This is a genomic window from Faecalibacterium prausnitzii (assembly GCF_003287495.1).
GTDB classification, from domain to species: domain Bacteria; phylum Bacillota; class Clostridia; order Oscillospirales; family Ruminococcaceae; genus Faecalibacterium; species Faecalibacterium prausnitzii_I.
Window position 1 is genome coordinate 111,726 of the sequence record NZ_PRLE01000005.1, and the last position, 113,817, is coordinate 225,542.

The 113,817-nt window shown below is 60.2% G+C and carries 101 protein-coding genes, 3 tRNA genes and 1 riboswitch (2 of these 105 running past the window's edge); of the genes, 59 read left to right on the forward strand and 45 right to left on the reverse strand.

Features of this window, described 5'->3' with window-relative positions:
* Positions 1-101: the 3' portion of an alanine/glycine:cation symporter family protein gene (locus tag C4N22_RS09835; RefSeq protein ID WP_112148848.1), read on the forward strand. Its footprint begins 1,456 nt before the window's first position; 101 of the gene's 1,557 nt are visible here — the last part of the coding sequence; its start codon lies beyond the left edge, outside the window; it ends in the stop codon at positions 99-101.
* 51 nt (positions 102-152) lie between these two features.
* Here the strand turns inward: C4N22_RS09835 and C4N22_RS09840 are convergent, their stop codons facing one another.
* Positions 153-1,418 carry an aminoacetone oxidase family FAD-binding enzyme gene (locus C4N22_RS09840; RefSeq protein WP_112148849.1) on the reverse strand — a complete coding sequence of 422 codons (1,266 nt, stop codon included), beginning with the start codon at positions 1,416-1,418 and terminating at the stop codon, positions 153-155.
* A 296-nt stretch (positions 1,419-1,714) separates the two neighbouring features.
* Here C4N22_RS09840 and C4N22_RS09845 point away from each other — a divergent pair, with 296 nt between their 5' ends.
* The 6 genes from C4N22_RS09845 (at position 1,715) to dnaJ (ending at position 9,091) form a co-directional block, all read left to right on the forward strand.
* Positions 1,715-3,163 (forward strand): sensor domain-containing diguanylate cyclase, encoded by a 1,449-nt coding sequence (locus tag C4N22_RS09845; protein WP_112148932.1) that lies wholly within the window; start codon positions 1,715-1,717, stop codon positions 3,161-3,163.
* A 129-nt stretch (positions 3,164-3,292) separates the two neighbouring features.
* Positions 3,293-3,832, forward strand: a complete 540-nt coding sequence (locus C4N22_RS09850; RefSeq protein WP_022256751.1) for a stage V sporulation T C-terminal domain-containing protein — start codon at positions 3,293-3,295, stop codon at positions 3,830-3,832.
* A 185-nt stretch (positions 3,833-4,017) separates the two neighbouring features.
* Positions 4,018-5,091, forward strand: coding sequence for a heat-inducible transcriptional repressor HrcA (hrcA, locus tag C4N22_RS09855; protein ID WP_022256750.1), 1,074 nt, complete (start codon positions 4,018-4,020; stop codon positions 5,089-5,091).
* Entirely contained in the window at positions 5,088-5,720 is a 633-nt protein-coding gene (locus tag C4N22_RS09860; RefSeq protein ID WP_112148850.1) for a nucleotide exchange factor GrpE, read from the forward strand. The genes hrcA and C4N22_RS09860 overlap by 4 nt, the downstream gene beginning before the upstream one ends.
* Before the next feature lie 98 nt (positions 5,721-5,818).
* The gene (dnaK, locus tag C4N22_RS09865) at positions 5,819-7,651 is read left to right on the forward strand and encodes a molecular chaperone DnaK (RefSeq protein WP_022256748.1); all 1,833 of its coding nucleotides are present in this window, start codon (positions 5,819-5,821) and stop codon (positions 7,649-7,651) included.
* A gap of 264 nt (positions 7,652-7,915) precedes the next feature.
* The gene (gene dnaJ, locus C4N22_RS09870) at positions 7,916-9,091 is read left to right on the forward strand and encodes a molecular chaperone DnaJ (RefSeq protein ID WP_112148851.1); all 1,176 of its coding nucleotides are present in this window, start codon (positions 7,916-7,918) and stop codon (positions 9,089-9,091) included.
* Between the two features lie 272 nt (positions 9,092-9,363).
* Here the strand turns inward: dnaJ and C4N22_RS09875 are convergent, their stop codons facing one another.
* The 6 genes from C4N22_RS09875 to C4N22_RS09900 form a co-directional block, all read right to left on the reverse strand.
* Positions 9,364-9,693, reverse strand: a complete 330-nt coding sequence (locus tag C4N22_RS09875) for a hypothetical protein (RefSeq protein WP_112115675.1) — start codon at positions 9,691-9,693, stop codon at positions 9,364-9,366.
* An 89-nt stretch (positions 9,694-9,782) separates the two neighbouring features.
* Complete coding sequence (locus C4N22_RS09880; protein ID WP_112148852.1) at positions 9,783-10,115, reverse strand: hypothetical protein; 333 nt, start codon at positions 10,113-10,115, stop codon at positions 9,783-9,785.
* A gap of 223 nt (positions 10,116-10,338) precedes the next feature.
* Positions 10,339-11,511 carry a DHHW family protein gene (locus C4N22_RS09885; RefSeq protein WP_112148853.1) on the reverse strand — a complete coding sequence of 391 codons (1,173 nt, stop codon included), beginning with the start codon at positions 11,509-11,511 and terminating at the stop codon, positions 10,339-10,341.
* A gap of 16 nt (positions 11,512-11,527) precedes the next feature.
* A complete protein-coding gene (locus C4N22_RS09890; RefSeq protein ID WP_112148854.1) occupies positions 11,528-12,946 on the reverse strand; it encodes an MBOAT family O-acyltransferase in 1,419 nt (472 codons plus the stop codon).
* A gap of 71 nt (positions 12,947-13,017) precedes the next feature.
* Positions 13,018-13,602 (reverse strand): DUF4358 domain-containing protein, encoded by a 585-nt coding sequence (locus C4N22_RS09895; protein WP_112115679.1) that lies wholly within the window; start codon positions 13,600-13,602, stop codon positions 13,018-13,020.
* A gap of 138 nt (positions 13,603-13,740) precedes the next feature.
* Complete coding sequence (locus C4N22_RS09900; RefSeq protein ID WP_112115680.1) at positions 13,741-14,664, reverse strand: M15 family metallopeptidase; 924 nt, start codon at positions 14,662-14,664, stop codon at positions 13,741-13,743.
* A gap of 72 nt (positions 14,665-14,736) precedes the next feature.
* Here C4N22_RS09900 and C4N22_RS09905 point away from each other — a divergent pair, with 72 nt between their 5' ends.
* The 3 genes from C4N22_RS09905 (at position 14,737) to C4N22_RS09915 (ending at position 16,679) form a co-directional block, all read left to right on the forward strand.
* Positions 14,737-15,183, forward strand: coding sequence for a SpoVA/SpoVAEb family sporulation membrane protein (locus C4N22_RS09905; RefSeq protein WP_022256457.1), 447 nt, complete (start codon positions 14,737-14,739; stop codon positions 15,181-15,183).
* 112 nt (positions 15,184-15,295) lie between these two features.
* The gene (locus C4N22_RS09910; RefSeq protein ID WP_112148855.1) at positions 15,296-16,318 is read left to right on the forward strand and encodes a stage V sporulation protein AD; all 1,023 of its coding nucleotides are present in this window, start codon (positions 15,296-15,298) and stop codon (positions 16,316-16,318) included.
* Between the two features lie 4 nt (positions 16,319-16,322).
* Positions 16,323-16,679 carry a SpoVA/SpoVAEb family sporulation membrane protein gene (locus C4N22_RS09915; protein ID WP_112115682.1) on the forward strand — a complete coding sequence of 119 codons (357 nt, stop codon included), beginning with the start codon at positions 16,323-16,325 and terminating at the stop codon, positions 16,677-16,679.
* A gap of 70 nt (positions 16,680-16,749) precedes the next feature.
* On the opposite strand, the gene rpsT is transcribed toward C4N22_RS09915, so the two are convergent.
* Complete coding sequence (rpsT, locus tag C4N22_RS09920; protein WP_005943554.1) at positions 16,750-17,010, reverse strand: 30S ribosomal protein S20; 261 nt, start codon at positions 17,008-17,010, stop codon at positions 16,750-16,752.
* Positions 17,011-17,189: 179 nt separating this feature from the next.
* Between rpsT and gpr the strand changes: the two genes are divergently transcribed.
* Both gpr and spoIIP read left to right on the forward strand, forming a co-directional pair.
* The gene (gene gpr / locus C4N22_RS09925; RefSeq protein WP_112148856.1) at positions 17,190-17,978 is read left to right on the forward strand and encodes a GPR endopeptidase; all 789 of its coding nucleotides are present in this window, start codon (positions 17,190-17,192) and stop codon (positions 17,976-17,978) included.
* A gap of 43 nt (positions 17,979-18,021) precedes the next feature.
* Positions 18,022-19,149 carry a stage II sporulation protein P gene (gene spoIIP / locus C4N22_RS09930; RefSeq protein ID WP_112148857.1) on the forward strand — a complete coding sequence of 376 codons (1,128 nt, stop codon included), beginning with the start codon at positions 18,022-18,024 and terminating at the stop codon, positions 19,147-19,149.
* A gap of 44 nt (positions 19,150-19,193) precedes the next feature.
* Here the strand turns inward: spoIIP and C4N22_RS09935 are convergent, their stop codons facing one another.
* A complete protein-coding gene (locus C4N22_RS09935) occupies positions 19,194-20,654 on the reverse strand; it encodes a hypothetical protein (RefSeq protein WP_112148858.1) in 1,461 nt (486 codons plus the stop codon).
* Between the two features lie 504 nt (positions 20,655-21,158).
* Here C4N22_RS09935 and asnS point away from each other — a divergent pair.
* From asnS to C4N22_RS09955, 4 genes are all read left to right on the forward strand, one after another.
* Positions 21,159-22,547, forward strand: coding sequence for an asparagine--tRNA ligase (gene asnS, locus C4N22_RS09940; RefSeq protein WP_022257856.1), 1,389 nt, complete (start codon positions 21,159-21,161; stop codon positions 22,545-22,547).
* Between the two features lie 279 nt (positions 22,548-22,826).
* Positions 22,827-23,873 (forward strand): A/G-specific adenine glycosylase, encoded by a 1,047-nt coding sequence (gene mutY, locus C4N22_RS09945; protein ID WP_112148859.1) that lies wholly within the window; start codon positions 22,827-22,829, stop codon positions 23,871-23,873.
* Positions 23,874-23,974: 101 nt separating this feature from the next.
* Positions 23,975-24,322, forward strand: coding sequence for a phosphatase (locus C4N22_RS13095; RefSeq protein ID WP_242981009.1), 348 nt, complete (start codon positions 23,975-23,977; stop codon positions 24,320-24,322).
* Between the two features lie 81 nt (positions 24,323-24,403).
* Positions 24,404-25,708 carry a M23 family metallopeptidase gene (locus tag C4N22_RS09955; RefSeq protein WP_112148860.1) on the forward strand — a complete coding sequence of 435 codons (1,305 nt, stop codon included), beginning with the start codon at positions 24,404-24,406 and terminating at the stop codon, positions 25,706-25,708.
* A 61-nt stretch (positions 25,709-25,769) separates the two neighbouring features.
* Here C4N22_RS09955 and C4N22_RS09960 read toward each other — a convergent pair whose 3' ends face one another.
* From C4N22_RS09960 to C4N22_RS09970, 3 genes are all read right to left on the reverse strand, one after another.
* Complete coding sequence (locus C4N22_RS09960) at positions 25,770-26,753, reverse strand: aldo/keto reductase (RefSeq protein WP_112115688.1); 984 nt, start codon at positions 26,751-26,753, stop codon at positions 25,770-25,772.
* A 136-nt stretch (positions 26,754-26,889) separates the two neighbouring features.
* Positions 26,890-28,494 carry a peptide chain release factor 3 gene (locus C4N22_RS09965; RefSeq protein WP_112148861.1) on the reverse strand — a complete coding sequence of 535 codons (1,605 nt, stop codon included), beginning with the start codon at positions 28,492-28,494 and terminating at the stop codon, positions 26,890-26,892.
* Positions 28,495-28,622: 128 nt separating this feature from the next.
* Entirely contained in the window at positions 28,623-29,483 is an 861-nt protein-coding gene (locus C4N22_RS09970) for a GNAT family N-acetyltransferase (protein ID WP_112148862.1), read from the reverse strand.
* 275 nt (positions 29,484-29,758) lie between these two features.
* Here C4N22_RS09970 and C4N22_RS09975 point away from each other — a divergent pair, with 275 nt between their 5' ends.
* Positions 29,759-31,228 (forward strand): S1C family serine protease, encoded by a 1,470-nt coding sequence (locus tag C4N22_RS09975; protein ID WP_112148863.1) that lies wholly within the window; start codon positions 29,759-29,761, stop codon positions 31,226-31,228.
* A 54-nt stretch (positions 31,229-31,282) separates the two neighbouring features.
* Here C4N22_RS09975 and pulA read toward each other — a convergent pair whose 3' ends face one another.
* Positions 31,283-33,238, reverse strand: coding sequence for a type I pullulanase (gene pulA / locus C4N22_RS09980; protein WP_112148864.1), 1,956 nt, complete (start codon positions 33,236-33,238; stop codon positions 31,283-31,285).
* Between the two features lie 130 nt (positions 33,239-33,368).
* On the opposite strand from pulA, the gene C4N22_RS09985 reads away from it, so the two are divergent.
* Entirely contained in the window at positions 33,369-35,429 is a 2,061-nt protein-coding gene (locus tag C4N22_RS09985) for an AAA family ATPase (RefSeq protein WP_112148865.1), read from the forward strand.
* A 40-nt stretch (positions 35,430-35,469) separates the two neighbouring features.
* Here C4N22_RS09985 and C4N22_RS09990 read toward each other — a convergent pair whose 3' ends face one another.
* The 12 genes from C4N22_RS09990 to C4N22_RS10040 form a co-directional block, all read right to left on the reverse strand.
* A complete protein-coding gene (locus C4N22_RS09990; protein ID WP_112148866.1) occupies positions 35,470-36,441 on the reverse strand; it encodes a helix-turn-helix transcriptional regulator in 972 nt (323 codons plus the stop codon).
* 195 nt (positions 36,442-36,636) lie between these two features.
* Positions 36,637-37,497 carry a prephenate dehydrogenase gene (locus C4N22_RS09995; protein WP_112148867.1) on the reverse strand — a complete coding sequence of 287 codons (861 nt, stop codon included), beginning with the start codon at positions 37,495-37,497 and terminating at the stop codon, positions 36,637-36,639.
* Positions 37,487-38,761: a 3-phosphoshikimate 1-carboxyvinyltransferase gene (gene aroA / locus C4N22_RS10000; protein ID WP_112148868.1), complete on the reverse strand. Its 1,275-nt coding sequence runs from the start codon at positions 38,759-38,761 to the stop codon at positions 37,487-37,489. Before aroA ends, C4N22_RS09995 begins: the two co-directional genes overlap by 11 nt.
* 125 nt (positions 38,762-38,886) lie before the next feature.
* Positions 38,887-39,903: a 3-deoxy-7-phosphoheptulonate synthase gene (aroF, locus tag C4N22_RS10005; RefSeq protein WP_112148869.1), complete on the reverse strand. Its 1,017-nt coding sequence runs from the start codon at positions 39,901-39,903 to the stop codon at positions 38,887-38,889.
* 74 nt (positions 39,904-39,977) lie between these two features.
* Positions 39,978-40,442, reverse strand: a complete 465-nt coding sequence (locus C4N22_RS10010) for a type II 3-dehydroquinate dehydratase (protein WP_022257842.1) — start codon at positions 40,440-40,442, stop codon at positions 39,978-39,980.
* Positions 40,423-41,685: a shikimate kinase gene (locus C4N22_RS10015; protein ID WP_112148870.1), complete on the reverse strand. Its 1,263-nt coding sequence runs from the start codon at positions 41,683-41,685 to the stop codon at positions 40,423-40,425. The genes C4N22_RS10010 and C4N22_RS10015 overlap by 20 nt, the downstream gene beginning before the upstream one ends.
* On the reverse strand, positions 41,685-42,830 hold the full coding sequence (gene aroC / locus C4N22_RS10020) for a chorismate synthase (protein WP_112148871.1): 1,146 nt from the start codon (positions 42,828-42,830) through the stop codon (positions 41,685-41,687). Before aroC ends, C4N22_RS10015 begins: the two co-directional genes overlap by 1 nt.
* 4 nt (positions 42,831-42,834) lie before the next feature.
* On the reverse strand, positions 42,835-43,878 hold the full coding sequence (aroB, locus tag C4N22_RS10025; RefSeq protein WP_112148872.1) for a 3-dehydroquinate synthase: 1,044 nt from the start codon (positions 43,876-43,878) through the stop codon (positions 42,835-42,837).
* Positions 43,875-44,945: a bifunctional chorismate mutase/prephenate dehydratase gene (locus C4N22_RS10030; protein WP_112148873.1), complete on the reverse strand. Its 1,071-nt coding sequence runs from the start codon at positions 44,943-44,945 to the stop codon at positions 43,875-43,877. Before C4N22_RS10030 ends, aroB begins: the two co-directional genes overlap by 4 nt.
* A 186-nt stretch (positions 44,946-45,131) precedes the next feature.
* On the reverse strand, positions 45,132-45,299 hold the full coding sequence (locus C4N22_RS12935; RefSeq protein ID WP_022257837.1) for a hypothetical protein: 168 nt from the start codon (positions 45,297-45,299) through the stop codon (positions 45,132-45,134).
* A gap of 3 nt (positions 45,300-45,302) precedes the next feature.
* Complete coding sequence (locus C4N22_RS10035; protein WP_112148874.1) at positions 45,303-46,064, reverse strand: hypothetical protein; 762 nt, start codon at positions 46,062-46,064, stop codon at positions 45,303-45,305.
* 8 nt (positions 46,065-46,072) lie between these two features.
* Complete coding sequence (locus C4N22_RS10040; RefSeq protein WP_112148875.1) at positions 46,073-46,798, reverse strand: lysophospholipid acyltransferase family protein; 726 nt, start codon at positions 46,796-46,798, stop codon at positions 46,073-46,075.
* A gap of 240 nt (positions 46,799-47,038) precedes the next feature.
* Here C4N22_RS10040 and C4N22_RS10045 point away from each other — a divergent pair, with 240 nt between their 5' ends.
* The 7 genes from C4N22_RS10045 to C4N22_RS10075 all read left to right on the forward strand — a co-directional run bounded on the left by C4N22_RS10045 (position 47,039) and on the right by C4N22_RS10075 (position 54,503).
* Positions 47,039-47,869 carry a DUF624 domain-containing protein gene (locus C4N22_RS10045; protein WP_112148876.1) on the forward strand — a complete coding sequence of 277 codons (831 nt, stop codon included), beginning with the start codon at positions 47,039-47,041 and terminating at the stop codon, positions 47,867-47,869.
* 46 nt (positions 47,870-47,915) lie between these two features.
* Entirely contained in the window at positions 47,916-49,307 is a 1,392-nt protein-coding gene (locus tag C4N22_RS10050; RefSeq protein ID WP_112148877.1) for a hypothetical protein, read from the forward strand.
* A gap of 34 nt (positions 49,308-49,341) precedes the next feature.
* Positions 49,342-49,947 (forward strand): AAA family ATPase, encoded by a 606-nt coding sequence (locus C4N22_RS10055; protein ID WP_022257833.1) that lies wholly within the window; start codon positions 49,342-49,344, stop codon positions 49,945-49,947.
* A 104-nt stretch (positions 49,948-50,051) separates the two neighbouring features.
* A complete protein-coding gene (locus C4N22_RS10060; protein WP_112148878.1) occupies positions 50,052-51,446 on the forward strand; it encodes an MATE family efflux transporter in 1,395 nt (464 codons plus the stop codon).
* 45 nt (positions 51,447-51,491) lie between these two features.
* Positions 51,492-52,211: an HdeD family acid-resistance protein gene (locus C4N22_RS10065; RefSeq protein ID WP_112148879.1), complete on the forward strand. Its 720-nt coding sequence runs from the start codon at positions 51,492-51,494 to the stop codon at positions 52,209-52,211.
* Positions 52,212-52,226: 15 nt separating this feature from the next.
* Complete coding sequence (locus C4N22_RS10070) at positions 52,227-53,639, forward strand: NAD(P)/FAD-dependent oxidoreductase (RefSeq protein ID WP_112148880.1); 1,413 nt, start codon at positions 52,227-52,229, stop codon at positions 53,637-53,639.
* 204 nt (positions 53,640-53,843) lie between these two features.
* Entirely contained in the window at positions 53,844-54,503 is a 660-nt protein-coding gene (locus C4N22_RS10075) for a MurR/RpiR family transcriptional regulator (protein WP_112148881.1), read from the forward strand.
* Positions 54,504-54,576: 73 nt separating this feature from the next.
* Here C4N22_RS10075 and C4N22_RS10080 read toward each other — a convergent pair whose 3' ends face one another.
* The 5 genes from C4N22_RS10080 to C4N22_RS10100 all read right to left on the reverse strand — a co-directional run bounded on the left by C4N22_RS10080 (position 54,577) and on the right by C4N22_RS10100 (position 59,332).
* Positions 54,577-55,785 carry a MalY/PatB family protein gene (locus tag C4N22_RS10080; protein WP_112148882.1) on the reverse strand — a complete coding sequence of 403 codons (1,209 nt, stop codon included), beginning with the start codon at positions 55,783-55,785 and terminating at the stop codon, positions 54,577-54,579.
* Between the two features lie 64 nt (positions 55,786-55,849).
* A complete protein-coding gene (locus C4N22_RS10085) occupies positions 55,850-56,326 on the reverse strand; it encodes a peptidylprolyl isomerase (protein ID WP_022257827.1) in 477 nt (158 codons plus the stop codon).
* 145 nt (positions 56,327-56,471) lie between these two features.
* On the reverse strand, positions 56,472-57,278 hold the full coding sequence (locus C4N22_RS10090) for a TIGR03915 family putative DNA repair protein (RefSeq protein WP_112148883.1): 807 nt from the start codon (positions 57,276-57,278) through the stop codon (positions 56,472-56,474).
* Positions 57,257-58,615 (reverse strand): putative DNA modification/repair radical SAM protein, encoded by a 1,359-nt coding sequence (locus C4N22_RS10095; RefSeq protein WP_112148884.1) that lies wholly within the window; start codon positions 58,613-58,615, stop codon positions 57,257-57,259. Before C4N22_RS10095 ends, C4N22_RS10090 begins: the two co-directional genes overlap by 22 nt.
* An 84-nt stretch (positions 58,616-58,699) precedes the next feature.
* On the reverse strand, positions 58,700-59,332 hold the full coding sequence (locus tag C4N22_RS10100; protein WP_022257824.1) for a LexA family protein: 633 nt from the start codon (positions 59,330-59,332) through the stop codon (positions 58,700-58,702).
* Positions 59,333-59,543: 211 nt separating this feature from the next.
* On the opposite strand from C4N22_RS10100, the gene C4N22_RS10105 reads away from it, so the two are divergent.
* Both C4N22_RS10105 and C4N22_RS10110 read left to right on the forward strand, forming a co-directional pair.
* Positions 59,544-59,631: transfer RNA gene (locus C4N22_RS10105), tRNA-Ser, on the forward strand.
* A gap of 34 nt (positions 59,632-59,665) precedes the next feature.
* A tRNA-Ser gene (locus C4N22_RS10110) sits at positions 59,666-59,759 on the forward strand.
* A 57-nt stretch (positions 59,760-59,816) separates the two neighbouring features.
* On the opposite strand, the gene C4N22_RS10115 is transcribed toward C4N22_RS10110, so the two are convergent.
* Positions 59,817-60,527 (reverse strand): TraX family protein, encoded by a 711-nt coding sequence (locus C4N22_RS10115; RefSeq protein ID WP_112148885.1) that lies wholly within the window; start codon positions 60,525-60,527, stop codon positions 59,817-59,819.
* Positions 60,528-60,733: 206 nt separating this feature from the next.
* On the opposite strand from C4N22_RS10115, the gene C4N22_RS10120 reads away from it, so the two are divergent.
* From C4N22_RS10120 to C4N22_RS10190, 15 genes are all read left to right on the forward strand, one after another.
* Positions 60,734-61,612, forward strand: a complete 879-nt coding sequence (locus C4N22_RS10120) for a LysR family transcriptional regulator (RefSeq protein ID WP_112148886.1) — start codon at positions 60,734-60,736, stop codon at positions 61,610-61,612.
* Between the two features lie 151 nt (positions 61,613-61,763).
* The gene (locus C4N22_RS10125) at positions 61,764-63,365 is read left to right on the forward strand and encodes a lipase family protein (RefSeq protein WP_112148887.1); all 1,602 of its coding nucleotides are present in this window, start codon (positions 61,764-61,766) and stop codon (positions 63,363-63,365) included.
* A 1,215-nt stretch (positions 63,366-64,580) separates the two neighbouring features.
* A riboswitch (cyclic di-GMP riboswitch) is annotated at positions 64,581-64,692 on the forward strand.
* Between the two features lie 101 nt (positions 64,693-64,793).
* Positions 64,794-67,808, forward strand: a complete 3,015-nt coding sequence (locus C4N22_RS10130) for a hypothetical protein (RefSeq protein WP_112148888.1) — start codon at positions 64,794-64,796, stop codon at positions 67,806-67,808.
* 43 nt (positions 67,809-67,851) lie between these two features.
* The gene (locus tag C4N22_RS10135) at positions 67,852-68,133 is read left to right on the forward strand and encodes a hypothetical protein (RefSeq protein ID WP_112115717.1); all 282 of its coding nucleotides are present in this window, start codon (positions 67,852-67,854) and stop codon (positions 68,131-68,133) included.
* Positions 68,133-68,702 (forward strand): signal peptidase I, encoded by a 570-nt coding sequence (lepB, locus tag C4N22_RS10140; protein WP_112115718.1) that lies wholly within the window; start codon positions 68,133-68,135, stop codon positions 68,700-68,702. The genes C4N22_RS10135 and lepB overlap by 1 nt, the downstream gene beginning before the upstream one ends.
* A 40-nt stretch (positions 68,703-68,742) precedes the next feature.
* Positions 68,743-69,843 carry a DUF7601 domain-containing protein gene (locus C4N22_RS10145; RefSeq protein WP_112148889.1) on the forward strand — a complete coding sequence of 367 codons (1,101 nt, stop codon included), beginning with the start codon at positions 68,743-68,745 and terminating at the stop codon, positions 69,841-69,843.
* Positions 69,844-70,229: 386 nt separating this feature from the next.
* On the forward strand, positions 70,230-71,000 hold the full coding sequence (gene srtB / locus C4N22_RS10150; protein ID WP_112115720.1) for a class B sortase: 771 nt from the start codon (positions 70,230-70,232) through the stop codon (positions 70,998-71,000).
* Positions 71,001-71,013: 13 nt separating this feature from the next.
* Positions 71,014-71,850: a Spy0128 family protein gene (locus C4N22_RS10155; protein ID WP_112148890.1), complete on the forward strand. Its 837-nt coding sequence runs from the start codon at positions 71,014-71,016 to the stop codon at positions 71,848-71,850.
* Positions 71,843-72,448, forward strand: coding sequence for a sortase (locus C4N22_RS10160; protein WP_181567206.1), 606 nt, complete (start codon positions 71,843-71,845; stop codon positions 72,446-72,448). Before C4N22_RS10155 ends, C4N22_RS10160 begins: the two co-directional genes overlap by 8 nt.
* 676 nt (positions 72,449-73,124) lie before the next feature.
* Positions 73,125-73,868 (forward strand): DUF4830 domain-containing protein, encoded by a 744-nt coding sequence (locus C4N22_RS10165; RefSeq protein ID WP_022257813.1) that lies wholly within the window; start codon positions 73,125-73,127, stop codon positions 73,866-73,868.
* A gap of 241 nt (positions 73,869-74,109) precedes the next feature.
* Positions 74,110-74,373 (forward strand): HPr family phosphocarrier protein, encoded by a 264-nt coding sequence (locus C4N22_RS10170; protein ID WP_112115724.1) that lies wholly within the window; start codon positions 74,110-74,112, stop codon positions 74,371-74,373.
* A 97-nt stretch (positions 74,374-74,470) separates the two neighbouring features.
* Positions 74,471-76,117 (forward strand): phosphoenolpyruvate--protein phosphotransferase, encoded by a 1,647-nt coding sequence (gene ptsP / locus C4N22_RS10175; RefSeq protein ID WP_112148892.1) that lies wholly within the window; start codon positions 74,471-74,473, stop codon positions 76,115-76,117.
* A gap of 176 nt (positions 76,118-76,293) precedes the next feature.
* Positions 76,294-77,484 (forward strand): cation diffusion facilitator family transporter, encoded by a 1,191-nt coding sequence (locus tag C4N22_RS10180; RefSeq protein ID WP_112148893.1) that lies wholly within the window; start codon positions 76,294-76,296, stop codon positions 77,482-77,484.
* A 31-nt stretch (positions 77,485-77,515) separates the two neighbouring features.
* A complete protein-coding gene (locus tag C4N22_RS10185) occupies positions 77,516-78,703 on the forward strand; it encodes a pyridoxal phosphate-dependent aminotransferase (protein ID WP_112115769.1) in 1,188 nt (395 codons plus the stop codon).
* A 99-nt stretch (positions 78,704-78,802) separates the two neighbouring features.
* Positions 78,803-80,575 (forward strand): glycoside hydrolase family 2 protein, encoded by a 1,773-nt coding sequence (locus tag C4N22_RS10190; RefSeq protein ID WP_112148894.1) that lies wholly within the window; start codon positions 78,803-78,805, stop codon positions 80,573-80,575.
* 69 nt (positions 80,576-80,644) lie between these two features.
* Here the strand turns inward: C4N22_RS10190 and C4N22_RS10195 are convergent, their stop codons facing one another.
* The 4 genes from C4N22_RS10195 to C4N22_RS10210 all read right to left on the reverse strand — a co-directional run bounded on the left by C4N22_RS10195 (position 80,645) and on the right by C4N22_RS10210 (position 87,144).
* Positions 80,645-81,745: a foldase gene (locus C4N22_RS10195; protein ID WP_112148895.1), complete on the reverse strand. Its 1,101-nt coding sequence runs from the start codon at positions 81,743-81,745 to the stop codon at positions 80,645-80,647.
* A 19-nt stretch (positions 81,746-81,764) separates the two neighbouring features.
* A complete protein-coding gene (gene mfd / locus C4N22_RS10200; RefSeq protein ID WP_112148896.1) occupies positions 81,765-85,247 on the reverse strand; it encodes a transcription-repair coupling factor in 3,483 nt (1,160 codons plus the stop codon).
* Between the two features lie 444 nt (positions 85,248-85,691).
* Positions 85,692-86,273 carry an aminoacyl-tRNA hydrolase gene (gene pth, locus C4N22_RS10205; RefSeq protein ID WP_112148897.1) on the reverse strand — a complete coding sequence of 194 codons (582 nt, stop codon included), beginning with the start codon at positions 86,271-86,273 and terminating at the stop codon, positions 85,692-85,694.
* 127 nt (positions 86,274-86,400) lie between these two features.
* Positions 86,401-87,144, reverse strand: coding sequence for a DapH/DapD/GlmU-related protein (locus tag C4N22_RS10210; RefSeq protein WP_112148898.1), 744 nt, complete (start codon positions 87,142-87,144; stop codon positions 86,401-86,403).
* Positions 87,145-87,508: 364 nt separating this feature from the next.
* Between C4N22_RS10210 and ppdK the strand changes: the two genes are divergently transcribed.
* From ppdK to C4N22_RS10260, 11 genes are all read left to right on the forward strand, one after another.
* Entirely contained in the window at positions 87,509-90,175 is a 2,667-nt protein-coding gene (gene ppdK, locus C4N22_RS10215; protein ID WP_112148899.1) for a pyruvate, phosphate dikinase, read from the forward strand.
* Positions 90,176-90,421: 246 nt separating this feature from the next.
* Positions 90,422-92,005 (forward strand): C69 family dipeptidase, encoded by a 1,584-nt coding sequence (locus tag C4N22_RS10220; protein ID WP_242981010.1) that lies wholly within the window; start codon positions 90,422-90,424, stop codon positions 92,003-92,005.
* Positions 92,006-92,335: 330 nt separating this feature from the next.
* Positions 92,336-92,854 (forward strand): hypothetical protein, encoded by a 519-nt coding sequence (locus tag C4N22_RS10225; protein WP_112148901.1) that lies wholly within the window; start codon positions 92,336-92,338, stop codon positions 92,852-92,854.
* Positions 92,855-92,864: 10 nt separating this feature from the next.
* Positions 92,865-93,089 (forward strand): hypothetical protein, encoded by a 225-nt coding sequence (locus tag C4N22_RS12770; protein ID WP_128118643.1) that lies wholly within the window; start codon positions 92,865-92,867, stop codon positions 93,087-93,089.
* A gap of 359 nt (positions 93,090-93,448) precedes the next feature.
* A complete protein-coding gene (cas3, locus tag C4N22_RS10230) occupies positions 93,449-96,187 on the forward strand; it encodes a CRISPR-associated helicase Cas3' (RefSeq protein WP_112148902.1) in 2,739 nt (912 codons plus the stop codon).
* Entirely contained in the window at positions 96,174-97,793 is a 1,620-nt protein-coding gene (gene casA, locus C4N22_RS10235; RefSeq protein ID WP_112148903.1) for a type I-E CRISPR-associated protein Cse1/CasA, read from the forward strand. The genes cas3 and casA overlap by 14 nt, the downstream gene beginning before the upstream one ends.
* Positions 97,790-98,431, forward strand: a complete 642-nt coding sequence (casB, locus tag C4N22_RS10240; protein ID WP_112148904.1) for a type I-E CRISPR-associated protein Cse2/CasB — start codon at positions 97,790-97,792, stop codon at positions 98,429-98,431. Before casA ends, casB begins: the two co-directional genes overlap by 4 nt.
* A gap of 3 nt (positions 98,432-98,434) precedes the next feature.
* The gene (cas7e, locus tag C4N22_RS10245; RefSeq protein ID WP_112148905.1) at positions 98,435-99,502 is read left to right on the forward strand and encodes a type I-E CRISPR-associated protein Cas7/Cse4/CasC; all 1,068 of its coding nucleotides are present in this window, start codon (positions 98,435-98,437) and stop codon (positions 99,500-99,502) included.
* Positions 99,499-100,173: a type I-E CRISPR-associated protein Cas5/CasD gene (gene cas5e, locus C4N22_RS10250; protein WP_242981011.1), complete on the forward strand. Its 675-nt coding sequence runs from the start codon at positions 99,499-99,501 to the stop codon at positions 100,171-100,173. The genes cas7e and cas5e overlap by 4 nt, the downstream gene beginning before the upstream one ends.
* Before the next feature lie 12 nt (positions 100,174-100,185).
* Entirely contained in the window at positions 100,186-100,815 is a 630-nt protein-coding gene (gene cas6e / locus C4N22_RS10255; protein WP_112148906.1) for a type I-E CRISPR-associated protein Cas6/Cse3/CasE, read from the forward strand.
* 4 nt (positions 100,816-100,819) lie between these two features.
* On the forward strand, positions 100,820-101,023 hold the full coding sequence (locus C4N22_RS10260; RefSeq protein ID WP_112148907.1) for a hypothetical protein: 204 nt from the start codon (positions 100,820-100,822) through the stop codon (positions 101,021-101,023).
* A gap of 1,117 nt (positions 101,024-102,140) precedes the next feature.
* Here the strand turns inward: C4N22_RS10260 and C4N22_RS10265 are convergent.
* Positions 102,141-102,596, reverse strand: coding sequence for an HD-GYP domain-containing protein (locus C4N22_RS10265; RefSeq protein ID WP_431602985.1), 456 nt, complete (start codon positions 102,594-102,596; stop codon positions 102,141-102,143).
* 65 nt (positions 102,597-102,661) lie between these two features.
* Here C4N22_RS10265 and C4N22_RS10270 point away from each other — a divergent pair, with 65 nt between their 5' ends.
* Entirely contained in the window at positions 102,662-103,636 is a 975-nt protein-coding gene (locus C4N22_RS10270) for a calcium/sodium antiporter (protein ID WP_112148909.1), read from the forward strand.
* Between the two features lie 86 nt (positions 103,637-103,722).
* On the opposite strand, the gene thiM is transcribed toward C4N22_RS10270, so the two are convergent.
* The 4 genes from thiM to C4N22_RS12940 all read right to left on the reverse strand — a co-directional run bounded on the left by thiM (position 103,723) and on the right by C4N22_RS12940 (position 106,370).
* The gene (gene thiM / locus C4N22_RS10275) at positions 103,723-104,550 is read right to left on the reverse strand and encodes a hydroxyethylthiazole kinase (RefSeq protein ID WP_112115743.1); all 828 of its coding nucleotides are present in this window, start codon (positions 104,548-104,550) and stop codon (positions 103,723-103,725) included.
* Between the two features lie 19 nt (positions 104,551-104,569).
* The gene (locus C4N22_RS10280; RefSeq protein ID WP_112148910.1) at positions 104,570-105,436 is read right to left on the reverse strand and encodes a YitT family protein; all 867 of its coding nucleotides are present in this window, start codon (positions 105,434-105,436) and stop codon (positions 104,570-104,572) included.
* A 34-nt stretch (positions 105,437-105,470) separates the two neighbouring features.
* Complete coding sequence (locus tag C4N22_RS10285; protein WP_022257465.1) at positions 105,471-106,124, reverse strand: HAD family hydrolase; 654 nt, start codon at positions 106,122-106,124, stop codon at positions 105,471-105,473.
* 84 nt (positions 106,125-106,208) lie between these two features.
* On the reverse strand, positions 106,209-106,370 hold the full coding sequence (locus C4N22_RS12940; RefSeq protein ID WP_181567207.1) for a hypothetical protein: 162 nt from the start codon (positions 106,368-106,370) through the stop codon (positions 106,209-106,211).
* Between the two features lie 35 nt (positions 106,371-106,405).
* Between C4N22_RS12940 and C4N22_RS12775 the strand changes: the two genes are divergently transcribed.
* Entirely contained in the window at positions 106,406-106,702 is a 297-nt protein-coding gene (locus C4N22_RS12775; RefSeq protein ID WP_146746525.1) for a hypothetical protein, read from the forward strand.
* On the opposite strand, the gene C4N22_RS10290 is transcribed toward C4N22_RS12775, so the two are convergent.
* From C4N22_RS10290 to C4N22_RS10310, 5 genes are all read right to left on the reverse strand, one after another.
* Positions 106,699-106,944 (reverse strand): hypothetical protein, encoded by a 246-nt coding sequence (locus tag C4N22_RS10290; protein ID WP_146746526.1) that lies wholly within the window; start codon positions 106,942-106,944, stop codon positions 106,699-106,701. The genes C4N22_RS12775 and C4N22_RS10290 overlap by 4 nt on opposite strands.
* A gap of 150 nt (positions 106,945-107,094) precedes the next feature.
* Positions 107,095-107,622 (reverse strand): GNAT family N-acetyltransferase, encoded by a 528-nt coding sequence (locus tag C4N22_RS10295; protein WP_112148912.1) that lies wholly within the window; start codon positions 107,620-107,622, stop codon positions 107,095-107,097.
* A 148-nt stretch (positions 107,623-107,770) separates the two neighbouring features.
* On the reverse strand, positions 107,771-109,354 hold the full coding sequence (locus C4N22_RS10300) for a recombinase family protein (RefSeq protein ID WP_112148913.1): 1,584 nt from the start codon (positions 109,352-109,354) through the stop codon (positions 107,771-107,773).
* A gap of 278 nt (positions 109,355-109,632) precedes the next feature.
* On the reverse strand, positions 109,633-109,818 hold the full coding sequence (locus C4N22_RS10305) for a hypothetical protein (protein ID WP_005943483.1): 186 nt from the start codon (positions 109,816-109,818) through the stop codon (positions 109,633-109,635).
* A 439-nt stretch (positions 109,819-110,257) separates the two neighbouring features.
* Positions 110,258-110,333: transfer RNA gene (locus C4N22_RS10310), tRNA-Val, on the reverse strand.
* Positions 110,334-110,553: 220 nt separating this feature from the next.
* On the opposite strand from C4N22_RS10310, the gene ruvC reads away from it, so the two are divergent.
* From ruvC to glmM, 4 genes are all read left to right on the forward strand, one after another.
* The gene (gene ruvC, locus C4N22_RS10315) at positions 110,554-111,066 is read left to right on the forward strand and encodes a crossover junction endodeoxyribonuclease RuvC (RefSeq protein WP_022256497.1); all 513 of its coding nucleotides are present in this window, start codon (positions 110,554-110,556) and stop codon (positions 111,064-111,066) included.
* A 209-nt stretch (positions 111,067-111,275) separates the two neighbouring features.
* Entirely contained in the window at positions 111,276-111,887 is a 612-nt protein-coding gene (ruvA, locus tag C4N22_RS10320) for a Holliday junction branch migration protein RuvA (RefSeq protein ID WP_022256498.1), read from the forward strand.
* A 3-nt stretch (positions 111,888-111,890) separates the two neighbouring features.
* Positions 111,891-112,946 (forward strand): Holliday junction branch migration DNA helicase RuvB, encoded by a 1,056-nt coding sequence (gene ruvB, locus C4N22_RS10325; protein ID WP_112148914.1) that lies wholly within the window; start codon positions 111,891-111,893, stop codon positions 112,944-112,946.
* A gap of 147 nt (positions 112,947-113,093) precedes the next feature.
* Positions 113,094-113,817: the 5' portion of a phosphoglucosamine mutase gene (glmM, locus tag C4N22_RS10330; RefSeq protein WP_112148915.1), read on the forward strand. Its footprint extends 632 nt past the window's final position; 724 of the gene's 1,356 nt are visible here — the first part of the coding sequence; its start codon is at positions 113,094-113,096; its stop codon lies beyond the right edge, outside the window.

Genomic DNA, 113,817 nt, shown 5'->3' on the forward strand with positions numbered 1-113,817 from the left:
AAGCCGAGGAGGCGGAAGCTGCCGAGGAAGCCAAGCAGGCACGGGAAGCGGAAGCACTGGCAGAGCTGGAGATTCTGGGCGGCCATGCAGTCAACGAATAAAAAACAGCAAAACAAAGGGCGTCTGCCATGAGCGGACGCCCTTTTGTGGTATCAGCGTTTCTTTTTGGGGTTTGAAGGCCTTTGGGGCCGGGCAGGCTTTGCCGCACTGCGCCCGGCCACCAGGCCGCTGCCAAAAGCCCAGTGGAGGTTGAACCCGCCGCAGCTGCCGGCGCAGTCCAGCGTCTCGCCCACAAAGTAAAGGCCCGGGCAGCCCTGGAACTGGAACCGCTCGTCCATTTCGTTGAGGCAGAGGCCGCCGCCGGTGGTCTGGGCCTGCTTCCAGCCGCAGGGGGTCAGCCCCTCAAACCGCCAGTGTTTGGCCGTGCGGGCCAGCGCCTGCCATGCCTGCGGGGGCAGGGCGTGGAGGGACGTTTCCGGCAGCCGTGCCGCCGCCCAGAGGGCCCGGCCCAGCTTGGGGTGGACAAGGCCCAGCCAGAATTCCGCCGGGCTGTCCCCGGCAAGGCGGGGCGGGCGGGCCGCAAACAGGGCGGCAAGGGCCGCTTCGTCCAGCGCGGGGAAGAGGTCCAGCTCCACGGCGGGCTGTTTCGGCCCACGGCCCGGGGCCAGCAGGCCGGACAGCTGCATGATGCAGATGCCGGAGAGGCCGTAGTCCGTAAACTGGACCTCGCCGGTCTCTGCGGCCAACAGAGTTTTGCCATCCAGCAGGGAGGCCGTGGCTTTGGCCCGGATGCCCGCCAGTGCTTTCTGTGGCTTTGCAATTTGCAGAGCGGTCAGGCAGGGGTAAAGGGGGGCCAGCTTTCCGCCGCACTGGGCGGCAAAGGTGGTGCCAAAGCCGTCGGTGCCAAACTGGGGCCCGGCGGCCGCGCCCATGGCACAGATGACGGCGTCCGTCCGCAGGCTCTCGGGCTGGCCGTCGGCATTGACAAACTGGACGGCGTACCCGCCCCGGCTCTGGCTCAGGGTGCGGACGGTGCACCCGCAGCGGATGCGGACGTTGTATTTTTCCAGATGGTGCTCCAGCAGGGCAAGCACGTCTGCCGCCTGGTTGGAGTAGGGGTACACCCGCCCGGCCTCGTCGGTGCGGGTGTAGAGGCCGAGCGACTCAAACCAGCCCAGCGGGTCGGCCGCGTTGACGGCAGCCAGCAGAGGCTTGAGCCCGGCCGGGTCCGAGGTGAAATACCGCTCGGGCGCGATGCCGGTGTTGTCCAGATTGCAGCGGCCATTGCCGGTGGCCAGCAGCTTTTTGCCGGGTTTTGCATTCCGCTCCAGCACCGTCACCCGCGCCCCGGCCCGCGCTGCCGCCAGTGCGGCGGCAAGCCCGGAGGCTCCGCCGCCCAAAACCAAAACCTGCTGCATCTTTTTCCGCCCTCTCCCTGTACATTGCAGTATCAAAACGTGGTTTTATTGTAACATACACGTCAGGGAAACGCAAACGCCGAAAAACGGCAAAGATGTGGCAAAGACATAGAATTTCTTGCCCAGATTTTGGAAGAATCGTGTATTGACGGATTCTGGAAATCTGGTATATTGGAAATAATGAGCAGAACTTTTTCTTTCCTGCATTTTTTGGCCGGGGGGGGGGTAACATTTCGGTGAAAAAGACGGAGGAAAGCGTAAAAACGCGTAAAAACAAAGAAAAAGTTTACCTTTCCATGGCTCTCGTTCTCCTCATGACCGTGAGCATCTTCTTTTATGCGCTCTACATCCGGCAGCAGATCTACTACGAGGGCACGCGGGCCATGCTGGAGACTTATGAACAGGTGAACAAGACCTTTACCATGTTTGCCCAGCGCAACTGGAATGTCCTCACGGACTGGGGCGGTTACTTGAGGGAGATGGCCGCCCCTGAGACGGCTACCCAGTGGAAGGACTTTGAAGAGGAAAAGAAGACCTGGAACTACAGCGATTTTTATATGGCGAATGAGAACGGCGATTACTGGACGGTAGACGGCCGTGAGGGACTGAGAAGTGAAAACATCCAGGCTGTGTTTACGGCGCTGCAGGTGGCGGGAGAACCGATCGTTTCCAGTTATACGGCGACCAGTGGGGTCCGCAAGGTCGTGTTTGCAGTACCGGTGGAACCCATCACCATGAGCGGCGTCACCTACACCAGCCTGGCGGTCAGCTATGATAATGATACCATTGAAGAGATGATCGGCGGACGGGCCTACGGCGGCCGGAGCGACTGCTACATCATCTACCCCAACGGCGATATCATGCTCTCGGAAGAGCCCAAGAGTGAGATCACGGCCTGGATGGAAAACCTGTTTGATTATCTGGAAACCAACACAGAGGTGAACGAGACGTGTCTCCGGGAGATGCAGGAGCAGACGCTGCAGGGCGGCAGCGGCAGTGTGCCCTACCGTTTTCAGGGCCGGAACTATTATCTGGTGTACCAGCCCGTGGGCTTCCAGGACCTGACCATTGTAGGCATCGTGGAGCGGAACGTGGTGGACGCCGGAATGCGTAAAGTGCAGTGCGTCACCATCTTCCTGCTGGCATTCCTGGCACTGGCGGTGGTGGCCGCGCTGGTGCGGAGCATCAAGATGGACCTTCGTTTTGTGCTGGCGGAACAGGAAGAAGCTTTCCACCGGGAGAGTACCGAGCGGCAGAAGATGGAGGACCTTGCCAACACCGACGGCCTGACCGGCCTTTCCAACGAGAGATTCTTCAACGCGACCCTGCAGAGAAAGGAGAAAGCCGGGGAGCCGTTTGCGCTGTTCTATCTGGATCTGGACAGCTTCAAACCCGTCAACGACACCTACGGCCACGATGTGGGCGACCAGCTGCTCAAGGCTGTGTCCGGGCGGCTGCGGACCTGTGTGCGGAGCACGGACTACGCGTTCCGCATCGGCGGCGATGAGTTTGCCCTCATCGTCAACGGAGCCCTCAGCGAGGAATTCTGCGCCAAGCGGACCGAGCGGATCAAAAATGTCTTGACGCAGCCGTTCGTCATCAACGGGCAGGAGCTGCACATCGGCACCAGCTGCGGCAGCGCCCTTTACCCGGCGGACAGCACGGAGGTAAAAGAAATCCGCATCCTGGCCGACCAGCGGATGTACGAGGATAAAGCCCATAAGCCCGGCAGACAGGGACGATAAAAGACATAAAGACATTATTATAAGAATAGAGAGACGAATAATTCCAGCCTGCTTTCCACATAATACCCATACTGTACAAAATCTAGGAGCCAGAGCCCCACGGGGCTGGAAAGCGAGGAAATGGAACCCATGAAAGCAACTGGAATCGTCCGCCGCATCGACGAGCTGGGCCGGGTGGTCATCCCCAAGGAGATCCGCCGCACCCAGCGCATCCGCCGGGGAGACCCGCTGGAGATCTTTACCACCGGGGACGGCGAGGTCATCTTTAAAAAGTATTCGCCCATCGGGGAGCTGCAGGGGGTGGCGATGCAGTACGCCGAGGTGCTGAGCAAGTGCTTTGCCCTGACGGCCTTTGTGGCCGACCGGGACCGGATGATGGCCGTGGCGGGTGCCGGGCGGCGGGACCTGGCCGACCGGAGCATCAGCCAGCCGCTGGAAAAGCTGATGGAGAGCCGCAAGCCCTACCTGCGGCAGGACGCGGAGCAGACGGTGCTCCCCTGCGAGGGCTCGCCCCGGGTGCTGCTGTGCGCGTTCCCCATCATCGCGGCGGGAGACGTGGCCGGGGCCGTGGGCCTGCTGACAGAGGACCGGAGCGCCAAACCGGACGCCTCCCAGCAGAAAGCCGTGGCCGTTGCGGCCGCTTTTCTGGCAAAACAGATGGAAGAATGAAAGTGAAAAAAGGGCCTGTGCTGGACACGGGCCCTTTTTTGCGTGCGGGGTTATTACGAATTTGTGAATCTTTCAAAACTTTTCTGGGAAGCTATTGACAGCGCCGGAAATTTGGCTATAATGGTCTTAGCACTCAGGAAGATGGAGTGCTAAAGAAACAAAAACAACGAATGGAGGCAGGCGCTATGACAATGGATGCACGCAAGCAGCGAGTCTTGCAGGCGATTGTAGCGCTGTATGGCCTCGAGGGCGAACCCGTTGGCAGCAGTGTGCTGGCAAACTACTTTGACATGGCAGTCTCCAGCGCCACGCTGCGCAATGAGATGGCCGCACTGACAAAGCTCGGGCTGCTGGAGCAGCCCCACACCAGTGCGGGCCGTGTCCCCAGTGCCAAGGGTTACCGTTATTATCTGGATCATCTGCTCACCGACGACCAGCCGCTGGACCGTGTGACCCGCGCCCGTGTGGACGCGGTGTTCGCCAGCCTGGACCATGAGCCGGAAAAGCTGGCACAGGGCGCTGCCAAGGCGCTGGCCGCCATCAGCGGCTGTACCGCCGCTGTCAGCACCCCCTGTGCCGAAGACCTCTGCATCGCCCATTATGAGGTGGTGCAGGTGGGCCGGAGCGCCGCCGCCGTGCTGGCGGTCACCACAGCCGGTTACGTCCGCACCCGTGTGGCGAGGGTCCGCACCGGGCTTTCCCGGGAAAACGCCGCCGCGCTGGCCGCGCTGCTCAACCGCAACCTGACGTTCGTGGCACCCGTTGATCTGTCGTCTCGGCTCCTGAGCGAGCTGTGCGGCCAGATCAGCCCGGAGCTGGTGCCGGTGGTCAGCGCCGCCGCCGCCATCCTGCAGGACTCCACCACGCCTCATGTGTTCCTGGGCGGTGAGCAGCACCTGCTGGACTGGCCTCAGCTGGACGGCAAGGTGGGCACCATCCTGACACTGCTGAACGATGAGGAAGAGGCCGCAAGGCTGATTGCCCCGCTGGATGAGCAGAATGAGAGCATCCTGCTGGGCGAGGATATTGAGCCGCAGATCCCCGGCCTGTGCATCGTCAGCGACCGCTACCTGGTCGGCGGCGGGCTGTGGGGCTCGATCGCGTTGATCGGCCCGACCCGGATGCCGTTCCAGAAACTGATGCCGCTGCTCCACGCCTTTGCAGACCAGCTGGGCGAGGGAATGAGCGGCAAACGAAAAGACACCCCGCAGATGGCCGCACCCCGGCGGACTGTGATCTATAAGGAGGACCTGGAATGAGCGAAGAAACCAAGAAGACGGTGGAAGAAACTCCCGCTGAGGAGCCCAACACCGCGCCGCAGGCCGAGCCGGAAGCAGCGCCGGAAGAGACCGCCGCTGCCCCCGAAACGGACGAGGCTGAAAAGACCGACGGCAAAAAGAAAGAGGGCTTCTTTAACAAGAAAGCCCGGGAGCTGGAAGCCGTCAAGGCCAAGCTGGACGCCGCTGAGAAGAATGCCAATCAGGCAAAGGATCAGCTGCTGCGGATGGCTGCCGAGTACGAAAACTACCGCAAGCGCTCCACCCGTGAGGCTGACCAGAAGTTCAACGATGGCATTTCGTTCGCCGTGAACCAGATCATCCCCATCCTGGACACGCTGGATATGGCCGCCAATGCCCCCACCACCGACGAGAACTACAAAAAAGGCGTGGTGATGACGCTGGACAAAGCCGCCAAGGCGCTGGCTGCCCTGCATGTAGAAGAGATCGAGGCGCTGGGCAAGCCCTTTGACCCCAACTTCATGAACGCCGTGCAGCAGATCCCCGCCCCGGACGGGCAGGAGAGCGGCACCGTCATTACGGTCTACCAGAAAGGCTATAAGCTGGGCGACAAGATCGTCCGCCATGCAACCGTTGTGGTGGCCGAGTAAGCAAAGCTTCCCCGCTCCCAAAGGAGCGTTCAAATAAACATCCGCTTTTCACTCAAGCATGAGATAAACAAGTTCTTTATTGAGAGGAGACTTCATTTATGAGTAAGATTATTGGTATCGACCTTGGTACTACCAACAGCTGCGTGGCTGTTATGGAGGGCGGCGAGCCCGTCGTCATCGCAAACTCCGAGGGTGCCCGCACCACCCCGTCCGTGGTCGGCTTTACCAAGACCGGCGACCGTCTGGTCGGCCAGGTCGCAAAGCGTCAGGCTATCACGAACCCGGAGAACACCGTTGCTTCCATCAAGCGTTATATGGGCACCGACCACAAGGTGACCCTGAACGGCAAGGAGTACACTCCCCAGCAGGTCAGCGCTATGATCCTGCAGAAGCTGAAAGCCGATGCTGAGGCTTACCTGGGCGAGCCTGTTACCGAGGCTGTTATCACCGTCCCTGCATACTTCAACGACAGCCAGCGTCAGGCAACCAAGGACGCCGGCACCATTGCGGGCCTGAACGTCAAGCGTATCATCAACGAGCCCACTGCCGCTTCTCTGGCATACGGCATTGATAAAGAGGAAGACCAGAAGATCATGGTCTACGATCTGGGCGGCGGCACGTTCGATGTCTCCATCATTGAGATGGGCGACGGCGTGACCGAGGTCCTGGCCACCAATGGTGATACCCACCTGGGCGGCGATGACTTCGATGAGCGCATCATCAACTGGATGGCGGACGCGTTCCAGACCGAGAACGGCATCGACCTGCGCAAGGACAAAATGGCCGCTCAGCGCCTGAAGGAAGCTGCCGAGAAAGCAAAGATCGAGCTGTCCAGCGCGATGAGCAGCCAGATCAACCTGCCGTTCATCACGGCGGACGCTACCGGCCCCAAGCATCTGGATATGACCCTGACCCGCGCAAAGTTCAATGAGCTGACCGCTGATCTGGTCGATCGTACCATGGGCCCTGTCCGCAAGGCTCTGCAGGATGCAGGCCTGCGTCCCTCTGACCTGAAGAAAGTCCTGATGGTCGGCGGTTCCACCCGTATCCCCGCTGTCTACGATGCCGTGAAGAAAGAGCTCAACTGCGAGCCGTTCAAGGGCATCAACCCCGATGAGTGCGTGGCTGTCGGTGCTGCCATCCAGGGCGGCGTCCTGCAGGGCGACGTCAAGGGCCTGCTGCTGCTGGATGTCACCCCGCTGAGCCTGGGCATTGAGACCCTGGGCGGCGTCTGCACCAAGATCATCGACCGCAACACCACCATCCCCACCCACAAGAGCCAGGTCTTCTCCACTGCCGCGGATAACCAGCCCTCTGTTGAGATCAACGTCCTGCAGGGCGAGCGTGAGTTTGCCCGCGACAACAAGAGCCTGGGTGTCTTCCACCTGGATGGCATTGCTCCGGCTCCCCGTGGCGTGCCTCAGATCGAAGTTACCTTTGATATCGATGCAAACGGCATCGTAAAGGTCAGCGCTAAGGACCTGGGCACCGGCAAGGAGCAGAACATCACCATCACTGCTTCCACCAACATGTCCAAGGAGGACATCGACAAGGCTGTCAAGGAAGCTGAGCAGTTTGCTGCTGACGATAAGAAGAAGCGTGAAGAGGTCGATATCCGCAACGGTGCCGACCAGATGGTTTTCCAGACCGAGAAGATGCTGAAAGAGAACGGCGACAAGATGCCCGCTGACGTCAAGACCGAGGCGGAAGCAAAGCTGGCCGAGCTCAAGACTGCTGTCCAGTCCGGCTCCATCGACGACATCAAGGCAAAGCAGGAGGCTCTGAGCCACGTCTTTGAGAAGATGTATCAGGCTGCTTCCGCTGCACAGGCCGCTGGCGCACAGCAGCCCGGCCCCGATGCTGGCGCGAACAACAACCAGCAGAAGCCCAACGACGACGGCGTCGTGGATGCGGACTTCAAGGAAGTCTAAACGCTGACACAAACGGCACGGCACCCGGCCAAACCGGAGGGTGCGGCGGCCGATAAGCAACCCAAAAGCCGCTCCGGTTTTGGCCGGGGCGGCCTTTGTGGGTTTAAAACCTCTCAGTCTCGCTGCGCTCGCCAGCTCTCCTGACAGGGGAGCCCTTGGCAGGCCGGGCAGGTCTGTACAGACCGCTGGAAGCTTTCTGTGCGAGAAGCAGCAGTGCGCTGCTGTGATGGGGAGGTTGTGCGACTAATTGAGAGGTGAGTGGATATGGCACAGGAAAAGCGTGATTACTACGAAGTGCTGGGGGTATCCAAGACCGCCACGGATGCGGAGATCAAAAAGGCTTACCGCAAGCTGGCAATGAAATACCACCCGGACTATAACCCCGGCGATAAAGACGCCGAGGAAAAATTCAAGGAAGTCAATGAGGCAAACGAGGTCCTCTCGGACCCCAAGAAGCGCCAGCTCTATGACCAGTATGGCTTTGCGGGCGTAGACCCCAGCTATGCGGCACAGAACGGCGGCGGCCCGGGCGCGGGCGGTTTCGGCGGCTTTGGCGGCGACGGCGTGGATCTGGGCGACATCTTCGGCGATATCTTCGGCGGCGGTTTCGGCGGCTTTGGCGGTTCGTCCCGTCAGGCCAACCCCAACGCCCCCCGCAAGGGCCAGGACATCCGCGTGCGGATCACCCTGAGCTTTGACGAGGCCGTGCACGGCTGCAAGAAGAACATCACCATCACCCGCCAGCAGGAGTGCACCGAGTGCCACGGCACCGGCTGCGCGGCCGGTACCAGCCCTGAGACCTGCCCGGACTGCGGCGGCCGCGGCTATGTCATCCGCCAGCAGCGCACCCCCTTTGGCGTGATGCAGACCCAGCAGCCCTGCTCCCGCTGCGGCGGCAAGGGCAAGCTGGTCAAGAACCCCTGCAAGAGCTGCCACGGCAGCGGCAAGACCGCGACCAAGAAGACGCTGGAAGTCTCCATCCCCAAGGGCATCGACGACGATCAGAGCTTTGCACTCCGCGGCATGGGCGATGCCGGTGCCAACGGCGGCCCCTCCGGTGATGTCATCGTGATGGTCACCGTCCGGCCCGATCCGCTCTTCCAGCGCGATGGCTATGATGTCTGGGTCACGGTGCCCATCACCTACAGCCAGGCTGTTCTGGGCGATAACATCACCGTCCCGTCCATTGACGGCAAGGTGGAGTACACCGTGCCCGAGGGCACCCAGAGCGGCACCACGTTCCGCCTGCGTGGCAAGGGCATCCAGTATCTGAACGGCCGCGGCCGGGGCGATATGTACGTCAAGTGTGAGGTCGAGATCCCCAAGAAGCTGAACAAGGTCCAGCGCGACGCCCTGAAGAAATTTGAGGGCACCCTGAAAGAAGACAACTACGAAAAACGCAAAGGCTTCTTCAAGCGGCTGAAAGACATGTTTGCATAAAAATGCGTATCGAAAGGAGACTTTCCCGAAAGAGAAAGTCTCCTTTTTGTGTATAGAAAAGAGGCAAATCAGAGAGTAAAAATTTTCGAGAAACATTGGCAGAAGAATTAAAGAAGCCTGAATTTAAAGAAGAATGGGAAAAATTAAAACAGCGAAAAAAATCTTTGGATGAAGAAGCTCAAAATAAGAAAGTATAAAAAACGGAGAAGACTCCCTTTATGGGGAATCTTCTCCGTTTTTGCTAAAGATAGGCGCTCTTCAAATATGAAAAATCAGGTCGCATAGACCACAAGGGCATTGATAATTAAACCGACACCACTCAAGCACGAACTCACGACGCAGATGGAACAGCCAATATCATAGATAGCATTTGCAGTGCTCTTAGCCATGTGTGCATCTAAGGCATCCATGCCGGTTTTTGTCCAAGTTTTAGGATTCTTTTGACGATAATCGCGGACAGCGGTAATACCCTTATACCAGCCATAGAAAGGAACAAACCAAGCGCAGAAAGCCTGTACGGCAGTTGCGCCGCCTTCGGTGTAAGTCATTTCTTCCTCAGACATGACGCAGTAATTAGCGGGCATCATCATTTTGGCTTCCATAATCATTACTCCTTTACAAAGCAAATATCCAAAGCGATGCGGGAGTGCATCGTTTATCCAATTAAAAATACCGCAAAATCGAATAAACTTTACAGGATGAGCAGGATGGCGCTCAGGGGGGCAAAGGCTACCACCATGGCGGTGGAAACACCGTCGCGCAGGAAGTTGGAGGGGGATTTTGCCATATCAGCGGCGATGGCGTCGGAGGCGCGGCCTGCCACGGTGAGGAAATTGCCCTCACGGTTCTTCTTGACACTCAGCCAATCCTTGGCCTGGGAGATGCCCCACAGGTAGCTGGAGCCCAGCACCACGGCACCTACGACGGTGGCGGCTGCACCAAGAGCACTGCCGCCCTGGGTATAGGTCATTTCCTCTTCGTTCATGACTGCATAGCTGGCAGGGAGATTCAGTTTGTTGGTCATAGTATATTACTCCTTTACAAATGATTTGCAATGAAGCCGGGCCCCGGGCCAGCCAAAGCGCTGTACCGGGAGACCTGTGGCGGAAAGTTTCCCTCTGGTAGTTTCATTCTACTACAGGGGGGTGGTTTCTGCAAGAGATTTGGGAACGAACGGTGCAAAAACGGGAACTCGCATGAAAAAGCTTTCCAAAGTTTGTGAAAAAGCACTGCAATAATTCCCGAACTTAACCTGCAACGCCCGCCCGGTAGAGGTAGGGGTCACCCTTGAAGCTGTCAAAGCTGTACAGCACCAGGATCTGGTCATAGTCGTTGTCGGCGATGAGTTGGTCCAGCCCGTAGTTGTAGTTGCGGAAATCCACCACATCCACGGCAGCGTAATTGGCCGTCAGGTAGGGCACAAAGCAGTTGGCGTAGCTGTCCTTGATGACGAGGATCTTTCCGCTGCCGTCGCCCTCCACCCGGCTCAGGCCGTTGTTGCCGTGGAGGAACATGGCGTATTTGTCGTAGACATTCAGCTTGTCGGTGTCGTACAGGCCGGTGGTGGTGCCCTCGGTGGGCTGGCCGGGGCCGGTGACGTTCCAGATGGTCAGGGCGTTCTGCAGCTCGTAGTAGGTGATGGTGTCCGGCACGGCGTTCCAGGTGCGGGCCTTGGAATAGTGGGTGCCATAGAAGCCATCCCGCGTCAGGGCCGTGTGGGCGGCGGGGTCAAAGGGCGTCAGGCCCAGTGCCTCGCAGAGCTGGCTGTAGGCGTAGTATGCCCCCAGGCTTGTCCAGTGGTGGTCGGTGCGGTAGTAGAGATATTCGTCCTTGTGGCTGCGCAGGATATCCCGCACGTCCACAAAGCGGCCTCCGGCGGCCTGTACGGCGCTGGAAAGCTGGTCGAGATACGGTTCCTCATGGAGGAGCGGAGCGCCCGCAGGGACGTTCTCCGGGTAGATCACGGAGGCCGCCGGCACCAGCATCACGTTGACCTTGCCCGGATAGCGCTGGCAGAGGGATTCCAGGGCGGCGGTGTTCTTGGGCAGGGCGCGGGTCTCGCTGGAGAGCAGGCTGTAAGTGCGGGGGAACATCTGGTGTTCTTTGCCCAACAGGATGCCGCCGTTCTCGGTCTTCTGGAAGAGGGCTGTCTCCACAAAGCTCTGCAGGCTGATCCACTCGTCCCGGCCAAACACCTGATCTTTGACATACTTGGTGTAGCCGGTAAAGTAATTGTTCAGCCCGTCTGCCGTGGGAGCGGTGAGCTTGGGCCGCTGGGCGAGGGTGGTGTTTTCCAGCTCGCTGTAGGCGCGGTCCGGTGTGACGAGATCCAGCACGAACAGCCCAAGGAAGAACAGTCCGAACGCCAGCAGCACCGGGTACTGCCGCAGGGAGGCGCGTTTTTTGTTGTGTTTTTCCATCAAAAATGCCTCCCTTTTAGAAGTTGAAATACAGGAACGGGCTGTTGGTGCTGCCCACGACATAGGCCGTGGAGACCACCAGCAGCACAAGGATGGTAGCCACCCGGGTCAGGGCGCGGCGGCGCAGCAGGTTCCAGAGCTTTTCAATGAGCGGGGTGCAGCAGACCACCGAGACGGCCAGCAGCACGCCGTAATTGCGCAGGAAATAGAGGGGCGACACGCCGCCCGAGGGGACAAAGAGCTTCTGGAACAGCAGCCCGAACGAGACGCCGGTGTCGTTGCCCACAAACATGGCCCAGCCCACCACCACGAGGAAGAGGGTGTAGATGTGGGGCCAGACTTTCCCCTTTTGCAAGTATTGGAGCAGGAACAGCTTCTCGATGGCCAGCAGCACAAAGTAATACAGGCCCCAGCAGATGAAATTCCAGTTGGCACCGTGCCAGATGCCGGTGAGCAGCTCGACCACAAACAGGTTGAAGATCTGCCGCTTGAGGCCCTTGCGGTTCCCGCCCAGGGGGATATACACATACTCCCGGAACCAGCCGGAAAGGGTCATGTGCCAGCGCCGCCAGAATTCGGTGATGGAGGCGGAGATGTAGGGGTAGTTGAAGTTCTGGGGGAAATCGAATCCCAGCATCTTGCCCATGCCAATGCCCATCATGGAGTAGCCGGAAAAATCAAAGTAGAGCTGGAGCGAGTAGGCAATGACGCCCAGCCAGACCAGCGCCGTGGAGGCGTTGGCAAGCCCCACGAACGTGGTGGAGGGGCTGTCCGCAATGCCGATGATGTCGGTCCAGAGGGCACCGATGGTGTCCGCCAGCAGGACTTTTTTGGCGAGGCCGAACGTGAACAGGGTCATGCCATCCTCGATCTGCTTGAGGTTGTAGCGGCCATGAGTCACATGCAGCTGGGCCGCCACGTCCCGGTACTTGACGATGGGGCCCGCGATGAGCTGGGGGAACATGACGACATACGCGCCGAAATCAATGATGTTGTGCTCCGTTTTTACGTCCCGGCGGTAGACGTCGATGGTATAGGAGAGCGTCTGGAACGTATAGAAGCTGATGCCCAGCGGCAGGGTGCTGATGCCCTGGATGGGGGAAAAGCTTGTCCCCAGCAGAGCGTTGGCACTGCTGAGCACAAAGTTTGCGTATTTGAAATAGAACAGCATCCCCAGGCTGCCCACAAGGCCTGCCAGCAGGAAACATTTGCGGGCGGGCTTGCTGCCGTCGAACCGTTCCAGCCCCAGACCGCAGAGGTAGTTGAGGAGGATGAGAGCGATCATGATGGGGAAAAAGCGCACCTCGCCCCAGCAGTAAAACACGAGGCTGCACAGGAACAGAACGGTATTTTTGAGCTTTGCCGGCGCGAGATAGTACAGCGCCAGCGTGATGGGGAGGAACCGGAACAAAAACAGGATGGTGCTGAAAACCACGGCGTCAGCCTCCTTTTTGTGGTGATGAAAAAGACCGATGCCGCAGATGGCACCGGCCGCAGAAAAGCTGCTTATTTGCCGAGGACGCTGTCCACGGCGCTGCTCAGGTCAGCGGAGCACTCGTTGGAGGCGATGACCATGACCACAAGGTCGCTGTCATTGCTGCCGATGACGGCATTCTCCACATTGGACTGGGCCTGTGCAAACTCGGCGTAGTTGCCGTAGAACGCTACCTGATCTTTCTGATAGGTGGTCAGCGCGTCCACGACGTTCTGTGCCTTGCCCGCGGCGGCCTGGATGACCAGCACGAGGCCGGCGTCGCCGTTATCGTTGCTCTTGACGCCCTTGTAGCTGGTGATGTCGTCGGCCTGGATGCCGAAATCGTACTCGATGTTCATGGCGGCGATCTCAAACTGGTTGGAGATGGGGTTGGTGTCCAGCAGGGTGTTCACAGCGTCGTCCAGGGCGTCGGTGCCGTTAGTGCCCTCTGCCGTGGCGCTGGCGGCCTCGGAAACAGCCGAGCTTGCCACGCTGGAAGCAGCCTGAGAGGAGGCCGCCGGAGCAGAGGAAGAAGAGGAACCGCCGCAGCCTGCCAGAAGAGCACAGCTCAGGGCGACAGCGGCAGTGGATAAGATCATTTTTGCACGAATTTTCATGGATTATTCCTTCTTTTATGGATTGAGCCTGCCGCAGGGGCAGACCACTGTTAGTTTACCATATCGGTCCCGGAAATGCAAAGGGGCGGACAGAACTTTTGCCGAAAGTTCACCGGAATATTTTGTGCAGTCTGCCCATCAGGCGGCAATGGACTGCAGGGCGGCGATATAGTCCTCAAAGCACAGGCCGCTTGCGTTGATCTTGGCGGCGTTCTCCGGGCCCACATACCGCCAGTGCCAGGGCTCGTAGGTGATCTCGGTGGCATCCTCGGCCCCCTGGGGGTAACGCAGGATAAAGCCATACTCGGCGGCGTGCTCACACAGCCAGCGGAACGCGGCCGTGTTTTCAAAACCCTCGTCCAGGCCGGTGTGCTCCGGGCTGTTCAGGTCGGCGGCCAGGCCGCAGTTGTGCTCGGAGTAGCCCGGCGGGTTGACGATGGCGGCGGCTTTTTCCTTGGCGGTGGCCTCGTCATAGCCCTTGTCGCGGTAATACTGGGTCTTCCGCTCATAGAGCTTGGTCTGGTAGGAGACGCTGCGGTAGCCGCTCTGCATCCAGACGGTCACGCCGTCGGCGGCAGCGGCTTTCTGCATGGCCAGAAAGGCGTCGCAGGCCACGGTCTGGAGCGTTTTATTCACCGAGGTAGAGGAGCCGCACTCCTTGGTATCAAACGTGTAGTTGTCCGGCATCTTGTTGGCGTGGTTCACCAGCACCATCAGCGGGTCGGCCAGCATGGCGCTGGCCTCCTCTGCCGTCAGGCCCAGGGCGTTGTCCGGGGCGGCCGGTTCCGACGAAACGGCAGAAGAAGCCGCCTCGTTTTTGCCGAACAGGCCGTTGGTGGCGGCCTCGCTGGCCGCCGTGCTGGAAGCCGCGGGCAGGGCGGACGCCGCCGAGGCAGCCGGGACGGGGGCCTTGCGGTGGAGCAGGAACGAGACCCCGCCCACGAGGACGCAGGCCACCAGCGTCAGGCCGGCCACCCGGCGGATGGCGCGGTTGCGGCGGCGACGGCGCGCCTCGGCCCGGGTGAGCCGACGGCGGTGCGGATACTGGGAAGATGGATTCATGTGGGACCTTCTTTCTATCAAAACGGATAAAATACACACAACACGGGCAGACTATCCCGGGAGGCGAAGACGATGAAACTGAAACCGCGGGAATACGCGCGGCGGGTGCAGCGGGCCAGCCCGCCCTCACCGCTGGGCAAAGACTGCCTGTGGGCCTTTTTTGTGGGCGGCGGCATCTGCCTGCTGGGGGAGGTGCTCCGCCAGTGGTATTTGGCCAAAGGGCTGGAATGGGAGCTGGCCGGTACCCTGACCAGCTGCACGCTGGTGGCCCTCTCGGCCCTGTTTACCACCTTGGGGCTCTACCAGAAACTGGCCGCCAAGGCTGGGGCCGGGTCGCTGGTGCCCATCACGGGCTTTGCCAACGCGGTGGTCAGCGCGGCCATTGAGTTCAAGACCGAGGGCCGGGTCTTAGGCACCGGGGCCAAGATGTTCACCATTGCCGGGCCGGTCATCGTGTACGGCACGCTGGCGGCGGTGGTGTATGGCGTGGTGCTCTGGGGGATGGGGGCCATGGTCTGAACCCACCACGCCCAGAATACGGGGCAGAAGCGGAAAAAATTGCAATTCCCCGTCGAGCGTAAAGTATACCACAAAAATCCGATAAAATCAGCCCCCAAAGGAGGAAAAACCAATGGCAGCACGGCGCGGCGATACCCTTTTGTTTGAGCGGATGCCCGTGATTGCGTCCCACGCGGCGGTGGGCGGCAAAAAAGAGGGCGAGGGCCCTCTGGCCGCGGAGTTTGACGAGTTGTTCCCGGACAACAACTGCGGGCAGGCCAACTGGGAGACGGCGGAAAAAATTTTGCAGCTGCGGGCGGCCCGCCTCTGCCTGAAAAAGGCCCACGCCACGGAAAAGCAGGTCAGCCTGGTACTGGCCGGGGACCTGCAGGCCCAGTGCACGGCGTCCAGCTACGCCCTGCGGGAGCTGCACCTGCCCTTTGTGGGGCTGTTCGGGGCCTGCAGCACCATGGCCGAGGCGCTGGGGCTGGGGGCCGCGCTTTGCAGCGCGGGCCTTGCCGACGGCCTGCTGGCCATGACATCCAGCCATTTCTGCGCGGCGGAGCGGCAGTTCCGCACGCCGTTGAGCTATGGTGCCGTCCGCACGCCCACGGCCCAGTGGACCGCCACGGCGGCGGGGTGCTGCCTGCTCCACCCTGCCGGGCAGGGCGTGGGCATTGCCGCCGCCACCTTTGGCCGGGTGGAGGATTACCAGATCAAGGATATCAACAACATGGGCGCCGCCATGGCCCCGGCGGCAGCGGCCACTCTGCTGCGCTATCTGCACGACACCGGGCAGGAGTCCAAAGATTTTGACGCCATTTACACCGGGGACCTGGGCCATCTCGGGAGCCGCCTGTTCCGGGAGATCCTGACCGCCGAGGGCCTGGTGATGAAAAACCACATCGACTGCGGCAGCATCCTCTACGATGCCGCCCGGCAGAACGTCAAGAGCGGCGGCTCCGGCCCGGGCTGCTGTGCCGCCGTCCTCTGCGGGCACATCCTGCCGAGGCTGGAGCGGGGGAGCTATCGGCGGGTGCTGTTCATCGCCACCGGGGCGCTTATGAGCCAGACCACGTTTTTACAAAAAGAGAGCATCCCGGCCATTGCGCATCTGGTGGAGCTGCGCGGGCCGGAATGCACTGTGAGAGGATGATGAGATGCAGTATTTCTGGGCGTTTGTGGTGGGCGGGCTCATCTGTGTGGTGGGCCAGCTTTTGATCGACTTGACGGCCCTGACCCCGGCCCGCGTTTTAACGGGCTATGTGGTGGCCGGGGTGGTGCTTTCCGCCATCGGGTGGTACGCGCCGCTGGCCGAGTTTGCGGGCTGCGGGGCCACCGTGCCCCTGCTGGGGTTCGGGCACCTGCTGGCCAAAGGGGTCAAAACGGCCATCGAAGAAGAGGGGGCCATCGGCATTTTGACCGGCGGGCTGACGGCCGCCGCGGCGGGCATCACCACCAGCCTGGTGTGCGGCGTGGTCTGCTCCTGGGTGGGCAAGAGCCACGACCAGAATTGAAGAACCGTAAAACAAAAACCCCTGCGCCGGTTTCCCGGAGCAGAGGTTTTGTTCGTCAATCAGAAAGCAATCAAGCGTTCTTGTTAGCACGCTTGGCCATACGGCTGATCTTGCGGCTTGCGGTGTTCTTTTTGATGACACCCTTAGCGCGAGCCTTGTCGATCGCGGAAACAGCAGCCAGGACGGTTGCGTCCTTGTCAGCGGCATTCGCATCGATGGCAGCGTCTGCCTTCTTGACGACTGTTTTCAGGTTGGTCTTAATGGCCTTGTTGTGAGCCTGCTCTGCAGCAGCCTGCACGACGCGGTCCTTCTGAGATTTGATGTTAGGCATTCGTTCCACCTCCTTGGCTACCTATAACAGCGCACCTTATGATACCATATTTGCCGTACCAACGCAAGCGTTTTTTTGATTTTTGTTTCAAAAAGTTTTATTTTTCCCATACTTCTCCTGTCCGGAGGGGCCCAAACAGCGCCTCCGGCGGCAAATTTGCAGAAAAAGAGGGGAAAACCATGCGTTTGACAGACATGGCCGATGAATTGTACGCGGCACCCGCCTGCTCTGCCCTGCCCGGCGGGGTACGGGTGGCCACGGCCCGGCACGATGGCGTGACCGTGACGCGGGTGGAGATCGCGCGGGAGGGGCTGGAGCGGCCCCGGGGGCGGTATGTGACGCTGGAAGTGCCCCGCGTCAGCGTGCTGGACGAGCGGGACAGCGGTGTCATCGAGCAGGCGGCGGCCGAGCTGCGGGCCCTGCTGCCGCCTGAGGGCCCGGTGCTGGTGCTGGGAGTGGGCAACCGCCGGGTGACGGCGGATGCTCTGGGCCCCCGCACGGTGCAGAAGATCTTTGTTACCATGGGGGCCGGGAGCCGCCTGCCGCTGCCTGGCATCCGCCCCGTGGCGGCGGTCGCCCCCGGGGTTTCCGGGGCCACGGGCCTGAGTTTGCAGCAGCTGGCCGGGGCGCTGGTGCGGGAGCTCCGCCCGTCCGCCCTCCTCTGCGTGGACAGCCTCTGCTCCTCGGAGCCGGAGCGGCTGGGCCGGACGCTGCAATTCTCGGACACCGGGCTCTGCCCGGCCCAGCCCGGCAGCCGCAAGCATCTGGCCGCCGCCCGGCTGGGGGTCCCGGTGCTCGCGGCGGGCATCCCCACCCTGATGGAAGCCCGGGAGGGCAAAGATTTGGTGGTCACGCCCCGGGAGCTGGACAGCGTCATCGCCCACGGGGCGGCCCTGCTGGGCAGCGCCATCAACCGGGCTCTGCAGCCTCGGCTGAGCATCGCGCAGCTGTGCTGGCTGGCGAGCTGACTGCATAGAATGGTCATAGCATTTTGACGGGGAGGGGATGGCCATGCGGCAGACAGAGCGGGGCGGCACGGAGCGGACAGGCCAGCTGGGGGCATTCCTGCTGGCGTTGGCCCTGCTGCTGGTGCTGACCGTTTTTGCCCACCGGGTGGTGCTGGGGCTGGCGGCGGTCATTGCAGGGCCGCTGCCTGCCGCCCGGACCGCCCTCTCCCTGAGCCGGAAAGCCATGCAGGAGACAATCCCGGACGAGACACCGGGCAGCATTGCCTCAGAGCCCGCCCCGGAGTCTGCCCCCGAAGCCGCCGCCCCGGCCAATACCGGCATGGAAAGCTATCTTGCAGCCCTGGAAGCCGACGACGCCCGCCCCGCGGATGCAGGTGCCGTGCAGGAAAAGACTTACCCGCACGGCAGCGGCGAAAAATATATCCCCTGCGGCGGAGGCAGTATCAAAAACAACACCCGTGTCCCGGCGGCAGAAGTGGCGGCGGAAATCACAAACCCTTTGCCCTTTGCGGTAGAGTGGAACAGCCCTGACCCGCAGATCTTGATTATGCACACCCACGCCACGGAGGATTACCGACTTTCCGCCGGGCTGTGGTACCGCCCGGGTGACGGGGCCCGCAGCACCGATCGCAGCATCAATATGTGTGCGGTGGGCCGGGTGATGGCCGATACCCTCCATGCGGCAGGCCTCAACACCCTGCATGACGAGACCCTGAACGACTACCCCAGCTATACTGGAAGCTACGCCAACAGCCGGGCCGTGGTGCAGAAATATCTGGAAAAGTACCCCAGCATCAAAATCGTGCTGGATGTCCACCGGGACGCCATTGAGACGGAGAGCGGTACCCGGATGGCCCCGGTCTGGGCCGGGAGCGGGGCGGGGGAGCAGGCCGCGCAGGTCATGATCATCTGCGGGTGTGACAATGGCGGGAGCGTCCAGCTGCCCAACTGGCGGCAGAACCTCCGCTTTGCGGCCCGGTGGGAGACGGCGATGGAAGCGCTTTACCCGGGGTTCACCCGCCCGGTGCTGTTCAGCTACCGGTTTTACAATCAGGACCTGACCACCGGCAGCCTGCTCATTGAGATCGGCGGCCACGGCAACAACCTCAACGAGGCCCTCCGGGCCGGGCAGCTGGCAGCGAATGGATTGGTGGAAGCGCTGCGGGGATAAGAAAAAGGCCGCTGCGCGGCAGCGGCCTTTCGAAAGTGTCTTCTTTATTCAAACACGATGCAGCCCAGAATCTTCTTGCCCAGGCGCTGGATCTGCTCGTTCTGGTCGTTGACGGCGGTGTAGTGGGAGCAGGTGCAGTCTGCGGCCAGCACAATGGCGTCGGCGCTGGTCACCTGCGGCACGGTGGCCGCACAGGTCAGGATGCTCTCGGCGGCGGTAACCACCTGTGTCCGGAGGGCACCGGTATCCTGCAGGGCGGCTGCCAGCGCGGTGAGCTGATCAGCAGGCAGGTCGCCCGTAATGAGGATATGCTTTGCCTCCGGGGCTCGGCTGGCGATGGTGGCCGCCATCAGGCGGATCATCTCAGCATCGGTGCTGCCGTCCGGGCGGTGCTCCATCCGGTCAAGGGCGGCGTCCAGCTGCTTGCTCTGCCGGGTCTTCCCGCTGGCCAGGGTGCCAAGCAGGGGCAGGCGGCAGGTGTCCCGCAGCTCTTTGCCGGAGTAGACTTTGCCCTGCACGAGGAACTGCACGGTGCCCGCGCAGCAGACCAGCACGATGCCTGCCAGCAGGCCGATAAGGCCAAACTTGAGCACGGCGGAGGAGATGCGGGTGGACTGGAGCACGGGCTCTTCCGTGCTTTCCCACTCCTTGGTGGTATCTTCAAAGTTGCTGTCCAGCCGGGTGCGGCTCTGCTGCAGCTGGTCGATCTGGGTCTGCAGGGAGAGCAGGTTCTGGCTGTTTTCCGTCTGTGCGTCCCGCAGGTCGGTGGAGACGGTGCTGTAACTGCTCTGCGCGATGACACTGATGGTGTGGCTGCCCACCGAGGCCGTGATATTGGCGTCCATGGCATTCACCTGCTCCAACAGGGCGGCCAGAATGTTGCTGGAAGTCTGCTCACTGCTGCTCATGACCGTAATGGCCAGCAGGTGAGTGTCCGGGTCAGAAGAAATGGTCACCAGCTCCCGCAGGTAGCGCTCCTGCATGTTGAACTGTTGAGCCACCTCGCTCAGGGTAGAACTGTTTCCCAGCAGGGAAGCGTAGGCCGAAAGGACAGAATCGGTGCGGTCCGGATTCTGGTAGGCCATGCCGGGCTGGATCTGATAATTGGTGGTCACATAGAGGTCGGCCTGTGCCACCCAGACATTGTAGGGGTCCAGATTATTCCAGACGGAATTCTCAGCGTACTCCTGTGCTTTCTGGATGGCGTATTCGGTATCGCGCTGGCTTTTTTCGTTGTTGGCAATGTCGAGAGAATACTGCTGTTTGGCGGCCTCGTAACTCTCTTTTTTGCGGTTGTACTCGGCCAGCTCGCTTTCGTAGGCTTTCTGGGCATCCTGAGAGACCGCCCCGCCCCATGCGGTGTGTGCCCCGGCGGCCGCGCCAAAAATGATTGCGCAGGCCAGGGCGGCGGCAAGGATCTGCCGGTATTTGCGCAGGAGCGTGAAAGTGAGCGCCACAAGGTCGATCTCCTCTTCCTGCCCGTACGCAGGCTGGTTTTCCATCATATTCTGTTTCTCCTTGTATCCTGTGTGGGAACGGTTTGTGCAGTCTGACTTCGTGTGGTGACAGACGGCATACAATTTCAATTTACAAGATATCATGGAAACTGCCGGATTGCAAGGGGAAGCGTGCACTTTTTAATTGACAAAGCGGCGCAAATGTGCTATTTTTAAAAAACTGAAAAGCGAAGATCGGGAAAAGTAGCGCGGGCAGTCTGGCCCAGAGAGCGTGGCAGCAGCTGGGAGCCGCGCGCAGACACAGCGTGAACGAACACCCGGGAGCTGCAAACTGAACCCCGGCGGGCCGGAAAGCCCTGCCGCCAGTAGGCGCGCCGCAGGCCCTGCGTTACAGGGGCAGCGCTTATTGTGAAAAAGGAGCGCGCGAGCGACCGGGGCACTCCCGGTAATTCAGGTGGCACCGCGGACATTACAAGACAGCTTGTTCGCCCTGAACTTTCAGGGCAAAAGCTGTCTTTTTCTTTTATAAAAATCAGAAAGAGGAGAAACACTATGGAACGTACTGAGATCGTTTCGCTGTACAAGAACACCCCGGCCGACGGCACGGTGGTCACCGTCTGCGGCTGGGCCAAGAACATCCGTGACTCCAAGAACATCGGCTTCATCGCCCTGTCGGACGGCGGCTGCTTCAAGACCCTGCAGGTGGTGCTGGAATCCGGCAAGCTGGCAAACTATGAGCAGGTGGTCCACACCGGCCTGTACAGCAGCCTGCGCGTTGTGGGCCGCGTCGTGCTCACCCCGCAGGCCAAGCAGCCCTTTGAGCTGAACGCCGACAGCGTGGAGATCCTGGGCGACTGCCCGGCCGATGAGTACCCCCTGCAGAAAAAGAAGATGAGCATGGAGTACCTGCGCACCATGCCCACCCTGCGCCCCCGTACCAACACCTTTAACGCGGCGTTCCGTGTCCGCAGTGTGGCTGCTTACGCCATCCACAAGTTCTTCCAGGAGAACGGCTTCGTCTATGCCCACTCTCCGCTGCTGACCGCCTCCGACTGCGAGGGTGCCGGTGAGATGTTCCGTGTCACCACGCTGGACCTCGACAACGTGCCCAAGAACGAGGACGGCACCGTGGATTACACCAAGGACTTCTTCGAGAAGCCTGTCAACCTGACCGTTTCCGGCCAGCTGGAGGCCGAGGCCATGGCCATGGCGTTCGGCAAGGTGTACACCTTTGGCCCCACGTTCCGTGCCGAGAAGAGCTTCACCACCCGCCACGCGGCCGAGTTCTGGATGATCGAGCCCGAGATGGCGTTCTGCGACCTGAACGGCTACATGGATACCGCCGAGGCCATGACCAAGTACGTCATCCGCTATGTGCTGGACAACTGCCCGGACGAGATGGCGTTCTTCAACCAGTTCATTGACAAGGGCCTCATCGAGCGTCTGGAGCTGGTGGCCAACAGCGAGTTTGGCCGCATCTCCTACACCGACGCCATCGAGATCCTGAAGAAGAACAACAAGAAGTTCCAGTTCCCTGTGGAGTGGGGCGTGGACATCCAGACCGAGCACGAGCGCTACCTGACCGAGGTGGTGTTCAAGAAGCCCGTCTTCGTCACCGACTACCCGAAAGAGATCAAGAGCTTCTACATGAAGCAGAACCCCGACGGCAAGACCGTGGCCGCGGCCGATATGCTGGTGCCCGGCATCGGCGAGCTGATCGGCGGCAGCCAGCGTGAAGAGGATTACGACAAGCTGGTCACCCGTATGGACGAGCTGGGCCTGGACAAATCCAGCTACGACTGGTATCTCAACCTGCGCAAGTTCGGCGGCGTGGAGCACGCCGGTTACGGCCTGGGCTTTGAGCGCATGATCATGTACCTCACGGGCATCCAGAACATCCGCGACGTCCTGCCGTTCCCCCGCACTGCCTACGGTTTCTAAAAATAGTAAATCAAAACGCGAAAGCTGTCGCCGAAAGCGGCAGCTTTTTTGATGAACGGCTTTGCCCTCTCCGTCATTGCTTGCGCAATGCCACCTTGCCCCCTTCTGGCACTTTCGTGCCACCTCCCCCGGCCGGGGGAGTCTTTCAAAGGGAGAGGCATTGGCAGTCCATGCGAAGTTTTCGGTTTCGCCAGAGGCTCTCCCTTTGGGAGAGCTGGACGCGAAGCGGCCTGAGAGGGCAAGCAATCTCATCTTTTTTCAACAACGAGGTAACTTTCCGTGGAAAACATTTCGCCTGCACTGCTGAACTGGTTTTACGAAAACCAGCGCGTCCTGCCGTTCCGCACCGACCCCAGTCCCTATCACGTCTGGCTGAGTGAGATCATGCTCCAGCAGACCCGGGTCTCGGCGGCGCTGCCCTATTATGAGCGGTTCCTCGCCGCCCTGCCGGATATCCCGGCACTGGCCGCCTGCGAGGAAGAAAAGCTGAATAAGCTCTGGGAGGGTCTGGGCTATTACAGCCGGGTGCGCAACCTGCAAAAGGCGGCCAGGATCGTCTGTGAGCAGTACGGCGGGGAGCTGCCAGCCGATTACGACGCCATCCGCGCCCTGCCCGGCATCGGGGATTACACGGCCGGGGCCATTTGCTCCATCAGCTTTGGCATTCCGGTGCCCGCAGTGGACGGCAATGTCCTCCGGGTGTTTTCCAGACTGTATAATGACCCCGGTGTGATTACAGATCCGGCGGTCAAAAAAGCCTTTACAGTCCGGGTGATGGAGCATCAGCCTCCCGCCGCCCCCGGGGACTACAATCAGGCTCTCATGGAGCTGGGGGCGCTGGTCTGTGTGCCCAACGGGGCTCCGCTGTGCGAGCAATGCCCGCTGGCCCGCCTGTGCCAGGCCCGGGCGGCGGGCACGGCCCTCAGCCTGCCCCAAAAGGCCGCCCCCAAGGCCCGCAAGCTGGAAGATCTGACCGTGGCGCTGGTGGAGAGCCCGGCGGGCTTCCTTATCCAGCAGCGGCCCGAAAAAGGCCTGCTGGCCGGGCTGTGGCAGCCCCTGCTCTGGGAGGGCGCGGCTATGACCGCCGAACAGCTGCCGGCCGCCCTGACGGCGCTGGGCATCCACGGCATCACCGAGGCCAAGCCCATCCCCAAGGCAAAGCATATCTTCAGCCACATCGAGTGGCGCATGACGGGCTATACTGTCACGGTGGAGGCCCAGCCCGCACCGGATGGCTGGATTTGGGCTACCCGGGAGCAGCTGCAAACGGAATACACCCTGCCCGGGGCGTTCAAGGCCTACAAAAAGCGGCTGGGTCTGGTGTGAGAAAATTTTAGGGTTTTGGTTGTAATTTTTTCAGGAAACGGGTATAATGAACTTAATTCGGACGGGTGCACCGGAACCTCGATGTATGGAGGATGCTGCGGATGATCTTTCTGGTAAAACTATCGCTCCACATGCTCTCAGCCATGTGGAAAGCAGCAGAGCTTCTGCTGCGGGTCTCCCGCTGGAAAAACAAGCTGAAACATCGTTTCGACCGAAAAAAGGAGTGTGCTGAACCTATGAAGAAATCTTGTTTGATCGCTGTCGTCGCCGTGCTGGCCGCTGTGGCCGGTGCTCTGGGTGCTGTGGCCGTCTATCTGCGCCGCCGCGAGAAAGAGCTGGACGAGTACGAGCGTCTGCTGTTTGGCGAGGATGACGCTGCAACGGTAGAAGACACTGCAGAACCCGCTGAGGCCGCGGAAGAGGCTCCCGCGGAGGACAAGGCAGAATAAGAGAAGACCGAAAAACATACAGGGCGCACCGACAGTCTTGAGGGACTGTTTCGGTGCGCCCTTTTTCTTTGAGGAGTAGATATGAAACGACTTTTGCTGTGGCTGCTGGGCGTGGCGCTGGGCGTTGTGGTGCTGCTGGGGGCGGTGATGGCGGTAAGCTACGCCTTTACCACCCAGGGCTCCTGCCCGGCACCGGAGGTGCGGTTCGGGGATGAGGCGCTGGAAGTCAACGGGTACTGCTGGCAGGTGCCGCTGCTGAGTGGCCAGCTGGACAAGGTGTTTGCCAGCCCGGAGACCCTGACCGTGCAGAAGCTTGGCACTCTCTACGACGCGCACCCGGCTCTCACCCTGCCGGAGTGGGCCAGCTATGCCACCCTGACCATTGAGAACACGGCGGGCAGTGTGGTGTATACGGGCAGCGCGGGAGACTACGCGGGGTTTCTTTTCCCGGCCAACGGGGAGTACAAGGCCAGCCTGACCGTCTGGCGGCTCCCGGCGGGTGGGACGGTCCCCCGGTTTGAGGGCGGCAATACCGGGGCCATCCGGCGGAACAGCCGCCTGGAAAAGCCCGCCAGGCCCACAGGCTGGTATGGCTTCTCGTTTCGGTTCACCCTGCAGGCCAGCGCCGAGGTAGAGCTCTCGGCGGACCGGGTGGAGCAGGGCGGCATTGTGGGCGTGGCCATCACGGGCATGACCGGAGACACGGCTCCCACCGTGGAGACCGACCTTGGCAAGATCCAGTGCGCCCGGAGCCCCGGCGGCTGGCGGGCCTACATCCCGGCGGCTTACAATGCCTCCGCGGGCAGCCATGAGGTGAACATCACCGTCAACGGCGAGACGCTGACCAGGACCATCACGGTGCTGCCCAAGGATTTTGGCACTGTGGAGCTGGCCCCGGAGCCGGAGGCCTCGGAGGCCGCCAACAACGAGTTCCGCAACGCGGTCTGGCCCCTCTACGAGCAGCCCGCGCGGGAAAAACTCTGGGCCGGCGGCTTTGCCTGCCCGGCGGAAAATTACATGAAGCTTGTGGATTTCGGGCAGGTCAAAGTGGTCAATGGCAAGCAGGGGAGCAAATCCAACTCCACCCGGCTCTACACCATCCCCGGCGACAGCTGCCGTGCCCCGGCGGCGGGCGTTGTGGTGCTGGCCCGGAACCTGGCCCTTACGGGCAACACCGTGGTCATCGACCACGGCTGCGGCGTGCGCAGCTACCTCTACGGCTTGCAGACCATCGCCGTGGGCGAGGGGGCTCTTGTGGAGCGGGGCCAGAGCGTGGGCTCCCTGGGCGAGGAGCTGACCATGGACTTCAAGCTGGGCAGCAAGAGCGTCAACCCCTGGCTGCTGTTCCAGTCCAGCGGCGGCCTGTTCTGGCGGGAAAATCAGTGAAAATCAGCAAAAAAGTGGATGCCGCGCGGGATGCGGCATCCACTTTTTGCTGTAGAAAATGTTAGGAGATCGCGTCCACATCCCACTTCATGCGGACGGCATCGGCACCATCCAGCTGGAGGGTGAGGGCTTTGGCGTTGTCCAGCACCTGCTCCGGGGTGCGTGCACCGCAGAGAACGTGCAGGCCGGGGATCATCCGGGCCGTCAGGGCGATGACCAGCTGGGCCGGGGTGCAGTGGTACTTCTCGCACAGGTCCTGCCAGCCGGCCAGCAGCTTGAGGGCCTGGGCCCGGCGGGCAGGCTGGAAGCAGGGGTTGGAGTTGCGGGTGCTGCCCTCGGGGTAGGTGGTGTCCATGGTGACCTTGCCGGTCAGCAGGCCCTGCTCCAGCGGGGAGTAGGCCTGGATGGAGACGCCCAGCTCCTTGCAGGTGGGCAGCAGCTGCTTTTCCACCCGGCGGGTCAGCAGGCTGTACTTTTCCTGAATGACATCCAGCTCGCCGTACTGGCAGTAGCCCCGGATCAGGTCAGCGGTCATGTTGGAAGCGCCAATGGCCCGGATCTTGCCCTGGGCTTTCAGCTTCATCAGGGCAGAGACGGTCTCTTCCAGCGGGAAGATGCTGAAGTCCGGGCTCTGCCAGTGGGTGTACAGCACGTCAATGTGGTCGGTGCCCAGGCGCTTCAGGCTCTCCTCCACATCCTCGAGGATGCTTTTCTCGGACAGGTCGCGGTAGACCTGCACCCCGTCCACCACTTTGTGGAGGACCGGCGACTCGTGCCGCCACTCCAGCCCGCATTTGGTGGAGAGGATGATCTTGTCCCGGTCGAGGTGCTTCAGGGCTTCGCCCACCACTTCCTCGCTGTGGTACAGGCCGTAAATGGGGGCCGTGTCCACCCAGGTGATGCCCTGCTCCACGGCCGTGAGAATGGCTTTTACGGAAAGGGCGTCGTCGTTGTCGCCCCACCAGCTGCCGCCGCCAATGGCCCAGGTGCCCATCCCCAGGAACGGGGCGGACAGGCCACTTTTACCAATATTGCGTTTTTCCATAGTAATTCCCTCGCGCCAGTGTCCCTCCCCGTGTTGGGAGGCTCAATATACACTGGTGTATTTTGTTGGATTTCTGATATTGATTCAAAAAGACTGCGGCACAGGTATTGTACCGCAGTCTTCTGAACCTGATGATTTAAATATTGCCAAATTCGCTCAGCTTTAATTCCTCGTTATGGGTTTCTGCCCAGCGGATGGCCCAATCGGAGGTGAACAGGAGCAGGCGGTTGCCTTTCATGTCCTCCACAGCCTTGGTGTCGCTGGTCAGGTCGAGGTCACGCAGGTTGTAGGTGTCCGGGTCGTTCTGGACCCAGCGCAGCTGCTCGAACGGGAGCTGCTGCATCCGGATCTCCACGTTGTACTCGGTGTTCAGGCGGTACTCCAGCACTTCCAGCTGCAGCACGCCGACCACGCCGACCACCACTTCTTCCATGCCGCCGCCCACTTCGCGGAAGATCTGGATGGCACCCTCCTGGGCGATCTGCTCCATGCCTTTCACGAACTGCTTGCGCTTCATGGTGTCTTTCTGCTCAATGCGGGCAAAGTGCTCCGGCGAGAACGTGGGGATGCCCGCAAACTGCACTTTCTTTTTGCCGGTGCAGAGGGTATCGCCAATGGAGAAGATGCCCGGGTCAAACAGGCCGATGATATCGCCTGCGTAGGCCTCGTCCACAATGGCGCGGTCCTGTGCCATCAGCTGGGTGCCGGTGGCCAGTTTGATGTTCTTGCCCTCCTGGACGTGGTAAGCCTCCATGCCGCGCTCAAACTTGCCCGAGCAGATGCGCATGAACGCGATGCGGTCCCGGTGGGCTTTGTTCATGTTGGCCTGGATCTTGAAGATAAAGGCGGAGAACTCATCGCGGCAGGGGTCCACGGGCTCATTGGTCAGGCTGTCCACGCGGGCCAGCGGGGTGGGGGTCAGCCGCAGGAAGTTTTCCAGGAACGGCTCCACGCCGAAGTTGGTCAGCGCCGAACCGAAGAAGACGGGGCTCAGCTCGCCTTTCAGCACCTTGTCGAGGTCAAATTCCTCGGCAGCGCCGTCCAGCAGCTCGATCTCGTCCACCAGCTGCTGGTGCAGGTAGGGAGTCAGCAGCTCGTCCAGTGCGGGATCGCCCAGCTCGGCCTCGGTCTCCTCGACCTTTTTGACGCCGTTGGCACGGCCGTCGCTGGAGAATGCCAGAACCTTGCGGGTGTTGCGGTCGAACACGCCCTTGAACTCTTTGCCGCAGCCGATGGGCCAGTTCATGGGGTAGGTCTTGATGCCCAGGATCTCCTCAATGTTCTCCATCAGCTCAAAGGGGTCGCGGGCTTCGCGGTCCATCTTATTGACGAACGTAAAAATGGGGATGTGGCGCAGGGTGCAGACCTTGAACAGCTTGATGGTCTGGGCCTCAACGCCCTTGGCGGCGTCGATGACCATGACCGCCGAGTCCGCTGCCATCAGGGTGCGGTAGGTATCCTCCGAGAAGTCCTGATGGCCCGGGGTATCCAGAATATTGACGCACTTGCCCGCGTAGTTGAACTGCAGCACCGAGGAGGTGACGGAAATACCACGCTGCTTCTCAATGTCCATCCAGTCGGACACGGCGTGCTTGGCGCTCTGCTTGCCCTTGACAGAGCCTGCCTGATTGATGGCTCCGCCGTACAGCAGCAGCTTTTCGGTCAGCGTCGTTTTGCCGGCGTCGGGGTGGCTGATGATCGCAAACGTCCGGCGGCGCTCGATTTCTTCACGATTTGTCATATGGTTTTACTTCTCCTGATATCATAAAAGGGGATAGACGAGATCGGTCCGTTTCTATGGGAGTTTCTCCTGAAAATACACACAACGTTTATTTTAACAGAAAATGCACATGGATGCAAGAGTTTTTGCTATTTTTTCAGCAGCAGGCAGGGCAGCGGGGCGGTATCGGCCCAGTTGGCAAAATCGCACACCAATACGGTACATTTCGTCAGGGGCAGGGCGCGCGCCCACTGGAGGATGTGCTGCTTTTCGTCCGAGCCGATGACCCGCCCGCTGTAGAGGATCGCACTGAGCACCCCGCCGGGGCGCAGGGCCGTGAGGGCCGCTTCCAGCGCGGGGATGCTGCTGCCTGCCGTGGAGAATACCGCGTGGTCGGCCCCGGGGAGCCAGCCAAAGTTGAACATGACGGCATCTGCCGTGCCGGGTGTAACGTATTGCAGCAGGTTTGCGTGGCTGTCGCGGTGGAGCTCTGCCGTAAAGCCTTTTTGCGCCAGATGGGCTCGGGTGGAGGCGATGGCCTCGGGCTGGATGTCAAAGCCCAGCACCCGCCCGCCGGAGGCAGCCGAGAGCCCGCACAGGAACGCCGTATCCCCGCCGTTGCCGCAGGTGGCGTCGATGCACAGCCGCGGGGCCGTGAGCCGGGCGGCGAGGAAATCCTGCACGAACCGGACAGCGGTCAGGTCCGGGGTGCGGCGGCGGACCAGCTGTGTGCCCTCGGGCTGGAAATCAAATTTGGCCCAGAATGCCGCCTCGCCCGGGTCTGTGGGCAGGGGAGCGGTAAAGACGGTGGCCTGTTCCCGGTCGTAGCCGCCGAGGGCCCGCAGGGCTTCTTTTAAGAGATAGGAGCCGTAGCCTTTCCGCCGCCACTGGGGCAGGATGCAGAACGCGCCAAAGGTTCCCCCTTTTGGGGTGGGGGTAAGGGCGCAGCGCCCGATCTCGTCTTTTTCTTTGTAGAGGGCAAAGCCCGAATCGATTGAAATGATTTTCATAGCAGTTTCCCTTTTTGCCAAGGGCTCTCCCTTTGGGAGAGCTGGCGCGTCAGCGCCTGAGAGGGCAAGGATGCAAACAAAAGAGCTGATAAGACTACTCTTCAATTTACCGTGAAATGGGAGTATTTGTCAAGCAAAACAGTACGACCTTATTTCACACATTCTTCACGGCGTGAGCGATTGATTTTCACAATTGGTGGTTACAATAGGGACAGTTCAAAGGAGATGGCAAAACACCCCCCGGAACGAGTCCCTTTGAGAAAGGATGTATCGCAATGGAAAATGAGAACAAATGGGAATACGATTATTCCTCTGCAAATAATTCACAGAACACTGCCGGTGAGACTGGCTACCCCAATGTGGGTTCCAGCGGCATGAACACCGCAAACACCGCCGCTACTTATGGCGAGGCGGATGCCACCAACCCGGAGTACACTGCTCCCGGGCAGGATTCCGGCAACGGCGGCGTCACCCCGCCCCCGGCAGGCCCGGAACAGAACGCCGCGGCCCCGGGGCAGCCCCAAAAGCAGAAGAAAGACCACAGCAAGCTGGCCAAGAGCGCGGTGGCGCTGGTGCTGGCGGCGGCCATGGGCTTTGTGGGCGGCTTTGCAGGCGCGCAGTTCGGCAATGGCGGCCACAAGGTCGTCATCCAGCAGGTGGAACGTTCGGACAGCAGCGCGGCTTCGGATTCCGTCGATGCCGCCGCGGATGGCACCACGGTGTCCAGCGGCATGACCACGGCGCAGGTGGCCAAGATGGTCAGCCCCAGCGTGGTGGTCATCACCACCGAGCAGGTGGTCTACTCCCAGTGGTCCTGGTACGGTCAGAGCCAGGTGGAGAGCGGTGCCGGCAGCGGCGTCATCATCAGCTCGGACGGCTACATCCTCACCTGTGACCATGTGGTCGCGGGCGCGTCCAACATCACCGTGACCATCGGCGATGACGACTATACCGCCACCGTGGTGGGCGAGGATTCCACCAGCGATGTGGCTGTGCTGAAGATCGACGCCAACGGCCTGACCCCGGCTGTTGTGGGTGACAGCGATACCCTGACCGTGGGCGACAATGTGCTGGCTGTGGGCAACCCCCTGGGTGAGCTGGGCGGCACCGTTACCAGCGGCATCGTCAGCGCGCTGAACCGCAGTGTCAGCATCCAGAGCTCCGGTTCTGTGAACACCATGTCCCTGATCCAGATGGACGCTTCCGTCAGCCCCGGCAACTCCGGCGGCGGCCTGTTCAACATGAACGGCGAGCTGGTGGGCGTGGTCAACGCCAAGTCCTCTGACTCCGATGCCGAGGGCCTGGGCTTTGCGATCCCCATCAATGATGCCATGAAAGTGGCACAGGATCTGCTGGAGAACGGCTACGTCACCGGCCGTCCCTACATGGGCATCACCTATCTGGCTGTCACCGATGCACAGACGGCCCAGCAGCTGGGCGTCAATGCCTACGGCATCTATGTGGCCGATGTGGTCAAGGGCGGCCCCGCCGACAAAGCCGGCCTGAAAGTCGGTGACCGCATCGTCAGCATCGACGGCACCGAGGTGGCCCAGAAGACCGATCTGGGCACCATCATCCAGCAGCACTCCGCAGGCGACACCCTCTCCATCACCGTGGCCCGAGGTGGCCAGATGCAGACGGTCAGCCTGACGTTGGGAGAAAAGAATAATTCTACCACCACTGCCGCCGCCCAGCAGCAGGAACAGCAAGACGCTGGATCTGCCCAGGAGCAGCCGCAGGGCTAACGCAAATATCAAAGAGAGCCGGAACTTTCCCCGCGGAAAGTTCCGGCTCTTTCTTTATGCTTTTCCAAAGATGGTCGCGCTGGTGGGCAGCAGCACGGTCTGCCCGCTTCGGATCTGGCTTTCGCCTCTCCACAAACTCGACGAAATACCGTCACTGAGCAGCTTCCAGCTGCCCTCCGGCAGGGGGACGGTCTTCTCCTGCCCGGTGGGGTTATAGAAGACACACAGCGCCTGCCAGAGCGCGCCATCCCCGAAGGTTGCAGGCAGCTGCCAGCCCACCAGCGGCTGCTCCAGCGAGAAAAACTGGATGGCCGCCGGGCTGGCGGTGTCCAGCGCGCTCAGCCGGGGGAAATACCGCCGCAGCCCGATGAGGCCCCGGTAATAATCCACCAGCTCATGGAACTGCTGGGCCCGCTGCCAGTCCAGCCGGTTGAGGGCGGGGGAGGAGCGGTAGCTGTTGCCCTGCCCCTTTTTGGTGCGGGCAAACTCTTCCCCCGCCTGCCAGAACGGCAGGCCCATGCAGGTGAGGTAAATGCCAGCCGCCAGCCGGTTCTGGGCCAGCGCGACCGAGTCCATGGCCCCGTACTCCGGGCGCTTGTACCGGACCAAAAGCAATTTGTCCCAGAGGGTGAAGTTGTCGTGGGCGGAGACATAGCTCACGATCTGCCCGGGGCTGTGGGGCGGCAGGGCGCTGCTGCGGCACCAGGCCGCGACCGCCGCGCCGATATCCCACAGGGCGCTTTCCTTGCCCTCCACATAGCCCGGCTCCCGGGCGTTAAAACAGCCGCCCTTGATGGCATCCCGGGTGTTATCGCAGAAGATGCCGATCCGCTCGTTCAGCATGGCCAGATTGTTTTTGTTGGCTTCGTACCGGTGGAGGGCGCTGACGCCGCCCTGCCAGGGCTCGCCGTACATCAGGATGTTCTGGCCGCCGGGGAGTTGATCCAGTTCGGCCCGGAGCAGGTTCATGGTCTCCACGTCGTACAGGCCCATCAGGTCGAACCGGAAGCCGTCGATGTGGTACTCCCGGGCCCAGTAGAGGACAGAGTCGATGAGATACCGCCGGGCCATGGGACGCTCGCTGGCAAACTCGTTGCCGCAGCCGCTGCCATTGGAAAAGCTGCCGTCCTCGTTCTGGCGGAAATAATAATAGGGCACGGCCCGGTTCAGGACGTTATCGTTGCCATACATGTGGTTGTACACCACGTCCATAATGACGCCAATGCCCGCCGCGTGGAGGGCGGCGATCATCTGCTTGCACTCCCGGACGCGCACCTCGCCCCGGGTGGGGTCGGTGGAGTAGCTGCCCTCCGGGATGTTGAAGTGGGCGGGGTCGTAGCCCCAGTTGTACTGCCGGGTCAAAGAACGGCTCTCGTCCACGCTGCCAAAATCAAAGATGGGCATGAGCTGGACGTAAGAGACGCCCAGCCGCTTGAGATAATTCAGGCAGGTGGGGTGGATGCCGTCGGAGTGCAGGGTGGTGCCCTGCTGGGCAAAGGCCAGATATTTGCCCCGCCAGGCCGGGCGGACGCCGCTGGCCGGGTCCTGGGAGAAATCCCGGACGTTGACCTCCCACACCGAGCGGTGGGAGACGGGGATATTCGGGCGGTGGTCATGCAGCCAGCCCGGCGGGTCGATTCGGGCAAAATCGGCGATCATGCTCCGCTTGCCGTTCACGCCTGCCGCTCTGGCGTAGGGGTCGGCGGCCTCCCAGCTGGTGCTCCCGGCGTGGAGGGTATAGGTGTAGTAGCGGCCGTGCTGGTCGCCGGGGAGGTAGACCGACCAGAGCCCCTGCCCCCGCTTTTCCAGCGGGAGGGAGCCGATGCAGACCCCGCCGTCGCCCCGGCGGTAGAGGTTGACATACACCTGCCGGGCCGTGGGTGCCCACAGCCGCAGGCGGGTGCCGGCCGGGGTGTATTCCACCCCCAGCGGGCCGGTATAGGTGTTCTGCTGCGCAAAAGCGTCACTCTCAAACAGCGCTTTCCAATCCGCAGGTGTTCGGGTGTTCATGGGTGTTCATTCCCCTTTTTGGCATGTCTTTTGAGAATAGTGTACCTGTCTTTTTTCTGATTTTCAAGCCTTTCCTTGCAAAACAACAGGAAGTACACTATACTGAGAAAAAACACACACGGAGGCAGCTATGGCATATACCGACGATTGGGAAAGCTTGATGAACGGCGTGTTTGGCCCGGGCGGCAAGCTCAAATTCTCGCAGAGCACGCCGCAGGCGGCCCAGCCCAAACCGGAGAAACCTGAAAAAACGCAGGACAGCCCGCTGCCGGATTGGAACGCAGCCCTGCTGGCCCAGCAGAAAAAGCTGGATGAAATGCTCAAACAGCAGAATGCGGCCCTGAAAGGGCAGGATGCCGCCACAAAGTCGGCGCTGGAAGACAGCCGCAAAATGCTGCGGGATATGGAAGAAGACGGTCTGCTGGCCAAGGGCACGGCAGACGCGAAGCCAGAGCATCTGGGCAGCTTTGAGGGGCTGGCCGATGAGGTAAAAAAGACGGTCCTCGGGCAGGACGCCTTTGTGGAGGGCGTGGCGCGGGCCATGCGCCGCCCCTTTGTGCTGGGCACGGAACCCCCGGCGGCCCGCAATGTGGTGCTGCTGTGCGGCGGCCCGGGCACCGGGCGGCACTTTGCCCTGACGGAAACGGCCCGCTGCATGGCGGCACGGGGCCTGCTCCAGAGCGATCAGATCGCCTCGCTGGATCTGGCCCTCTACCCCAACTCCGGGGCGGAAAAACTCTTTTTGCAGGATCTGTACGCGGCCCTGTACGCCCCCGGTGAGATCGTGGTCTTTGAGCACTACGAAAGCTGCTACCCGGGCTTCCTCAAGACGATCTCCGACCTGGCCGTCAAAGGCAGCGCGCCCCTCAGCAGCCGCTATCTTGTCAACAAAGAGGGGATCCTGGTGGATGCCGGCACGGCGCTGGCACCGGGCGCGGTGAGCCGCATCGACCCGCGCGGCAAGTACCTGATCTTCTTTTCCAACAAGGGCCGGGAGGCAATGGCCGATCATTTTGGCGCGGCATTCGTCTCGGCGCTGGGAGATGTCTGCACCACCACCCCCTTTGCACGGGAGGATCTGGCGGCATTGGCCGCCCAGCAGCTCAACGCGCTGGCCCGGAAAGTGCAGACCCGGCTGGGCCTGACCCTCTCTGCCGGGGCGGATGTCCGGGATCATGTCGCGGCCCGGTGCACGCCCGAACAGGGGGCGGCAGGGCTTGCTGCCTGCTGCGATAAAATTTTCCGGGCCCTGAGCGAGTACTGCCTGCAGACCGACAAAAAGCTGACGGGCATCGTGACCCTCACCGCCCGGCCAGACGGCATCGACTTTCAGCTGGGGAATGCAGCACCCGCCCGGCTCTTTGATCTGCTGCCTGCCGCCTATACAGGCGCCGTGGACGAGATCAAACGGGAGCTGGACGAGCTGGTGGGCCTTGCACCCGTCAAGGAATATGTCTTCGGTCTGGCGGATAACATTCAGGTGCAGCAGCGCCGGGCGGCGGCTGGTTTTAAGACCGCCAGCCTCTCCATGCACATGATCTTCACGGGCAACCCCGGCACGGGCAAGACCACCATTGCCCGGCTTGTGGCCCGGTATCTCAAGGCCATCGGGGCCCTCAAGGGCGGGCAGCTCATTGAGGTGAGCCGCGGCGACCTTGTGGGCCGCTACACCGGCCACACCGCCCCCCTGACCAACAGCGTCATCGAGAGCGCACTGGGCGGGGTCCTCTTCATTGACGAGGCCTACAGCCTCTACCGGGGCGAGCAGGACAGCTTTGGCCTGGAGGCCATCGACACCCTTGTCAAGGGGATGGAGGACCACCGGGACGAGCTGGTGGTTATTCTGGCGGGCTACACCAAGGAGATGGAGACATTCCTCACCGCCAACAGCGGCCTTGCCAGCCGCTTCCCCAACAAGATCGAGTTCCCGGATTACACCGCCGACGAGCTGTTGGACATCACCACGGTGCTGGCCAAAGGCAAGGGCTACCGTCTGGCCGAGAACTGCACGTTCCCGCTGCTGGGCTACTACAAGCGCCGTCAGGCGCTGGACAGCCGCACCGCCGGCAATGGCCGCCTGGCCCGCAACACGCTGGAAAAGGCCATCTTCAACCAGAGCCGCCGCCTTGTGGCCGAGCCCGCTGCCGAGCTGGATCTGATCCTGCCCGGCGATTTGGAATTTGAAGAATAAGCATCGAATAAAAAAGGACAGCCATTGGCTGTCCTTTTTGTTAAACAGGTTGGTGTGCCTGTGCGATGCGGCTCGTCATCTCCTGCAGGCCGCTGCGGACGGCAGCGGGGGCGGTGATCTCCACCTTGCCGCCAAAGCCGCAGACCCAGCCGTAAAACTGGTCGCTGACGCAGATGGGCACGGTGAAGTGGAAATGCGTCTCTCCCTCCGGGATGAGGATGGGCGAGGTGCCAAAGCGTTCCCGCATGGCGGGTTCAAGATCGGCGGTGCAGCGCAGGGTGACGGAGTGCTCCGGCCCGCCGTACATGTTGAAATGCTTTTTGAGGTAGCTGGGCAGGTCAAACCCGGCAAACTGCGCCTTGCCCCGGCGGGGAGCGTCCAGCACCAGAACGCCTGCCATTTTGTCCACCCGGTAGTGGCGGATGCCGGCAGGGGATTTCTCATCCTGATAGGCAATGAGGTAGTAGCAGCCGTTTTCCCAGACCATCTGCCAGGGGCTGATGGTGCGCGTCTCGGGGCGGCCTACTTTTTTGTAGCGGAACTGTACCATCCGGCCCTTGTTGATGGCCGAGAACAGGGCGTCCACACTGTAAGGCAGATCTTTGTTGGCGCTCTTGGGGCGGCCATCGACATAGACCTGGCGCTGGAGCTGGCTGCCCTCGTAATGGGAGGTGAGGCCCTCCAGCTTTTTGATGAGCTTGTCGCTGGTGGATTTGGAGATGACCCGGCTGGACTGCACGGCGTCCACCAGCAGCTTGAGCTCGGCCAGGTCAAAGGTGCGGCTGGCCATCCAGTAGCCGCCGTGCCGCCCCCGTTTGAGCTGGATATCGTAGCCCAGCGCGTTGAGGGCTTCGATGTCGCTGTAAACGCTCTTGCGCTCACACAAAATGCCCTGCCGGGCCAGCATCTCCACCAGCTGCGGGACGTTGAGCAGATGGTTTTCGTCGGTCTGCTGCTCAAAGATGCGCAGCAGTGCCAAAAGCTTAGATTTCTGTCCTTCCTGCTTAGGCATAGATCCTCCTAACAGAACACAGCAGGGCCCACTCTTTTACAACAGAATAAACCCATGCGTTTTGAGCAAACTTTCCCGGCCTGCCAAGGGCCATCCTCCCTCTGTCGCTTCGCGACATCTCCCCCTGGCCGGGGGAGGTGGGACGCAAGTGCCGAAAGGGGAACGGCTGGCACCGCGAAGCGGTGACGGAGAGATTTACGGAGCCTTTTTGTCGAACGCGGCGCGGCGCTGGGTGGAAAGGCGGAACATCTCTTCCAGTTTGTCCCGGTCGTTGGCCACCAGCGCGTTCCGCATCTGGGACAGCGCGGCGTCAAACTGGTCGATCTCCGCGATCAGATTCTCCTTGTTCCAGAGGAAGAGCTCCGCCCACATTTTATCGTTGATCCGGGCAATGCGGGTCAGGTCGCGGAACGAGTCGCCGGTGTACTCACACAGGGAAGTGTTGTCGTTGGCGCACATCAGGCTGACGGCGATGGCGTGGCAGAGCTGGCTCACATAGCCGATCATCTTGTCGTGCTCCTGCACCGTCAGGGTGCAGATGTGCTTGAAGCCCAGCACTTCCGCCAGCTCTCTGGCCCACTGGACGGCCTCCGGGGTGTTCTTTTCCGTCGGGGTAATGATGAAGTTGGCCGGGGCAAAGTTGACCTCGGCGGCATGCTCCACGCTGGAAGTCTCCCGGCCCGCCATGGGGTGGCTGGCGATGAATTCCACGCCGTCCGGGCACAGGGCCTGGATGGGCTCCACCAGCCCGGTTTTGACGCCCGAGACATCGGTGAAGATGCAGCCGGGTTTGAGCAGGGAGCCGTAAGTTTTGAACCACTCGATCAGGGCGGTGGGGTAAAGCGCGAAAATGATGTGGTCAGCGCTTTGCACCAGGTCCTCAAAATCGTGGGTCTTGCCGCTGCGGATATAGCCGTGGTCAAGGGCAAACTGCAAGTGACCCTCGCTGCGGTTGATGCCGTCCACGGTGTAGCCTGCCCGGGTGAGCTCCAGGGCGTACTTGCCGCCCAGCAGGCCCAGGCCTACGATGAGATAGCGTTTGGATTTATCCAGCATAGTGTACCTCCACGCCCAGCGGTTTGAGGGCGTCAAAGAAATGGGGCCAGCTCTTCTGCACGGCTTCGGCCTCGTTGATGGCCAGCGGGATGTCCGCCGCCAGCGCCAGCACCGTCAGGCTCATGACCACCCGGTGGTCGTTGTGGCCGCTGAGGGGGGCCTCCGGGGCATGGAGCTGCGGTTTGCAGCCCTGCACCGTGATCGTACCGCCCTCACTGGAAAGAACGCCGCCGCAGGCCCGCAGCTCGGCCTCCATGGCCGCGATGCGGTCGCTCTCTTTGATGCGGAGCCGCTCGGCGTTCCGGATCACGGTCGTCCCCTCACACAGCAGGCCCAGAACCATCAGCACAGGGCCCAGGTCGGGGCAGTCGGCCAGGTCAATGTCCACGCCGTGGAGCGGGGCCTGCTCGAACACAAGCCCTGCCTCGGTCCGCGTGAACTTTGCCCCGCAGCGGCGCAGGATGTCCAGAATGGCCGCGTCGCCCTGCAGGGTCTCGGCGGCCAGCCCGGTAAGGGTGATGCCGCCCTTGACGGCCCCCAGCACGGCGAGGAACGCTGCCTGGCTGTAATCGCCCTCCACGATGTAATCGCGGGGGTGGTACTGCTGCCCGCCCGGGATGCAGAGGGTGGTGTCGTCCAGCCAATGGCTGGTGACGCCGAATGCCGCCTGCGCGGCCCGGGTCATCTCAATGTAGCTGCGGCTCTCCACCGGCGGGATGAGGTGCAGGGTGCTGTCCCCGGCCAGCAGGGGCAGGGCGAACAGCAGCCCGCTGATGAACTGGCTGGACACATTGCCCGCCAGCGTGTACTCCCCGCTGCGCAGGCTTCCGGCCACGGTCAGCTGCCCGTTTGCCTGCTCGAAATGGAGATTCTGCTCTCGATATAACGTTTCGTATACAGATTGAGGCCGTTCCATCAGCCGCCCGCGGCCCACAAAGGTGATGGACTGCCCGGTAAGGCTTGCCAGAGGGATGAGGAACCGCAGGGTGCTGCCGCTCTCGCAGCAGTCCACCGGGCCGAACACGGGGCGGAAATGCCCCAGTCCCTCCACAAGGACGTCGGCGGGACCGGATTCCACCCGGGCGCAGAGCTGCCCGGCAGCGGCCAGCGTGGCCGAGATATCCTTGCTGAACTCGAGATTTTCAATGTGAGAGGTGCCCTTGGCCAGCGCGGAGCAGAGCACGGCCCGGTGGGCCATGCTCTTGCTGGGAGGTGCGGACACCGTGCCGCCGATGCGGGCGGGGGGAGATATCGTTACAAGCATGGTTTCACCTTTCTGCCCTTGAGCGCAGGGCCCACCGCCTTACGGGTGGCGAAGTTGTGACCCGACATGCCAAGGGCTCCCCTGTTAGGGGAGCTGGCATTGCGAAGCAATGACTGAGAGGTTTATTACATCTCCCGGCCAATGGCCCATGCCACCTGGCGGCACTTTGCCATGGCCTGCGCAAAGGCGTCCGGAGTCAGGCACTGGGCACCGTCACTCCATGCGTGGGCGGGGTCGTAGTGGACTTCCACTTCCAGGCCGTCGGCACCGGCGGCCACGGCCGCGATCATCATGGGCTCCACCAGGTTGGATTTGCCGGTGGCGTGGCTGGGGTCTACGATGACAGGCAGGTGAGTCTTCTCGTGGATGATGGGCACAGCGGAGAGGTCCAGCGTGTTGCGGGTGTACTTCTCAAAGGTGCGGATGCCGCGCTCGCAGAGGATGACGTTCTCGTTGCCGCCGGCCATGATGTACTCAGCGGACATGATCCACTCCTCGATGGTGTTGCACAGGCCGCGCTTGAGCAGCACGGGCTTGTGCATCTTGCCAACGGCTTTCAGCAGCTGGAAGTTCTGCATGTTGCGGGCACCGATCTGCACCACGTCCACATACTCCTCAAACTCGGGGATGCGGTCCTCGCTCATCAGCTCGGAAACGATGGGCATTCCGGTGGCCTCGCGGGCCTTGACCATGTCGAGGATGCCCTCGGTTTCCAGACCCTGGAACGAGTAGGGAGAGGTGCGGGGCTTGTAAGCGCCGCCGCGGAAGAGCGTGGCACCGCCGGCCTTGACGGACTGGGCGATGCGCAGGGCCTGCTCCTCGCCCTCAATGCTGCAGGGGCCTGCCATGACGGCGATCTTCTCCTTGCCGCCGATCTTCACGCCGCCGCAGTCGATGACGGAATCGGCGGGGTGGAACAAGCGGTTGGCGCGCTTGTAGGGGGCAGACACGCGGGTGACATTGTCGATCCAGGGGTTGGCCAGCACGTCCCGCTCATCGATCTTGGTGGTGTCGCCCACCAGACCAAAGACATTGTAGTCCTTGCCAGTGATGAGGGTAACATCAAGGCCCTGCTTCTCAAATTTATCGACGATCTTCTCAAGCTCTATTTTCGGGGTGCCTTTTTTGGTGGAAATAATCATTGAATTTACGTCCCTTCTTTTTGAATCGTTGAAAACCGCTCCGTCTCGCGCTCGCTGGCCAGCGCCTGAGAGGGCTACATCACCAAGTGAGTGTGCCCGCTGCCGTCGATGCGGAGCAGCTGGACGAGGTAGGCGCAGGCGTGCAGATAGCCGCTGATGCCCTCCCCGATAAAATGGCCCTGACAGCCAAAGGAGACCACGTCCGTCTGGCGGAACGGCTCGTGGCTGTCCGGCTCGCTGAGCATGACCTCCACGGCGGGCACGCCGCAGACCCGCAGCGCGTCCAGAATGGCCACGCTGTAGTGGGCATAGCCGCCCGGGTTGATGACGATGCCGTCCGCCCGGCCTGCGGCGGACTGGATCTCGTCGATGAGGTCGCCCTCGTGGTTGGACTGGAAAAACTCCACCTGAATGTCCATCTGCTGGCAGCAGACTTCCAGATAATCCAGCAGGGCGTTGTAGTCGATCTGCCCGGCCACGCCCGGCTCGGTAAAGTGCATCAGGTTGAGGTTAGGGCCGTTAATGATCAAAAATTTCATCCAGAGCCTCCATGGCCGCGTTCACCGCGTCCGTGACGGTAGTATGGTTGGGCACAACGGCGTCCGCTGCCGCCAGATACAGCGGCCTGCGCTCGGTGTACATGGCACGGAGGGCGTCGGTGCTGGAGGAGAGCGGCCTGCCGCCGCCCACGGTCAGCGCTTCCAGCGGGCGGTCCAAAAAGAGGATGACGCCGTTCTGGCGCAGCAGCCGGATGTTCTCCGGCCGCTTGATGACGCCGCCCCCGCAGGAGAGCAGCTGCCGCCCCTCTTTGGCAAACCGGGCGGTCTGCTCCGTCTCTTTCCGGCGGAAGCTGTCCTCGCCCTCGGCGGCAAAGATCTCCGGGATGGTGCGGCCGTCGGCCTTGACCACCTCGTCGTCGAGATCAAGAAAGCGCTTGCCCAGCTTTTCGGCCAGCATCCGCCCGATGGTGGATTTGCCGGAGGAGGGCATCCCGATGAGGACGACATTGAGCGTATCCCGCCGGATGGCCGCCGTGACGCGGGAAATTTCCGCCGGGGCATCCTCAAACTTGCGGTCGAGGAAATACTCCGCCGCGTACACGGCCTGTGCCACCAGCATTTCCAGGCCGCTGGCGGCCACCGGGACCCCGGCTTCCTCGGCCCGGAGGATGATCTCGGTCTTTTCGGGGTTATAGACCACGTCCAGCACGGCTTCAAGGCCCGGCATAGCGGCAATGTCCAGATTGCAGGTACCGACATTCGGGTACATGCCCGCGGGTGTGGTGTTGATGACGATTTGCGCCCCGCTGTGGACAGCTTCCTCGTAGGAGAGCTCACCCTTGGCGGGGTCGGGCTTCCGGCTGACGGTCAGGATCCTGGCTGCGCCTTTGTCCCTGGCCACCGCGCTGGTGGTGTTGTGGGTGCCGCCGGTGCCCAGGATCAGGACCGTGCGGCCCGTGAAATCGACGCCATGGGCCGCGCACAGGTGGGCAAAGCCCAGGTAATCGGTGTTATAGCCGTAGAGCAGACCGTTGTGATTGACGACGGTGTTCACGGCCCCGATGGCCTTGGCCCGGGGGTCGATGAAGGAGCAGTATTCCATGACCAACCGCTTATAGGGCAGGGTCACGTTGATGGCCTTGAACGCCCGCTTTTCCAGGAACGCCCGGGCATCCGCCTCCGTGGGCAGGGGGCACAGGTCGTACCGGTAGCCGCAGAGCATTTCATGGATGAGCTTGGAGTAAGAGTGTCCAAGTCTGCCGCCGATGAGTCCATATTCCATTACGATTCCTCCCTGCGGTAACTGGTGGGCCGCTCCATCCATGCCGTGCCATATCGGGTGGTCATCAGGTCGCCCACCACCAAAGCGGCGGTGCAGGTCTGCACGATGGCGGCCCGGGGCACGATGCAGGGGTCATGGCGGCCCTGGATGGAGAGCGTTGCATTCTTGCGGGCGACATAATCGACCGTGTCCTGCTGTTTGTAGATGCTGGGCGTGGGTTTGACCACGGTGCGGAAGACCACGGGCATCCCGTTGGAGATGCCGCCGTTGAGGCCCGCGTTGTGGTTGGTCCGGGTGACGACCCGGCCGACCTCGTCCATCCGGAACGCGTCGTTGGCGGCGGAGCCGCGCAGGTCCGCAAAGCCAAAGCCGGTGCCAAACTCGATGCCCTTGACGGCCGGGATGGAGAATGCCGCATGGGCCAGCAGGCTCTCCACGCTGTCAAAATAGGGTTCGCCCAGGCCTGCCGGCAGGCCGAGGATGGCGGTCTCCAAAATGCCGCCCACGCTGTCGCCGTCGGCACCGGCGGCCCGGATGGCGGCTTTCATGGGTTCTTCCACGGTGGTGTCCAGCAGGGCAAAGCCCTCCGGCTTGCCCACCAGTGCTTCTGCCTGAGCGGCCAATGCGGCGGGGTCATCCAGCGCGAAAGGCGTATCGGAGATGCCCGCACACCGGGCAATATGGGTGGAAATATCAATGCCCGCCCGGCTCAGGGCGTCCAGCACGATGGCACCGCCCGCCACCAGCGCGGCAGTGACGCGGCCGGAGAAGTGTCCGCCGCCCCGGGCGTCCTGAAAGCCGTGGTATTTGGCGTAGGCCGTATAATCGGCGTGGCCGGGGCGGAGCAGGTCGGCGGTCTTGGCGTAATCACCGCTGCGGGTGTTCTGGTTCTCGATCATCAGGGCAATGGCCGTGCCGGTGGTGTGGCCGTTGACCACGCCCGAAAGAAACTGGACCTGATCGGCCTCCACCCGGGCGGTGGAAAGACCGTCGCCCCGGGCCCGGCGCTTGTCCATGCAGGCGGCAACGCGGGCCTCGTCCACGGGGACGCCTGCCGCCATGCCGTCCAGCACCGCGCCGATGGCGGCACCATGGCTCTCGCCGAAAATGGTCAGCGCCAGCGCGCTGCCGTAAGTGTTTTTCATGGGCTTATTCCTCCATGCCCAGCAGGGGGCGCAGGCCCTCTACCGGGATGGTCTCGGCCCGCCAGCAGCCAAGGCCGGGGACCTTGATGATGGTGATCTGGCCGCCCTGCGCCTTTTTATCGTGCAGCATCTCGGCCAGGACTTTTTCTTTGTTGTAGGTGGTGCGCAGCGGGAGGCCCAGGCGGCGGTAAACGGCCCGCACCCGCTTCTGCAGGGCTTTGGATTCGATCATGGGCAGCATGCCCAGTGCCACGCACTCGCCGTGGAACAGGCCCACGGTGCGGCGGCCCTTGATGCCCTTGACGGCCTCAATGCCGTGGCCGATGGTGTGGCCGAAATTGAGGGCTTTGCGCATCCCGTGCTCCTGCTCGTCCTGCTCCACGATGTTCTTTTTGAAGCGGAGGCTGCGGTAGATGATCTCGCCGATCCGCGCGTCCACATCGCCTTTTTCAAAGATGGAAAACAGCTCCGGGTCGGCCAACAGGCTGGCCTTGACGGCCTCGGCCAGGCCGTTGATGTAGTGGCGGCGGGGCAGGGTGGACAGCGTCTCCGGGTCCACGATGACCAGTTTGGGCTGCCAGAAAGCGCCCACGATGTTTTTGGTGTCGCCCAGGTCCACGGCGGTCTTGCCGCCAATGGAGGAATCGATCATGGAGAGGGTGGTGGTGGGGCAGTTGATGAAATCAATGCCGCGCATGTAGATGGAGGCCGCAAAGCCTGCCAGGTCGCCCACGACACCGCCGCCCACGGCGATGACCAGGTCGCCCCGGCCCATATTGAATTCCAGCATCTGGCGCAGGACGGTCTCCAGAATTTTAAAGCTCTTGCTTCCCTCGCCCTGGGGCACGGTGATGATCTTGGCGTCCTTGCACTGGTCGGCCACCCGCTGGGCGTACTGGGCAGGCACGCCGCTGTCGGTGACGACGGCCACCCGGCGGTCCAGCCGGGCGAACTGGTACAGGTTTTCCAGCGCGCCGCTCTTTAAAATGATATCATAGCTGCGCTCGCCCAGGTTCATGGTGAGCTTGGTTCCGATAAATTCGCTCATTTTGTGTACACTCCTAACAGCCGCACGGTGCGGCAGGTATGATCCAGCTCGCGCAGCAGCGCGGCGGTCTCGTCGGCGGTGGGGTCGCCCACCAGCTCCACATAAAAGTAATAATCAAAGGGGACATGGGGCAGCGGGCGGCTCTTGATGGACTCCATATCGTAGCCGCTGGCACCGATGATCTGGATGACCTCGGCCAGCTTGCCGGGCTTGTTGTCCACGGTGAACAGCAGGGAGAACCGGTTGCCCGCCGTGGGCTTCTCTTTGCTCAGCACGACGAAGCGGGTGGTGTTGTCGCCGTCGGTGTTGATGCTGGGCACCAGCACCTCCAGCCCGTACAGGGCCGCTGTTTCCACGCTGGCAATGGCGGCAAGGCCGCGGTCGCCGCCGTCAGCCACAAATTTGGCCGCCATGGCGGTGTTGGGCATGGCCGTGGCGGGCAGGTGGAACTGCCGCAGGAACGTCTCGCTCTGGGCAATGGCCTGCTGGTGGCTGTACACCATCTTCAGCTCGTTGAGCTGGGTGCCGGGCAGCACCAGCAGGTTCTGGGAGACGGGCAGGTCGTAGACATCCACCACCCAGAGGTCCGGGTGGTTGTAGCACAGGTCCAGCACGGCGGAAACATCGCCCGCGTGGCTGTTTTCAAACGGCACCACGCCGTGGGAGGCGTCGCCCCGCTCCACGGCGTCAAACACTTCGTCCCAGGTGGGGTAGCTGATGGCCTCGGCATGGGGGAAGAGCGCTTTGAGCGCGATGTGGGAAAAGGCTCCCTCCACGCCCTGATAGGCGGCGCGGTTGCGGCCCAGCACCGCGGCCTCGTACTGCTTGGCAACGTCCATCATGTTCTGGACATGGTCCCGGTAGTAGGGGCGCAGAGCGGGCTCCTGAATGCGGGCGGCGGCTTTGTCCAGCACTACCGCCTCCCGCGCGGCGTCAAAGATGGGCAGGCCGTGGGCCTTTTTGTACGCGGCAACGGCCAGCACCGCGGCCATCCGGCGCTCAAACAGCGCCGCCAGCTGCGCGTCCACCGCGTCGATCTCCGCGCGTGCTTTGTCCAGTGCGTCCATGGGGAATCCACATCCTTTGTTCTGTGATTTATGAGAATACTTGATTAGTATACCATAACCCGGATGGAGAAACAACAAAAGCCCAGCGCTTTCAAAGCGGATAATTTTTCAAACGCGGAGGGAATAAAGCGAATAAAATTATAAAGGAAAAGCCTCTCACCCGGCAGGATGAGAGACTTTTATGGTTCATTTGCGCAGATCTTCCCGCTTGCGGGCCGTGCCGTAGTACCGCCCGTAGGGATTGTCGAGATCCGAAGCTTTGGGCGGGGCGGGGGTGCCGGGGGCCGCGGGCGCGGGCTTTTCCGGCACGGCGGAGTGTGCCGCCGTGCCCCGGCGGATGAGACGGAACCGCATGGCTCAGCCCTCCCTCAGGGTGGAGACAGCCCCGGCGGTCAACGCCTGCCAGAGCTCCTCGCCGCCGGCGAGGTTCTCCGCCGTGGCGGTGTTCCAGGCACCCCGCATCCCGATGTAAAAATCGGAGAGGTACTGCTGGCTGTCGCCGCCCTGGGCGTGGGTGGTGTCGGCCCGGTACTCGCCCAGGTCCAGCCCGGCCAGCACGGGGCAGTCCGTCCACTTGTACACCATGTTCCACCAGTCGTCGTCGCTGTCCGGGGCGGGCAGGCTGCCGTCCAGATACCGCAGGGTGCCGGTGCTGTCCTCGAACCCGGCGGGGTCGTAGAGGAGAAAAATGGAGCTCAGGCCGCCCTGCACGTCAGTGGCCAGCTTGGTGGTGCCCGCCATGGTCAGGTAGGCGGCGCTCTCGGTCTGAGGATCCTCGTCGCTGTAGTCCAGCGTGTAGACGTTCAGTGTCACCAGCACCTTGCCGTCGCCGTTGCGGTCCTCGCCGTACCGGGCAAGAGCCGTCTGCAGGGCCGTCACGGTGTCGTCGGGCAGGTAGTAGGGGGCCACCACGGCGATGTTGTAATCGGGCTTGGGCACAAAGAAATACTGTCCGATGAAGTTGTAAGCCACAAAGGCCACGGCAATGCCGATGAGGATGACCCACTTGAGGTTATAATCCCACCAGTTGGTCCACTTTTCTTTCCGGGTGTACTGCCGCTCTTTGCGGGGGGCCAGCTCCCTGGGGTCGATGTCGCGCTCGTAACGATAGCTTGCCATAAAGCTCCTTATAATTCAGCCAGAATGGTCTGGCGGACGGCGTCGGGCAGCTGTTTCTGCTCAGCGCGGCTCATGCCTGCGGTCTGGATGGGGGGCAGCACCTTGATGCGTACCGTGCCCGGGTGGCAGAGGTTGCCGTTGTTCTCAAACAGGGCCCGTGCCCCGGTGATGGCCACCGGCACCACGGGAGCGCCTGTCTTGACCGCGATGCGGAACGCGCCCTGCTTGAACTCGCCGGCGCCGCCCTCTTCGCCCTTGTAGCGGGTGCCCTCGGGGAAGATGACAAAGCTCTTGCCGCTCTCCACGATGGCGGTGGCGTCGTTCAGGGCCCGGACGGAGGCGCGCACGTCGTCCCGCTGGACGAACACGCAGCCCAGCAGCTTCATCCAGCGGTTGAGCAGGGGGATCTTCCCCAGCTCCTCCTTGGCCAGGATGCCGTGGGGCCGGTCCAGCCCGGCCAGCAGCAGGGGGATATCATAGTAGCTGCGGTGGTTGCCCACAAACACACAGGCAGTGTCTTTGGGGATGTTGTCCAGCCCCTCCACCAGCAGCTGGACCCCTGTGATGTGCAGGATCTGCCGGCTCCAGTGGGGGATGTGCTTGTTGACGATCTGCTCCACCGTGTCCATGTCGCCTGCGGCCAGCGCGCGCTCGCCCCGGCGGAGGATATTGTAGTGGACGATCATGTATCCAAAAAGATAGAGGAACATTGCAATGGTGCGGAAAATGCTCATGAGAGATGCTCCTTTCAATGGGAATGGGCTATAAAAATCCCAGTTTATTGTAACACACTTTTCCGTAAAAAGGGAGAGAAAATACTTTTTTTACAAATCCTAGCCTTTGCAGCTTGCAAAATCCACAAAATCCGGGTATAGTTATAACTACAAAGGTAGCACAATGGCGCTTCCAGAGAGAAACGCCGGTGCCTGCCAGACGCTGTCCGCCGGGCAGCAGGAAAGGAACCGGAACGACACATGAGTTTATTCCCCTCTGCAAATGATTTCAAAGCGGGGCCGGGCGTGGAGAAAGACGCCCCCCGCAAGACCGGCGTAGGCCGTTTCTTCGAGCTGGTGGGCCGCGATATGAGCAGCATGTTCCTTGCAAACCTGCTCACCTGCCTGGGCTTTCTCCCGGTCATCTGCCTGGTCTACATCGGCTTTCTGATGAACAGCCTCCCCGTGATGCTGGTCAGTGCCGCTGCGGGCGGCATTCTGGCGGGCCCGGCGCTGGCCGGCATGTACGATACCGTTCTGCGCGCCCTGCGTGATGAGGCCGGTTACTGGTGGACGACCTACCGCAAGGCATTCAAGCGCAATTTCAAGGCCAGCATCCTGCCGGGCGTGCTTTACTGCGTGGTGGTCACGGTGCAGATCTTCTTTGTGTATTTCTGCTTCAACATGCTCTACCACGGCACCAATGTGGGCGTGCCCATGTGGGTGGCAACGGTGCTCAACCTGCTGCTGTTCCACATGCTGTTCTCCTATCTGTGGCCGCAGGTGGTGCTGCTGGATCAGCCGTTGTTCCAGACGTTGAAAAACAGCGTCAACTGCATGATCGCGTTCCTGCCCCACGCGCTGGCGGCGTCGGTCGTTACCATCCTGTTCTGGGGCCTTGTCATCCTCTGTATGCCGCTGGGCCTGCTGCTCATGCTGGTGTTTGGCTTCTGGTTCCAGGTGGAAGTCTGCTGCCAGATCGTGTATGGCGACCTGGACCGGGTGTTCCACATTGAAGAGAAGATCCAAAAGCTCCACGACGCCGAGCTTGAAGCAGAGCTGGCCGCCGAGCGGGGCGAAGACGAAGAGTAATTTCATCCACTGAAAATTTGCTGCGGCAGAAAGGGGAGCAGGAGCCATGGAGCAGCGGAACAATCTGGTGCTGCAGGGCACCGAGACATTCTCCCGCGGGCAGCTGGATAACGTGGCGCTGGAGAGCGGCAGCATCGTGCTGGACAGCGCGGCGGGCCGCTACCTGCAGTACGGCAGCTACACCACGCCGGAGTTTGCCATGCCCGCGTTCTGCAACCTGAACGTGAGCTGGAACGCCCACGCTCCCCACAACACCATGGTGGAGGTGCGCTGCCGCGTGTATGCAGGCAACGCCTGGACGGGCTGGATGAGCTTTGGCAAGTGGGCCCCGGATTACCCCCGGTGCAGCGTCAACGCCCAGAGCGAGGACGGCATGGTCTTCCTGATGGGGGACACGGTCACGGTGGCAACCCCCGGCGGCGGCACCGGCGTGCAATTGCAGGTCAACCTCTCCTCCAACGACGATAAAGTCACCCCGGCCCTCCGGCTGCTGGCCGCTGCCGTGCGGCCCGTGACCTGGGAAAAACAGGAGGGCCACCCCATCAACCGGCGGCTCTACCTGCCGGAATACTGCCTCAGCGCCCACGACCCCAGCTTTGGCCGGGAGATGGACCTGCCGCTGGTGATGGCCGCCCTCATGAACCGCTTCGGCGAGGACATCCTCCCCGAGGAGGTGGCCTATGTGATGGAGGATAAGGCCACCGGCAGCACCGGCAACGGCGCGTTCGCCGCGGCCGCGGCAGGCTGCTGCGGCTACCCCTGCTGGCAGGCCTGGATGGACCTGAAAGACCTCCGGGCCCAGATCCACGACGGCTGTTCGGTAGCCGTCCGGGTGGAGCGCCGGGTGCGGGGCCAGCGGGACTCCGTCGGGGTCTGGATGGGCCTGCGGGGCTTCGGGCACGATGACGCCGTGCTGGCGGATTTTGTCCTCCTCAATGACCCCACGGCGGACACGGATGGAGCCGTGAACTGCACCATGGCCGTTACCGATTTCCTGCGCTACTTCACGGGCCGGGCCATCGCCCTGCGGGGCAAGCCCCGGGACGTGGAAGCCGACCGCCCCCGCCGCATCCTGTGCGAGCTGGAAAAGACGGGAGAGCCCGGCGTGTACACGTTCGTGCAGCGGGGCCAGAAAGACCTTCTGCCCGAGGAATTTTCCGGCTGGCTGGCGGCCAGCCGCCACGATGGGATAGCCCATGCCACCACCGCCCACCGGACGTTCAAACGGCTGGAAAAAACCGCTGAGGGCGGCATCCGCTTCAGCGCGGAGCAGCTGGCCGCGGGCGGGCGGTACAGCGTGTACGCGGTGGACCAGACCGGCAGGATGCGGGTGGCCGAAGTCCGGCTCCCGGTGCCGCCCCCGCCGCCTGAACCCGTTCTTCAAAGCACCGCGCAAGCCGCCGGAGCAGCTGCCCCGGCGGAGCCGAGCGCTTTTTGAGAAAAATCCAATTTTTCTATAGGAGGAATACATTATGGCAAAGACGATCATTACGATTGGCCGTGAGTACTGCACCGGCGGCAACTACATCGCAGAGGATGTGGCAAACACCCTGGGCATCAAGCTCTACGATAAGGAGCTGATCACCATGGCAGCCAAGCATTCCGGCCTGTCCGAAGAGGCGGTGGCGGCCAGTGAAAAGCGCCACACCCACAGCCTGCTGTACAGCCTCTACACCATGGGCAACGATCTGCCTCTGGGCGATCAGGTCTTCATCCTGCAGAGCCGGATCATCAAGCAGCTGGCCGAGGAGGGCCCCTGCGTGATCCTGGGCCGCTGCGGCGACTATGTGCTGCGGGAGCGCAAGGACGTGCTGCGCGTCTTCATCTATGCTCCGGTGGAGTGGCGGCGTGAGCTGGCCAAGACCGACCCCCTTGTCAAGGCGAAAGACGAGAAAGGCATCAAGGAAGAAATCGAGAAGACCGACCGCAACCGTGCTGCCTACTACAACTACTACACCCAGAACCGCTGGGGCGACGCGCACAACTACGACCTGGCCATCAACGCCGCGCTGGGCCGCGAGACCTGCGTGAAGATGATCCTGGACGCCGTGGCCGCCAAGGAGAAGACCATGGGCTGAGGCCCGGACACCGGGCGGTCCTGGACGTAAAAAACAATGATGGTTCGTGGGTGGGGCGCGCAAGCGCTCTGCCCACGTTTCCGGTAAAGAAACAAGCATCCCAAATGTCAAAAGGAGTCAACGTGGAAGAAAATCAACAAGCAACGGCCCGTGAGAACATCATGGGCACTATGAACATCAACCCGCTGCTGGTCAAGCTCAGTGTGCCCATGATGGTGTCCATGCTGGTGCAGGCGCTGTACAACGTGGTGGACTCGATCTTCGTGTCCCACGTCAGCGAGAGCGCCCTGACCGCTGTTTCGCTGGCGTTCTCGCTGCAGAACGTCATGATCGCCGTGGGTGTGGGCACGGGCGTGGGCGTCAACGCCCTGCTCTCCAAAAGCCTGGGTGAAAAGAATCAGGAGCGGGCCAACAAGACCGCCGAGAACGGCATTTTTCTGGCCCTGTGCAGCTATGTGATCTTTTTTGTCATCGGCCTTACCTGCATGAAACCCTATTTCTACGCCCAGACCAGTGACCCGGACATTGCCCTGCAGGGCATCCGGTATCTGCGGGTGTGCAGTGTGTTCAGCCTTGGCCTGTTTTTGCAGACCATGGGCGAGAAGCTGCTGGCCGCCACCGGCCGCACCAACCTCAGCATGACCAGCCAGCTCATCGGCGCGGTGGTCAACATCGTGCTGGACCCCATCTTCATCTTTGGTTATTGCGGCGAGGCATTGTCCGGCACCACGGGGGCCGCGGTGGCTACCGTCATCGGCCAGTTCTGCGGCGCGGGCGCGGCCATCTTCTTCAACCTGAAGAAAAACCCGGACATCCAGATCAGCTTCCGGGGCTTCCGCCCCAACGGCGAGGCCATCCGGCGGATCTACGTCGTGGGCCTGCCCAGCATTGCCATGCAGTGCGTGGGCAGCGTGATGACGTTCTTCATGAACCAGATCCTCATGGCGTTCTCGGCCACGGCGGTGGCGGTGTTCGGCGTCTATTTCAAGCTGCAGAGCTTCGTGTTCATGCCCATCTTTGGCCTGAACAACGGGATGGTGCCCATCATCAGCTACAACTATGGTGCCCGGGACCCGCGGCGCGTCAAAAAGACCATCAAGCTGGCCATCACCTACGCGGAGTGCATCATGCTCATCGGCTTCTGTGTGTTCCAGTTTGCACCCGGCCTGCTGCTGAACCTCTTTGCCGCCAGTGACGCCATGCTGGCCATCGGCATCCCGGCACTGCGGATCATCTGCCCCCACTTCCTGCTGGCAGGCATCGGCATCGTGCTGAGCTCGGTGTTCCAGGCGTTGGGCAACGGCGTGTACAGCCTCATCATCTCGGTCTGCCGCCAGCTGGTGGTGCTGATTCCGGTGGCGTGGCTGCTGAGCCGGACCGGCAACGTGAATATGGTCTGGTGGGCGTTCCTCATTGCGGAAGTGGTCAGCACGACGCTGAGCCTCGTGTTTATGGCACGCATCAACAAAAACATCATTGCACCCATGCAAAACGCGTAACAAAAGCAAAATAAGTCCCCTGCGGACGAAAGGATCGTGAATGATATGGGAAAAAAGCTGAAATGGAACCTGATCGTGATGAGCGTGCTCTACCTGGCTTTGGGCATTTTCCTGCTGATGGTGCCCGGTACGGCCCTCAACGTGGTCTGCTACGCGCTGGGCGGCGTGGTGCTGCTGGGCGCCGTGATCCAGCTGGTGCGCTATTTTCTGGTGGAGCGCGGCATTTTCCAGAGTCAGCTCACCCTGATCTCCGGTCTGGTCTGTCTGGCGCTGGGCGGCTTCCTCATCCTGCGCAGCGACATCGTGGTCCGCATCCTGCCCATCGTGTTCGGCCTGTTCGTCATCTTCGATAGCCTGGGCCGGGTGCAGAACGCGCTGGAGCTCCGCCGCTGCGGCTATGGCAGCTGGAAAGGCTTCCTCCTGCTGGCGCTGCTGAGCGTGGTGCTGGGCGTTGTGATGATCGTGGACCCCTTTGGGGCCATGGAAACGCTGGTGATGGCCATTGGCGTGATCCTCATCATTGAGAGCGCCCTCAACCTGCTGAGTGCCCTGTACACCATGCTGGCGGTGCGGCGGTTCGTCAAGCTGCACCCGGAGGCGCAGTCGGTGCTGGAGGCCGTTACCGGCCAGGATCTGAACGGCGACGGCGTCATTGCCCCGGATGTGGCCCGTGCCGATGCCGAAGCCACGGCCGTGGAGCTCGACCATGTGGACGAGAGTGCCGAGGTGGAGCAGGAGAACGACAACGAACAAATCAACGAATAAAAGGATAAAAAGAAAATGGAAAAGTACGATCTGATCATTGTGGGTGCCGGCCCGGCCGGTATTTTTACCGCTGTGGAGCTGCTGCGCCACGGCAGCAAAAAGCACATCCTGCTGGTGGAAAAAGGCAAGCCGGTGGAAAAACGCCACTGCCCCAAGGCAGAGCTGGGCCACTGCGTCAACTGCCGCCCCACCTGCGCCATCACCACCGGCTTCTCGGGTGCCGGCGCGTTCTCGGACGGCAAACTGAGCCTCTCCTATGAGGTCGGCGGCGACCTGCCCACCCTCATCGGCGAGGAGTTCGCCCAGGAGCTGATCGATTATACCGATAAGATCTATCTGGAGTTTGGCGCGGACCCCCATGTGGAGGGCATCTACACCGGCGAGGAGATCAAGGAGATCCGCAAGAACGCCATCCATGCCGGCCTCAAGCTGGTGGACTGCCCCATCCGCCATCTGGGCACCGAGAAAGCCCAGCAGCTCTACCTGGCCATCCAGAACCATCTGGCCGACAACGGCGTGGAAATGCTCTTCTCCACCGAGTGCGAGAACATCATCCTCGAAAACGAGGTCTGCAAGGGCGTCCTCATCAAGGGACCCCGTGATACGGAAGCCTATCCGGTTTACGCGGATACCGTCGTCATCGGCACGGGCCGCCGTGGCGCTGACTGGCTGGAGAAGATCTGCGCCGAGCACCACATTGCCCACAAGCCCGGCACCGTGGACATCGGTGTCCGCGTGGAGTGCCGCAACGAAGTCATGGAGAAAGTGAACAAGGTGCTGTATGAGTCCAAGCTCATCGGCTACCCCAAGCCCTGGAAGAACAAGGTCCGCACGTTCTGCCAGAACCCCGGCGGCTTTGTGGCACAGGAAAACTATGATAACGACCTGGCTGTCGTCAACGGCCACAGTTTCAAGGAGAAGAAGAGCCCCAACACCAACCTGGCCATCCTCGTCTCCCACAATTTCACCGAGCCGTTCAACCAGCCCATCGCCTACGCCCAGAAAGTGGGCGAGCTGACCAACATGCTGGGCGCGGGCCATATTATGGTCCAACGCTACGGTGATATCCTGGACGGCAAGCGCACCTGGCAGAAAGAGCTGGCACAATCCAACGTCAAGCCCACCCTGAAAGACGCTGTGGCCGGTGATATCACCGCCGCCATGCCCTACCGCGCCATGACCAACATCATTGAGTTCATCAAGATGCTGGATATGGTGGTGCCCGGTTTTGCCGCCAACGAGACCCTGCTCTACAGCCCGGAGCTGAAGTTCTACTCCAACAAGGTCAAGATGGACGAGAACCTGGACACCAACATTCAGGGCCTGCACTGCCTGGGCGACTCCTCCGGCTGGACCCGCGGCCTGATGATGGCCTCCGTCATGGGCGTGCTCATGGGCCGGAAGCTGGCCGAAAAAGAGGGCTGCTGAAAAACAGCGCCCGCTGGATCGCGTAAAAAGATTCACTCCCCCTGTACAAGGGGGAGTTTTTCGTTGAAAAATTTGGAGGAATAAAATATACAAATTGCTGAATTTGTGGAAATGTGACACAAAAAATTGATTTTTAGCACAGAAACTGCTAAACTTGACGCAACGATCCGTGTGTAACAAGCACACACCAGGAGGTATTGCGATATGGGCGAAACCCCAATGAGCGCTTTGACCCTGCTGTGCCACAAACTCGGCTTTGAGAGTTACCGCAAGTTCCAGCTGGCACTTGCGCGGGATGTGATGGAGCAGCAGGAGGCGGAAAAAAGCCACGCGGCGGCTCAGCCGGACCGGATGCGGAGCATCCTGCAAAAATTCCTCGTCAACAAACAGGAAGAAGTACGGGCCACGGTGCAGGCGCTGGATGCGGACCAGCTGCGGGCAGCGCTGGCCTGCCTGAACGCGGCCCATGTGGTGGAAGTGGCCGCTGCCAGCCATAACCTGAGCATCGCGCTGGAAGCCTCGGTCAAGTTTGGCAGCCTGGGCAAGCGGTGCGTGGCCAGCGCCATCCCGGAAAAGACCCGTGCCTTTGCGGCGACTTTGACAAAGAACGACCTGCTGCTGGTCATCTCCGGCACCGGGCGGAACCCTGCGCTGGAAGAGGTGGCCCGGCTGGCCCGGGAAAACGGGGCAGCCATCCTCCTCATCACAAGCACCCGGCACTCGCCGCTGGCCCAGCAGGCGGATCATGTCCTGCTGGCTTCCAACCGGGAGCAGCGCCTCATTGAGGGCGACCATGCTCCCTCCCAGCTCTCGGTCCTGCTGGTCATCGAGGTGCTGTACTACCTGATGCTGCTGGGCGAGTAAAACCAGTTCCGAAACAAAAAACGCCTCTGACGGTGGATGTCAGAGGCGTTTTTTGTATAGAGAAACTTAAAAATTACTTTGCGTTAAAAACATACTGATCCATCCGGCGGAAGGCTTCCTCAATGCGGGAGCGGGGAGAGGCCAGATTCATCCGCAGGTGGCAGGGACCGTGGAACATGGTGCCATCCTGCACGGCAGCGCCCACATCCCAGCAGGCCTGTTCCACTTCCCGGATGGTCTTGCCGTGGGCGGCGCACCAGTCGGTGCAGTCCACAAAGAGCATGTAAGTGCCCTCGGGCTTGGCCACTTTCACACCCTCAAAGTGCTGGGCGATGTAATCGCAGGCAAAATCCACGTTGCCGGTCAATACCTCGCGGAGCTCGTCCGCCCACTCATAGCCCTCGGGCTTGTAGGCACCAATGAGGGCGTGCATGGAGAGGACGTTCATGGAGTTGTAGTGGCAGAGGCTGGACTCCTTTTTGATGCGGTCCCGCCACCAGTCATTGTACACGATATGGTAGCTGCCGATGAGGCCGGCCAGGTTGAATGTCTTGGAGGGGGCATACATGGCGGCAGTGCGCTGGCGGGCATCCTCGCTGATGGACTGGGTGGGGATGTGTTTGTGGCCGGAAAGGATGATGTCGGACCAGATCTCGTCCGAGACGACATAGACGTTGTACTTTTTGAACAGCTCCATGGCCTTTTCCAGCTCCCAGCGCTCCCACACACGGCCGCAGGGATTGTGGGGGCTGCACAGAATCGCGGCATGGATGTGTTCCTCGGCCAGGTGTTTTTCCATGTCGGCAAAGTCCATCCGCCACACGCCGTTCTCGTCCTGCACCAGCGAGGAGTGGACGATATCGTAGCCGTTGTTTTCCAGGCAGCGGGTAAAGCCGATGTAAGTGGGGCTGTGCACCAGCACCTTGTCGCCCCTGGAGCAGACGCAGTTCAGGGCGCTGACCACGCCGCCCAGCACGCCGTTCTCATAGCCGATGTGCTGCTTTTCCAGTCCGGTCACGCCGTTGCGCCTGGCCTGCCACTGGAGGATGGCGTTGTAGTATTCGTCGCTGGGGTCAAAGTAGCCGAATGCCGGGTGTTGGACGCGGGCAATGACCTCCTGCTGGATGGTGGGCACCACCGGGAAGTTCATGTCCGCCACCCACATGGGGATGGCGTCAAAGCCCTCCTTGGGGGCAGAGGGGGCAAAGCCGGTGCCCAGGCCGTCCACGGCGATGGCATCTTTGCCGTGGCGTTCGAGAATGGACGTAAAATCGTATTTCATGACAATTCTCCTTAACAAAAAACCGCACAGCCGGAAAAGCCCGGTGTGCGGGAAGAACACAGGTTTAGCCCTCGATGAGCTCCACGGTCTTCATTTTGACCGGGGTGGTGGGCTTATCGTTCCAGTCGGTGCGGACAGCGGCGATCTGATCCACAACATCCATGCCGGCCACCACCTTGCCAAAGGCGGCATACTGGCCGTCCAGGTGGGGTGCGTCCTGGTGCATGATGAAGAACTGGCTGCCGGCGCTGTTGGGGCTCATGCTGCGGGCCATGCTGATGACGCCGCGGGTGTGCTTGATGGGGTTGTTGACGCCGTTGGCAGCAAACTCACCCTTGATGTTCCAGCCCGGGCCGCCGGTGCCGTTGCCCAGCGGGCAGCCGCCCTGGATCATAAAGCCGGGGATGACGCGGTGGAACGTCAGACCGTTGTAAAAGCCCTCGCTGACCAGCTTCTTGAAATTCTCACAGGTGATGGGAGCGGCTTCCTCGTTCAGCTCAATGTCGATGATGCCGCCGTCTTCCATAGTAATGCGAACCATAGTTGTACAATACTCCTTTATTTCGGCCCTTTGCAAAGGGCATTTGCGGCAGAAGACCTGCCAAGTGACAGGGATAGTATATCATAGGTTGGCGGTTTTCTCAAGCCATCGGCCTATGACGGAATTGTAAATAAAAATCAATGGGTCAGCAGCCCTGCATCTCCGGCATATCCTGCCAGAAGCGCTTGGGGCAGTGGGACATCCGGCCGGTTTCATTGTGGCGGGCCTTGATCTCCAGCGTATCGTAAAACTGCTTCCACAGGGCCTGAAACTCCTGCTCCCGGGCGCTGGGCGGGGGCAGCTCCAGCGGGGCGGCCAGCTCGGTGAGGGTGGCTTTATGGTTTTGGTAGAGCAGCACCGCCTGATGCACGGCGTCATAGATCATGAAATTTTCTTCGGGGAACCGCCCGCAAAAATGCCCCCGCAGCAGGGGCAGGATGTAGTTCTTGGGGTGGATGACGGCCCCCAGCATCCCGTCGTATTCGGTAAAGCGGACAAAGCCCTGGAACTTGTCCACCTCCCAGTCCAGGCTCTTTTTCATCTCGTAGAGCGGGGCCACGTCCGGGTGGCCCATCCGCTTGACAGTGCCCGGCCCCAGCGCGAAAGCCAGATGCAGAAAGCGCAGGAGCAGCAGCTCTTTGTCCTCCCGCCCGGAGAGGAAATCCCGGGTGACGAGGGATTCCGTTTCGGCCCCCAGTTTTTTGCCGAAGCTGGCAAAAACGCGCTGGGCTCTGGCGTGGTCGGTAGCAATCTCCCGGATGGGGTAGAGGGTGGCCGTCTCCCGCTCCGGCGTCCAGATGGCAAACGGGATCTCGTGCTGGAGAAAGCTCTCGAACACGCAGCAGAGAAAGCCCTCAAAGCTGCCGTCGTACAGGTAAACAAGGTCGGCGTCGTGGAGCCTGCGGGGCGCAGGGGAGATGGCCGCCGGGGTCACAGCGCTCTGGCCAGACATTGTACCGCCTCCTCCCGGATCATCCGCTGGGCGGCGCGGGGCGGCACGCCCTGCGCCACCAGTTTGTCCACGGCAGGCGGGGAGAACATGCTCAGCTGCTCCACCCCGCCGCTGAATACATTGGGGTCGATGAGGGCCCGGGTGATCCGCTCCCGCCCGGCACTGCCCTGGCCCGGGTGGGCCCCGGAAAAGCCGTTGCAGGTGATGAAATACTGGGCCCGCTTGAGCACGACCCCCATCCGCCTGAGCTCGTCCAGCCCCAGAGAAGCCTGCTTGCGGGCGTGCCAGATGCGCCGGGCGCTCTTGGGGCCGATGCCCGGCACCCGGAGCAGCATTTCAAACGGGGCCCGGTTGACGTCCACGGGGAACAGCCCGTAGTGCTGCACGGCCCAGTTGCATTTGGGGTCCAGATAGGGGTTGAAGTTGGGGCTGTTTTGATCTAAAATCTCGTCGGCCTTGAACTGGTAGAACCGGAGCAGCCAGTCCGCCTGATAGAGCCGGTGCTCCCGCAGCAGCGGGGGCTTGGTGTCCAGCGCGGGCAGGCGGGTGTCCTCCGTCACCGGGATATAGGCGGAGTAGAACACACGCTTTAAGTTGTACTTCTGGTATAACCCCTCGGTGAGCTGCAAAATGTGGTAGTCCGTTTCGGGGGAGGCCCCCACGATCATCTGGGTGCTCTGCCCGGCGGGAGCAAACCGGGGCGCTTTGCGGGAAACAGCCACTTCCTCCCGGCTGGCGGCACCGGAAACAGCGATCTGCTTCATGGGCCGGAAAATGGAGTGCCGCCCCTTGTCCGGGGCCAGCAGGGAAAGGCTCTTCTCGCTGGGCAGCTCAATGTTGACCGAAAGGCGGTCGGCCAGATAGCCCAGCTGTTCCAGCAGCTCGGGGCTGGTGCCCGGGATGGCTTTGGCATGGATGTAGCCCCCGAAGTGGTACTGCCCCCGCAGCAGCCGCAGGACGGCGAGCATCCGCTCGGTGGTGTAGTCCGGGCTGACGAGGACGGCGCTGGAGAGAAACAGCCCCTCAATGTAGTTGCGGCGGTAAAACTCCATGGTCAGCTCGGCAAGCTCCCGGGGGGAGAACGTCGCCCGGGGCAGATCGTTGGACTTGCGGTTGACGCAGTAGCTGCAATCGAACGAGCAGCAGTTGGTCATCAGCACCTTTAAAAGGCTCACGCAGCGGCCATCCGCCGTAAAGGCGTGGCAGCAGCCCGGTGCGTAGCAGCTGCCGATGCTGCCGGCCCGCGCGGCGCGGGATGCCCCGCTGGAAGTGCAGGCTACATCGTATTTGGCGCTGTCGGCCAGGATCGTGAGTTTGTCCATCAAAGACTGTTCCATGGGGTGCCTCCCGGAAAAAGGGATAAAAAAGAAAGCCATACGCAGCTTCTGCAAATGGCTTTTGGATTTTTGGGGTCAAAAATTTTACCACTTCGCCTTGGTTTCCACCACGCGGCCCGCGATGTGCAGGCGGTTGAGGTCTTCGCCCTTGATGACCATTTCGTTGTAGGCCGGGTTGAACGGCTGCAGCACCACGCAGTTGCCCCGCTGGAGGTAACGCTTCAGGGTGCCCTCGCCCTCGTCGCCGTAGACCAGCACGCCCAGGTCGCCATTTTCCAGCGTGTCCTGCTTGTGCACCAGTGCCAGGTCGCCGTCCTGGATGCGGGGCTCCATGCTGTCACCGCGGACCACGAGATAGAAATAGTTGGAGGGGTCTTTCACCCGGGCATACTCCTGCCCGTAATCCTCCTCAAAGGCCAGGGCACCGTACCCGGCTTTGACGGTCCCGATGACCGGGATCAGGCTCTCGGCATAGTTGCCAAAGAACCGCTCCTCCGGCGTGTTGCTGCTGGCGACCGGGCGGTACAGCCCCAGCAGAAAATCCGCCGTGGTGCTCAGGATCTCCGCAATGCGGGCGACCGTTGTGGGGTCCGGGGAGGACTTGCCGCTTTCCCACTTGCCGACGGCCTGCTGGGTGACCCCCAGCTTGGACGCCAGTTCCGCCTGGCTCATGCCCTGCTGCTTGCGGCATTGCTTCAAAAGCTCTGAAAACGACATGGTTGTGCACTCCTTTGTTCCGGTGGCATTTTACTTGTGGTTTTATTATACAACAAAAAGATGTTTGAGTAAAGAGAAAAGTTCCGCACACCCCAAAAAAAGGTTGTCAGCTGCGGGAAGTGGCGAAAAACTTTCAATTAACCCTTGACAGCCCGCCGGAAATCTGGTAAATTAAATAGGCATTCGGTACGGCGTGTGCGAGTGCCCACGAGGAGAGATGTCCGAGTGGTTTAAGGAAGCAGTCTTGAAAACTGCCGTACGGCAACGTACCGTGGGTTCGAATCCCACTCTCTCCGCCATTTTTTATTGAATAAGTGTAACACACTTTGCTCTGGAGTAGTACTCAAGAGGCCGAAGAGGCGCCCCTGCTAAGGGCGTAGGTCGTCTAAACAACGGCGCGAGGGTTCAAATCCCTCCTACTCCGCCAAGAAAAAGCTCGATGATTCTTTGAAATCACCGGGCTTTTTCCATTCTTATCGGGTTTTCAGAGCAGCAGGTTGGTCACGGCGGCCAGCAGGGCCAGGTGGGCGGGGTAAAAGAGGTAAAACACCCATTGCTCGGCCCTGGAGCAGCGGCCCCGCTGACCATTATAAAGAGAGACGGGCAGGAACGCCAGCGGCGCGGGCAGCTCATAGCAGACGGCCACGGCCCCGAACAGGCACTGCAGGGGCCGGGAGGCCCGTGTGATGTACAGGACCACGATGAGCAGCACCCCGATGGCTCCGTAATCCGTGCGGAGGAGCTCCGCCAGCACGGCCAGAGCCAGGGCGCTGAAAATGCCCGGGGCGCTCCGCTCCCCGCAATGCCGCAAACAGCCCAAGGCGCACAGCCCGAAAAAGAGCGTCCAGTAAACGTTCTGGTGGCCCCGGTAGATCAGCGTGTGGAAAAAGGCCAGGTCAAAGGGAAGCTCGCTCACCAGCGCAAAGGCCAGCATCCGCCCGGCGTACTGCCGGAGGCTGTGGGTGTGCAGGAAGCCCTCCACCAGCAAGAAGCAGTAGAGGGGGAACGCCAGCCGCCCGGCCCACCGCAGGCAGAGATCCAGCGTGAGCAGCGGCTCGGAAATGGGCCCCGGGCGGGAAAAGACGCCAGCTTCCAGGCAGGACGCGCCGAGATGGTCCAGCAGCATACTGCAAAGGGCCAGCCGCTTGAGGGCCGTACCGCTGAGCGCGGGGCGCTGTGTTTGGGGAACAACCATAAACAACCCTCCAAAAGAGTGTGGATTCGACTTTCTGTTGCAGGAAAGTCCTTATTTTTTGTGGAAAATTCCGCTTGGGTGCTTGACAAAGGCCGGGCGGGATAGTACACTCAAAAAGAAAATTGAACTCCAGCAAGAGCAAGATGAAAAAGATTCACAGAAGATCGGGCGTCTCCGAACGAGTAACGGGAAGGAGGCATTGAGGTATGACGCTGTTTTCTTATGAGATTTTTGATGCTGTGGCCCGCCAGGGCAGCTTTAACAAGGCGGCACAGCAGCTGCACCTGACCCCCTCGGCCATCAGCCATGCCATCGCGGTGATGGAGGCAGAGCTGGGCTTTACCTTATTTAATCGCGGGAAGAACGGCGTGACCATGACCAGCTACGGTGCCTCGCTGTATCCGTCCATCCGGGCGGTGCTCAACAGCGACGAGGCGCTGAAGCAGAGCATTGCCCGCCTCAACGGCCTGGAAAAGGGCAAGGTGAAGCTGGGCGCGTTCAACTCCGTCTGCGCCGGGATGCTGCCGGGCATCCTCAAGGGCTTTATGGCCCAGTACCCGCAGATCGAAGTGGAAGTATATCAGGGTACTTACGATGATGTCAAGGAGTGGCTGCGCACGGGTCAGATCGACCTGGCGTTCCTCTCCTCCACCTGCCGGGAGGAATTTACCCTCACTGAGCTGTTCAAGGAGCCGCTGCTCTGCATTACCCCCGGCGACTGGCCGGAGCCGCCAAACGGCGTGATGACCCCCGCCCTGATGGATGGCCAGAATTTCGTGGTGCAGTGGGACGCCACCGACGCCGAGATGCGCCAGTTCCTCAAAAAGTACGGCCTGAGCACCGAGCGCCGCTGCCATGTCATTGATGACCAGTCCAACATCGCCATGGTGGAGGCGGGCCTGGGCATTTCCATCATGCCCCGGCTGCTGCTGAGCCAGTGCACCGCCAACATCAAAATTTACCCCATCGACCCGGAGGAAGACCGTGTGGTCGGCCTGGCCGTCCAGCGGCCCACCGCCATGGCCCCCGCCGTGGAGCAGATGTTCCACCACATCGTGGACTACTGCAAGCAGATGGAGCACTGAGAACAGAATACCACAAAACGGCCTGCATGGTAAAGTGCAGGCCGTTTTTTTGCAAATTATCCATTGTGTCTTGTGATAAAATACGGTATACTATCGCCAGAAAACAAAATATTCCACAGAGTTGGATCCGTCAGGAGGGAAAACAGACCCCATGAAACGACGTGATTTTTGTAAAGCGCTGGCCCTTTCGGCGGCGGCGCTGGCAGTGCCCAGGGCGGCGGCGGAAAACACGCAGGGCGCGGTGGGCCGGGCGGTGGCGGATGGCCGCTATTCCATGCGGTTCCGCAGTGAGCTGAGCCTGACCGACGTGCCCCATGACTACTATTATAGTGACAGCTTTTTTGCCCACTCCGCGTTGGAGTACGACCACAGCCTGGCGCTGGCCAGCCTGGGGCTGGTGGGGGCCGCCTTCAACACGGCAGCCAGCGACGCCCGGTATTGGGCCAACGGGGAGGTGGGCCGGGAGGCCAACCTTGCCGACGCCTTTGCGACGCTGGGCTTTGCCGACCCCGAGTTCTACCACTACGACATCGACGTGGGGCAGGCCGGGGACTTTGTGGGCCACAGCCTGGCCCGGAAGACCATCCCCCTGAACGGCCAGCGCGCCACCATTGTGGCCGTCATCCTGCGGGGCGGCGGCTACGGCGGCGAGTGGGTCAGCAACCTGCACACCGGTGTGGGGGCGGGCCACGCGGGCTTTGTCATCCCGGTGAACGAGGTGCTGACCGCCCTCCGGAATTATCTGGCCAGGGCGGCCGCCCAGCCGGGCGGGACGGGCACCGTCAAGCTCTGGGTGGGCGGCTACAGCCGGGGCGCGGCCGTCGCTAACCTGCTGGCGGGGCGGATCAACAAAGACCTGCCCGAGATCGACCGCAAAAACGTCTTCGTCTACACGTTTGCCACGCCGATGGCCCTGACCGCCGCCAGCTACCCGGACTATCAGCTGGACTACGACAACAACCACAACGCCGACGGTACCCTGAAAACCACCTGGGCCGCCAGCAACATCTATAATATCCTTTCCAGCGGCGACCTCGTCCCCCGGGTGCTGCCCGCCGAGTGGGGCTACCACCGGAACGGCAATGACCGCTTCCTGCCCTCCACCCAAAACGAGAAAGAGCTGGCCGACCTTGATGTCCGGGGTGCCAGCTTCAGCGAGGTGCCCCTGACCATCAGCGGGCTGGCCACCAAGGAGGACACCGACGGCGTCATGGAGCGGCTGGAAACGTTCTTTGGCAGCAAGCAGCAGTTCCACGATAAGTACGAGGCCGTGCTGATGGACATGATCCAGTGCGCTTTCCTCCGCAACGAGGCCGAGTGCACCGAGGGCTATCTCCTGACCGACGAGGAAGTGGAGGCCCGCCTGCGGGGCCTGGGCAACATGCGGAACGTGGACGAGGCCAAGCTGGAAAAGAGCGTCCACAACGCCTCCGCCCTGAGCCGCCCCCTGCTGGAAAAGCTGGAGCAGAACGACGGCAACCTCACCCTGCGGGGCAAGACCTACCATGTGGAAGTGCCCCAGCGGGTGAAGCAGGCCGTTATCCCGGTGCTGGCCGTGGGCCTGTACTACGGCATCGACAGCGGCACGGTGGCCGCCATGGCCCGGTACATCTTTATGTTCATGTCCATGAAGCCCGACTCCGCCGATGTGGTGGTGCGGGCGGCGTTCTGCCACCACTGCGAGGACTACATCAGCCTGATGGAGTACTATCCGCCTGCTGACCACGGCATGGAGGCGTACACGAGAGCTTGACTTCTTTGCCAAGGGCTCTCCCTTTGGGAGAGCTGGCGCGCCAGCGCCTGAGAGGGCAAGCCCGACAAAATAAAACACGAAAGCACAGCGATACGATGGCTCTGACAAGCAGGGTGCGTATCGCTGTGTGTCTGGCTCTTTGGCAGCATCCTTGCCCTCTCCGTCACGGCTTCGCCGTGCCACCTTGCCCCCTTTCGGCACTTGCGTGCCACCTCCCCCGGCCGGGGGAGTCTTTCCTAGTAGGGGAGGCTTTGGCATTCCGTGACGTTTTCCAGCAAACGCAAATCGGTTTCATCGAAAACGAAACCTTTTTGCCAAGGGCTCTCCCTTTGGGAGAGCTGGCGCGCCAGCGCCTGAGAGGGCAAGCCCGGCAAAATAAAACACGAAAGCACAGCGATACGATGTCTCTGACAAACAGGGCTTGTATCGCTGTGTGTCTGGTTCTTTGGCAGCACCCTTGCCCTCTCCGTCACGGCTTCGCCGTGCCACCTTGTCCCTTTCTGGCACTTTCGTGCCACCTCCCCCGGCCGGGGGAGTCTTTCAAAGTGAGAGGCTTTGGCATTCCGTGACGTTTTTCAGCAAACGCAAATCAGTTTCATCGAAAACGAGACCTCTTTGCCAAGGGCTCCCACTTTGGGAGAGCTGGCGCGCCAGCGCCTGAGAGGGCAAGCCCGGTGAAATTACTCCAGCGGCGTTGCGATACGATGGCTCTGACAAGCAGGGTGCGTATCGCTGTGTTTTTTGCTTTTTGTCAACATCCTTGCCCTCTCCGTCATTGCTTCGCAATGCCACCTCTCCCAAAGTGAGAGGCTTTGGCATCCCGCAACGCTTCCGGGAAATCCCGGAAACGGATAAAATTCCAGAAACTCCCGCCAACGCAACCGGAATAGTAATACTTATTTATCCGACCCGCGTCTGTTTCGCACGGGTTAGCAGACACAAATTTGTAACTTTTTGCTGGTGGAGTGCACAAACTTTGGGGAAATACATTGGGCAATCTCTACAAGAAATGGCTGATTTTGGATAGAAACAGACGCAAATTCCGTTTTTGTGTCCATTTGGACACTTGCATGGACAAGGCCAAATTTGGTAAAATAATGCCAGTGCAAGGGCCGGGTGGCCAGGCGGAAAAATCAGCGCCCCGCCACCGAATGACACCTTTTGCATCCCGGACTGTGTAGGATAGTACCAGCAGCCGGGAACATCCCGCAAAACTGAAAACTTTGGCAAACCTGGCGTGAGCCGGGGACGCAAAGCTTGGAGTCTTTTGTGCTGGCATTCCCCGGAGGGAAACGCCAGAAAACCAGAAGATAGTTCGGCTGCATTCAACACCGCTGTGACAGGCGGGGTGCGGATGCGGCTTTTTTTGTTGCGAGGCATCGGGAATGGACACGACCCCGGACTCTACACCAAAGGAGGGCATGAAAAATGCGTAAAAATCTTGCAAAACACACGGCGAAAAGGCTTCCGCTGGCCAAACGGGTGCTTGCGTTGTGCTTCGCGCTGATTTTCGTGTGCAGCTGTCTGCTGCCCGCCTTTGCAAACGGCACGGGCGCGGAGCTTGAGACGCCGGGCACCGAAGTAGTGGAGGCCGCCGCCCCCGGCGCGGAGCCGGAACCCATGGATCTCTACGACGAGCCCGCGGCCGTGGCGGACGAGCCCGAGGCGCTGGACGATAACTTCGGCGTGGCGGACGAGCCCGCAGCCATGGACAATGAAGTGGAAAAACCCGTTGTGGATGACGAGCCCGCAGCCATGGACGATCAGGTGGAAAAACCCGTCGTGGATGACGAGCCCGCAGCCATGGACGATCAGGTGGAAAAACCCGTCGTGGATGACGAGCCCGCAGCCATGGACAATGAGGTGGAAAAACCCGTCGAGGGCGGCGAGCCCCCCGTGGCCGATGACACCCCTGCCGAAGAGGGCGCGACGAAGACCACCACCGACGCAAGCGGCAACATCGTCTATGAGTACGACACCAGCGGCACGACGTTCCCCGATGACGACGCGGCCGCGCTCCCCGATGGCGACCAGGTGCTGGATCAGATGGACGCGGCGTTCTCCATCCCCACCAACATCTACCACTTCTGGCTCAAGAAGATGAGCAGCTACGACCTCGAGGATATCGCCCGCGACGCCGAGACCGCTGAAATGACCGTGGAGCAGTATCTGGCCATGTACGGCACCGAGAAAGGCTGCTACCACATCATGACCGCCGCCGACGGCGCGAACCTGAAAGACTATCAGTTCGCAAACCCCACCTCCAACGATGACCCCGAGGGCAACAGCCGCACCTTTGCAGGTTGGTACTACACCGACGATCTGGGCGACGAGCAGAAGTTCGTGTTTGACGAGTGCCTGTACGTTTCCGAGGGCACGACCGTGGAAGTCTACGCGAAGTGGAAGAAGCCGGAAGCTACCAAGAGCGTTACGCTTGACGGCCAGACCATCAGCTTCAAAGTAGAGGGTGCAACAACGCTGAATGTTGAGGCGCTGGATACAGATACTCAGAAGAATCTGGAAGACGAGCTTATCCAGAAAATTGACCCGAAAGAGTATAATGCCCTTTATACATTCAATATCAGCCCCAAAGATGAGGGCGGCCTTGAGCTTGAGCAGACCAGCAAAGTTACCATTTCCGGTCTGGACCTCACCTCGGCGGCAGACGTAAAAGTCTTCCATCAGGGTGCTGATCTGGAAGAGCTGAAAGTGAATGTTACCAGCGATGGTGACTTGACTTTCACGACCAACGGCTTCTCTCCGTTTGCAATTCTGGTTGCAGACCTGTCCAAAGCAAATGACAGTGATAGCAGCGATGCAGATGACCGGATGGCAGAATTGGCAAATGAAGATAAAGCATATACGGTCTATAGTGATGGCAGTAACATTGAAATGCCGTTGAATGGAACTTATACGTTAAGCGGAAACGCCTATAAACCATACTGGTATACCAATTACCATAGTTGGTCGATAGAGTCGGGCGATGATGTGGTATCTTTCACCTCAGAGAAAAATATTCAGAATCCGACAATTAAAGGTAAGTCTGTAGGTACGGCAAAACTCAAACACACTTACTATATTTATTACTACAATCAAAAGTACTCTTATGATGAGGAGTTTACCATCAATGTAACTAAGTTTGAAGATACGTACAGTGGCAGTGCTTATATCTACTTCTTGAAATTGCCTACTGGCGACCCGATGAACAATGACACAGGCGAGTGGGCACCGAAAGCCGATAAAAGTAAGTTGGAAGCAAAAATCAGTACGGCAGGTGCTACTTGGACGAATGGCTACACTAATGATAACAGTGCAATTCCGAACAAGAACATTGTAACAGGAAACGGCCAGATCCTGACAGACTATATCACTTCGTGGCCAGATGGAAGCACAGGAACGACCTGGACGGTGAAAAAGGATGATCCGACTACAGGAAGTTACTTTACATCGATCTGGAATGAGATAAGCGAAAATTACATTGCATCCATACAAAATGAAACGGGTATCAATGACCTGACAGTAGATGACATTACTGAAATTATCCTGACGCCCCGAAAGATTTCTCGTAATAACGGTGGAAGTCAGAACTATCATATCGATTGCGCGATCAGCGTTGTTACCAAGAAAGTCTTTACAGCGAAGTTCATGGTAAAAGACCCGACGAAAGGAGAAGAAAAGTGGTCGCAGGTCGATTCCAAGAACTACAAAGAGGGCGAAGCTGTTATCAAGACCACGGCTGTAACGATTGGAACAACAAAAACTGTTGAGGGCGTGAGGTATGAGCTGAAAGGCTGGTATACGGAAGACCCGCTGGGAGATATCAATGTTCACGGTCCATTGATTGAAGACAATGAATGGCGGAAGCGGGGAACAAACGATTATGGATATCTGACAACGAGCACGGATGCGGTTCGCGAAGATGGTACAGTTTATTTCTACGCCGTATGGGAGCCTGAGACACAGAAACCGATTCGGACGATCACGAAAAAGGTGGAAGGTCTGTTTGGTGACCGTAGTAAGCAGTTCAGAATCGTAGTAACAGGCCCGAATGGCTTCTCTCAGGAATTTACTCTGGCGCATGGGGAGACTGGAACGCTGAATAATTTGATGGTTCAGGTCGGAGACGTCATTACCATTACGGAATATGATGCAAGCGATTATGATACCACGGCTCAGATCTATTACTCAAACAGTTCTAACGGATTGCTTGGAGCCAATGGACAGGAGTTCACAGGCGAAAACGAAAAAACTACTACGATTACCATCACAGATGATATGATCGATCTGGACGAGATCAATATCACTGTCACCAACGAAAAGGACGCTCCGGTTGACAACGGTGTCCTCCTCGACACTCTCCCCTACATCCTGATCCTCGTGGTCGTCGCGGGCGGCGGCGTGCTGCTCTTCCTCCGGAAACGGAAGAACGACGACGATGAATAAGCCAACTTCCAAGCCAAATAAAATCACGAAAGGAGGTGGATGGATGGCAAAAGAAAAAGCCAAAGGAGGCCCGCAGCCCGCACAGCGCCTGCCCGGCGCGGAGGATGCCTGCATCAGCCAGGAGCAGCTGGAGATCGTGGAATGGTACCGCAAGGTGAAGTTCCGCAAGAACCTGCTCGGCGGCGTGGATGAAGTGCAGATGTGGAAGAAGCTGGAGGAGCTCTACGGCCTGTACGAAAACGCCATCCGGGCCGAGAGAGCAAGGTATAACGCCCTGCTGGAAGCCCATACCCCTCCCGGAGAGAACCATGAGGAGGGATGTTGATGGCGAAAGCCGCAAAAACACTCCCTCCGCAAGACCCGCTCACGGCAGGGCGCAGAGCCCTGCACAAGCGGCGCAACGCCGCGCAGGACCGCCGGGACGCGCTTGGTTTACTGGGCCGGGTGGTGGTGCTGGCGGCAGCCGCGTGGGTGCTGTTCACGCAGGTGTTCCTGCTGACACAGGCCTCCGGCAACAGCATGTTCCCCGCCGTCAAGGACGGCGACCTGCTCATCGGCTACCGGCTACAGGGCACTTACGCCAAGAACGACGTGGTGCTCTATGAGCAGGACGGCAAGCTCCGGGTGGGCCGTGTCCTGGGCCGCGAGAACGACCTCATCGCGCTGGACGATTCGGGAACGCTGATCGTCAACGGCTCGGCCCAGAGCGGCGAGATCCTTTACCCCACCTACGCGAAAGACACCCTCGAGTACCCCTACACCGTCCCCGCGGACAGCGTCTTCATCTTGGGAGACTACCGCACGCAATCCGAGGACAGCCGGGATTTTGGCCCGGTGGCCCTCACCGACGTCAAAGCAAAGGTGATCACCCTGCTGCGGCGGCGGAGCTTGTAAGTTCTTGAAAACATTGATATAATATTTAGGAGGAATCCACATGAAACTCAAGAAACTGTTTGCTGGTGTCGTAGCTGCGGCGATGATCGCCACCATGGCTTTCCCTGCATTTGCTGCTACCGAGGGTTTAGGCAGCAAGGGCTTCACAGTCGAAAATAACAAGTCCTTTGAATTTGATAAGGTTTGGGTCACGAATGACGAAAGGGATTCGTCGATCGTCGCTCCGGGCGCTGCCCTTACGATGACGGTTCAAAATAACGGACAGCCTGTGACCTATCCGCAGGGTGCGACTCCTGCTAGCCTGGAATTAAAAGTGAATTCTAATGACACGGCTGGCAAAACGGCGAGCTTTACTGTTGATCTTCCTAACTACTCTGTTCCGGGTAAGTATACTTACATCCTGAAAGAGAATGATCCCAATGTCGCAGGTGTTGTGGCAAACGACAACCTTTATCAGGTGACTGTATGGGCACTTCAGGATGAAGCAAACACTACTGGCGGCAACCACATTAAGGAATGCGGTGTGAAGCTGTCTCAGGTTCAGCTGGTTGATGGCGGATATGTTGAGGTTACTGGAAAAGGTAAGCTTTCCAGTGTTGAGAACACCTATCAGGCTGGTACGGTGACTGTTACGAAGCATGTTACTGGTAACATGGGTGACAAGAGCACGAAGTTTAGCTTTAAGGTTGTTCTGGAATCTACTAAACCTGTGAATAGTGTGGTTGCAGGTAACAAGACTTTTGAGTTTGCAACAACGCCTAATGTTAATGGAAAGTATACCGCAGAGCAGACTTATGAGCTGGCTGACGGCGAGACTTGGACCATTACGAATCTGCCTTTTGGTGTTACCTATACTGTCTATGAAATGAGTGGCACTACCGCTGTTGAGGATCAGGGTACTTTGGTTGTTGCTGAAGACGGTGCGGACTCTAAGACTTATAAGGTTACCTATACCTCTCAGAGTGGTTCTCTGAACGAAGAAACTGAGGGCCATAAAATTGCGGCTACTGTTGAAAACAACTGCGGTGCTGAGATTGACACCGGCGTCATCCTCGACAATGCTCCTTACATCCTGATGCTGGCCGTTGTGGCTGGTGCTGCTATGACTCTGGTCATCAAGAAGCGCCGCGAGGAAGAGTAATGGAACACTCTCTCCGCAAACACTTTTAAGAGCCTCTGGCGATAACAGCAGACCTTGCGGAATGCCAAAGCCTCTCACTTTGAAAGACTCCCCCGGCCGGGGGAGGTGGCACGAAAGTGCCAGAAGGGGGCAAGGTGTCTGCGGAGCAGACGGAGAGGGCAAGGATGCTGCCAAAGAGCCAGACACACAGCGATACGCACCCTGCTTGTCAGAGCCATCGTATCGCAACGCCGCTGGAGTAATTTCACCGGGCTTGCCCTCTCAGGCGCTGACGCGCCAGCTCCCCCAAAGTGGGAGCCCTTGGCAAAGAGGTGACGTCCTCCGCAAACACTTTAACCTGACTCGCAATTCTCTTAACAATAACCAACATCGCAAGCTGACTGGAGGTGGGCTGTATCACTTGGCAACGTGTAGCGCTGCGGACAGCCGACTTCCTGATCAGCGCGGTGGTGGTGCTGTTCCTCCTCACGGCGGGCGCTTACTCCGCTTACGCGCTGTGGGATAACAACCAGGTCTATGCCGCCGTGGATAACGTGCAGGACGAGCTGCTGCAGTTCAAGCCTGCCGCCGATGGCGAGAACGGCGCCTCCTTTGAGGAACTGCTGGCCATCAACTCGGACGTGAAAGCCTGGCTCACCCTGGACAACACCGCTATTGATTACCCTGTGGTGCAGGGCGAGAACAATTTCAGCTACATCAACACCGATGTCTACGGCGACTTTGCACTGGCCGGCAGCATCTTCCTGGATTCCGATTGTGATGGCAGCTTCCACGATCCGTATTCGCTGCTGTACGGCCACCACATGGAAAACAGCAAGATGTTTGGAGATCTTGACCTGTACAAGGACGAGGCGTTCTTCAACGAGAACACCACCGGCACGCTGGTCCTGCCCGACCGCACCTACCACTTACAAATTTTCGCCTGTCTGCTGGTGCCCGCGTCCGAGGATGCCATCTTCGACGTGAACCAGTGGGACGCAAACCTGAACGGTCTGCTCGATTTCGCACAGGAGAACGCGCTGCACCTGCACTCTGACACGCTGGACACCGTCCGGGCGCGGGAGGGGGCACAGGTGCTGGCCATGTCCACCTGTTCCACGGAGTTTACCGATGCAAGAACCATTCTTCTGGCGTGGATGACAACGCCGGAGCAGTAAAGGAGGGGATGAAATGAAGATCCGAAAATTCGCGGCGACGCTGCTGGCACTGGTGCTTTGCCTGAGCCTGAGCCTGCCCGCGGCCTTTGCGGAAGCGCAGCAGCGTGTGGAGCTGAAAAACCTGACGGTCAACGTCAAGTGCACGGGCAATGCCATCCCCGACGAGCAGCTCACCATCCGCCTGACCCCCCGCAAAAAAGCCCCCATGCCCGGCGATGCCGCCGCACTGGAAGCGTTCGTCAACACGGCGGACTGCACCCGTTCCAACGGTTATATGACCACCGCCACATTCCCGGAGACATTCGTCTTCACGGCCCCCGGTACCTATGAGTACGAGGTGGCCCAGCGGAAAGGCAGCTCCCTCAACGGCACTTACGACACCCGCACCATGGTGCTCCGTGTCACCGTGAGCTGGAGCGGCGACACGCTGGTGACCGTGGCCAAGGTCTATGAGGCCGACCAGTCCTCCAATGACAAGGAAGACAGCATCCTGTTCCACAACACGTTCAACAACTCCGCCCCGGACGACCCGTACGATCCGCCGTATATCCCGGGTGACCCCTACACCCCGGACCCGAAGCCCACGCCTGTGGTGCCTACCCCGGAGACCCCGGTGAACCCGCCGGTCCTAGACGCGCGGCCGGATACCGCCCCCACGGTGTCCACGGCGCCCACGGTGCCCGCCGCGGAAACGCCCGTCAATCCTCCGGTGGCTGACGCGCGTGCCCCCAAGCTGATCCAGACCGGACAGCTCAACTGGCCCGTGCCGGTGCTGGCAGGGCTGGGCACCCTGTTCCTGGCGGCTGGCGTGATCCTCCTCACCAAGAAGAAAGAGGATGACAATGCGTAAAGCATCCCCGGGCGTCATCTGTGTCCTGCTGGGAGTCGTCCTGCTGCTGGCGGCGCTGGGACTCTACGGCTACAACCGCTGGGAGGACGCTCAGGCTGGCGCGGAAGCCCAGACCGTCGTACAGGATCTACAGGAAAAAGTCGTTGAACAAACACAGAGCGCGGCCTCGGCTCCCGCCATCGACACCAGCTCCCTTGACCCGGAGCTGCCCGTGGTGGAGCTGGACGGCTACGAATATGTGGGCACTGTCTCCATCCCCGCCATTGGCATCGACCTGCCGGTGATGAGCGAGTGGAGCTACCCCAAACTCAAAATTTCCCCCTGCCGCCAGTTCGGCTCCTCCCGCACCGATGATCTCGTCATCGCGGCGCACAACTACGAGTCGCATTTCGGCAAGATCGGCACCCTCGCCCTGGGCGATGAGGTCCGTTTCACCGACATGGACGGCATCGAGAACCACTACACGGTTTCTGCCATTGAAGTCCACGACCCCACCGATGTGGAGGCCGTGGAGCACAGCGGCCACGATCTGGTGCTGTACACCTGCACCTACGGTGGCAAGACCCGCATCGTCGTCTTCTGTGACAGAAGCAATTGAAGACATTCTCGGATTCCATTCCCGCACCCCCGCACCGGAGACGCCCGGTGTGGGGGATTTGTTTTTGTGGGGGGGGAAAAAAACCTTACCTCTTTGCCAGAGGTTCCCCTTTGGGGGATCTCTTGGCAAAGAGGTGACGTTCCCGATGAAACTTTATTGTATTTGCTGGAAAACGTCACGGACTGCCAAGGCCTCCCCTACCAGGGGAGGTGGCACGGCGAAGCCGTGACGGAGAGGTTGTACAGAGCAGCACCTGCGTTATTCCGCTCAATCAAAAGGCGTCCTTTGTCCAACCTCTCAGTCTCGCTGCGCTCGACAGCTCCCCTGGCAGGGGAGCCTCTGGCGAAGAGGTTTCGTTTTCGATGAAACTGATTTGTGTTTACTGGAAAACCTCACGGACTGCCAAAGCCTCTCCCTTTGGGAGAGGTGTCTGCGAAGCAGACGGAGAGGGCAAGGATGCTGCCAAAGAGCCAGACACACAGCGATACGCACCCTGTTTGTCAGAGCCATCGTATCGCAACGCCGCTGGAGTAATTTCACCGGGCTTGCCCTCTCAGGCGCTGCGCGCCAGCTCCCCCAAAGGGGGAGCCTCTGGCGAAGAGGCTTTGTGCATATCCCCAATTCACACAGGCATATACTATACGGACACAACCAAATGGGTGGGAGGGAACGGTATATGTTTGTGGTAACGCTGAAAAAGGCCGGGCTCAAAAAGGTGGGCGTCGGCGTGATATGCTGTGCGTTGGTGGTGTTCAGCGCGGTGCTGGGGCGGTACATCAGCGGGCGGAGCGTCATGGCGGCCGCCGCGGCCAGCGGCAACAAGATCGAGAGCGCCCAGGACATCCAGACCTGGTTCACCGGCTATGGGCTGGACGTGGACGCGGCCACCATCGCCGCCGATAAGGTCAAGATCCCCCGCAGGTGGGACGACAGCTTTTCGGCCTTCAACGGGGTGGTGCAGCAGAGCGGCATGGACCTGACCCGCTACAAGGGCAAGACCGTGGAAAAATGGACGGCCCTGCTGCCCGCCGTGAGCAAGGGCGACACCATGAGCTATGGCGTGCTGCTGGTGTACAAGAAAAAGGCCATCGGGGCCTACCTGCTGGAAAAGCCCTCCGGCGTCGTCACCGGCCTGAAAGACGCCCAGACCGCTATGGCCATGCAGGAGGCCACGGAAGTCTCGGGGGAAGATTTCAGCGGCGATTGGGGCGAGCGCCATGACGAGGAGCTCGGCGCCTCCGGGCAGGCCATGGAGACCTCGGGCGAGGATTTCAGCGGGGACTGGGGCGAGCGCCATGACGAGGAGCTGAACGCCTCCGGCCAGAGCCAGCAGACCTCCGGCGAACCCGAGACGCCTCTGCCGGAAGCGGCCCGCTATACGGACCTCCCGCTGGACGCCGAGGGGTACCCTGTCGAGTGAGTGGGAAAGTGAACAAAAGTCTTTCCCAAAAGCAGAAAATTGTGCAATGATGGTACTTTTGATAAAAGATTATGTTCAATTATACCAAAATTTTCGCGGAAAAATCGGCAATATGAAAGGGTGCAAAAAGAACGACTAAGGTTTATAATAAGAGTAGTAACATCCCGCAATAAACCAGGGCTTTTATTGCAGACGGGGCCGCGCGGCTGGCCCGTTCCGTGGATGGATAAGTAAGGAGAAAATGATTATGAAAGAATTCCAGTATACCGTTAAGGATGCATGCGGCATCCACGCACGCCCCGCCGGCCTGCTCGTGAAGCTGGTCAAGGGCTACGCAAGCACCGCTACCCTTGAAAAGGGCGGCAAGACCTGCGACCTGCGCAAGCTGATGGCTCTGATGGGCATGGGCGTCAAGCAGGGCGATACCGTTACCGTCAAGGTGGAGGGCGACGATGAGGCCGCTGCCGCAGAGGCGATCCAGAAGTTCCTGAGCGAGAACGTCTGATCGCGTGTAATGTCGTGATGAGAAGCCCTCGCGGGAGACTGCGGGGGCTTTTTCGTTCCCAGGCGCAAGAGATTTGAGTGATAAGGAGAAATGAACGATGCAGGTGGGTACCGGTAAAAGCATTCTGAACGGCATTGCCATTGGCAAGCTGAAACTCTACAAGAAAAAGAACACGGCCATCTCGGCGGCCGAAGTGGCCGACGCCGCCGCGGAGATCGAGCGTTTTGAGGACGCCCGGGCCAAGGCCATCGACCAGCAGACCGCCCTGTACGAGAAAGCCCTTGCCGAGGCAGGCGAGGACATCGCCGAAGTGTTCAACATCCACGCCATGATGCTGGATGATGACGACTTCGTGGACGCCATCAAGGAGATCATCAACGGCCAGCGCCGCTGCGCCGAGTATGCCGTCAAGACGGCAGGCGACAACCAGGCCGCCGTGTTTGCCGCCATGGACGACCCCTATCTGCAGGCCCGCAGCGCCGATGTCATCGACATTGCGCAGGCCATGCTGGACATTTTGCAGGGGGTGGACAACGCCAGCCTGCAGGGCACCGAGCCCAGTATCCTTGTGGCGGACGACCTGGCCCCCTCGGAGACGGTCCGGATGGACAAGAGCCTGCTGCTGGGCTTTATCACCCGGGAGGGCAGCTCCAACAGCCACACGGCCATCCTGGCCCGCAGCATGAACATCCCCGCCCTGATCCAGTGCAAGGATATCCAGGACGACTGGGACGGCAAGATGGCCGTGGTGGACGGCTACAACGCCTGCGTGTATGTGGACCCCACCCCCGACCTGCTCCAGAGCCTCCGCGCCCGCCAGAAAGAGGATCAGAAAAAGCAGGTCCTGCTGCAGGAGCTCAAGGGCAAGCCCAACACTACGCTGGACGGCAAGACCATCAACGTGTATGCAAACATCGGCGGCATGGGCGATGTGGGTGCCGTGCAGCAGAACGACGCCGGCGGCGTCGGCCTGTTCCGGACAGAATTCGTCTACCTCAACTGCAAGGACTATCCCACCGAGGATTACCAGTTTGAGGCGTACAAGCAGGTGGTGGAGAGCCTGGCCCCCAAGAAAGTAGTCGTCCGCACCTGTGACATCGGCGCGGACAAGACCGTGGACTATATGCAGCTGGACCACGAGGACAACCCCGCTCTGGGCTACCGCGCCATCCGCATCTGCCTGACCCGGAAAGACTTCTTCAAGACCCAGCTGCGGGCCTTGCTGCGGGCTTCCGCTTACGGCAACATGAGCATCATGTTCCCCATGATCACCAGCCTGCGGGAGCTGCAGGACGCCAAGGCCGTGCTGAACGAGTGCCGCGCGGAGCTCACCGCCGAGGGCGTCAAGTTTGACCAGAACCTCGAAGTGGGTACCATGATCGAGACCCCCGCCGCCGTCCTCATTGCGGACGATCTGGCCGAGGAGTGCGATTTCTTCTCCATCGGCACCAACGACCTCACCCAGTACACCTGCGCGCTGGACCGCCAGAACGCAAAGCTGGAGCCGTTCTTTGACCCGCATCACCCCGCCGTGCTCAAGGCCATCAAGATGACCATTGACGCCGGTCACCGCCACAATATCTGGGTGGGCATCTGCGGCGAGCTGGGCGCGGACACCGCCCTGACCGAAACATTCCTCCGCATGGGCGTGGATGAGCTTTCGATGAACGCCAAGAGCATCCTGCCCGTCCGCAAGATCGTCCGCAGCCTCGATCTGAGCAAGCCCTCGGCCAAGCAGGTCTGAGCCCCCTGAAACCAGAAACTTCCACCCCCCGGTGAGGCATTCCCGCCCCGCCGGGGGGATTGTTATCTGGGGGATCTGGCTTAGAAAGAAGAAAATTCACAAAAACACTTTAAAACCGTGAAGTGCTGTGCTATACTGAACAAGACGTGGCTGCCGCGGCAGCCGGGAGGTACACTATGACTCAATTTCTGATCCGCTGCTTCATCAAGCGCCCGGATGATGTGAAAGACGCCGCTGTCCGCACGGCCTACGGCAATCTGGCCAGTCTGGTAGGCATGGCCTGCAACATCCTGCTCTGTATCGGCAAGCTGCTGGCAGGCACCCTGTTTGGCTCCATCGCCATCATGGCGGACGCCCTGAACAACCTGTCGGATGCCTCGTCCAATGTGGTCAGCCTCATTGGCTTCCGGCTGGCGGCCAAGGCCCCGGATGCGGAGCACCCCTACGGCCACGCCCGGTACGAGTATCTGGCGGGCCTCGTGGTCAGCGTCACCATTCTGGCCATCGGCCTCTCGCTGCTGAAAGAATCGGCTCTGAAAGTACTCCACCCCACGCCGGTGGCGTTCAGCTGGCTCAGCATCGGGGTGCTGGCGGCGTCCATCCTCGTCAAGCTCTGGCTGAGCGGCTTCAACCGCGCCGTGGGCAAAAAGATCAACTCGGAGACCCTGATGGCTACCGCCGCCGACAGCCGCAACGATGTGCTGACCACCGGAGCGGTCCTCCTTTCCACCATCCTGTGCAGCCTGACGGGCTACGGCATCATGGATGGCATTATGGGCGTGGGCGTGGCGGCGTTCATCCTCTGGTCCGGATGGGGCCTGGTGATGGATACCCTGAGCCCGCTGCTGGGCGAGAGCCCCAGCCCCGAGCTGGTGGAGCACATTGAGCGGACCGTCATGAGCTATCCCGGGGTACTGGGCGTGCATGACCTCATGGTCCACGATTACGGCCCCGGGCACCAGTTCGCCTCCCTGCATGTGGAGTTCCCGGCCGAGACCGACCCGCTGACGGCCCATGACGTCATCGACAACATCGAGAACGACTTTCTCAAAAAAGACCGGCTGCAGGTCACCATCCATTACGACCCCATCGTCACGGCGGACGCGTCGGTGGGGGTGCTGCGGGCCCGTTTGCAGGAACATGCCCGCCAGCTGGACCCGCAGCTCTCCATCCACGATCTGCGGATCGTGCCGGGGGACAGCCACACCAATGTTCTGTTTGATCTGGTGTTCCCGGCGGGATACACCGGGGACATCGACCAGATGCTGGCAAAGATGTGCCAGTTCGTCAAAGAGCAGGACCCGAAATACTGCTGCGTCGTCAAGGTAGAGCAGAGCTATGCGTCTGCACTGCCGGACAAGAAATAAAAGAGATCCGAAAAGCGAGAGGGGAATGATTATGCTGAACGAAACCTACCGCGCGATGCTGGCCCATAAGAGCGTGATCCGTGAGACCTTTATGTACGGCAAACAGCGGGCTGCCGAGATCGGCTATGAGAACGTGTTTGACTACTCGCTGGGCAACCCCAGCGTGCCCTGCCCGCCGCGGTTTACGGCGGCCATGCAGGACCTGCTGGCCACGGAGGAGCCCATTGCCCTCCACGGCTACTGCCCCAGCCAGGGCGACCCGGGGTTCCGCACCGCCGCGGCAGCCCATCTGGCCAAAACGTTCGGCCTGCCCTATGAGCAGAAGCATATTTTCCCCACCACGGGTGCCGCGGGCGCCATTGCCCACGCCATCCGCGCCGTGACCAAGCCCGGCGACGAGGTGCTGACGTTCGCACCTTATTTTTCGGAGTACGGGCCCTACGTCCGGGGAACGGGTGCCGTGCTGAAAGTGGTGCCGCCCCAGCCGCCCACGTTCCAGCCCAATCTGGACGCCTTTGAGGAGATGCTGACCGAGAATGTCACCTGCATCCTCATCAACACCCCCAACAACCCCACGGGCGTGGTTTACTCGGCGGAGACCCTGACCCGGCTGGCCGAGATCCTGACCGCCAAGAGCAAGGAGTACGGCCACAACATCTTCCTCGTCAGCGACGAGCCTTACCGGGACATCGTTTTTGACGGCAAGACCGTGCCTTACCCGGCGGCATTCTACCCCCACACCCTGACCTGCCTCTCGTTCTCCAAGACGCTGAGCCTGCCCGGCGAGCGTCTGGGCTATGTGGCGGTCAACCCGGCCTGCGAGGGGGCGGACATCCTGGTGGACATTCTGGCCCAGATCTCCCGCTTTACGGGCCACAACTGCCCGCCCAGCATCATCCAGAAAGCCGTCAGCCGCTGCCTGGATGCCACCAGCGACCTCTCCGTCTACGAGACCAACAGGAACCTGTTGTACGACAAACTCACCGAGCTGGGCTTTGAGGTGGAGCGCCCCGGCGGCACGTTCTACATCTTCCCCAAGGCGCTGGAAGAAGACGCCAACGCGTTCTGCATGAAAGCCCGGGAGTTTGACCTGTTGCTGGTGCCCAGCGATACGTTTGGTGTCAAGGGCTATGTGCGCTTTGCCTACTGCATCGACACCGAGAAAGTCAAGCGGAGCCTGCCCGCCCTCGAAAAGCTGGCGGCAGCATACCGCAAGTAACTGCAAACGCTTTGATCCAAAATAAAACCTCTCAGGCCGCGCTTTGGCGCGTCCAGCTCTCCTGTCAGGGGAGCCCAATCGAGGAAACAGGAGGGCAAAATGCAGCACCCACTTTCCGAATACCCCCGCCCGGCGCTGCGGCGGGACAGCTTTGAGTCCCTGAACGGCCCGTGGCAATACGCGTTTACCAAGGCGGCACAGTTCCCCACGGCGTGGGATGGGACCATCCGGGTGCCCTACTCGCCCGAGGCTCCGGCTTCCGGAGTGGGGCGGACGCTGCAGCCCGGGGAGTGGCTCCACTACCACCGCGGCTTTACGCCCCCGGCGGGGCAGGGCGGACGGGTGCTGCTCCACTTCGGAGCGGTGGACTACGCCTGCGCCGTGGAGGTCAACGGCCATCTGGCCGGCGGCCACAGGGGCGGCTACTGGCCCTTTACGCTGGACATCACCGATTATTTGCGGCCGGGCCGCAACACCCTCTGGGTGGCCGTGCAGGACCCTACCGGGAATGGCACCCAGGCCCGGGGCAAGCAGACCCTGACCCCCGGCGGGATGTTCTACCATGCCCAGAGCGGCATCTGGCAGACCGTCTGGCTGGAGCGGGTGCCGGACAATTACATTACGGAGCTGACTGTCACCCCGGACTACGATGCCCGGACCGTGACGGTAAAAGCCCACACGGCCCAGCCCGGCGGGGCAAAAAACCTCTGGGCTGTGGTGCGGGCCGGGGGCGTGACCATTGCCGAGGACTGGGGCGGCGACGAGGCCGACCAGGACGGCGAGGTGACGCTGAACATCCCGGAGAAACATTTCTTTCCGTGGAGTCCGGACAGCCCGTTCCTCTACGACCTGACCGTGGGTACCACCCAGGGGGACGAAGACGGTTTTGATACCGTGCACAGTTATTTTGCCCTCCGCAAATGGAGCTGTGAGCCGGACGCGAAAGGCATCCTGCGCTTCTGCCTCAACGGAAAGCCCATCCTCCTCAACGGCCTGCTGGACCAGGGCTACTGGCCGGAGGGGCTGTATACCCCGCCCTCGGACGCGGCGGTGGTGCACGAGCTGGAGCAGGTCAAGGAGCTGGGCTTCAACCTGCTGCGCAAGCACGCCAAGATCGAGCCGCAGCGGTGGTACTACCACTGCGATAAGCTGGGCCTCATCGTCTGGCAGGATATGGTGAACGGCGGCGGGAAGATGAACCAGTGGTACGTCACCTACCTGACCAACGCCCTGCTGCCCCTGCTCCGCCATACACCCGACGCAAAGCCCCTGTGGGGGCTGCTGGGGCGCGAGACGGAAGCCAGCCGGGAAAGTTATCAGACCGAATTAAAAGCCACTGTAGAGGCTCTGCGGTGCCACCCCTGCATCGGGTGCTGGGTGCCGTTCAACGAGGGGTGGGGGCAGTTTGATGCCCGCGCCGCCACGGCGGCCCTCCGGGCGCTGGATGACACCCGCCTGATCGACGAAGCCAGCGGCTGGTACGACCAGGGCGGGGGAGATGTGGACTCCCGCCACAATTACTTCTACCCGCTCCGCATCCGGCCCGGCGGGCGGACGGTGGCCCTGAGCGAGTACGGCGGCATTGCCTGGCCCATGCCCGGCCACGAGCCGCCCGGCAAGACCTACGGCTACGGCACCGCCAAAGACAGAGCCGACCTGACCAAACGCTATAAAATGCTGCAATGGAAGACCATTCTGCCCCAGCTGGGGCGGGGCCTCTCGGCGCTGGTGTACACCCAGCTGACCGACGTGGAGGACGAGGTGAACGGCCTGTTTACCTACGACCGCGCGGCCCTCAAGCCGGAGGCCGCTGCCGTCCGCTCCTGCAATGCGGCGCTGGCGGCGGAGTTTGCAAAGGCGACTGCAAAATAAGAGCGCAAAAACAGCGCCCTGCTCTGGAGAAGCTTCTCCGGGCAGGGCGCTGTTGTGCTTTTACGGAACTTATTTGTTGACGATCTTGGTCATGGGCAGTTTGTTCATGGCCGAGGTGTCGAGGTGGTTCTCCAGGGAGGCACCGGAATCACTCAGTGCGGTCTTCAGCTCACTGGTCTTCATGTCGGTGATGACCTGATCCCGCAGGTCGTCCAGCGAGGCCACGGCCAGCGGGTCCAGACGCAGAGCAAGCATCATGGCGTAGCTGGAATACTGCACGGCAGCGGCCTGCCCGTAGGCGAGGCTGCGGATGGTGTCGGCGGCACCGTCCTGGGTGAACGTGGAGTCCAGCGTGGAAGCGCCCAGCAGCTCGGTCTGAACATTGGTGTCGGAGGGGGTGCTGCCCAGCACGGCGTAGATGTCCGGCAGGGCGGCCTGAGCGGCGGCGTTCAGGGCACTGACCTGCTCCGAAGCACTCTCATTGGAGGCCAGATTGACGGCCGTGGCGGCCTGCTGGGCCAGTGTGAGCATCTGGGCTTTCTGGTCGTCATCCGCAAAGGCATAGGTGCTGGTGTTGTAGAGCGGGATGACGTAATAAGCCAGTTCCACCATGTTGTTTTCCAGATGCTCCGTCAGGTCGGCGTCCGAGACGGGGGTCTCGCCACCGTTGCCATAAACGAGGGTCAGCAGGTCGTTGCTCTTGAGCAGGATGCGCTCAAAGTGCTGCACGGTCTCCAGCCCGATGCCGTTGGCCTTGTAGGTATCGCCGTACTGGTCCATCAGCTGCTGGGCGTAGCTGTCGGCCTGCTGCTCCTCTTCGGCGGTCAGCTGGCCGCCCAGCTCGTCAAAGCGCAGCTCAGTGGCGGCGTAGGTCTGCAGGTTTTCCAGCGTTTTCCGGGCGACATAATCGCTGACGGTGGCCGTCTCGCCGCTGTCGCTGTCCACGGTGATGGTCTGCTTCAAAAAAGCTTTCACGTTGGCGGCGTCCTGGTCGGAGGAAGCGAGGTCGGCGGCTTTCTGGTAGGCGTCGTACTGGGCCAGCAGATACAGGCCGGAGGAGATCTCGTAATCGCCGAGGGAACCCACGGTGTCCGGGGTGGAGATGACACAGCCTGCCAGGCTGACCACCAGGGCCAGCGCGCAGACCAGTGCAAGAAGTTTCTGTTTCATAGTTGGTTGCTCCTGAAATTTATTTTTGGTTTTTCACAGGCTTGGGCTCGTTTAAAATCTCGCCCATGGCCTTGAGGATCCTTTGCAGCAGCTCCAGCGGCTTTTCGTCGGGCTGGAGGGTGACAGAGAGGTAGGGCTTGGCCCCGGCTCCTGCCGTGACCCGGCCATTGAATGCGATGAGCAGGCCCCGGATCATGCCAAGGTCCAGCTCCTCCACCTGCAGCAGCAGGGTGTCTTTCTTCTGGGTGACCTCGTACACGCCCACGGCGGCGGCCTGCACCCGGACGAGGGAGACATTGACCAGATCGCTGACCGAGGGAGGCGGGTCGCCGTAGCGGTCGATGAGCTCGTCCAGCACATCGGCGGCGTCCTCGGGGGTCTGGATGGCGGCAATGCGTTTGTAGGCTTCGATGCGGCCCGGCCCATCCGCGATATACTTTTCGGGGATGAACGCGTCCACCCGCAGGTCCACCAGGCACTCGCTCTTGTCCCGCTGGAGCGGTTCGCCCTTGGCCCGGGCGATGGCCTGATTCAGCATCTTGACATAGAGGTCATAGCCCACGGCTTCCATGTGGCCATGCTGGCTGTGGCCCAGCAGGCTGCCCGCACCGCGAATTTGCAGATCGCGCATGGCGATGCGGAAACCGGAGCCGAACGCGGTGAACTCCCGGATGGCGGAGAGCCGCTTCTGAGCAATGTCCGAGAGGGTCTTGTCCCGGCGGAACGTGAAGTAGGCGTAGGCCTTGCGGCCGGAACGGCCCACGCGGCCTCTTATCTGGTACAGCTGGGCCAGGCCCATCCGGTCGGCGTCCTCAATGATGAGGGTGTTGCAGTTGCGCACGTCGATGCCCGTTTCAATGAGGGTGGTGCAGACGAGAATGTCGATCTCGCCGTTGAGCAGATGCTGCCAGACGGGGTTGAGCTCGTCCTCGGTCATCTTACCGTGGGCGATGCCCACCCGGGCGCCGGGCACCATCTGGCTGACATGGGCGGCGGTGGACTCGATGTTGTCCACCCGGTTGTGCAGATAGTAGACCTGCCCGCCCCGGGCCAGCTCTTTCTTCATGGCCTCGGCCAGGATGACATCGTTGTACTCGAGGACGAATGTCTCCACGGGCTGGCGCTCAAAAGGCGGCTGCTCAATGGTGGAGAGGTCGCGGATGCCGCTCATGGCCATGTTCAGGGTGCGGGGAATCGGTGTGGCCGAGAGGGTGAGCATATCCACCCCGATGAAGTTCTCTTTCAGCTTTTCTTTATGCTTAACGCCGAACCGCTGCTCCTCATCAATGATGACAAGGCCCAGGTCGTGGAAGCGGACGTCCTTGGAGAGGAGGCGGTGGGTGCCCACCACGATGTCCACACTGCCGGCCTGCAGGCCCCGCAGAGTCTCTTTCTGCTGCTTGGTGGTGCGGAAGCGGGACATCATCTCCACTTTGACCGGGAACGCCTCCATCCGGGAGAGGATGGTGTTGTAGTGCTGCCAGGCCAGCAAGGTGGTGGGGGCCAGAATGGCGCACTGCTTGCCGCCCATGACGCACTTGAACGCGGCCCGCAGGGCCACTTCCGTTTTGCCCACGCCCACGTCGCCGCAGAGCAGGCGGTCCATGGGGTAGGGTTTTTCCATATCCTTTTTGATCTCCGCCGTGGCGTTGAGCTGGTCGTCGGTCTCATCGTACTCAAAGCGGGTCTCAAAATCGCTCTGCCAGTCGCCGTCCGGCGGGAACGCGTAGCCCTGTGCCTGTCGGCGGCGGGCGTAGAGCTCAATGAGCTCCTGGGCCATCTCCTCGGTGGCCTTTTTGACCTTGGCGCGGGTGCGCTGCCATTCGGCACCGCCCAGCTTGGCCAGCTTGACCTTTTCTTCATCGCCGGGGGCGGTGTAGCGGGAAAGCAGGTCCAGCTGGGTGACAGGCACATACAGCACGTCGGAGCCGGAATACTGCACTTTGAGGTAATCTTTGGTGGCACCCTGCACTTCCAGCCGCTGGATGCCTGCGTACATGCCGATGCCGTGGCTCTGGTGCACCACATAATCGCCGGGATTGATGTCCGAAAGGCTGGACAGGGCGTTTTTATTCTTTTTGCGTTTCTTGGCGGCCTCGCTGGCTTCATCCAGACCATGGCGGCGGGAAGAGAGAACCGCCACATGGGCAAAGGGGAACGTGCACCCGGCCGTCAGGTGGCCGGGCAGGATCTGCACCAGCCCTTTGGCGGGGCGGACGTCCCGGCTCATGCTGACCGCGTAGCCTTTGTCGGCCAGGTCCCGGGTGAGGGCGGCAGCGCCCTTGGGGGTGCCTGCGAACAGCGCGATGGCATAGCCCTGCTCCACCAGCGGGTCCAGATCTTCCCGCAGGGAGGCCAGGTCGCCGCCCCAGTTGGGGGCCGCGAAAGCCTCCGCGTTGATGAGGTCTTTCAGCTTGAACTCGTTCATGCCGCGCAGGAAGTTCTCGCACAGCAGAGTGCTCTGTTTCTGGGCGGCAATGGCCAGGTCGTCCATGGTCTGGTAGAGCACATCCAGCCCGGGGCAGATGACGCCCTCTTCCAGCAGGCCGGTGAGCTCTTCGCCCCGGCGGAACTCGGTGGCTTTCTGCGCATCCCGGATACCGCCTACCTCATCCAGCACAAAGATGGGGCTGGTGAGGTGGTCCAGCAGGGTGGCGGGGACAGCGTACCGCAGGCCGTAGTATTTGTCCATGGCCTCGGGCATCAGGCCGGAATCCAGCTGGGCCAGATCAGCCTCCATGGCCTTTTCCAGCGCTGCCCGGTGTTTGCCGCGGGCCTTTTTCCAGGCGTCGCGGAGGGCCTCCGCCGTCTGTACCGTGTTGCCGAACAGTACCTCGCGGGCGGGGGAGAGATAGATCTTTTCCAGCGAGCCGTCCCGGCGCTGGGTGAGCAGGTCGAACGATGCCAGCGAGTCGATCTCGTCATCCCAGTACTCCACACGGGCGGGTTGGCGCATGTCCGGCGCGTAGATGTCCACAATGTCGCCCCGGACGCTGAACTGGCCCGGGCCATCCACCTGGCTGCGGCGGACATACCCGGCGGCAAACAGCCGCTCCACCAGCGCCTCCCGGTTGTAGACCATGCCGGGCTTGAGGGTGAGGGTATTCTTTAAAAATTCGTCCCGGGGGACGGTGTATTGCAGCAGGGCCTCGGCGGGGACACAGACGGCATTCAGCCGCCCGCCCGCCAGCTGGCCCAATACAGAAAGACGGCGGTACTCGTACTCGCGGCCCGCGCCCTCCACGGGGCGGAGCATGAAATCCCGGGGCGGGAAGACCGCTGCCGTCAGGCCCAGGGCCTTGAGGTCTTCCGCAAAGTGGGTGGCCTCGGCCTCGCCCGGGGTCACGATGCAGAGCACCCGGCCTAGGTCTTTTTGCAGGGCGGCGTACAGCAGGGCGCGGCCCGCCGGGGGCAGGCCAAACAGGGCTGCCGGGCCCGGTGCAGCCAGGCTGGCAGCGATCTTCTGATATTCAGGCGTGGCCTTTAACAGTGCCTCGTACATCGTAGACCTCCTCTCTGATGAAGAACCTCTCCGTCATCATCGCTTCGCTTGATGACACCTCTCCTGACAGGAGAGGCATTGGCAGTCCGGTACGTTTTCCATCGAACTTTAATCAATCTCAGCAAAACGACCCCTCTTTGCCAAGGGCTCCCACTTTGGGGGAGCTGGCGCGTCAGCGCCTGAGAGGGCAAGCCCGGTGAAATTACTCCAGCGGCGTTGCGATACGATGGCTCTGACAAGCGGGGTGCGTATCGCTGTGTGTCTGGCTCTTTGGCAGCATCCTTGCCCTCTCCGTCTGCTCCGCAGACACCTCTCCCAAAGTGAGAGGCTTTGGCAGTCCGGTACGCTTTCCATCAAACTTCAATCAATCTCAGCAAAACGACACCTCTTTGCCAAGGGCTCCCCTGTTAGAGGGGCTGTCGAGCGGATGCGAGACGGAGAGGTTTATCCATTATATTTACTCTGAGCGAAGCCAAGTTTGCCGTCCATGATGAGTTTGGCGGCGGCTTCAATGTCCGGGTAGCGGTCGGTCATCGCTTTGACATCCTCAGGCGGGAACTTGCCCAGTACCCAGGCGGCAAGGTCGTAATCCGGGTGGGGCTTGGCACCCACGCCAAGACGGATGCGGGGGAAGTTCTCCCCGCCCAGCCGGGCAATGATGCTCTTGAGGCCGTTGTGCCCGCCTGCCGAGCCGGAGGGCCGGATGCGGAGCTTGCCGGGGGCCTGGGTGATGTCGTCGCACAGGACGATGACATGGTCGGCCGGGATCTTGAAGAAACCTGCCAGCGGGGCGATGGAGTCGCCCGAAAGGTTCATGTAGGTCAGAGGCTTGAGCAGGACGACCTTGTGGCCCTCCACCTCGCCCTGGCCCCACAGGCCCTGAAATTTGCTCTTGTTGACCGAGATGCCCCACTTGGCGGCGAGGGCGTCCAGCGCGGCAAAGCCCGCGTTGTGGCGGGTGCCGTCGTATTTGGCTTCCGGATTGCCGAGGCCGGCAATGAGCCAGATGTCGTTTGCAGTTGTCATGGTGTTGCTTGCCTTTTCGCTTTCTCTAATAATGTGTGGTACAGTTTTTCAGTATAGCATAGATGGGTGAAAAAAACAAACAAAACGCCCGCCGAAACCACGTCCCGACAGGCGTTTTGCAAAAAGTTTACTGATTCTGCTCTTTTTCCAGCTTCTGTTTCTTGGCGATGTAGGCCTCCATCTTGGGCTCGGCCCAGCCGTCCAGATTGGTCTGGCGCTCCCGGGCGATGCCCAGCGCCTGCGCGGGCACGTCTTTGGTGATGGTGCTGCCGGCGGCCGTGTAGGCTCCGTCGCCGACCTTGACCGGAGCCACCAGATTGGTGTTGCAGCCGATGAAGCAGTAATCGCCGATGGTGGTGCGGAACTTATCCTTGCCGTCGTAGTTGCAGGTGACGGTGCCGCAGCCGAAGTTGCAGTACTTGCCCACATCGCTGTCGCCGATGTAGGTCAGGTGGCTGACCGTGTTGCCCCGGGCAAAGTTGGAATTCTTGGTCTCCACATAGGCACCCAGATGGACGCCGTAATCGGTGACGGTGTTGACCCGCACATGGGTGAACGGCCCGATGTTGTTGTGGGGGCCCAGATGACTGCCGTACACCTGGCTGGCGTTGACGGTGGTGCCCTCGTCTACGGTGCTGTCCTCAATGAGGCTGTTGGGGCCGATGACGCAGCCCGCGCCGATGACGGTTTTGCCCCGCAGGATGGTGCCGGACAGGATCTTTGCCCCGGGGGCGATGACGACGCTCTCGTCGATCTCCACGGTACGGCTCTCGATCATAACGCCGTTTGCAATGTGGCGCAGCAGCACTTCTTCACGCTTTGCCTCGGCAGCATCCAGCCGCGCGCGGGCGGCGGAAAAATCGGAATTCATAAAAATACCTCCTCCGGAATGCCCAACTGAGCGACAAACTCGGCCAGAAAGGGCAGTGAGACGGAATGCGACAAATTGAATGGATAGTAAGTTGTATCCAACAAGCGAGAAAAACAACGAAAAATGAGAAAATACTCTCGAAATTCCTCCCATTCTATATTAGCGTAAAAGTGAGTGAAATGCAAGAGATTGCACAAAATTTATCAATTAAATTTGGCGCTTTGACCGATGGAATGACCCGGGATTTCTGGTATAATAGTTTAGCATTCACAATAACAAATGTTCATCGTGACCAAAGACAGAGCAAACGATGAGACCGCCGGAGCGTTGCGCCGGAGGCCACCAATTGGGAGGTAAAGAACGCATGAGCAAAAAGTATCTGTACTACTTCAGCGAGGGCAACAAGGCTTTCGGCGGCGACAAGACCACCATGAAGAACATTCTGGGCGGCAAGGGCGCCGGTCTGGCAGAGATGACTGCCGCCGGTATGCCGGTGCCTCAGGGCTTCACCATTACCACGGAGGCCTGCACCCAGTATTATGCAGACGGCCGTCAGATCAACGATGAGATCACTGCGGATATCTTCGAGCACGTCAAGGGCCTGGAGGAGATCACCGGCAAGAAGTTTGGCGATAACGCAAACCCCCTGCTGGTCTCCGTCCGTTCCGGCGCGCGTCAGTCCATGCCCGGCATGATGGACACCATCCTGAACCTGGGCCTGAACGACGAGGCTGTTGAGGGCCTGGCCAAGAAGACCAACAACCCCCGCTTTGCATACGACTGCTATCGCCGTTTCGTGCAGATGTTCGCCGACGTCGTCATGATGGTCCCGAAGAGCCTGTTCGAGGTCGAGATCGATAAGATGAAAGAGGTCAAGGGTGTCAAGAACGACGTGGACCTGACCGCTGATGACCTGAAAGAGCTGGTCGGCATCTTCAAGAAGATCTATGAGGAGAACGAGGGCAAGCCGTTCCCCCAGGATCCCCGTGATCAGCTGATCGAGGCTGTCAAGGCTGTCTTCCGCAGCTGGGACAACCCCCGTGCAAACGTCTACCGCAAGATGAACGAGATCCCCTACGAGTGGGGCACCGCTGTCAACGTCCAGCAGATGGCTTTCGGCAACTCCGGTGATCGTTCCGGTACCGGCGTTGCATTCACCCGTGATCCCGCCACCGGCGCTAAGAAGCTGATGGGCGAGTACCTGATCAATGCACAGGGCGAGGACGTCGTTGCTGGTGTCCGCACCCCGTCTCCCATCAGCCACCTGCACGAGCAGATGCCTGAGGTGTACGATCAGTTCGTTGAGATCGCAACCCGTCTGGAGAACTACTTCCGCGATATGCAGGATATGGAGTTCACCATTGAGGACGGCCACCTGTACATGCTGCAGACCCGTAACGGCAAGCGTACCGCACAGGCTGCTCTGCAGATCGCATGCGACCTGGTGGACGAGGGCATGATCACCGAGCAGGAGGCTGTCCTGCGCGTGGAGCCCAAGCAGCTGGATACCCTGCTGCATCCCCAGTTCGACGCTGCTGCCCTGAAAGCAGCTGAGGTCGTCGGCAAGGGCCTGGCAGCTTCTCCCGGTTCCGCCTGCGGCCAGATCGTCTTCACTGCTGAGGAAGCAGAGGAGAAGGTCAAGTCCGGCGAGATGAAGAAAGTCGTTCTGGTCCGTCTGGAGACCTCTCCCGAGGACATCGTCGGTATGCAGGTCTCTCAGGGCATCCTGACTGTCCGCGGCGGCATGACCAGCCACGCGGCCGTTGTTGCCCGTGGTATGGGCACCTGCTGTGTTTCCGGCTGCGGCAATGACAACGATGTGAAGATCGACGAAGAGGCTAAGACCTTTGAGATCAACGGCCACAAGTTCGTTGAGGGCGATTGGATCTCGATCGATGGTTCTACCGGCAACATCTACGGCGAGCAGATCGCTACGGTTGCAGCTACCGGCAACAAGAACTTCAACCGCTTCATGGGTTGGGCAGACGCGGCTCGTCAGCTGCTGGTCATGACCAACGCCGATAACCCGCGTGACGCACAGCAGGCCGTTGACCTGGGTGCCGAGGGTATTGGCCTGTGCCGTACCGAGCACATGTTCTTCGCTGAGGACCGCATCGCTGCTGTCCGTGAGATGATCTGCGCACGTACCGTTGAGGAGCGCAAAGTCGCTCTGGCAAAGGTTGAGCCGTTCCAGGAGGCAGACTTCACCGCGATGTACCGCATCATGGGTGAGCGCCCGATGACCATTCGTTACCTGGATCCGCCTCTGCATGAGTTCCTGCCCACCAAGGCTGAGGATATCGAGGCTCTGGCAAAGGACATGGGCATGACCACCGAAGAGCTGAACAACGTGGTTGTCAGCCTGCATGAGTTCAACCCCATGATGGGCCACCGTGGCTGCCGTCTGGCTGTCACCTACCCCGAGATCGCTGAGATGCAGACCAACGCTGTCATCAAGGCTGCTCTGAAAGTCTCCGCTGAGACCGGCAAGATGATCACCCCGCACATCATGATCCCTCTGGTGGGCGAGGTCAAGGAGCTCAAGTACGTCAAGGATATCGTCGTGGCAACTGCCAACAAGCTGATCGCTGAGGCTGGCGTTGACATGAAGTACCAGGTTGGTACCATGATTGAGATCCCGCGTGCCGCTCTGACCGCTGGTGATATTGCGAAAGAAGCTGAGTTCTTCAGCTTCGGCACCAACGACCTGACTCAGATGACCTTTGGCTTCAGCCGTGACGACGCTGCCAAGTTCCTGGGTGCATACTACGAGAAGAAGATCTACGAGAGCGATCCGTTCCAGCACCTGGATCAGATCGGTGTCGGCAAGCTGATCAAGATGGCTGCTCACGATGGCCGTGAGACCCGTCCCGACCTGGGCCTGGGTATCTGCGGCGAGCACGGCGGCGATCCCTCCAGCGTCGAGTTCTGCCACAATGTTGGCCTGGACTACGTCAGCTGCTCTCCGTTCCGTGTGCCTATCGCACGTCTGGCTGCCGCTCAGGCTGCGATCAAGAACCCCCGCAAGTAATCGCGTGAGGGCTTGAAAAAGCACAAATAAAGCATAATGAACCGCCCCGGTTTCCGTAACAGGAAGCCGGGGCGGTTTTTTGCGCTCACGGAGGGGCAGATGAAAAACGCGGTATGAATATATACCATATAAAAATGAATATATGCTAAAATTTCGGGAAAATACTTGCATTTTCATTAAAATGAGTGTATTATAACACCTGCCGACGAAATGCCGACAATCAACAAGAGAGGGATCGATACTATTATGTCTTTGAAGAAGAAAATTGCTGCGGCTTTCATCGCCTGTGCGATGACGCTTGCCGTGGTTCCTTCCGCATTCGCCTGCACGGCACTCTATGTCGGCAGCGACCTCACCGAGGATGGCACCACCATGTTTGGCCGGATCGAGGATCTGGGCACCAACGATTACAACAAGCTGTTCAACATCAGCCCCGCCGGGAAGCACACCGCGGGCGAGGTGTACGAGGGCTGCTACGGCTTTACCTACACCTTCACCCACGACAGCTACCGCTACACCGCCCGCCGGGACGACAACGGTCTGGGTGTCTGCCCGGACTGCGACAGCACCCACGAGCACACCCCCTATGAGGAGGCTGGCACCAACGAGAAGGGCGTCATGGTCTCTGCCACCGAGTCTCTCTACGGCACCGACGCCGTGCTGAGCGTAGACCCCTATGTGGACAACGGCATTGAGGAAGCCGAGATCACCACGGTGCTGCTGAGCGAAGCTTCCACGGCCCGCGAGGGTGTTGCCCTGCTGACCTCCATCTACGACAACGCCGGTGCAGCCGGCGGCTCCGGCGTGTTCATTGCCGACCAGAACGAGACCTGGTTCGTGGAGAACCTGACGGGCCACACCTACCTTGCCCTGAAGCTCTCCTCCAGCGTGGTCTTCATGCAGCCCAACATCGCCGCTATGGGCAAGATCGATCTGGATGACACCGACCATGTGGTGGCCTCCGCCAACCTGATCTCCGTGGCCCAGAAGGCCGGTACCTTTGTGGGCGACGCCGCTGCCAATGTCATCGATCTGGATGCCTCCTACAACGGCGACATCGCATCGGACCGCATGGCAGCCGGCCTGAACTACCTGTACGGCACCGACACCTTTACGAAGGACAACTACAGCGAGACCGACTTTGCTATCAGCAACGTCGGCGAGAACGGTGCCATCGTCCCGGTCTACTCCAACATCCAGCTGACCAAGAAGTTCTCGGTGGAGGATTCCATCCACTTCTTTCAGACCGAGCCCATCGGCAAGACGGGCAATGTGGAGACTCATCTGTTCCAGGTGAGCGCCACCGGCGATCTGAACACCGCCATTACCGAGTGGACCGCTTTTGACGACGACGTGTACAACGCCTTCGTCCCTTACTATCCGATGCTGACCACCGACACCGCAGATGTCTACAAGGTCTCGGTCCATAAGGTCACCCGCTCCGACGAGCAGCCCACCGAGGGCGTCTGGTATCAGGATGCCAAGGGCCGCTACTATACCTACCCGGACGACTGGACCGACTCTTTCTACGGCGTGCGTGACGCCCTCTCCAACCTGCTGACCTACGGCAGCAATGGCAATCAGGTCACCGCAAAGGATCGGGCAGCAGCCAAGGCCAGCTATGCCGCGCTCCAGCAGGAGATCATGGCCGACTACGCCGATATGAAGGCCGCCGTTGCCGCCGCCGACACGCTTGAGGCCAAGCAGGCTGCCGCCACCAACGCCAGCAATGCCATGAGCCAGAAAGTGTACAACACCACCCTGAAGATGTACAATAAGCTCCAGGCCAAGACGGCCGCCCGGGCATGGGTTAGCTCTCTGCTGCACTGAGACTTTGCAGCGCCTGAGGCGTTTCCCATAAAACCGCAGCGCCCCCGGTTTCCATGACAGGAAGCCGGGGGCGTTTTGTGTATGACTGCTCCTTGCAAACGCCGCCCATGGATTGTTGTTGAATCATTTTTGACAAAGTAATTCATGCTGCTGACCGGAGTTTGAAAATAACCGTCGCCCAGTACACCAGTTACTCCGGTTCCAAGGCAATAGGCGACATCTTTACACAAAAAGATTTGAAAAGAAGCGGAGGCGGTGACTGGTTGAAAATTTAAGAGCGACTGAGTATAATAAAACTGTAAAATGCTTTATTCAGGAAAAGAGGTCTGTATGGCAAAGTTTGTACCATTTATTATAAAAACAGACGGCAGTCAGAATATCAGTGTGAAAATCGTGCGCATGAAAAAATCTGACGCAGTACAGACTGAAAAAGAACCCGTCTGGCAAACAAGCTGGTTGTCAGATTATATTCAGGATGCTGCCTTTGAAAAGTATGCCTTAAAGACGAGTGATGGCGAATTGGTTGCGCTGGCTGCATACGAAATATTGGAAAATGACGTGATGGTTCATATTACCTACATTGAGAGCCAGCCGGAAAGCAATCCAACAATTGTCGGGCATTCTAAAAAGTATCAGGGCATTGGCCGAGTGTTGATTGCGTACGGAATCAAGCTGTCGATTGACCATGAATGCGGCGGGACGGTCACGTTCGAGGCAAAGGTTCCGGAGCTGGCAGAGCATTATGTCCGGGACTATGGAGCTTGTCCATTGCCGAGTTTTGGCGGAGCACCGCGTTATGAACTTTCTGGTGAGGCGGCAATGAACATCTTTGTAACTTACTTGAAATGAGGTGTGTTTGATGAGTGCAAAAGAATATTTTCAGCGTGATGCAGAGCGAGAGACATTTTATCGCACATTTTATCAAATTTGCAGACGCTTTAATGTCACATGGTCAACAGCAACGCCGGAAGTCCGAGCTTTTATTGAGGAAGTTACCCGTGTGACTTATGAACAGGAAAAAGCAAAGCGTAACGGAGTTTCTCTTAGTACAGTGAAGCCGTTCTTTGGTGATACAGCGTGTTAAAGAAACGGCAGATCACTGTTGCGAACGCTCTGTAATTTTGGCACCCGCCCAGGCTGCGATCAAGAACCCCCGCAAGTAATCGCGTGAGGGCTTGAGAAAGCACGAATAAAGCATAATGAACCGCCCCGGTTTCCGTAACAGGAAGCCGGGGCGGTTTTTTGTGCACAAAAAGCGAGTAGAAACTTTGTGCTTCCCTACAAAACGATGAAAAATAATTGACAAGAGTGGGGAATCGGTGCTAGCTTTGAAAAAAATAAAGAAAAAATGCTTTAAAATTGCAAAAGTCCATCTTATAGTACAAGCACAATGCTATATCTATCTCGGAAAATAACACACACCGGACGAACAGGAGGTGCGGCATGAAACTGACCTACGCAAGGCTTCTGGCGGGCAAAACCGATCCGAATAATACGAGCCTCTGGCTGCCGCTCTGGATGCATCTGCGGGATACGGCAGAGATCATGGAATTGCTGGTGCGGAAGTGGCTGCCGGAAAGCGTGAAGAAAGCAACCGACCTGGACGAAGAAGCCCTGATCGCGCTGGCACGCTTTTTGGGCTGGACACATGATCTTGGTAAGAGCGTTGTTGCCTTTCAGAGTGTCCTGATGCCGCTGCTGCCAGAGGCAAAGCAGCGAATGGAGCGCTTTACCACCTTGACCTGCCCGGAGCAGGATCGGAAGAAAACACCTCACGCCCGGGCAAGCGAAGCGATTCTGATAGAGCTGAAGTGTCCGCCAGGAATCGCCTCCATTGCGGGGGCCCACCACGGCAAGCCGCAGGAGCAGGAAGAAGTGGAAGCTCAGCTGGTGAGCTGGACATGCAACTACTACCCCAAGGGAGAAAAGGCATTTTGGGAAAGCTGCTGGGATGAGTTGTTTGAGACAGCGCTGAAAGATTGCGGCTACGACGACCCGGCAGAGCTGCCGGACTTGACTCCGCCTACAGAAATTCTGCTGACAGGACTGCTTATCATGGCGGACTGGATCGCCAGCAATACCGAGTATTTTCCGTTGATCCCGGTAGAAGAACTGGGGAACGAAGTGGCTTATCCGGAGCGTGCGGAACGGGCCTGGAATAAATGGGATGAGAAAGACCTGACGGCACCCTGGGAGGCGCAGACTTCTATTGTGGACGAAGAGGAGTTCAAAGCGCGTTTTGGATTCCCACCCAACGCGGTACAGGCTGCTGCCGTGGAAGCAGCCAACAGTGTGAGCGCCCCTGGAATTTTGATTTTAGAGGCCCAGATGGGTGTAGGCAAGACGGAGGCTGCACTGGCAGCCGCGGAAATTCTGGCGGCGCGGTTTGGCGCGGGTGGAATCTTCTTTGGCTTGCCTACGCAGGCAACGGCAAACGGGATTTTGGGGCGGCTGGTGCAGTGGGCGGACAACCAGCCGGACAGGCTGCTAAAGTGCATCCGGCTGGCCCACGGCATGGCAGAGCTGAACGAAGAGTATATCCGCTTACAGGAACAGACCGTTCCGGTAGAAGACGACTGGGACGATTCCGAGACAAACGAGCACCGGGTGCAGGTGCACCAGTGGTTCCGGGGCAGCAAGCAGGCGCTGCTGGCCTGCTTTGTCATTGGCACGGTGGACCAGCTGCTCATGGCAGCGCTCAAACAAAAGCATGTGATGCTGCGCCACCTCGGCCTTGCGGGCAAGGTGGTGATCATCGACGAGTGCCATGCCTATGATGCCTACATGAATCGCTACCTTGACCGGGCGCTGGAATGGCTGGGCTGGTATCGGGTGCCGGTGATCTTACTTTCAGCCACGCTGCCGGCCCGGCGGCGGGCAGAGCTGGTGGAAGCCTACCAGCAGAAGCGCACCTCCGCACCAGACGCACCGTGGAAGACCAGCTGCGGCTATCCGCTCCTGACCTGGACGGATGGGGAGGAAGTCCGCCAGACGACCATTCCGCTGGATACGCCCAGCCGGACGGTACAGACGGTTCCGCTGACGGAAGATGGCCTGCCCGGTTTCCTGTGCGAAAAGATGCAGGCGGGCGGCTGCGCGGGTGTCATCGTCAACACCGTTAAAAAGGCACAGGCCGTGGCCCGGATGCTGCGGGAAGCTCTGCCGGAAAAAGAAGTGCAGGTGTTCCACGCACAATTCCTGATGCCGGACCGCGCCGCGCGGGAGCAGGAGCTCATGGAGCGGATCGGCAAGCACTCGACTCCAGTCCGGCGGGATGGACTCATTGTGGTGGGCACGCAGGTGCTCGAACAGTCGTTGGACATTGATTTTGACGTTATGGTGACGGAACTTTGCCCGATGGACCTGCTGCTACAGCGCATTGGCCGTCTGCACCGCCACACCTGGCGCTCTCGCCCACAGCCGATGCAGGCAGCAGTCTGCGCGGTGCTGGATACCGGAGAGGATGCCTTTGATGAGGGCAGCGCGGCAGTCTACGGCAAGTGGCTGCTCTGGCGGACACGGGAACTGCTGCCTCAGACCATCCGCCTGCCGGAAGAGATCTCCTCGCTGGTACAGCAGGTGTATGGCTGGGCGGCGGAGGACAAACTGCCCGAAGATGCCGCCAGTGAGAAGCTGCGCCATAACTATGAACTGGAACAGGGAAAGCGAAAGGACCGGGCAGAGGCTTATCTGGTGCATCACCCGAAGGTGTATAAAAGATTCCCCCGGCTCAATACGCTGGACGGCTGGATGGCAGACGAGGGTGCCTGTTCTGACCCGGCGGCCCGGGCGGCTGTCCGTGACGGCGACCCGTCTGTTGAGGTGCTGGTCATGGTGCAGGGGCGGGATGGCAGCATCCATTTCCTGCCGTGGCAGGAGGGAGGCCGGACGGTAGCGTCCGACTGCCCGCCGCAGCCGGAGGAGGCGCTGAAGATCGCACGGCAGAAACTGCGGCTCCCGGCAGTGTTTGGCAAGGAATGGAACGTGAAACACGTCATTGACGAACTGGAAGCGGACAACCGCCGTCTGCTGGCCCAATGGCAGCTCTCCCCGATGCTGCGCGGGGAACTGGTGCTGCTGCTGGATGAAACGCTGACGGCCCATCTGGCGGGGATGACGCTCCATTATGACCGTGAGAATGGTCTGATTTATGAAAAGGAGGAAGCTGATGCAGGAAATTGAGTTTAACCTGTTGACGGAACCCTGGGTCCGTGTCCGTCTGCCGGACAATACCGTGCAGGAAGTTTCTCTGACGGATGCACTGGTCCATGCGCAGGAGTACATGGACCTGGCAGGGGAGATGCCCACCCAGGACGCGGCCATGCTGCGGCTGCTGCTGGCGGTGTTGTTTACGGTCTTTTCCCGCGTGAACGAAGTGGGGGAGCCGGAGCCGCTGGAAGACGAAGAAGCCGCTCTGGAGCGCTGGGGAGCGCTGTGGGAGCTGAAACACTTCCCGGAGCAGCCTATCCGGGACTATCTGGAGCAGTGGAAAGACCGCTTCTGGCTCTTCCACCCGGAGCGGCCATTCTGGCAGGTGCCGGAAGCAAAAATTGGAAGCCCATTTAAAGGCGGAAAATTAAACGGAGAAGTGTTTGAAAGCGAAAACAAAAACAATATGTTTGCATCTTATGCTGGCGTGGAAAAGAATGCACTGACATATGCACAAGCAGCAAGGTGGCTGGTATTTCTCAATAACTATGACGATGCAGCCGCAAAGAAAAAAGCAAAGGATAGACCCAGCATGAGCCCGGGATGGCTGGGGCAACTGGGTCTTGTATATGTGAAAGGTGTAAATCTGTTTGAAACACTGATGCGAAATCTGATGTTTTTAAACGACAGGGCAGAGCTTTGGGAAAAAGGAAGACCCAATTGGGAACTGGAAGAACCAAGAAGCGAAGAGCGGACGGAAATCGTCTGCCCGGGTAATTATGCAGAACTTCTAACAATGCAGTGCCGACGGATATGGTTGGAACGAGAAAATGAAAAAGTGGTCCGGTATACATTGTTGGGTGGAGATTTCTTTGATAAGAAAAACGCATTTGCAGAACCCATGACACTATGGGGACTCCGGAAGCAAACGAAAGAGAGTCCAGAATGCTATCTCCCGCAAAAACACGATATGGAGAAAATGCTCTGGCGGGAATTTTCCTCGATTATAGGTGACGGAAAGCATATTCCGGGCGTGGTACAGTGGAATGGTTATTTACAAAGATGTGGTTTTTTAAAGAAAAAAGAAATCCTGCAAATATGTGCTGTTGGTGTTGAATATGGAGCGCAAAGTGCATCCATGAAAGGGGTCTATGCAGACCAGATTGCAATGAGCCTTTCTCTGTTAAATGAGCTGGGCTATGGTTGGCAGAACCGCATCACCGAGGAAATCGGCCGTTGCGAGCAGGCAGCCTCTCTGGTGGGGCACTTGGCGCAGGATATTGCCACTGCCGCAGGCGATAAAAACGGAAATACCAGCGCCCCGGCCCGTTCCCAGTTCTATTTTGCAGTAGACCAGCCGTTCCGGCAGTGGCTGCGGAGCATTGACCCGGAAGAAGACGACATGACCGAAACCACAGCCCGCTGGCAGGTGATCGCCCGAGGCATTGCAGAGCAGCTGGGCCAGCAGATGGTGCTGGAGGCTGGCAGCGCCGCTCTGGTAGGGCACAGGGTCAAGCTGGACGCCGGGAAAAAGACCGAACGGATGGAGCTGTACACGGCTCCCAAAGCTTATAACCGCTTCCGGGCGGGGCTGTATAAACTTTATCCGAAAACAAACGATGAGGGAGGAACGGCATGAGTGAGAAAAACGAGAGCCGCACACAGGCCATCAGGGGCTATGTGGACGGCAAGATTCAATGGCTCTGGGGTCTGCCGGAGAACCAGCGGCGTGCAGAGCTGGCAAAGCTGCGACGGGGCATCGGACATGCACCCGGGGAGCTTCCAGACCTGTGGGGCGGCCTTTTGCAGGGGATGCCTGCGAGCTTTTACGGCACAAATGGCCCCTCCCATGAAGAGTGGGCGGTCTATCTGGCACTGACCCTGTATGCCCTGCACCAGCAGAGCAACGATACTGTGTGCGTGAGCCAGCTCGGCTGCACGCTGGGCCGGGCCGTGCGCAGGCTGGCGGAGCAGACTGTGGCCAGTGGGCAGGACTGGACCGAGAGCAGCATTCTGCGGCGCTTCAACGCGCTGGCTACCGCCGAAGAAATTACCGAGATCAGCCATCATCTGCGGGGTATGATTCAGCTGCTACGGGCCGCAAAGCCGGACAGCATCCCGCTGGATTACCCGCGGTTGGCTGTTGACCTGTACGGGCTGCAGTGCGATGCCCCGCAGCTGGCACAGCTGCCCGCCAACATCCGCCTGCGGTGGGGACAGGACCTCTACCGCTACGAGAAGAACGAATCGTCCGAGACGCAGGAAAAGGAGAACTGACTTATGAAAAAGCGTTTGTATGTTGACTTCCATGTGCTGCAGACTGTGCCGCCCAGCTGCATCAACCGGGACGATACGGGCAGCCCCAAAACGGCCATTTACGGCGGCGTGACCCGCGCCCGGGTCTCCTCTCAGGCGTGGAAGCACGCCATGCGGCAGGCCTTTGTAGAGGAAAGCCTGCTGGACGAAGAGGATGTGGGCAAGCGCACCAAAAAGGTGACGGAGCTGGTGGAAAAGGAGATCGCCGCCCTTGCCCCGGAAAAAGATGCTGCCAAGCTGGCCAAGAAGACGCTGGACAATGCAGGTATCAAGAACGATGAGAAAGGCACCAAGGCCCTGTTCTTCATCAGCCAGGCACAGATCAAGGCGCTGGCACAGCTGGCCGTGGAAGAGTGTGCAGACAAAAAAGAGTACAAGAAAGCACTGAGCACAGCCCCGTCGGTAGACATTGCCTTGTTTGGCCGGATGGTGGCGGATGACCCCTCTCTGAACTTTGATGCCGCTGCACAGGTGGCCCACAGCATTTCTACCCATGCAGTGCAGAACGAATACGACTACTTTACCGCCGTGGATGACTGTCAGGCAGAGGACAACGCGGGCGCAGGCCATCTGGGCACCGTGGAGTACAACTCTGCAACCCTGTACCGCTATGCAACCGTCAATGTGATGGAGCTTGAACGCCATCTGGACGCGAAAAAAGCAGCCGAAGTGGTGAGGAGTTTTGGTGAGGCGTTCATCCGCTCCATGCCCACGGGCAAGCAGAACACCTTTGCCAACCGCACTCTGCCGGATGCCGTCTATGTGACCATCCGGGAGGACCAGCCCGTGAACCTCTGTGGTGCTTTTGAGCGGGCGGTGCGGAAGAGCGCGGAGGGCTACGCAGAGCCCTCCAAGAGCGCGTTGCAGGCCTATGCACAGCAGCTGTATCAGAGCTTTGCGGAGGCCCCTGCAAAGAGCTTTACCGTGGGCACCGGGCTGGAAGCACTGGCCCCGGCCCAACCCCTGAACACCATGCTGGATGCACTGGAAGAAGCTGTTAAGGAGAACCTGACCGGAAACGAGGTGGAATGATGGCAACACTGTTGCTTCGGTTGGCAGCGCCTTTGCAGGCGTGGGGCGCGGATTCCAAATTCGAGACCCGGAAAACGGCCCGGGAACCCACCAAGAGCGGCGTCATCGGCCTGCTGGCGGCAGCTCTGGGCCTGCGGCGGGATGAGACCGAGCCATTGACCCGGCTGGCGCAGCTGCGCTTTGGCGTCCGGGTGGAGCGGGAGGGTCAGCTGTTGGTGGATTTCCACATGGCCCGCAATGAGGAGAAAGACCGCTCCTATGTCACCTACCGCCATTACCTCGAAGATGCTGTTTTTCTGGTGGGCCTGGAAAGTGAAGACACCGCTTTGCTGCAGGAACTGGCAGAGGCGCTGACCCACCCGGTGTTCCCGCTGTACCTGGGCCGCCGTGCCTGCCCGCCCACTCTGCCGCTCTGCCTGGGCCTGCGGGAGCAGGGCCTTGTGGAGGCCTTGCAGGCAGAGCCCGCGCTCTGCCCCGGCGGGCCCAAGCCGACCCGCATCGTGGCGGATGCCGCACCGCAGGAGCCGGGGGCTGTCCCGCAGCGGGATGTGCCTCTCTCCTACGACCCGCGGCACCGGCAGTACGGTTACCGCTCGGCCCGGGAGATCTCCCTCCGGCAGCCCGCAGGGGCCCCGGAGCCGACTGCCCATGACCCATTCTGTGAATTGTGAGGTGAAGTGCAGATGTATTTATCCCGTGTAGAGCTTGACCCCATCCGCCGCAGCACCATGACGGCGCTGGCGGCACCACAGAAATTCCATGGCGCGGTGGAAAGTGCCTTTTCCGGGGAGCGCCGCCGTCGGTTGTGGCGGCTGGACCGGCTGGGCGAAAAGCTGTATCTGCTGCTCCTCAGCGAGGAGATGCCGGACCTCTCCGGCATTGTGGAGCAGTTTGGCACCGGAGCGGCACCAGAGTCCCGGAATTATGACCCGCTGCTGGCGCGGATCACACCGGGCAGCCGCTGGCAGTTTCGGTTGGCGGCCAACCCCACCAAAAGCTGCAAAGACGCCCAAAAACCCACAGCGCGGGGAACCGTGGCCGCACACTGCACGACACAGTACCAGAAGCAGTGGCTGTTGAATCGCGCCGCAAAGCACGGCTTTGCCATGACGGAGGATTCCTTTACCGTGACCCGGGTGCAGTGGCACCACTTTGCCAAGCGCGGCACCCGCCCGGTGTCGCTGCTGGCGGTGACGTATGAGGGCGTTTTGCAGGTGACGGACCCCGAGGCGTTCCGGAACCTGCTGTGTCAGGGCATGGGCCGGGGCAAAGCCTACGGCCTTGGCCTGCTGACCGTGATGCGTGGAGGATAAGACCATGGCGGAGATGCCGGGTATGATCCGGCCAGACCTGCAGGCGCTGCCGCAGGTGCGGGACCGGATGACCTTTTTGTACCTCGAACTCGCCCAAGCTTGCGGTCAGATGCTGGATGGAACTTTTCCCCGCACAGGCGGGGGTGATCCCACCGTCATGAAGAAGAATTTTCCCGGCGGACACTTTTCCCCGCATGCGCGGGGGTGATCCTGATGCACAGGACAAGCGGCTGGATGAGCTGGACTTTTCCCCGCACACGCGGGGGTGATCCTTTCGAGACGGATACCATCTATACCACCCCTAACTTTTCCCCGCATACGCGGGGGTGATCCTATCTGCGGGGACAACACCATCACCAGTTTCCACTTTTCCCCGCATACGCGGGGGTGATCCCTACACCAGCCATACCTCTGGCGTAGCTCTGTGCTTTTCCCCGCACGCGCGGGGGTGATCCCACGTCGCCGCTCATGAGCCAGCTTTTCAAGGCCTTTTCCCCGCACATGCGGGGGTGATCCCGACACCCCGGACGACTTCACCGATGACAGAGTCTTTTCCCCGCACACGCGGGGGTGATCCCATTACAGGGATTTGTACAGGATAACGATTAACCTTTTCCCCGCACGCGCGGGGATGATCCCACGTCCTGAATGTTGGAGTTCTTGCCGAACATCTTTTCCCCGCATACGCGGGGGTGATCCCCATGCGTCTGGATTGCCGCCCATCTCAAAGAGCTTTTCCCCGCACACGCGGGGGTGATCCCTTGGTGGTCGCACCCATCTCCTTGGCCTTGTCCTTTTCCCCGCATACGCGGGGGTGATCCTCCCGAAGCGTCTGGGCACATTTACACGCTCAGCTTTTCCCCGCACACGCGGGGGTGATCCTGGTTTCTCGACAACTCCATTTTAGCACGACTGCTTTTCCCCGCATACGCGGGGGTGATCCTGTAGACCTCAACGTGACCACCCGCAACTACCCGCTTTTCTCCGCACGCGCGGGGGTGATCCCTGCGCTCAGGCAACCGCCGAGAGCATCCACACCTTTTCCCCGTACACGCGGGGGTGATCCCAACACCGCAGCCTATCCGGGCAGCACCGACCCCTTTTCCCCGCATACGCGGGGGTGATTCCATGGACGGTGCCAGCAAGTTTCATTTCGACTGCTTTTCCCCGCACACGCGGGGGTGATCCAAACCAAACGTAACGGCTGGGGTGGACAGAACATCTTCTCCGACATACTCAGAATACTATTTTTTCTCCGCAAAGCAAAAGCAGCGACCTTGTTCATTCAATCGAACCAGGTCACTGCTTTTTGCATGTGTGAAATTTTAATGATTTACAGCGATGTTTTGCGATTTTTCCTGAAGCTCGGCTTGGATATCGGTGAGGCATTCCAACAAAAGGGGATTGAACGCGCCGCATTCCCCGTTCCGGATCATCCGCATGGCGGTCTCGTGGGAGAACGCCTTTTTGTAGCAGCGCTCACTGGTCAGGGCGTCGTACACATCGGCCAGGGAGACGATCTGCGCGCTGATGGGGATGTCATTGCCCTTGAGGCCGTCCGGGTAGCCCCGGCCATCCCAGCGCTCATGGTGCCAGCGGGCGATGTCGTAGGCGGTTTGCAGCAGGGGTTCATCCTCAAAGTTTTCCAGCCGCCGCAGCATGTTGGCACCCTGCATACAGTGGGTCTTGATGATCTCGAACTCCTCTTTACTAGAAATCGTTTTCGGCTTCTGTGCAACAATTTTCTGCGGGGTGGGGGTAAAATGGGCAAAAGATTGCAATAAAATCAAAAATCTGGTATGATAAAAAGACGTTTCGCATTGTATCTGTATAGGAGGGAAAAGCCATGCTGATTCCGGTTGTTTTATTTATCATCGGCCTGCTCTGCCTGATCAAGGGCGGCGACTGGTTTGTGGATGGCGCTTCGGCGCTGGCCCGGCGGTTCCACCTGCCGGAGCTGCTCATTGGTGCCACGGTGGTGTCCATCGGCACCACCCTGCCCGAGGTGATGGTCTCCACCATGTCGGCGGTGTCCGGCCATGGTGAGATCGCCTACGGCAACGCCATTGGTTCTGTCATCTGCAACGCGGCGCTCATCGCGGCCATTACCATCGCCGTCCGCCCGGGCAAGGTGGACCGTAAGACGCTGGGGATGCCAGTGGCGTTCTTCTTTGCGGCGGCAGCGATCTACTGCGTGGCAGCCTACGGCTTTGGCAGGTTCACCCGGCCTATGGGCCTCATCATGCTGGCCCTGTTCGCGGCCTATATGGTGGCCAACGTGCTCCAGATGAAAAACGCCCCGGCGGGCGCTGAGGCCGAGGCCGAAACAGAGGCTGCCGAGGAAGAAATGACCCTGACCAAAACGCTGGTGCTTCTGGTGGCGGGTGCCGTGCTCATCGCCGTGGGTGCCAACCTGCTGGTGGACAACGGTACCCTCATTGCCCAGGCGCTGGGCGTGCCCGAGTCCGTCATTGCACTGACCTTTGTGGCCCTGGGCACCTCGCTGCCCGAGCTGGTCACGGCCATCACGTCCCTCGTCAAGGGCTGCAGCGACCTCTCGCTGGGCAACATCGTGGGTGCCAACGTCTTCAATCTGGTGCTGGTCAGCGGCGCGTCCGTGACCATTGCGCCGTTCACCATCCCCCAGAGCTCCACCCTGTTTGGCATCAATTCCAGTCTGGTGCTGGACCTGCCCGTGATGCTGGCCGTCATGGTGCTCATGTGTGTCCCGGCGCTGGTGCGGGGCAAGCTCTCCCGGGTGCAGGGCGTGCTGCTGCTCTGCATCTATGCGGCGTTCTGCGCCATCCAGTTCACCATGTGAGCTGGGGCTGAAACGGAATCAAAACCACAAAAACGTCCCGCAGGGCCTGAACCCTGCGGGACGTTTTGTGATATCATGACGAAAGATTACTTTGAATAAGACTCCCAGCGGACAGAGGCGTCCAGCTGGGCGGGGGTCAGGTTGAACACGGCGTCAATGAGGTCGGTGCGGAACGTGGCGTTGCCGGTGCCGTGGGCAAGGCGGCGGGCCTCGGCCAGCTCTCCCGCAACCCCCATGGTCGCCGCCGCCGCGCAGGCCGCCGCAAAGGGCTGGCCGGGCATGGCCCCGCAGAACGCGCCCATGAGGGCGGTGAGCATACAGCCGCTGCCCGTGACGCGGGACATGGTGGCGCAGCCGTTGTGGAGCAGAATGGTTTCTCTGCCGTCCGTCAGCACGTCGATGGGGCCGGAAACGGCCACCACGGCCCCGGTCTGCACGGCCAGCGCTCTGGCAGAAGCCACGGTGCGGGGGAGGGTCTTCTCCGTGATCTGGTCGGCGTCGCTCACGTCCACGCCGCTGCCCGCCGCCCGGCGCTGGGCCAGAGCACGAATCTCCGACGCGTTGCCCCGGATGACCGCAAACTGCACGGCGTCCAGCAGCCGGGCCGATTCCGCCCGGCGGAGGCTGGTATTGCCGGCACCCACGGGGTCAAAGACCACGGGTTTGCCTGCCCGGTTGGCCGCCTGCCCGCCTAAAATCATGGACTCCACTTTGTCGATGGCACCCAGATTGCACAGCAGAGCGCTGGCGGCGGCAGCGGTCTCCTGCACTTCCCGGATGTCCGAGGCCATGGTGGGGGAGCCGCCCACGGCCAGAAGAATGTTGGCGCAATCGTTGACGGTGACAAAGTTGGTGATGCAGTCCACCAGCGGGGCGCGGCGGTGCACCTGTTCCAGAGCAGAACCAAAGTTCATGGAGAAAAGCCTCCTTGTGTTATAAAAAAGAAGAAGTCTTGCCGGGGTCAATAAAGCCCTCGCCGTACACTTCGCCCGCCTCCGTGACCATGACCATGCAGCCGGGGTCGATGCGGTAGGCGGCGGTGCGGATGCGGTAGACCTGGGGCCGGGCGCAGACGCAGAGGAGCATCTGCCGCTCGGTGTTGGTGTAGGTGCCAATGGCCTTGAGCATGGTGGAGCCGCGCTCGCACTCGCGGGAGATCTCGTCGGCAATCTCCTGTCCTTTTGTGGTGATGATGGTGAGCATCTTGCTGGAAGAGCTGCCGTACATGACCTTATCAATGACCAGCGAGGTGATGACCGTGGTGACGAGGCCGTACAGAACGGAATCCACCGTGCCGAACACGGGCCAGCCCAGCAGGATGACGACCAGATCAATGCCGCCCGTGACCGCCCCGATGGAGAGGTGGGGCCGCAGCACCTTGATGGATATGGTGAGGAAATCCGTGCCGCCGCTGGAAGAGCCCCGCATGTAGAGCAGGGCCAGCGCGAAGCCCCAGGTGACGCCTGCAAACAGGGCTGCCACCAGCGGGTCGCCGGTATAGCAGCCCACCCGGGCAAAGACGACATCCTGAAAAACGGTGCACCACACCATGCTCACCAGCGACTTTGCCAGAAAGGCCCGGCCCACAAAGCGGATGCTCAGGGCCACGAGAGGCAGGTTGAACACCAGTGTGGTGATGCCCACGGGCAGGTGCCACAGGTAGTTGACGATGAGGGCCAGGCCCGAGATGCCGCCGGGGGCAAAGTCTGAGCCGCGGGCAAAGTAGCAGATGCTGAGGGCATACAGGAACCCGGCGGCCAGATTGTACAGCTGGTCCACCACGAGGGTGCGCTTGTTCATAAAAATCGCCTCCCGGTATCAAAACAAAAAGAAATTACTGGATGGAAGCCGCCAGAGCAGGGATCTCGCTCAGATTCCCGATGTGGAAGCGGGCCGCGCTCTGGTCAAAGGGGAAGCGCTCGTCCCGCAGGGCGGCCACAAGGCCCCCGGCTGCCGCGCCCGCCTGCACGCCGTAGGTGGAGTCTTCCACGATAAGGCATTCCTCCGGGCGGCGGCCAAGCCGCGCCATGGTGTGGAGATAAATTTCAGGGTCGGGCTTGCTGGCTTCAAACTGTTCCCCGCTGACGATGACGGGGAAAAACTCCATCAGCCCGCACTCGCCCAGCACCTGCCGGATGTTGCTCATGGGGCTGGAGCTGGCCAACGCCAGCTGCAAGCCCATGGCCCGCAGCTGCTCCAGCATGGGGCGGGCTTCCGGGCGGAGGATATCGGGGAAGTGGATGGGCTCGTTTTCGTCGGCCTGCATCAGCTCTTTTTCAAACTCCGGGGTAAAGGGCACCCGGCAGAGCCTGGCCATAAAACGGGGGTACTCCTGGCTGGACATGCCCACGGTGGGGTACATGCTCTCCAGAGTGACCCAGGGGTATTTTGTTTGCAGGTTGCGGGCCTGCATCCCGAGGTAGACGGGTTCGCTGTCGATGAGCACACCGTCCATATCAAAGATCACGGCCCGGATGGGGGATGGCATGAGAACGCTCCTTTCCAGCGGCGGGTTCACCGCGGATGCTCCTGATGATAGGCCTTTTTCTCAGCGTACATTTTCTGATCCAGCTCATTGAGGAAACTCTCGGTGGAGCGGAATGCCCAGCGTCAGGATTTTCCGGTGCAGCCGCCGGGTACTGCGGTAGATACGGAAATCCACGAACAGGCACCACAGAAAGGCCACAAGGATGATACCGGTTCCATTTGCGACCAGAATTTCCGGAATATTCATGGGAAGCCTCCTTTCGCTGTCAGGGGATGAAATGTATGAAAAATCATTTCCTGATGCAAGGACTTTATCCAGTTGGAATTGCGGGATTGGATTCAGCCGGTCGAGTCGTTCAAGCTCCTTTCGGCGGAAACAGGACATACGATCCATCTTATTATATCATGAAAATGGAGCTTGCCAAGGGGAAGAGAAAACGTGATGGCCCTGTTCGAGTCCTGTACCGTCCACATCGCTCCAACGTAAGTCAGGGGCGGAACAAAAAAGAGAGCCGCCAACTTACGTTGGAGACTCTCTTTCATCAAGTGGAGCATTGTCCACAGCAGTCGAACCTTTAAGCTGGCATATCGTTGCTGCGGTCAGAGCGCTTTAAGCCGAGAAACGGCGGCACCTCGGAACGCTTCATCCCTTGCTCGTGTGCTTTTTTCAGTTGATATTCGTGCAGAGCAATGCTGTCCAGCAGATCACGCTGATTTTGGGAGGCTGCATAGTAATCAACGCCGAACCGTTTGCAGACTGCACTGAGTTGGTCAAGCATTTCAACAGCAGTAGGGGACATTCGTTTGACTTCGATATCCATAAAAACTCCTTTTCCTAAAGGCGTGAGGGCAAGAACCGTCCCGTGGCCACAAATTTTCAATTCTTGAAAATTTTCTGCCCCTTGGGACAGCTTCTTGTTGGGGCGTGCGGAGCCCCAAACCCTGCTGTTGAGGTTGCGACAAACCAGGAGTTATCGAACCGCACTTGTGATTTCTTCTAATGTGTCCTGGCGAAGCCACTTTCCAAATACTTGAGAATTCTTTGACGGCAGATAACCCAAATTCGTATATCCCAGCTTCTTCAAAAGGCCCATACTTGGAATGTTCTCTCTTTCAGTAAAACAGATAAAATCCCACTGAGGATAGTGCTTGTGTAAATACTCAATGAAAGAGGACAAGGCTTCATAGGCGTAACCGTTTCGGTGAACTTTATAAGAAAATGTGTACCCTAAAGAAATTGTGCCCTCGTTGGGCATAACGACGATTTCGCCAATCATGACATCCGTTTCTCTTAATGCAACACTAATCATAGTCGGCGATGCGAGATTCAGGGCATTGTCTTTATTACGCTCGATCAAAGCAACGATATCCTTATAATCTTTCGTCTGGCCTCGTTGATATTTCGAGCATCGCTCGTTATTTCGATAATCAACCATCTGAATCGCATCTTTAGGACTTACATTTCTTAGTCTGAGCCGATTTGTTTCTAAAAAGGTCATCTTCTCATCCTTTCACATTCCGGCTTATGGGCCGAGTAGCCCTTTCTCAAAACCTCCGATAAACAAAAAACGTACCCGAACCCTTTCTCGTAAAGAATCGGGTTCGTACGACCTTGGTAGACATTCCTACGGGTCCAGGAACCGCGGGCTAAGCAACAGCCCACTGGGCTGATTGCTTCCTCTGCCGCTGCGCGTCAGAGCCGCCCTGTTCGAGTCTTGTACCGTCCACCACAAACATCCTCAGACGAAAGTCTGAGGATGTTTGTGGTGGAGCATTGTCCACAGCACTCGAACCCAACACCTCTTCACGGGAGATGGTTTTGGAATCGTCCGTGAAGTTGAAATTGAGCACGACCCGGTCGTCAAAAACGTAGACCGAGTTGACAAAGGTATCAATGATCTGCCGCTGGTGTTCCATGTCCCTCATGTCACCCTTGCGGAATTTTTCAAACCAGAACCGCATCCATTCGCGGGTCAGGACTGGCTTTTTCAGCTCTTCTTCCAGAATGCTGGTGTTCAGGGCTTCCTTCCGGGCTTCCAGTTCGTCCAACCGCTGCTTGGTGGTCGGGGTCAGGATGCCCTGTTCAATGGCTTCCAGAAGGTTTGCCAGCCGCTTCTCTGTGTCCCTGAGCTGGTCTTTCAGGACAGGCAGCCGGGTGTTCTCCTTCTGCTGGGCTTCCATGACCAAATCTATCAGCTGTTCGATGATTTCATCGCTAAAAATCACCTTAATGGCAGTGTCCACCACGAACCGCTCCAGAGGCTCCTTGCGGATGGCTTTCAGGTCGCAGTGCGCCTTGCCGTGGCGTTTGGCGTTGCCGCACTTGTAGTAATAGTAGGTGTTTCCCATGTGGCTGGTGCCGCTTTCGCCACCCATCAGGGTGCCGCACTTGCCACAGAACAGCTTGGTGGTCAGCAGATAGCTCACATCCTCTTTTGCAGGCCGACCGTGGGCGATCTTGTTCTGCTCAAAACGCTGCTGTACCCGGTTGAACAAATCCTCGTCCACGATGGCGGGAATGCCGCCCGGTGTCACGATGTCTTTATAGCGGTACTCTCCTATGTAGCGGCGGTTCCGGAAGATCTGGAAGAAGCTGTTCTTCACGAACGGCTTCCCGGTGCGGGTACGCAGACCGCGCTCGTTCAGGGATGCTGCGATCTTCTCGGCCGGTTCGCCGTCGGCATACCGGCTGAAGATTTCCTGCACGATGGGAGCCGTTTCCGGGTCGATATGGTACAGCCTGTCCTCCTTGCCAATGGTGAAGCCCAGCGGAACCACACCGCCGTTATACTTGCACTGAAGGGCATTTTCGCGCTCACCGCGCGCCACTTTCAGGGCGAGCTCGGCGGAATAGTATTCCGCCATGCCGATCAGCATACTCTCCACCATAATGCCTTCAGGCCCCTGCGAGATGGGTTCCATAGCAGACACCAGATGGACACCGTTCTTTTCCAGCTGGTACTTGTAGTTCACGGCATCGAATCGGTTCCGGGCAAAGCGGTCCAGCTTCCAGACCAGAACCACATCGAAGATTTTCTTCGCGCTGTCCTTTATCATGTGCTGGAACTCCGGGCGGTCATCCGTCTTGGCAAAATAGGCACGGTCAATGTAGGTGCCGACCACGGTGATACCGTTCTTCTCGGCGTAGTCCTTGCAGTCGCGCAGTTGTCCTTCAATGGACGCTTCTCGCTGGCTGTCAGATGAATAGCGGGCGTAGATCACGGCGGTCATGGTTGCACCTCCTTGGCGTGTATTCGACTTGCCTTTATAGTATCGGGTCAAGCGCAGCTTGTCAACAATCTGCGAGCAGATTGAAATGTGAAAATTACGAAACGCAGCGAAAAAGGGGAGAGCAAGAATCGTCCCGTGGCCACAAATTTTCAATTTTTGAAAATTTTCTGCCCATCCGGGACTTCACTTCTTCACCTCTTGTGAGTTTCCGAAGTGCTCTTGTTGGGGCGTGCCTGCCCCAAACCCTGCTGGGAACGAGTACGGCAAACTGGAATTGTTTACTTCTTCATCTTAGGCGCAATAAGCAGCACGACTGTCACAAGAACATACAAACCATACAGTAACCAAGTAATGGTATTGTTCCAAGGAAAACTCATTTCTGGATGGTTCACCGCAAACATTATAAATGCAACAGCTATAATCAGCATTACCAAACCGACGATTCTTGATGCGCTCTTTTTCATGTAAATCACCTCGCCAAATTTTGATTTGTTGAACTAAGCCGAGTATACCATACTCTCCAATGAAAGAACACCCCGATATAGTGAAATTTTGCCGTTTTCCTGCGTACGTGCGTACACACTCCACAGGAATTCTAAGGAGCCTGCCCCCTTAGCACACGGACTTTGGAACAAAGTCTAGTGTGTTACACCTTGCCAGAGGTGTACAGGCTCCCGGTACGCACGTACGCAGCAATTGCCCTCAATGCGCCATATAGGTGGCGATCAAGTTCGCACAAAGCGAACTTGATCCCGCAAAGCAAAAGGCAGGATACCACTATCATAGTGATACCCTGCCTTTGCTCGTTTACCGTTCCGAGTAGTCCTTCCGCAGAACCTCCGATAAACAAAAAACGTACCCGAACCCTTTCTCGTAAAGAATCGGGTTCGAGTACGAACTGTATGGTGGACGGTACAGGACTCGAACCTGTGACCTCCTGCACGTCAAGCAGATGCTCTACCAGCTGAGCTAACCGTCCATATTCTGTTTTGCTGAGGTCAGCTCAGTTATGATACCACAGCTCCGGGCAAAAAGCAATACTTTTTTGCAAAATCGTAAAAATATTTCTGTCGGCCGGTGGCTGCACGCTGTGGAACGGGGGCGGCGCTGGCGCATTTTGGGAGTTCATCGGTTTTCCGTTGCCCCTTTTTACCGGCTGTGCTATAATAAGATGATTACAATAGGAAAGGTATCGCAGGATGAGAGTATTGGGCATCGACCCGGGCTACGCCATCGTGGGCTGGGGCGTTCTGGATTACGCGGGAAACCGCTTTGCTCCGGTGGATTTTGGCGCGGTGTGCACCGACGCGGGTGTGCCGTTTGAGCGGCGGCTGGACGAGGTGTACGCGGGCATCAAAGAGGTCATCGAGCGGACGCAGCCCGAGGTGCTGGCCATCGAAAAGCTGTTCTACCAGCACAACCAGACCACGGTCATCGGCGTGGCCGAGGCCCGCGGCGTCATTTTGCTGGCGGCGGCGCAGGCGGGGCTGCCCATTTACGAGTACACCCCCATGCAGGTCAAGCAGGCGGTGACAGGCTACGGCAAGGCCGTGAAAAAGCAGGTGCAGGAGATGACCCGGGTGTTGCTCCACCTGCCTGCTGTCCCCAAGCCCGACGACACCGCTGACGCGCTGGCCATGGCCATTACGTTCTGCCACACCAACGGCAACCAGCTCAACCGTTTCATGCGGCGGGGCGTCGGGCCGATTTAATTGTTATGATTCGTGTATAAGGGAAGGTTTCCCTTTGTACAACCTCTCAGTCTCACTTCGTTCGACAGCTCCCCTAGTAGGGGAGCCTCTGGCGAAGAGGAAAAGCTACCCGCTATGCCAAGGCCTCCCCTACTAGGGGAGGTGGCATTGCGAAGCAATGACGGAGAGGTTGGACAGGGGAGAAGCTGACCGAAAAGGGAAAACACTTTATGATTTATTGCTTGACCGGAAAAATCATCAAAAAGACCATGAACGCGGTGGTGGTCAGCTGCGGCGGGGTGGGCTACTACGCCCAGTGCCCGGCCAGCGTGGCCGGGGCGCTGCCCGGCGTGGGAAAAGAAACGACCCTGTACACCGTGATGAGCGTGACGGAGAACGATGTCAGCCTCTACGGCTTTGCCACCGAGGAGCAGCAGGCCTGCTTTGAGATGCTGACCGCCGTTTCGGGCGTGGGCCCCAAGGTGGGCCTTGCCATCCTGAGCGTGATGGAGCCGGACCGGGTGGCGCTGGCCATCTCGGCAGGCGACCACAAGGCGTTCAAGGCGGCCTCCGGTGTGGGGCCCAAGCTGGCCCAGCGCATTGTGCTGGAACTGAAAGACAAGGTAGCCAAGGGTTTTGTGGACGGCATCAGCCTGGAAGACGTGGCCGGAGCCACTTCTACAGCGCCCGCCGCGCAGGGGGCCGGGCAGGCCATTGCCGCGCTGGTCTCGCTGGGGTACAGCCAGAGCGAGGCTGCCATGGCCGTTTCGAAGATCGATGCGACACTGCCCGTGGAGGAGATCATCAAGCTGGCACTCCGGGGCATGGCAGGCAGGAGGTAAGCAATGCAGGACGAAACCGCGCTGTACGGCGCAAAAATGATGCAGCCCGGGCTGACGGTGGCGGACAACGAAGAAAACAGCCTCCGCCCCCAGCATCTGGAAGACTACATCGGGCAGGAAAAGGTCAAGCAGAACCTGAAAATTTATCTGGAAGCCGCCAAGCGGCGGGGCGAGCCCATGGATCACATCCTGCTCTACGGCCCTCCGGGCCTGGGCAAGACGACACTGGCGGGCATCATTGCCAACGAGATGGGAGTGCAGATCCGCATCACCAGCGGCCCGGCCATTGAGAAGCCCGGCGACCTGGCCGCCCTGCTGACCAATTTACAGGAGGGCGACGTCCTCTTCATCGACGAGATCCACCGCCTCTCCCGGCAGGTGGAAGAGGTGCTTTACCCGGCACTGGAGGACTATGCGCTGGACATCATGATCGGGAAAGGCCCCAGCGCCCAGAGCATCCGGATCAACCTGCCCCGGTTCACGCTGGTGGGTGCCACTACCCGGGCGGGCCAGATCACCGGTCCTCTGCGGGACCGTTTCGGCGTGCTGCTCAAGCTGGAACTCTACAGCCCGGATGAGCTTTCCCGCATCATCCAGCGCTCGGCAGGCATCCTCGACCAGCCCATCACCCCGGAGGGTGCTTACGAGCTGGCCAAGTGCAGCCGGGGCACGCCTCGTGTGGCCAACCGCTTTTTGAAGCGCATCCGCGACTTTGCCACGGTGCTGGGAGACGGCGTCATTGACCGGGATGTCTCCCTCATGGGCCTCAAGCGGATGGACGTGGACGCCCTGGGGCTGGATGAGCTGGACCGCAGCCTGCTGCGCGCCATCATTGAGATGTACAACGGCGGCCCGGTGGGCCTGGAAACGCTGGCAGCGGCTCTGGGCGAAGAGGCCGTCACGCTGGAAGATCTCTGCGAGCCCTACCTGATGCAGATGGGCTTTTTGACCCGGACGCCCCGGGGCCGCTGCGCCACGCGGCTGGCCTACGAGCACCTGGGCCTCAAGGCCTCGGAAACGGGCAGCCCGGAGGACAACGGACAACAGAGCTTGTTTTAACCGACTCGCCCTCTCAGGCGCTTCGCGCCAGCTTATCCTCCCTCTGTCGCGTTGCGACATCTCCCTCCGGCCGGAGGGAGTCTTTCGGAGGGAGAACCAAGAATAGGACGGAGAGGGAATGTGCTTTAAAATATGGAGGTACTGATTATGGGAAAATATTTTGGAACGGATGGCGTCCGCGGTGTGGCGGGCGCGGACCTGACCTGTGAGATGGCCATGAAGATCGGCCGCGGCGCTGCTGCTGTCCTGACGGGCAGCACCGGCCACCGCCCCCGCATCCTCATCGGCAAGGATACCCGCCAGTCCGGCGATATGCTGGAAGCGGCCCTGACCGCCGGCCTGTGCAGTGTGGGCGCGGACGTGGAGAGCCTGGGCGTGCTGCCCACCCCCGCTGTGGCCTATCTGGTCAAGAAATACAACGCGGATGCCGGTGTTGTCATCTCGGCCTCCCACAACCCGATGGAATTCAACGGCATCAAGATTTTTGCCGGCACCGGCTACAAGCTGCCGGATGATGTGGAAAACGAGATCGAGAAGCACATTGACAACGACTGTGCCGACATCCCGCTGGCGACCGGAGCCTCCGTGGGCCGGGTGTCTGTCCGGGCGGACGGTCTGCAGGACTATGTGGACCACCTGTATGAGTCGGTCAACGGCGATCTGTCCGGCCTGAACGTCTGCATCGACTGCGCCAACGGCGCTTCTGCCGCTGTGGCACAGAAGCTGTTTCCCCGGCTGGGCGCCAAGTGCACGTTCATTGGCATCACGCCGGACGGTGCCAACATCAACAAGGACGTGGGCAGCACCCATCTGGACAATCTGGAAAAGGCAGTTGTGGAGGGCGGCTTTGACTGCGGCATTGCCTTTGACG

Bases quoted from the DNA above. Each gene is read 5' to 3' on its own strand.
- C4N22_RS09840 (WP_112148849.1), bottom strand. From the start codon at position 1,418: ATGCAGCAGGTTTTGGTTTTGGGCGGCGGAGCCTCCGGGCTTGCCGCC.
- C4N22_RS09845 (WP_112148932.1), top strand. From the start codon at position 1,715: ATGGCTCTCGTTCTCCTCATGACCGTGAGCATCTTCTTTTATGCGCTC.
- C4N22_RS09850 (WP_022256751.1), top strand. From the start codon at position 3,293: ATGAAAGCAACTGGAATCGTCCGCCGCATCGACGAGCTGGGCCGGGTG.
- hrcA (WP_022256750.1), top strand. From the start codon at position 4,018: ATGACAATGGATGCACGCAAGCAGCGAGTCTTGCAGGCGATTGTAGCG.
- C4N22_RS09860 (WP_112148850.1), top strand. From the start codon at position 5,088: ATGAGCGAAGAAACCAAGAAGACGGTGGAAGAAACTCCCGCTGAGGAG.
- dnaK (WP_022256748.1), top strand. From the start codon at position 5,819: ATGAGTAAGATTATTGGTATCGACCTTGGTACTACCAACAGCTGCGTG.
- dnaJ (WP_112148851.1), top strand. From the start codon at position 7,916: ATGGCACAGGAAAAGCGTGATTACTACGAAGTGCTGGGGGTATCCAAG.
- C4N22_RS09875 (WP_112115675.1), bottom strand. From the start codon at position 9,693: ATGGAAGCCAAAATGATGATGCCCGCTAATTACTGCGTCATGTCTGAG.
- C4N22_RS09880 (WP_112148852.1), bottom strand. From the start codon at position 10,115: ATGACCAACAAACTGAATCTCCCTGCCAGCTATGCAGTCATGAACGAA.
- C4N22_RS09885 (WP_112148853.1), bottom strand. From the start codon at position 11,511: ATGGAAAAACACAACAAAAAACGCGCCTCCCTGCGGCAGTACCCGGTG.
- C4N22_RS09895 (WP_112115679.1), bottom strand. From the start codon at position 13,602: ATGAAAATTCGTGCAAAAATGATCTTATCCACTGCCGCTGTCGCCCTG.
- C4N22_RS09900 (WP_112115680.1), bottom strand. From the start codon at position 14,664: ATGAATCCATCTTCCCAGTATCCGCACCGCCGTCGGCTCACCCGGGCC.
- C4N22_RS09905 (WP_022256457.1), top strand. From the start codon at position 14,737: ATGAAACTGAAACCGCGGGAATACGCGCGGCGGGTGCAGCGGGCCAGC.
- C4N22_RS09910 (WP_112148855.1), top strand. From the start codon at position 15,296: ATGGCAGCACGGCGCGGCGATACCCTTTTGTTTGAGCGGATGCCCGTG.
- C4N22_RS09915 (WP_112115682.1), top strand. From the start codon at position 16,323: ATGCAGTATTTCTGGGCGTTTGTGGTGGGCGGGCTCATCTGTGTGGTG.
- rpsT (WP_005943554.1), bottom strand. From the start codon at position 17,010: ATGCCTAACATCAAATCTCAGAAGGACCGCGTCGTGCAGGCTGCTGCA.
- gpr (WP_112148856.1), top strand. From the start codon at position 17,190: ATGCGTTTGACAGACATGGCCGATGAATTGTACGCGGCACCCGCCTGC.
- spoIIP (WP_112148857.1), top strand. From the start codon at position 18,022: ATGCGGCAGACAGAGCGGGGCGGCACGGAGCGGACAGGCCAGCTGGGG.
- C4N22_RS09935 (WP_112148858.1), bottom strand. From the start codon at position 20,654: ATGATGGAAAACCAGCCTGCGTACGGGCAGGAAGAGGAGATCGACCTT.
- asnS (WP_022257856.1), top strand. From the start codon at position 21,159: ATGGAACGTACTGAGATCGTTTCGCTGTACAAGAACACCCCGGCCGAC.
- C4N22_RS13095 (WP_242981009.1), top strand. From the start codon at position 23,975: ATGATCTTTCTGGTAAAACTATCGCTCCACATGCTCTCAGCCATGTGG.
- C4N22_RS09955 (WP_112148860.1), top strand. From the start codon at position 24,404: ATGAAACGACTTTTGCTGTGGCTGCTGGGCGTGGCGCTGGGCGTTGTG.
- C4N22_RS09960 (WP_112115688.1), bottom strand. From the start codon at position 26,753: ATGGAAAAACGCAATATTGGTAAAAGTGGCCTGTCCGCCCCGTTCCTG.
- C4N22_RS09965 (WP_112148861.1), bottom strand. From the start codon at position 28,494: ATGACAAATCGTGAAGAAATCGAGCGCCGCCGGACGTTTGCGATCATC.
- C4N22_RS09970 (WP_112148862.1), bottom strand. From the start codon at position 29,483: ATGAAAATCATTTCAATCGATTCGGGCTTTGCCCTCTACAAAGAAAAA.
- C4N22_RS09975 (WP_112148863.1), top strand. From the start codon at position 29,759: ATGGAAAATGAGAACAAATGGGAATACGATTATTCCTCTGCAAATAAT.
- pulA (WP_112148864.1), bottom strand. From the start codon at position 33,238: ATGAACACCCGAACACCTGCGGATTGGAAAGCGCTGTTTGAGAGTGAC.
- C4N22_RS09985 (WP_112148865.1), top strand. From the start codon at position 33,369: ATGGCATATACCGACGATTGGGAAAGCTTGATGAACGGCGTGTTTGGC.
- C4N22_RS09990 (WP_112148866.1), bottom strand. From the start codon at position 36,441: ATGCCTAAGCAGGAAGGACAGAAATCTAAGCTTTTGGCACTGCTGCGC.
- C4N22_RS09995 (WP_112148867.1), bottom strand. From the start codon at position 37,497: ATGCTGGATAAATCCAAACGCTATCTCATCGTAGGCCTGGGCCTGCTG.
- aroA (WP_112148868.1), bottom strand. From the start codon at position 38,761: ATGCTTGTAACGATATCTCCCCCCGCCCGCATCGGCGGCACGGTGTCC.
- aroF (WP_112148869.1), bottom strand. From the start codon at position 39,903: ATGATTATTTCCACCAAAAAAGGCACCCCGAAAATAGAGCTTGAGAAG.
- C4N22_RS10010 (WP_022257842.1), bottom strand. From the start codon at position 40,442: ATGAAATTTTTGATCATTAACGGCCCTAACCTCAACCTGATGCACTTT.
- C4N22_RS10015 (WP_112148870.1), bottom strand. From the start codon at position 41,685: ATGGAATATGGACTCATCGGCGGCAGACTTGGACACTCTTACTCCAAG.
- aroC (WP_112148871.1), bottom strand. From the start codon at position 42,830: ATGAAAAACACTTACGGCAGCGCGCTGGCGCTGACCATTTTCGGCGAG.
- aroB (WP_112148872.1), bottom strand. From the start codon at position 43,878: ATGAGCGAATTTATCGGAACCAAGCTCACCATGAACCTGGGCGAGCGC.
- C4N22_RS10030 (WP_112148873.1), bottom strand. From the start codon at position 44,945: ATGGACGCACTGGACAAAGCACGCGCGGAGATCGACGCGGTGGACGCG.
- C4N22_RS12935 (WP_022257837.1), bottom strand. From the start codon at position 45,299: ATGCGGTTCCGTCTCATCCGCCGGGGCACGGCGGCACACTCCGCCGTG.
- C4N22_RS10035 (WP_112148874.1), bottom strand. From the start codon at position 46,064: ATGGCAAGCTATCGTTACGAGCGCGACATCGACCCCAGGGAGCTGGCC.
- C4N22_RS10040 (WP_112148875.1), bottom strand. From the start codon at position 46,798: ATGAGCATTTTCCGCACCATTGCAATGTTCCTCTATCTTTTTGGATAC.
- C4N22_RS10045 (WP_112148876.1), top strand. From the start codon at position 47,039: ATGAGTTTATTCCCCTCTGCAAATGATTTCAAAGCGGGGCCGGGCGTG.
- C4N22_RS10050 (WP_112148877.1), top strand. From the start codon at position 47,916: ATGGAGCAGCGGAACAATCTGGTGCTGCAGGGCACCGAGACATTCTCC.
- C4N22_RS10055 (WP_022257833.1), top strand. From the start codon at position 49,342: ATGGCAAAGACGATCATTACGATTGGCCGTGAGTACTGCACCGGCGGC.
- C4N22_RS10060 (WP_112148878.1), top strand. From the start codon at position 50,052: ATGTCAAAAGGAGTCAACGTGGAAGAAAATCAACAAGCAACGGCCCGT.
- C4N22_RS10065 (WP_112148879.1), top strand. From the start codon at position 51,492: ATGGGAAAAAAGCTGAAATGGAACCTGATCGTGATGAGCGTGCTCTAC.
- C4N22_RS10070 (WP_112148880.1), top strand. From the start codon at position 52,227: ATGGAAAAGTACGATCTGATCATTGTGGGTGCCGGCCCGGCCGGTATT.
- C4N22_RS10075 (WP_112148881.1), top strand. From the start codon at position 53,844: ATGGGCGAAACCCCAATGAGCGCTTTGACCCTGCTGTGCCACAAACTC.
- C4N22_RS10080 (WP_112148882.1), bottom strand. From the start codon at position 55,785: ATGAAATACGATTTTACGTCCATTCTCGAACGCCACGGCAAAGATGCC.
- C4N22_RS10085 (WP_022257827.1), bottom strand. From the start codon at position 56,326: ATGGTTCGCATTACTATGGAAGACGGCGGCATCATCGACATTGAGCTG.
- C4N22_RS10090 (WP_112148883.1), bottom strand. From the start codon at position 57,278: ATGTCTGGCCAGAGCGCTGTGACCCCGGCGGCCATCTCCCCTGCGCCC.
- C4N22_RS10095 (WP_112148884.1), bottom strand. From the start codon at position 58,615: ATGGAACAGTCTTTGATGGACAAACTCACGATCCTGGCCGACAGCGCC.
- C4N22_RS10100 (WP_022257824.1), bottom strand. From the start codon at position 59,332: ATGTCGTTTTCAGAGCTTTTGAAGCAATGCCGCAAGCAGCAGGGCATG.
- C4N22_RS10115 (WP_112148885.1), bottom strand. From the start codon at position 60,527: ATGGTTGTTCCCCAAACACAGCGCCCCGCGCTCAGCGGTACGGCCCTC.
- C4N22_RS10120 (WP_112148886.1), top strand. From the start codon at position 60,734: ATGACGCTGTTTTCTTATGAGATTTTTGATGCTGTGGCCCGCCAGGGC.
- C4N22_RS10125 (WP_112148887.1), top strand. From the start codon at position 61,764: ATGAAACGACGTGATTTTTGTAAAGCGCTGGCCCTTTCGGCGGCGGCG.
- C4N22_RS10130 (WP_112148888.1), top strand. From the start codon at position 64,794: ATGCGTAAAAATCTTGCAAAACACACGGCGAAAAGGCTTCCGCTGGCC.
- C4N22_RS10135 (WP_112115717.1), top strand. From the start codon at position 67,852: ATGGCAAAAGAAAAAGCCAAAGGAGGCCCGCAGCCCGCACAGCGCCTG.
- lepB (WP_112115718.1), top strand. From the start codon at position 68,133: ATGGCGAAAGCCGCAAAAACACTCCCTCCGCAAGACCCGCTCACGGCA.
- C4N22_RS10145 (WP_112148889.1), top strand. From the start codon at position 68,743: ATGAAACTCAAGAAACTGTTTGCTGGTGTCGTAGCTGCGGCGATGATC.
- C4N22_RS10155 (WP_112148890.1), top strand. From the start codon at position 71,014: ATGAAGATCCGAAAATTCGCGGCGACGCTGCTGGCACTGGTGCTTTGC.
- C4N22_RS10160 (WP_181567206.1), top strand. From the start codon at position 71,843: ATGCGTAAAGCATCCCCGGGCGTCATCTGTGTCCTGCTGGGAGTCGTC.
- C4N22_RS10165 (WP_022257813.1), top strand. From the start codon at position 73,125: ATGTTTGTGGTAACGCTGAAAAAGGCCGGGCTCAAAAAGGTGGGCGTC.
- C4N22_RS10170 (WP_112115724.1), top strand. From the start codon at position 74,110: ATGATTATGAAAGAATTCCAGTATACCGTTAAGGATGCATGCGGCATC.
- ptsP (WP_112148892.1), top strand. From the start codon at position 74,471: ATGCAGGTGGGTACCGGTAAAAGCATTCTGAACGGCATTGCCATTGGC.
- C4N22_RS10180 (WP_112148893.1), top strand. From the start codon at position 76,294: ATGACTCAATTTCTGATCCGCTGCTTCATCAAGCGCCCGGATGATGTG.
- C4N22_RS10185 (WP_112115769.1), top strand. From the start codon at position 77,516: ATGCTGAACGAAACCTACCGCGCGATGCTGGCCCATAAGAGCGTGATC.
- C4N22_RS10190 (WP_112148894.1), top strand. From the start codon at position 78,803: ATGCAGCACCCACTTTCCGAATACCCCCGCCCGGCGCTGCGGCGGGAC.
- C4N22_RS10195 (WP_112148895.1), bottom strand. From the start codon at position 81,745: ATGAAACAGAAACTTCTTGCACTGGTCTGCGCGCTGGCCCTGGTGGTC.
- mfd (WP_112148896.1), bottom strand. From the start codon at position 85,247: ATGTACGAGGCACTGTTAAAGGCCACGCCTGAATATCAGAAGATCGCT.
- pth (WP_112148897.1), bottom strand. From the start codon at position 86,273: ATGACAACTGCAAACGACATCTGGCTCATTGCCGGCCTCGGCAATCCG.
- C4N22_RS10210 (WP_112148898.1), bottom strand. From the start codon at position 87,144: ATGAATTCCGATTTTTCCGCCGCCCGCGCGCGGCTGGATGCTGCCGAG.
- ppdK (WP_112148899.1), top strand. From the start codon at position 87,509: ATGAGCAAAAAGTATCTGTACTACTTCAGCGAGGGCAACAAGGCTTTC.
- C4N22_RS10220 (WP_242981010.1), top strand. From the start codon at position 90,422: ATGTCTTTGAAGAAGAAAATTGCTGCGGCTTTCATCGCCTGTGCGATG.
- C4N22_RS10225 (WP_112148901.1), top strand. From the start codon at position 92,336: ATGGCAAAGTTTGTACCATTTATTATAAAAACAGACGGCAGTCAGAAT.
- C4N22_RS12770 (WP_128118643.1), top strand. From the start codon at position 92,865: ATGAGTGCAAAAGAATATTTTCAGCGTGATGCAGAGCGAGAGACATTT.
- cas3 (WP_112148902.1), top strand. From the start codon at position 93,449: ATGAAACTGACCTACGCAAGGCTTCTGGCGGGCAAAACCGATCCGAAT.
- casA (WP_112148903.1), top strand. From the start codon at position 96,174: ATGCAGGAAATTGAGTTTAACCTGTTGACGGAACCCTGGGTCCGTGTC.
- casB (WP_112148904.1), top strand. From the start codon at position 97,790: ATGAGTGAGAAAAACGAGAGCCGCACACAGGCCATCAGGGGCTATGTG.
- cas7e (WP_112148905.1), top strand. From the start codon at position 98,435: ATGAAAAAGCGTTTGTATGTTGACTTCCATGTGCTGCAGACTGTGCCG.
- cas5e (WP_242981011.1), top strand. From the start codon at position 99,499: ATGATGGCAACACTGTTGCTTCGGTTGGCAGCGCCTTTGCAGGCGTGG.
- cas6e (WP_112148906.1), top strand. From the start codon at position 100,186: ATGTATTTATCCCGTGTAGAGCTTGACCCCATCCGCCGCAGCACCATG.
- C4N22_RS10260 (WP_112148907.1), top strand. From the start codon at position 100,820: ATGGCGGAGATGCCGGGTATGATCCGGCCAGACCTGCAGGCGCTGCCG.
- C4N22_RS10270 (WP_112148909.1), top strand. From the start codon at position 102,662: ATGCTGATTCCGGTTGTTTTATTTATCATCGGCCTGCTCTGCCTGATC.
- thiM (WP_112115743.1), bottom strand. From the start codon at position 104,550: ATGAACTTTGGTTCTGCTCTGGAACAGGTGCACCGCCGCGCCCCGCTG.
- C4N22_RS10280 (WP_112148910.1), bottom strand. From the start codon at position 105,436: ATGAACAAGCGCACCCTCGTGGTGGACCAGCTGTACAATCTGGCCGCC.
- C4N22_RS10285 (WP_022257465.1), bottom strand. From the start codon at position 106,124: ATGCCATCCCCCATCCGGGCCGTGATCTTTGATATGGACGGTGTGCTC.
- C4N22_RS12940 (WP_181567207.1), bottom strand. From the start codon at position 106,370: ATGAATATTCCGGAAATTCTGGTCGCAAATGGAACCGGTATCATCCTT.
- C4N22_RS12775 (WP_146746525.1), top strand. From the start codon at position 106,406: ATGAAAAATCATTTCCTGATGCAAGGACTTTATCCAGTTGGAATTGCG.
- C4N22_RS10290 (WP_146746526.1), bottom strand. From the start codon at position 106,944: ATGGATATCGAAGTCAAACGAATGTCCCCTACTGCTGTTGAAATGCTT.
- C4N22_RS10295 (WP_112148912.1), bottom strand. From the start codon at position 107,622: ATGACCTTTTTAGAAACAAATCGGCTCAGACTAAGAAATGTAAGTCCT.
- C4N22_RS10300 (WP_112148913.1), bottom strand. From the start codon at position 109,354: ATGACCGCCGTGATCTACGCCCGCTATTCATCTGACAGCCAGCGAGAA.
- C4N22_RS10305 (WP_005943483.1), bottom strand. From the start codon at position 109,818: ATGAAAAAGAGCGCATCAAGAATCGTCGGTTTGGTAATGCTGATTATA.
- ruvC (WP_022256497.1), top strand. From the start codon at position 110,554: ATGAGAGTATTGGGCATCGACCCGGGCTACGCCATCGTGGGCTGGGGC.
- ruvA (WP_022256498.1), top strand. From the start codon at position 111,276: ATGATTTATTGCTTGACCGGAAAAATCATCAAAAAGACCATGAACGCG.
- ruvB (WP_112148914.1), top strand. From the start codon at position 111,891: ATGCAGGACGAAACCGCGCTGTACGGCGCAAAAATGATGCAGCCCGGG.